Origin of the sequence: Streptomyces sp. NPDC007157 (assembly GCF_040634235.1) — a bacterium.
Lineage (GTDB): Bacteria > Actinomycetota > Actinomycetes > Streptomycetales > Streptomycetaceae > Streptomyces.
On the sequence record NZ_JBEYFE010000005.1, the window covers coordinates 1 to 113,242 of the forward strand.

Annotated in this window: 98 protein-coding genes, 1 tRNA gene and 5 pseudogenes; 44 read left to right on the forward strand and 60 right to left on the reverse strand. The window is 72.0% G+C overall.

The genetic code is table 11. The annotated features are described in order from the left end of the window. Positions 1 to 149 precede the first annotated feature (149 nt). From ABZ642_RS10235 to ABZ642_RS10260, 6 genes are all read right to left on the reverse strand, one after another. On the reverse strand, positions 150 to 464 hold the full coding sequence (locus ABZ642_RS10235) for an SCO5918 family protein (RefSeq protein WP_360480233.1): 315 nt from the start codon (positions 462 to 464) through the stop codon (positions 150 to 152). A gap of 47 nt (positions 465 to 511) precedes the next feature. Then, positions 512 to 745 carry a CBS domain-containing protein gene (locus ABZ642_RS10240; RefSeq protein WP_360481275.1) on the reverse strand — a complete coding sequence of 78 codons (234 nt, stop codon included), beginning with the start codon at positions 743 to 745 and terminating at the stop codon, positions 512 to 514. A 148-nt stretch (positions 746 to 893) separates the two neighbouring features. Then, positions 894 to 2,384: a DEAD/DEAH box helicase gene (locus tag ABZ642_RS10245; RefSeq protein ID WP_360480236.1), complete on the reverse strand. Its 1,491-nt coding sequence runs from the start codon at positions 2,382 to 2,384 to the stop codon at positions 894 to 896. Positions 2,385 to 2,565: 181 nt separating this feature from the next. After that, a complete protein-coding gene (locus tag ABZ642_RS10250; protein ID WP_004986771.1) occupies positions 2,566 to 2,769 on the reverse strand; it encodes a cold-shock protein in 204 nt (67 codons plus the stop codon). Between the two features lie 490 nt (positions 2,770 to 3,259). Next, positions 3,260 to 4,051: a hypothetical protein gene (locus ABZ642_RS10255; protein ID WP_360480239.1), complete on the reverse strand. Its 792-nt coding sequence runs from the start codon at positions 4,049 to 4,051 to the stop codon at positions 3,260 to 3,262. A gap of 86 nt (positions 4,052 to 4,137) precedes the next feature. Beyond that, complete coding sequence (locus ABZ642_RS10260; RefSeq protein WP_360480242.1) at positions 4,138 to 4,770, reverse strand: RNA polymerase sigma factor; 633 nt, start codon at positions 4,768 to 4,770, stop codon at positions 4,138 to 4,140. A gap of 262 nt (positions 4,771 to 5,032) precedes the next feature. Between ABZ642_RS10260 and ABZ642_RS10265 the strand changes: the two genes are divergently transcribed. The 4 genes from ABZ642_RS10265 (at position 5,033) to ABZ642_RS10280 (ending at position 9,487) form a co-directional block, all read left to right on the forward strand. Then, positions 5,033 to 5,530: a DUF1877 family protein gene (locus ABZ642_RS10265; protein ID WP_360480245.1), complete on the forward strand. Its 498-nt coding sequence runs from the start codon at positions 5,033 to 5,035 to the stop codon at positions 5,528 to 5,530. A gap of 165 nt (positions 5,531 to 5,695) precedes the next feature. Then, entirely contained in the window at positions 5,696 to 6,472 is a 777-nt protein-coding gene (locus ABZ642_RS10270) for a hypothetical protein (protein WP_360480248.1), read from the forward strand. A gap of 50 nt (positions 6,473 to 6,522) precedes the next feature. Next, positions 6,523 to 8,691: a bifunctional polysaccharide deacetylase/glycosyltransferase family 2 protein gene (locus tag ABZ642_RS10275; protein ID WP_360480251.1), complete on the forward strand. Its 2,169-nt coding sequence runs from the start codon at positions 6,523 to 6,525 to the stop codon at positions 8,689 to 8,691. Between the two features lie 589 nt (positions 8,692 to 9,280). Further along, on the forward strand, positions 9,281 to 9,487 hold the full coding sequence (locus ABZ642_RS10280; RefSeq protein WP_351709297.1) for an acetyl-CoA synthetase: 207 nt from the start codon (positions 9,281 to 9,283) through the stop codon (positions 9,485 to 9,487). A gap of 38 nt (positions 9,488 to 9,525) precedes the next feature. Here the strand turns inward: ABZ642_RS10280 and ABZ642_RS10285 are convergent, their stop codons facing one another. Together ABZ642_RS10285 and ABZ642_RS10290 are read right to left on the reverse strand one after the other, a co-directional pair. Further along, a complete protein-coding gene (locus tag ABZ642_RS10285; protein ID WP_360480255.1) occupies positions 9,526 to 12,186 on the reverse strand; it encodes a glycosyl hydrolase in 2,661 nt (886 codons plus the stop codon). Between the two features lie 156 nt (positions 12,187 to 12,342). Then, positions 12,343 to 13,551 (reverse strand): MFS transporter, encoded by a 1,209-nt coding sequence (locus ABZ642_RS10290; protein ID WP_360480258.1) that lies wholly within the window; start codon positions 13,549 to 13,551, stop codon positions 12,343 to 12,345. Between the two features lie 151 nt (positions 13,552 to 13,702). Here ABZ642_RS10290 and ABZ642_RS10295 point away from each other — a divergent pair, with 151 nt between their 5' ends. The 5 genes from ABZ642_RS10295 (at position 13,703) to ABZ642_RS10315 (ending at position 18,844) form a co-directional block, all read left to right on the forward strand. After that, a complete protein-coding gene (locus ABZ642_RS10295) occupies positions 13,703 to 14,440 on the forward strand; it encodes a flavodoxin family protein (RefSeq protein WP_360480261.1) in 738 nt (245 codons plus the stop codon). A gap of 509 nt (positions 14,441 to 14,949) precedes the next feature. Continuing rightward, complete coding sequence (locus tag ABZ642_RS10300; protein WP_360480264.1) at positions 14,950 to 16,278, forward strand: molybdopterin-dependent oxidoreductase; 1,329 nt, start codon at positions 14,950 to 14,952, stop codon at positions 16,276 to 16,278. A 2-nt stretch (positions 16,279 to 16,280) separates the two neighbouring features. Then, positions 16,281 to 16,790: a hypothetical protein gene (locus ABZ642_RS10305; RefSeq protein WP_360481278.1), complete on the forward strand. Its 510-nt coding sequence runs from the start codon at positions 16,281 to 16,283 to the stop codon at positions 16,788 to 16,790. Next, positions 16,787 to 17,521, forward strand: a complete 735-nt coding sequence (locus ABZ642_RS10310; RefSeq protein WP_360480267.1) for a class I SAM-dependent methyltransferase — start codon at positions 16,787 to 16,789, stop codon at positions 17,519 to 17,521. The genes ABZ642_RS10305 and ABZ642_RS10310 overlap by 4 nt, the downstream gene beginning before the upstream one ends. 1,113 nt (positions 17,522 to 18,634) lie before the next feature. Beyond that, entirely contained in the window at positions 18,635 to 18,844 is a 210-nt protein-coding gene (locus ABZ642_RS10315; RefSeq protein ID WP_360481281.1) for a hypothetical protein, read from the forward strand. Between the two features lie 353 nt (positions 18,845 to 19,197). Here the strand turns inward: ABZ642_RS10315 and ABZ642_RS10320 are convergent. Further along, a tRNA-Gly gene (locus ABZ642_RS10320) sits at positions 19,198 to 19,271 on the reverse strand. 283 nt (positions 19,272 to 19,554) lie between these two features. On the opposite strand from ABZ642_RS10320, the gene ABZ642_RS10325 reads away from it, so the two are divergent. From ABZ642_RS10325 to ABZ642_RS10335, 3 genes are all read left to right on the forward strand, one after another. Further along, entirely contained in the window at positions 19,555 to 19,719 is a 165-nt protein-coding gene (locus ABZ642_RS10325) for a hypothetical protein (protein ID WP_360480270.1), read from the forward strand. A 73-nt stretch (positions 19,720 to 19,792) separates the two neighbouring features. Further along, on the forward strand, positions 19,793 to 20,368 hold the full coding sequence (gene dcd, locus ABZ642_RS10330) for a dCTP deaminase (RefSeq protein ID WP_360480273.1): 576 nt from the start codon (positions 19,793 to 19,795) through the stop codon (positions 20,366 to 20,368). Between the two features lie 10 nt (positions 20,369 to 20,378). Beyond that, positions 20,379 to 20,879 (forward strand): phosphoribosyltransferase, encoded by a 501-nt coding sequence (locus ABZ642_RS10335; RefSeq protein ID WP_360480276.1) that lies wholly within the window; start codon positions 20,379 to 20,381, stop codon positions 20,877 to 20,879. Positions 20,880 to 20,951: 72 nt separating this feature from the next. Here the strand turns inward: ABZ642_RS10335 and ABZ642_RS10340 are convergent, their stop codons facing one another. From ABZ642_RS10340 to ABZ642_RS10360, 5 genes are all read right to left on the reverse strand, one after another. Further along, entirely contained in the window at positions 20,952 to 21,995 is a 1,044-nt protein-coding gene (locus ABZ642_RS10340; protein WP_360480278.1) for a Yip1 family protein, read from the reverse strand. Positions 21,996 to 22,036: 41 nt separating this feature from the next. Continuing rightward, positions 22,037 to 23,461 (reverse strand): FG-GAP-like repeat-containing protein, encoded by a 1,425-nt coding sequence (locus ABZ642_RS10345; protein ID WP_360480281.1) that lies wholly within the window; start codon positions 23,459 to 23,461, stop codon positions 22,037 to 22,039. Position 23,462: 1 nt separating this feature from the next. After that, entirely contained in the window at positions 23,463 to 24,902 is a 1,440-nt protein-coding gene (locus ABZ642_RS10350) for an FG-GAP-like repeat-containing protein (protein WP_360480284.1), read from the reverse strand. 60 nt (positions 24,903 to 24,962) lie between these two features. Then, positions 24,963 to 26,432 carry an FG-GAP-like repeat-containing protein gene (locus tag ABZ642_RS10355; protein ID WP_360480287.1) on the reverse strand — a complete coding sequence of 490 codons (1,470 nt, stop codon included), beginning with the start codon at positions 26,430 to 26,432 and terminating at the stop codon, positions 24,963 to 24,965. A 199-nt stretch (positions 26,433 to 26,631) separates the two neighbouring features. Next, positions 26,632 to 28,110 (reverse strand): FG-GAP and VCBS repeat-containing protein, encoded by a 1,479-nt coding sequence (locus ABZ642_RS10360; protein WP_360480290.1) that lies wholly within the window; start codon positions 28,108 to 28,110, stop codon positions 26,632 to 26,634. Positions 28,111 to 28,289: 179 nt separating this feature from the next. On the opposite strand from ABZ642_RS10360, the pseudogene ABZ642_RS10365 reads away from it, so the two are divergent. Further along, positions 28,290 to 28,421, forward strand: a pseudogene (locus ABZ642_RS10365) (antibiotic biosynthesis monooxygenase); the annotation flags it as partial. A 145-nt stretch (positions 28,422 to 28,566) separates the two neighbouring features. On the opposite strand, the gene ABZ642_RS10370 reads toward ABZ642_RS10365, so the two are convergent. After that, complete coding sequence (locus tag ABZ642_RS10370) at positions 28,567 to 29,001, reverse strand: hypothetical protein (protein WP_360480293.1); 435 nt, start codon at positions 28,999 to 29,001, stop codon at positions 28,567 to 28,569. Between the two features lie 90 nt (positions 29,002 to 29,091). Here ABZ642_RS10370 and ABZ642_RS10375 point away from each other — a divergent pair. Next, a pseudogene (locus ABZ642_RS10375) lies at positions 29,092 to 29,983 on the forward strand (IS982 family transposase). A 19-nt stretch (positions 29,984 to 30,002) separates the two neighbouring features. Here ABZ642_RS10375 and ABZ642_RS10380 read toward each other — a convergent pair. Further along, complete coding sequence (locus tag ABZ642_RS10380) at positions 30,003 to 30,374, reverse strand: VOC family protein (protein ID WP_360481284.1); 372 nt, start codon at positions 30,372 to 30,374, stop codon at positions 30,003 to 30,005. A gap of 42 nt (positions 30,375 to 30,416) precedes the next feature. Here ABZ642_RS10380 and ABZ642_RS10385 point away from each other — a divergent pair. After that, positions 30,417 to 30,515: pseudogene (locus ABZ642_RS10385) on the forward strand (IS5/IS1182 family transposase); the annotation flags it as partial. 55 nt (positions 30,516 to 30,570) lie between these two features. Here the strand turns inward: ABZ642_RS10385 and ABZ642_RS10390 are convergent. After that, complete coding sequence (locus ABZ642_RS10390) at positions 30,571 to 30,978, reverse strand: hypothetical protein (protein ID WP_360480296.1); 408 nt, start codon at positions 30,976 to 30,978, stop codon at positions 30,571 to 30,573. A gap of 120 nt (positions 30,979 to 31,098) precedes the next feature. Here ABZ642_RS10390 and ABZ642_RS10395 point away from each other — a divergent pair, with 120 nt between their 5' ends. Next, the gene (locus ABZ642_RS10395; protein ID WP_360480299.1) at positions 31,099 to 31,422 is read left to right on the forward strand and encodes an antibiotic biosynthesis monooxygenase; all 324 of its coding nucleotides are present in this window, start codon (positions 31,099 to 31,101) and stop codon (positions 31,420 to 31,422) included. Between the two features lie 79 nt (positions 31,423 to 31,501). Here ABZ642_RS10395 and ABZ642_RS10400 read toward each other — a convergent pair whose 3' ends face one another. Both ABZ642_RS10400 and sigJ read right to left on the reverse strand, forming a co-directional pair. Next, the gene (locus ABZ642_RS10400) at positions 31,502 to 32,701 is read right to left on the reverse strand and encodes an FAD-dependent oxidoreductase (protein ID WP_360480302.1); all 1,200 of its coding nucleotides are present in this window, start codon (positions 32,699 to 32,701) and stop codon (positions 31,502 to 31,504) included. Positions 32,702 to 32,826: 125 nt separating this feature from the next. Next, complete coding sequence (gene sigJ / locus ABZ642_RS10405) at positions 32,827 to 33,771, reverse strand: RNA polymerase sigma factor SigJ (protein ID WP_360480305.1); 945 nt, start codon at positions 33,769 to 33,771, stop codon at positions 32,827 to 32,829. Between the two features lie 47 nt (positions 33,772 to 33,818). Here sigJ and ABZ642_RS10410 point away from each other — a divergent pair, with 47 nt between their 5' ends. Continuing rightward, positions 33,819 to 34,211 carry a SpoIIE family protein phosphatase gene (locus ABZ642_RS10410; RefSeq protein WP_360481287.1) on the forward strand — a complete coding sequence of 131 codons (393 nt, stop codon included), beginning with the start codon at positions 33,819 to 33,821 and terminating at the stop codon, positions 34,209 to 34,211. On the opposite strand, the gene ABZ642_RS10415 is transcribed toward ABZ642_RS10410, so the two are convergent. Beyond that, positions 34,186 to 36,438, reverse strand: a complete 2,253-nt coding sequence (locus ABZ642_RS10415; protein WP_360480308.1) for a tetratricopeptide repeat protein — start codon at positions 36,436 to 36,438, stop codon at positions 34,186 to 34,188. The genes ABZ642_RS10410 and ABZ642_RS10415 overlap by 26 nt on opposite strands. A gap of 318 nt (positions 36,439 to 36,756) precedes the next feature. Between ABZ642_RS10415 and ABZ642_RS10420 the strand changes: the two genes are divergently transcribed. Then, positions 36,757 to 39,171, forward strand: a complete 2,415-nt coding sequence (locus ABZ642_RS10420) for a SpoIIE family protein phosphatase (protein WP_360480311.1) — start codon at positions 36,757 to 36,759, stop codon at positions 39,169 to 39,171. Positions 39,172 to 39,207: 36 nt separating this feature from the next. Here the strand turns inward: ABZ642_RS10420 and ABZ642_RS10425 are convergent, their stop codons facing one another. After that, positions 39,208 to 39,606 (reverse strand): hypothetical protein, encoded by a 399-nt coding sequence (locus ABZ642_RS10425; RefSeq protein ID WP_360480314.1) that lies wholly within the window; start codon positions 39,604 to 39,606, stop codon positions 39,208 to 39,210. Between the two features lie 194 nt (positions 39,607 to 39,800). On the opposite strand from ABZ642_RS10425, the gene ABZ642_RS10430 reads away from it, so the two are divergent. Beyond that, the gene (locus ABZ642_RS10430; protein WP_360480317.1) at positions 39,801 to 40,877 is read left to right on the forward strand and encodes a 2-dehydropantoate 2-reductase; all 1,077 of its coding nucleotides are present in this window, start codon (positions 39,801 to 39,803) and stop codon (positions 40,875 to 40,877) included. Positions 40,878 to 40,953: 76 nt separating this feature from the next. Here ABZ642_RS10430 and ABZ642_RS10435 read toward each other — a convergent pair whose 3' ends face one another. After that, positions 40,954 to 43,170 carry an MMPL family transporter gene (locus ABZ642_RS10435; protein WP_360480320.1) on the reverse strand — a complete coding sequence of 739 codons (2,217 nt, stop codon included), beginning with the start codon at positions 43,168 to 43,170 and terminating at the stop codon, positions 40,954 to 40,956. A gap of 89 nt (positions 43,171 to 43,259) precedes the next feature. On the opposite strand from ABZ642_RS10435, the gene ABZ642_RS10440 reads away from it, so the two are divergent. Beyond that, complete coding sequence (locus ABZ642_RS10440) at positions 43,260 to 43,985, forward strand: TetR/AcrR family transcriptional regulator (protein WP_360480323.1); 726 nt, start codon at positions 43,260 to 43,262, stop codon at positions 43,983 to 43,985. A gap of 33 nt (positions 43,986 to 44,018) precedes the next feature. On the opposite strand, the gene ABZ642_RS10445 is transcribed toward ABZ642_RS10440, so the two are convergent. After that, positions 44,019 to 46,817 carry an AAA family ATPase gene (locus ABZ642_RS10445; RefSeq protein ID WP_360480326.1) on the reverse strand — a complete coding sequence of 933 codons (2,799 nt, stop codon included), beginning with the start codon at positions 46,815 to 46,817 and terminating at the stop codon, positions 44,019 to 44,021. A 355-nt stretch (positions 46,818 to 47,172) separates the two neighbouring features. Beyond that, a complete protein-coding gene (locus ABZ642_RS10450) occupies positions 47,173 to 47,748 on the reverse strand; it encodes a hypothetical protein (protein WP_360480329.1) in 576 nt (191 codons plus the stop codon). 303 nt (positions 47,749 to 48,051) lie between these two features. Here ABZ642_RS10450 and ABZ642_RS10455 point away from each other — a divergent pair, with 303 nt between their 5' ends. The 5 genes from ABZ642_RS10455 to ABZ642_RS10475 all read left to right on the forward strand — a co-directional run bounded on the left by ABZ642_RS10455 (position 48,052) and on the right by ABZ642_RS10475 (position 52,160). Then, positions 48,052 to 48,909: an MBL fold metallo-hydrolase gene (locus ABZ642_RS10455; RefSeq protein WP_360480332.1), complete on the forward strand. Its 858-nt coding sequence runs from the start codon at positions 48,052 to 48,054 to the stop codon at positions 48,907 to 48,909. Between the two features lie 251 nt (positions 48,910 to 49,160). Beyond that, positions 49,161 to 49,499 (forward strand): helix-turn-helix domain-containing protein, encoded by a 339-nt coding sequence (locus ABZ642_RS10460; protein WP_360480335.1) that lies wholly within the window; start codon positions 49,161 to 49,163, stop codon positions 49,497 to 49,499. 232 nt (positions 49,500 to 49,731) lie between these two features. Next, positions 49,732 to 49,935: a cold-shock protein gene (locus tag ABZ642_RS10465; RefSeq protein WP_031482971.1), complete on the forward strand. Its 204-nt coding sequence runs from the start codon at positions 49,732 to 49,734 to the stop codon at positions 49,933 to 49,935. A 177-nt stretch (positions 49,936 to 50,112) separates the two neighbouring features. Next, positions 50,113 to 51,651, forward strand: a complete 1,539-nt coding sequence (locus ABZ642_RS10470) for a DEAD/DEAH box helicase (protein WP_360480339.1) — start codon at positions 50,113 to 50,115, stop codon at positions 51,649 to 51,651. A gap of 221 nt (positions 51,652 to 51,872) precedes the next feature. Continuing rightward, positions 51,873 to 52,160 carry an SCO5918 family protein gene (locus ABZ642_RS10475; protein WP_360480343.1) on the forward strand — a complete coding sequence of 96 codons (288 nt, stop codon included), beginning with the start codon at positions 51,873 to 51,875 and terminating at the stop codon, positions 52,158 to 52,160. Between the two features lie 278 nt (positions 52,161 to 52,438). Here the strand turns inward: ABZ642_RS10475 and ABZ642_RS10480 are convergent, their stop codons facing one another. Continuing rightward, the gene (locus ABZ642_RS10480; RefSeq protein ID WP_360480346.1) at positions 52,439 to 53,320 is read right to left on the reverse strand and encodes an LLM class flavin-dependent oxidoreductase; all 882 of its coding nucleotides are present in this window, start codon (positions 53,318 to 53,320) and stop codon (positions 52,439 to 52,441) included. 21 nt (positions 53,321 to 53,341) lie between these two features. After that, positions 53,342 to 54,361 carry an aldo/keto reductase gene (locus tag ABZ642_RS10485; protein ID WP_360480349.1) on the reverse strand — a complete coding sequence of 340 codons (1,020 nt, stop codon included), beginning with the start codon at positions 54,359 to 54,361 and terminating at the stop codon, positions 53,342 to 53,344. A 164-nt stretch (positions 54,362 to 54,525) separates the two neighbouring features. Between ABZ642_RS10485 and ABZ642_RS10490 the strand changes: the two genes are divergently transcribed. From ABZ642_RS10490 to ABZ642_RS10510, 5 genes and pseudogenes are all read left to right on the forward strand, one after another. Continuing rightward, positions 54,526 to 55,101, forward strand: coding sequence for a TetR/AcrR family transcriptional regulator (locus ABZ642_RS10490; protein ID WP_360480352.1), 576 nt, complete (start codon positions 54,526 to 54,528; stop codon positions 55,099 to 55,101). 24 nt (positions 55,102 to 55,125) lie between these two features. Then, positions 55,126 to 56,676 carry an RNA polymerase subunit sigma-70 gene (locus ABZ642_RS10495; RefSeq protein WP_360480355.1) on the forward strand — a complete coding sequence of 517 codons (1,551 nt, stop codon included), beginning with the start codon at positions 55,126 to 55,128 and terminating at the stop codon, positions 56,674 to 56,676. 66 nt (positions 56,677 to 56,742) lie between these two features. Then, a complete protein-coding gene (locus ABZ642_RS10500; protein ID WP_360480358.1) occupies positions 56,743 to 57,510 on the forward strand; it encodes an SDR family oxidoreductase in 768 nt (255 codons plus the stop codon). Positions 57,511 to 57,829: 319 nt separating this feature from the next. Further along, positions 57,830 to 58,531, forward strand: coding sequence for a TOPRIM nucleotidyl transferase/hydrolase domain-containing protein (locus ABZ642_RS10505; RefSeq protein ID WP_360480361.1), 702 nt, complete (start codon positions 57,830 to 57,832; stop codon positions 58,529 to 58,531). A 78-nt stretch (positions 58,532 to 58,609) separates the two neighbouring features. Continuing rightward, positions 58,610 to 58,729 (forward strand): annotated as a pseudogene (locus ABZ642_RS10510) (VOC family protein); the annotation flags it as partial. A gap of 128 nt (positions 58,730 to 58,857) precedes the next feature. Here ABZ642_RS10510 and ABZ642_RS10515 read toward each other — a convergent pair. Further along, positions 58,858 to 59,727 (reverse strand): LLM class F420-dependent oxidoreductase, encoded by an 870-nt coding sequence (locus ABZ642_RS10515; protein WP_360480364.1) that lies wholly within the window; start codon positions 59,725 to 59,727, stop codon positions 58,858 to 58,860. A gap of 223 nt (positions 59,728 to 59,950) precedes the next feature. Here ABZ642_RS10515 and ABZ642_RS10520 point away from each other — a divergent pair, with 223 nt between their 5' ends. Continuing rightward, on the forward strand, positions 59,951 to 61,123 hold the full coding sequence (locus ABZ642_RS10520) for a right-handed parallel beta-helix repeat-containing protein (RefSeq protein WP_360480366.1): 1,173 nt from the start codon (positions 59,951 to 59,953) through the stop codon (positions 61,121 to 61,123). A gap of 196 nt (positions 61,124 to 61,319) precedes the next feature. On the opposite strand, the gene ABZ642_RS10525 is transcribed toward ABZ642_RS10520, so the two are convergent. After that, the gene (locus ABZ642_RS10525) at positions 61,320 to 62,720 is read right to left on the reverse strand and encodes an FG-GAP-like repeat-containing protein (RefSeq protein WP_360480369.1); all 1,401 of its coding nucleotides are present in this window, start codon (positions 62,718 to 62,720) and stop codon (positions 61,320 to 61,322) included. Between the two features lie 139 nt (positions 62,721 to 62,859). Further along, a pseudogene (locus ABZ642_RS10530) lies at positions 62,860 to 63,894 on the reverse strand (chitinase); the annotation flags it as partial. A 261-nt stretch (positions 63,895 to 64,155) separates the two neighbouring features. Between ABZ642_RS10530 and ABZ642_RS10535 the strand changes: the two are divergent. Beyond that, positions 64,156 to 65,196 carry an NlpC/P60 family protein gene (locus tag ABZ642_RS10535; protein ID WP_360480372.1) on the forward strand — a complete coding sequence of 347 codons (1,041 nt, stop codon included), beginning with the start codon at positions 64,156 to 64,158 and terminating at the stop codon, positions 65,194 to 65,196. Positions 65,197 to 65,343: 147 nt separating this feature from the next. On the opposite strand, the gene gndA is transcribed toward ABZ642_RS10535, so the two are convergent. Next, positions 65,344 to 66,783: an NADP-dependent phosphogluconate dehydrogenase gene (gndA, locus tag ABZ642_RS10540; RefSeq protein ID WP_360480375.1), complete on the reverse strand. Its 1,440-nt coding sequence runs from the start codon at positions 66,781 to 66,783 to the stop codon at positions 65,344 to 65,346. Between the two features lie 63 nt (positions 66,784 to 66,846). Next, a complete protein-coding gene (locus tag ABZ642_RS10545) occupies positions 66,847 to 67,812 on the reverse strand; it encodes a zinc-binding alcohol dehydrogenase family protein (RefSeq protein ID WP_360480378.1) in 966 nt (321 codons plus the stop codon). A gap of 138 nt (positions 67,813 to 67,950) precedes the next feature. Between ABZ642_RS10545 and ABZ642_RS10550 the strand changes: the two genes are divergently transcribed. Both ABZ642_RS10550 and ABZ642_RS10555 read left to right on the forward strand, forming a co-directional pair. Beyond that, positions 67,951 to 68,391 (forward strand): MarR family transcriptional regulator, encoded by a 441-nt coding sequence (locus ABZ642_RS10550; RefSeq protein WP_360480381.1) that lies wholly within the window; start codon positions 67,951 to 67,953, stop codon positions 68,389 to 68,391. 210 nt (positions 68,392 to 68,601) lie between these two features. Continuing rightward, positions 68,602 to 69,552 (forward strand): glycosyl hydrolase, encoded by a 951-nt coding sequence (locus ABZ642_RS10555; RefSeq protein WP_360480384.1) that lies wholly within the window; start codon positions 68,602 to 68,604, stop codon positions 69,550 to 69,552. Between the two features lie 6 nt (positions 69,553 to 69,558). On the opposite strand, the gene ABZ642_RS10560 is transcribed toward ABZ642_RS10555, so the two are convergent. The 9 genes from ABZ642_RS10560 to ABZ642_RS10600 form a co-directional block, all read right to left on the reverse strand. Continuing rightward, positions 69,559 to 69,840 (reverse strand): hypothetical protein, encoded by a 282-nt coding sequence (locus ABZ642_RS10560; protein ID WP_360480387.1) that lies wholly within the window; start codon positions 69,838 to 69,840, stop codon positions 69,559 to 69,561. Positions 69,841 to 69,866: 26 nt separating this feature from the next. Next, positions 69,867 to 71,279: a zinc ribbon domain-containing protein gene (locus tag ABZ642_RS10565; protein WP_360480390.1), complete on the reverse strand. Its 1,413-nt coding sequence runs from the start codon at positions 71,277 to 71,279 to the stop codon at positions 69,867 to 69,869. Further along, positions 71,276 to 71,845 (reverse strand): phage tail protein, encoded by a 570-nt coding sequence (locus tag ABZ642_RS10570; protein WP_360480393.1) that lies wholly within the window; start codon positions 71,843 to 71,845, stop codon positions 71,276 to 71,278. Before ABZ642_RS10570 ends, ABZ642_RS10565 begins: the two co-directional genes overlap by 4 nt. Positions 71,846 to 71,873: 28 nt before the next feature. Next, positions 71,874 to 73,835 (reverse strand): putative baseplate assembly protein, encoded by a 1,962-nt coding sequence (locus ABZ642_RS10575; protein WP_360480396.1) that lies wholly within the window; start codon positions 73,833 to 73,835, stop codon positions 71,874 to 71,876. A 5-nt stretch (positions 73,836 to 73,840) separates the two neighbouring features. Next, the gene (locus ABZ642_RS10580; protein ID WP_360480399.1) at positions 73,841 to 74,284 is read right to left on the reverse strand and encodes a GPW/gp25 family protein; all 444 of its coding nucleotides are present in this window, start codon (positions 74,282 to 74,284) and stop codon (positions 73,841 to 73,843) included. A 40-nt stretch (positions 74,285 to 74,324) separates the two neighbouring features. Next, positions 74,325 to 76,235: a VgrG-related protein gene (locus ABZ642_RS10585; RefSeq protein ID WP_360480406.1), complete on the reverse strand. Its 1,911-nt coding sequence runs from the start codon at positions 76,233 to 76,235 to the stop codon at positions 74,325 to 74,327. Further along, positions 76,235 to 76,957 carry a LysM peptidoglycan-binding domain-containing protein gene (locus ABZ642_RS10590; protein ID WP_360480409.1) on the reverse strand — a complete coding sequence of 241 codons (723 nt, stop codon included), beginning with the start codon at positions 76,955 to 76,957 and terminating at the stop codon, positions 76,235 to 76,237. Before ABZ642_RS10590 ends, ABZ642_RS10585 begins: the two co-directional genes overlap by 1 nt. Positions 76,958 to 77,062: 105 nt before the next feature. Next, entirely contained in the window at positions 77,063 to 77,485 is a 423-nt protein-coding gene (locus ABZ642_RS10595) for a phage tail protein (protein WP_093500599.1), read from the reverse strand. A 39-nt stretch (positions 77,486 to 77,524) separates the two neighbouring features. Continuing rightward, positions 77,525 to 78,061, reverse strand: a complete 537-nt coding sequence (locus ABZ642_RS10600; protein WP_360480413.1) for a hypothetical protein — start codon at positions 78,059 to 78,061, stop codon at positions 77,525 to 77,527. 982 nt (positions 78,062 to 79,043) lie between these two features. Here ABZ642_RS10600 and ABZ642_RS10605 point away from each other — a divergent pair. Further along, positions 79,044 to 79,175 carry a hypothetical protein gene (locus tag ABZ642_RS10605; protein WP_360480416.1) on the forward strand — a complete coding sequence of 44 codons (132 nt, stop codon included), beginning with the start codon at positions 79,044 to 79,046 and terminating at the stop codon, positions 79,173 to 79,175. A 417-nt stretch (positions 79,176 to 79,592) separates the two neighbouring features. Here the strand turns inward: ABZ642_RS10605 and ABZ642_RS10610 are convergent, their stop codons facing one another. The 5 genes from ABZ642_RS10610 to ABZ642_RS10630 form a co-directional block, all read right to left on the reverse strand. Continuing rightward, positions 79,593 to 80,363: a hypothetical protein gene (locus tag ABZ642_RS10610; RefSeq protein ID WP_360480419.1), complete on the reverse strand. Its 771-nt coding sequence runs from the start codon at positions 80,361 to 80,363 to the stop codon at positions 79,593 to 79,595. 818 nt (positions 80,364 to 81,181) lie between these two features. After that, on the reverse strand, positions 81,182 to 81,349 hold the full coding sequence (locus ABZ642_RS10615) for a DUF6760 family protein (RefSeq protein ID WP_351316879.1): 168 nt from the start codon (positions 81,347 to 81,349) through the stop codon (positions 81,182 to 81,184). Continuing rightward, a complete protein-coding gene (locus ABZ642_RS10620) occupies positions 81,346 to 81,816 on the reverse strand; it encodes a hypothetical protein (RefSeq protein WP_360480422.1) in 471 nt (156 codons plus the stop codon). Before ABZ642_RS10620 ends, ABZ642_RS10615 begins: the two co-directional genes overlap by 4 nt. After that, the gene (locus ABZ642_RS10625) at positions 81,816 to 82,259 is read right to left on the reverse strand and encodes a phage tail protein (protein ID WP_189262970.1); all 444 of its coding nucleotides are present in this window, start codon (positions 82,257 to 82,259) and stop codon (positions 81,816 to 81,818) included. Before ABZ642_RS10625 ends, ABZ642_RS10620 begins: the two co-directional genes overlap by 1 nt. Before the next feature lie 62 nt (positions 82,260 to 82,321). After that, on the reverse strand, positions 82,322 to 83,905 hold the full coding sequence (locus ABZ642_RS10630; RefSeq protein WP_360480425.1) for a phage tail sheath subtilisin-like domain-containing protein: 1,584 nt from the start codon (positions 83,903 to 83,905) through the stop codon (positions 82,322 to 82,324). Between the two features lie 279 nt (positions 83,906 to 84,184). Here ABZ642_RS10630 and ABZ642_RS10635 point away from each other — a divergent pair, with 279 nt between their 5' ends. The 3 genes from ABZ642_RS10635 (at position 84,185) to ABZ642_RS10645 (ending at position 89,417) form a co-directional block, all read left to right on the forward strand. Beyond that, positions 84,185 to 86,326, forward strand: a complete 2,142-nt coding sequence (locus ABZ642_RS10635; RefSeq protein WP_360480428.1) for a DUF4157 domain-containing protein — start codon at positions 84,185 to 84,187, stop codon at positions 86,324 to 86,326. 200 nt (positions 86,327 to 86,526) lie between these two features. Beyond that, positions 86,527 to 87,975 (forward strand): hydrolase, encoded by a 1,449-nt coding sequence (locus ABZ642_RS10640; protein WP_360480431.1) that lies wholly within the window; start codon positions 86,527 to 86,529, stop codon positions 87,973 to 87,975. After that, positions 87,972 to 89,417 (forward strand): RICIN domain-containing protein, encoded by a 1,446-nt coding sequence (locus tag ABZ642_RS10645; RefSeq protein WP_360480434.1) that lies wholly within the window; start codon positions 87,972 to 87,974, stop codon positions 89,415 to 89,417. Before ABZ642_RS10640 ends, ABZ642_RS10645 begins: the two co-directional genes overlap by 4 nt. A 22-nt stretch (positions 89,418 to 89,439) precedes the next feature. On the opposite strand, the gene ABZ642_RS10650 is transcribed toward ABZ642_RS10645, so the two are convergent. The 3 genes from ABZ642_RS10650 to ABZ642_RS10660 form a co-directional block, all read right to left on the reverse strand. Beyond that, positions 89,440 to 91,395 carry an ATP-binding protein gene (locus ABZ642_RS10650; protein ID WP_360480437.1) on the reverse strand — a complete coding sequence of 652 codons (1,956 nt, stop codon included), beginning with the start codon at positions 91,393 to 91,395 and terminating at the stop codon, positions 89,440 to 89,442. Then, positions 91,392 to 92,051 carry a DUF4255 domain-containing protein gene (locus tag ABZ642_RS10655; protein ID WP_360480440.1) on the reverse strand — a complete coding sequence of 220 codons (660 nt, stop codon included), beginning with the start codon at positions 92,049 to 92,051 and terminating at the stop codon, positions 91,392 to 91,394. The genes ABZ642_RS10650 and ABZ642_RS10655 overlap by 4 nt, the downstream gene beginning before the upstream one ends. A 125-nt stretch (positions 92,052 to 92,176) precedes the next feature. After that, positions 92,177 to 92,827, reverse strand: a complete 651-nt coding sequence (locus ABZ642_RS10660; RefSeq protein WP_360480443.1) for a response regulator transcription factor — start codon at positions 92,825 to 92,827, stop codon at positions 92,177 to 92,179. Between the two features lie 447 nt (positions 92,828 to 93,274). Between ABZ642_RS10660 and ABZ642_RS10665 the strand changes: the two genes are divergently transcribed. Then, on the forward strand, positions 93,275 to 96,007 hold the full coding sequence (locus tag ABZ642_RS10665; protein ID WP_360480446.1) for a LuxR C-terminal-related transcriptional regulator: 2,733 nt from the start codon (positions 93,275 to 93,277) through the stop codon (positions 96,005 to 96,007). Here the strand turns inward: ABZ642_RS10665 and ABZ642_RS10670 are convergent. Next, positions 95,986 to 96,753, reverse strand: a complete 768-nt coding sequence (locus tag ABZ642_RS10670) for a hypothetical protein (RefSeq protein ID WP_360480448.1) — start codon at positions 96,751 to 96,753, stop codon at positions 95,986 to 95,988. The genes ABZ642_RS10665 and ABZ642_RS10670 overlap by 22 nt on opposite strands. Positions 96,754 to 96,767: 14 nt before the next feature. After that, positions 96,768 to 97,073 carry a hypothetical protein gene (locus ABZ642_RS10675; protein WP_360480450.1) on the reverse strand — a complete coding sequence of 102 codons (306 nt, stop codon included), beginning with the start codon at positions 97,071 to 97,073 and terminating at the stop codon, positions 96,768 to 96,770. Positions 97,074 to 97,269: 196 nt separating this feature from the next. Between ABZ642_RS10675 and ABZ642_RS10680 the strand changes: the two genes are divergently transcribed. After that, complete coding sequence (locus ABZ642_RS10680; protein ID WP_360480453.1) at positions 97,270 to 98,832, forward strand: XRE family transcriptional regulator; 1,563 nt, start codon at positions 97,270 to 97,272, stop codon at positions 98,830 to 98,832. Between the two features lie 49 nt (positions 98,833 to 98,881). Here ABZ642_RS10680 and ABZ642_RS10685 read toward each other — a convergent pair whose 3' ends face one another. Next, on the reverse strand, positions 98,882 to 100,126 hold the full coding sequence (locus ABZ642_RS10685; protein ID WP_360480456.1) for an amidohydrolase: 1,245 nt from the start codon (positions 100,124 to 100,126) through the stop codon (positions 98,882 to 98,884). A 169-nt stretch (positions 100,127 to 100,295) separates the two neighbouring features. Here ABZ642_RS10685 and ABZ642_RS10690 point away from each other — a divergent pair, with 169 nt between their 5' ends. Then, positions 100,296 to 100,532 (forward strand): antitoxin, encoded by a 237-nt coding sequence (locus ABZ642_RS10690; protein WP_360480459.1) that lies wholly within the window; start codon positions 100,296 to 100,298, stop codon positions 100,530 to 100,532. Positions 100,533 to 100,572: 40 nt separating this feature from the next. On the opposite strand, the gene ABZ642_RS10695 is transcribed toward ABZ642_RS10690, so the two are convergent. From ABZ642_RS10695 to ABZ642_RS10705, 3 genes are all read right to left on the reverse strand, one after another. Next, positions 100,573 to 101,511, reverse strand: coding sequence for an MIP/aquaporin family protein (locus tag ABZ642_RS10695; RefSeq protein ID WP_360480462.1), 939 nt, complete (start codon positions 101,509 to 101,511; stop codon positions 100,573 to 100,575). A gap of 126 nt (positions 101,512 to 101,637) precedes the next feature. Continuing rightward, positions 101,638 to 102,303, reverse strand: coding sequence for an SDR family NAD(P)-dependent oxidoreductase (locus tag ABZ642_RS10700; RefSeq protein ID WP_360480465.1), 666 nt, complete (start codon positions 102,301 to 102,303; stop codon positions 101,638 to 101,640). Positions 102,304 to 102,368: 65 nt separating this feature from the next. After that, positions 102,369 to 103,046, reverse strand: a complete 678-nt coding sequence (locus ABZ642_RS10705) for a DUF4328 domain-containing protein (RefSeq protein ID WP_360480468.1) — start codon at positions 103,044 to 103,046, stop codon at positions 102,369 to 102,371. A gap of 339 nt (positions 103,047 to 103,385) precedes the next feature. On the opposite strand from ABZ642_RS10705, the gene ABZ642_RS10710 reads away from it, so the two are divergent. Beyond that, positions 103,386 to 104,708, forward strand: coding sequence for a hypothetical protein (locus tag ABZ642_RS10710; protein WP_360480471.1), 1,323 nt, complete (start codon positions 103,386 to 103,388; stop codon positions 104,706 to 104,708). Between the two features lie 114 nt (positions 104,709 to 104,822). Here the strand turns inward: ABZ642_RS10710 and ABZ642_RS10715 are convergent, their stop codons facing one another. From ABZ642_RS10715 to ABZ642_RS10735, 5 genes are all read right to left on the reverse strand, one after another. Further along, positions 104,823 to 105,959, reverse strand: coding sequence for a hypothetical protein (locus ABZ642_RS10715; RefSeq protein WP_360480474.1), 1,137 nt, complete (start codon positions 105,957 to 105,959; stop codon positions 104,823 to 104,825). Between the two features lie 137 nt (positions 105,960 to 106,096). After that, on the reverse strand, positions 106,097 to 106,765 hold the full coding sequence (locus ABZ642_RS10720) for a hypothetical protein (RefSeq protein WP_360481290.1): 669 nt from the start codon (positions 106,763 to 106,765) through the stop codon (positions 106,097 to 106,099). A 242-nt stretch (positions 106,766 to 107,007) separates the two neighbouring features. Beyond that, positions 107,008 to 107,427, reverse strand: a complete 420-nt coding sequence (locus tag ABZ642_RS10725) for a hypothetical protein (protein WP_360480477.1) — start codon at positions 107,425 to 107,427, stop codon at positions 107,008 to 107,010. Between the two features lie 83 nt (positions 107,428 to 107,510). Then, on the reverse strand, positions 107,511 to 108,257 hold the full coding sequence (locus tag ABZ642_RS10730; protein WP_360480480.1) for a DUF4232 domain-containing protein: 747 nt from the start codon (positions 108,255 to 108,257) through the stop codon (positions 107,511 to 107,513). A gap of 180 nt (positions 108,258 to 108,437) precedes the next feature. After that, positions 108,438 to 109,178: a DUF6445 family protein gene (locus ABZ642_RS10735; RefSeq protein ID WP_360480483.1), complete on the reverse strand. Its 741-nt coding sequence runs from the start codon at positions 109,176 to 109,178 to the stop codon at positions 108,438 to 108,440. 249 nt (positions 109,179 to 109,427) lie between these two features. Here ABZ642_RS10735 and ABZ642_RS10740 point away from each other — a divergent pair, with 249 nt between their 5' ends. Next, complete coding sequence (locus ABZ642_RS10740; RefSeq protein WP_360480486.1) at positions 109,428 to 110,210, forward strand: DUF4142 domain-containing protein; 783 nt, start codon at positions 109,428 to 109,430, stop codon at positions 110,208 to 110,210. Here the strand turns inward: ABZ642_RS10740 and ABZ642_RS10745 are convergent. After that, on the reverse strand, positions 110,207 to 111,853 hold the full coding sequence (locus tag ABZ642_RS10745; protein WP_360480489.1) for an alpha-amylase family glycosyl hydrolase: 1,647 nt from the start codon (positions 111,851 to 111,853) through the stop codon (positions 110,207 to 110,209). The genes ABZ642_RS10740 and ABZ642_RS10745 overlap by 4 nt on opposite strands. A gap of 286 nt (positions 111,854 to 112,139) precedes the next feature. Here ABZ642_RS10745 and ABZ642_RS10750 point away from each other — a divergent pair, with 286 nt between their 5' ends. Further along, on the forward strand, positions 112,140 to 113,084 hold the full coding sequence (locus tag ABZ642_RS10750) for an LAETG motif-containing sortase-dependent surface protein (RefSeq protein WP_360480492.1): 945 nt from the start codon (positions 112,140 to 112,142) through the stop codon (positions 113,082 to 113,084). The last annotated feature ends 158 nt before the right edge of the window (positions 113,085 to 113,242 follow it).

A 113,242-nucleotide genomic window follows, 5' to 3' on the forward strand; every position in this document is an offset into this window, starting at 1 on the left:
CGGTGCGGCCGCCCCCGGCCGCCTGCGCCCCCAGCGGCGGGGTGCCGGCCCGCGGCCGGGGGGGGGGGGGGGGGGGGGGGGGGGGGGGGGGGGGGCCCCCCGCCCCCCCCCCCCCCACCGGGATCCTGAGGGCGGTTACCCGCCCGTCCTCACACGCCCACAGGGCAGATGCCGTCGAGCAGTGCCGACGGGGCCCGGAGCGGAAGGGGAACGCTCACGGGCGCGGCCTCGGGGCCGTCGTGGCAGGTGAAGCCGAGGCGCACCATGGCCCGGGTGACTTCGCCGACGGTGAAGTCACGGCGGTCCTGTCCCGTGGTGACCTGGCCCACCTGCTTGACGGGGTAGCGGCGGCGGCCGATGGTCACGGACGCGCCCGTGACCAGCTCGGGCTTGACGCCCTTCATCGAGGCCAGCACCCCGATCTTGGTCAGGTCGAACGGGTACCGGGCGATGACACAACGCATGATGCCTCCCAGGCATGACGGAAAGGAACTGACCCGGGCAGGGTGGATCAGCCGCGGACGGGAACAGGCCGGAGCCGGCTGCCGAGGACATCCCGCAGACGGATGCGGTCCGTGTACGTGGAACCGGCACGGAGAACGGCGAGCCGGGCCAGAGTGATCGAACCCGTGCTCTGGTCGTCCCCGTCGCACACGGTCAGGTACTCGACACGTGCACCCGCCATGAGGGCCAGAGCCACCTCGACGGTCATGTCGTCACAGACCCGAGGCCCGTGCGCTTCCATGCCGTCGACCACGGTCGTCGATGCGGGGTCCGCCACGCGACACTGCGTCTGAGTGGGCGTCAAAAAATGCCTCCTGCGGTGCGGGTTGGTCGGCTTGGTGGCCGTCGCGGCCTGGGGAGACCGCTGCGGCTCCGGCGTAGTGCTGGGCCTAGGCCGCCGAATCGATGGCGGTGCGCCGCTGTGCCCTGCGGCGCACCGCCGCGCCGGCGGGCCGCCCCTGGCCGGTGCGGCCCTGACGGCCACGGGACGGGGAAGACGTGCGGCGGGGACGCTCCACGGCCGGAGCGGTGATGACGACCGGGACACCGGACGGCGCCTGGGCGCCGGTGATGCGGCTCAGCTCCGCCTCACCCGAGCGCACCGGAGTGATGCGCGGGGTGATGCCGGCCGAGGCCATCAGTCGGCTCATGTCGCGGCGCTGGCCGGGTGTCACCAGGGTGACGACGCTGCCGGACTCCCCCGCACGGGCCGTACGACCGCCACGGTGCAGGTAGTCCTTGTGGTCGCCGGGCGGATCCACGTTGACGACCAGGTCGAGGTTGTCGACATGGATTCCGCGGGCCGCGACGTTGGTGGCGACCAGCACCGTGACGTGACCGTCCTTGAACTGAGCGAGGGTCCGGGTGCGCTGCGGCTGGGACCTGCCGCCGTGCAGGGCGGCGGCGCGGACGCCGCTGCTGAGGAGGTGCGCGGTCAACCGGTCCACGGCGTGCTTGGTGTCCAGGAACATGATGACCCGGCCGTCCCGTGCCGCGATCTCGGTGGTCGTCCGGTGCTTGTCCGCGTCGTGCACGTGGAGTACGTGGTGCTCCATCGTGGTGACGGCACCGGCCGACGGGTCGACGGAGTGGACCACCGGGTCGGTCAGGTAGCGACGGACCAACAGGTCCACGTTACGGTCCAGGGTCGCCGAGAAGAGCATCCGCTGGCCCTCCGGCCGCACCTGGTCGAGCAGGGCGGTGACCTGGGGCATGAAGCCCATGTCGGTCATCTGGTCGGCCTCGTCCAGGACGGTGACGGCGACGTCCCGCAGTCGGCAGTCGCCCCGGTCGATCAGGTCCTTGAGCCGCCCCGGTGTCGCGACGACGACCTCGGCCCCGGCCCGCAGCGCACTCGCCTGCCTGCCGATCGACATTCCGCCGACCACGGTGGCCAGCCGCAGCCGGACGGCGCGGGCATACGGGGTGAGCGCGTCGGTGACCTGCTGGGCGAGTTCACGGGTGGGTACGAGGATCAGGGCCAGCGGCTCCCGCGGTTCGGCGCGCCGGCCTGCCGTGCGGGCCATCACCGCGAGGCCGAAGGCGAGCGTCTTGCCCGACCCGGTGCGGCCACGGCCGAGTACGTCCCGTCCCGCCAGGGAGTTCGGCAGGGTCGCCGCCTGGATGGGGAACGGTACGGTCACGCCCTCGTGGCCGAGCGCGGCCAGCAACGGCGTCGGCATGGCGAGATCGGCGAACGTCTCGACGGCGGGCAACGCCGGTGTGGTCGTCTTCGGCGGTGCGAACTCACCCTGTGCGGCCCGCCGATTTCCGTTGCCCTTGGAGCGGCTCTGAACACCGGAGCGGCCGACAGCAGCACTTCCTGCGAAGCGGTCGTATGTGCGAGTCGTGCGTGTGCGAGTCGTGCGGGCACGGTTCATGTGGAACCTTCCTCGACGTGGGCGCGTATCAAGGAATTTCCGCAGTGGAACGAACGGCGCAGAGAATCGCGAGAACGAGCCGAAAAAAAACAGGGCTGAATCGCCCTGGAAATGAAGCGAGCTGGGGCCCGCACCCCAAGGTGCGGGCCCCAGCTGCGAAGTATGCGTAAGTGCCGACGCGTCAGGCGGGAACGATGTTCTCGGCCGTCGGGCCCTTCTGGCCCTGCGCGATGTCGAACGAAACCTTCTGGCCTTCCAGCAGCTCACGGAAGCCCTGGGCGGCGATGTTGGAGTAGTGGGCGAAGACGTCGGCGCCGCCGCCGTCCTGCTCGATGAAACCGAAGCCCTTTTCCGCGTTGAACCACTTCACGGTGCCAGTAGCCATTTTGTTTCTCCTTCGGAGACGGTGTCAGGAATACGCTCTGTGCGCTTTCCGTGTCGCCGTGATGATCAGCCGCCGGAAAACCGTTCTGGCAACCACACCTGCAACTGATACTGACAGTAGCACGTCGTGAGCGACCCCACGCGGTAAGCAATTCCTGGCCGTCACCCACCTCAGGAATATTTCTCGTGCGCCGTGTCGAATTCTCACTTCCCGACCACAGGAATTGCTCTCCCGGGCCACACTGTTGCCGTCGAGTCCGTCCGGTCGCAGCGCCGTGACCTCCTTCGACGGCCTGGGCGCGGCTGCCGTCGCCGTCAGCTGACGACATGCCGACGAACGCGCCGAGACCCCAGCAGCGAGAGGAAGGCCACACGGCGGTTCCGGCGGGGCGACCGCGGCGGTCTTGCGGCCCGCGGGCCGATCGAGCTCCGCACGTGCGCTCTCGGGTTGGGAGAGTTGCTCCCCTTCAACCCATCGGACTCGTCCACGGCTACTTCTTCTTGCCGTTGCCCTGCCCGCCGTTCGCCTCGCTGTCGGCAGACGCGTTGCCGGAAGCGCCGTCGCCCGCCGTGCCGTTGGCGGAGTTCGCGGCATCCTTGCCGGACTTGCCCGCACCGGCCGAGTGGCTCGGCTTGGCCGTCTCTCGTGTCAACTGCTCGGAGCAGTAGGCGGCAACCTTGTCCGCACCGCCGGCCGCCGCGACCAGTCGCTGCCAGGCTGTCGCGGCCAGCGCCTTGCCATGGCCCTGGACGTGCTCGTAGGCACGGCAGTGGGCTTCGGTGTCCTGGGCGGTGGCGGGCCGGTCCGTCGGCCGAGCACGGGCGGACGGGTGGGACGCGGCCCCGCCAACCGCCCGATGCGAGGCGGTCGCCGACGGGGGCGTCGTTCCCCGGCCGTGGCCGGCGCCGTCGCCGTCGGAGCCGGCGGAACCGGCGGAACCGGCGGAACCGATGGCCGCGACCGCCACGCCCCCCAGCGCGAGGCTGGCGAAGACCACGCCGAACGTCAGTTTCGCCGGGCGCCGCACCCGCCGCTCGACCTTCGGCCGCCAGTCGTCACGGCGCCGGGTACGTGCGCGATGCGCACCCGAGGCGCGGGCGGCTCGGAACGCGGCCACGGCCTGCCGCTCGCCCTGGGACGCGAGATCGTCTGCGCGGACGGCGGCGGCCAGTGCCGTCTCCAGCGCGGCGTCGTCACCCGCGTCCCGGGGGTCGGACGGGGCGCCGCCGGGCTGCACACGTCGACGGCCCCATACCCCGTCGCCGCCCAGCCGTTCACCCATGTCCGCTTCCGTTCCCGTCCGACCGCTTCGATTCGTCCGCTGCCCCGGCTCCGACGCCTGCCTGTCGATCCTGTCGCGGTTGTCGTTCATGTCGACTCCCCCAGCGCGCGGGAAGCCACATCCGTCACACCCTCCTCGGCTCCGCCACCGATACCCAGCTGACGGCCGAGGCGTTTCAGGCCCCGGTGGGCGGCCGTGCGCACCGCACCCGGCCGCTTGCCCAGGACCCGCGCCGCGGCGGGACCGTCCAGACCGACCACGACCCGCAGCAGCACGGCCTCTGCCTGGTCCCGCGGCAGTCCGCGGATCAACTCCAGAGCCCACTCGGTGGAGAGGGACTCCAGAGCCTGCTCATGAGTGCTGTGCGGGCCCGCCAGTTCCAGTACGTCCTGGTCGGTACCGCCTGCCTGGGGCCGTACCCGCCGACGACGCAGGTGGTCCAGCGCCCGGTGCCGGGCGATGGTCGCGGTCCAGCCGCGGAAGCCCGCGCCGTCGCCCTTGAAACGCCCGAGGTCGCGGGCTATCTCCAGCCAGGCGTCGGACGCCACGTCCTCCGCCTCCTCGCCGACGACGCCGCGAAGGTAGCCGAGCAGGCCCGGCTGCACGATCCGGTAGGCGACCTCGAAGGCGGCCTCGTCGCCGTCCTGGGCGCGCGCGACCGCCGCGCCCAGTTCCCCGTCGTACTCCTGTACGCGCCGAGGTTGCCGCACCTGGCCCAAGATTGCCCTCGTTCGCACCGATCACAACCGATTTCACACCGTCCGTCGTGCTCCGGTCGCAACGACGGCCCCACGATGACCAGCGCGCACTCTCACAGAAACGTCACAACACCCCAGGAGCCTGTCCGGTATCACCGGCAGAGGGCGAGCGGCAGCGGGCGATCAGCAACGCGCCGAAGCCCGCCACGGCCGCCGCCCCGAGCCCGGGACCGGGACCGCCAGGCCGCGTGATGCTTCGGCGCTCTCGTGCGCTCCCACTGTCATGAGTACCTACCTCCGTCTGCGAGCGGTACCGGCCCCGGCACTGCGCAACAGTCCGGCTTGGCTGGAACGGCTTTTCGCGAGCGATGCGGCGACTGTCCGGCACCAGCCCGGCCAGTGCCCCGAAGAGGTTCTGGACGAGTGCTGTCTGGACCAGGAGCGCATCTACACCGGCGCTCCACCGGCCGGTCCTCCGGAACGGCCCCAGGCCCAGGTGGTGCTCGGCGGCCGCCCCGTGTTCCGCACCGACCGGCAGAAGCCGCCGTTGCTGGTCCTCACGGCCGCCCAGGCCCGCCGGGTGGCCGAATTCCTGGAGCAGACCGATTTCGACGCGCTGTGGGACTCCGCCCGGGACGGACTGCTGCCCCGCTACGGCGGAGCGACCGCGGAGCCCGAGGCGTCGCGTGCGTTCGCCACCACGCACCGGGAGCTGCGGGAGTTCTACGCGCACACCGCCGCATGCGGGAACGCGGTGGTGAAGTGCCGTTCCAAGGCGTGAGGAGTGGCGATCCGAGACGGGAGAGGTGCCGCTGCGAGGCGGGACATGTGAGTGTCCGGAGTGGGACATATGACGGTCCGAGGCGGGAGGTGTAACAGTTTCGGCCCGCTGCGCTCTTTCCATGCGGACGACCACGTCGGTCGGCTTGGAGAGGAGGCGGGACTCGTGCAGTGGACGGGCGACAGCGGCGCAGGGTACGGCGAGGAGCCGTACGCCGGCGTCGGGTACGGGTATGCCCACGGCCACGAGGGCACCGGCGGCGGCATCACCGCCGACACGGCCACGGCGGAGCCGGAGCCCTGGACCGCCGATGCGACACTGCTCGTCGCCGGGCCGGACCACCTCGCCACGGCGGAGTGGGACTCTCCACACGGTGCCGTCATCACCGTGCTGCCGACGGACCTCGACGACTCCGGCCGTCCCGCATCGGAGCCGGACGCAGCGGAGAACGATCCGGCACGGCCCGTCTTCGTGGACGCCTCGGGGCGCCGCCAGCGCCGCGTGCGGCGCACCGCACGGCTGCTGCTGATCCCCGCCGGCTTCTATGTCGCCCTGCTGGTCAGCGCGGTGCTGGGCGGCCCCACCATCAGCGCTCCGTTCGTCCCGCTCCCGGATACCACGCCCCCGGCCGCGCCCCGAGCGACCGCCCCCGGATCTCCCGCCGGTACGGGTCACACGGCAGGGAGCGCGGGCCCCGGCGCGACGGACGAGAACGCCCGTGCCACGTCGCCGCGGACGGCCTCCGGCCAGACCGGCCGGCCGACGGCCGCGACCACCCCCGTGGCCACGTCCGCCACCACCGCGACGCCCACCCGAACCGCCTCCCCGACCACGACCGCCAGTCCCACCACCAGCGCCGACGCCAGCGCCGGCGCCACCAGCACCGACGCGCCCTCCGCCAAGGGGCGCGCCAACGCCGCGTCCCACAAGCCCAAGAAGTGATCCAAGGCCCTGACGTGACCGATCCGACCGATCGCGGACGCCGCTCCGCCATGCCCCGCCTCCGCGGCCGTACCCGCCGGGTCACACCCCGCACCCACTGGCTGCTGCTGTCCGTGCTGGTGGTGACCCTGTCGGCGGCCCTCCTGCTGCAGGGCTACACCCACCACATGTTCGCGATCACCTCGGACGACGTGACCGGCCCCCGCGGCCGTGCCGACGTGGTACCCGGCCAGGTGGCCCACGGCGGCCCCGTGATCGCGGACGCCGCCGGCTCCGCGCACACCGCCCGCCCGAAGGCCGGCACCATCGCCCTCACCTTCGACGACGGCCCCGACCCGGTCTGGACCCCGCGCGTCCTCGACGTGCTGCGTCGCCACCACGTGCACGCGACCTTCTTCGTCGTCGGCACCCAGGTCGTGGCCCACCCCGAACTGGTCCGCCGGATCGTCGCCGAGGGCCACCAGATCGGCATCCACACCTTCACCCACCCCGACCTCTCCCGCCTCGCCCCATGGCAGCGTTCCCTGGAACTGCGCGAGACCCAGCTGGCGGTGGCCGGCGCGGCCGGCGTCACCAGCGCGCTGCTCAGACCGCCGTACTCCTCGGAGAACGACGCCCTGGACGACGCCGACTGGTCCGTCCTCAAGCAGGCCGACACGGCCGGGTACGTCACGGTGCTCTCCACCCTGGACGCCGAGGACTGGCAGCGCCCCGGCACGGCCCGCGTCCTCGCGAACGCGACACCGCACGGCAAGGCCGGGCAGATCGTGCTGATGCACGACGCCGGCGGTGACCGCTCCCAGACCGTCGCCGCCCTGAACACCCTGATCCCCCGGCTCAAGGCACGGGGCTTCCAATTCACGACGGTCGGCGCCGCGGTCGGCATGGCCGGCCCCGTTCAGCGTGCCGGGCTGGGCAACCGCCTCCAGGGCATCGCCCTCATCAAGATGCTGCAGCTCGGCGACGGGACCATCCGGCTGCTCGGCGCGCTGATGTACGCGGCCGGAGCGATCAGCGTGCTGCGCGCGGCCGTCGTACTGGTGGCGGCCCATCGGCACCGACGACTGCGCACCGGGCGCCGGGCCAGGCCCTGGGGACCGCCGGTGACCGAACCGGTCAGCGTCATCGTCCCGGCGTACAACGAGAGCGCCGGAATCGAGGCGGCCGTACGCTCCCTGGTCGCCTCGGACCATCCGGTGGAGATCATCGTGGTCGACGACGGCTCCACCGACGGGACCGCCGACCTGGTGGAGTCCCTCGGTCTGCCGGGAGTGCGGGTGATCCGGCAGCGGAACGCGGGCAAGCCCGCCGCGCTCAACACCGGTCTGGCCGCCGCCGGCTGCGACCTGGTGGTCATGGTCGACGGCGACACCGTCTTCGAACCCGACGCCGTCCGCACGATCGTGCAGCCCTTCGCCGACTCTCGGGTGGGTGCCGTCTCGGGCAACGCGAAGGTCGTCAACCGCGGTGGCCTGCTGGGCCGTTGGCAGCACATCGAGTACGTCGTCGGTTTCAACCTCGACCGTCGCCTCTTCGACCTCGCCGAGTGCATGCCGACCGTGCCCGGAGCGGTCGGGGCGTTCCGGCGCCGGGCCCTGCTCGCCCTCGGCGGGGTCAGCGACGTCACCCTCGCCGAGGACACCGACCTCACCATGGCGCTGTGCCGCGCCGGCTGGCGTGTGGTGTACGAGGAGGCCGCGGTGGCCTGGACCGAGGCGCCCGCGTCGCTGGGCGCCCTGTGGCGGCAGCGGTACCGCTGGTGCTACGGCACCCTGCAGGCGATGTGGAAGCACCGCGGCGCGCTGGTGCAGGGCGGCGCCGCCGGCCGACTCGGCCGCCGGGGCCTGCTCTACCTCCTCCTCTTCCAGATCCTGCTGCCCCTGCTCGCCCCTGTGGTCGACGTCTTCGCCCTCTACGGCCTGGTCTTCCTCGACCCGCTGCGGATCACCGCCCTCTGGCTCGCCTTCCTGCTCCTCCAACTGCTGATGGGCCTGTACGCGTTCCGCCTGGACGGCGAACGCCCGGGCCCGCTGTGGAGCCTGCCGCTGCAGCAGTTCGTCTACCGCCAGTTGATGTACCTGGTGGTCATCCAGTCCGTCTTCACCGCCGTGTCGGGTTCACGGCTGCGGTGGCAGCGCATGGAGCGCTATGGCACCCTGCGGGCACCGGCTGGTGCGGAGACACCTGGCGAGGACCGCCCTCCGCGGATTCCCGCCTGACCCGGGGCCGTCCCGGGTCCGGCCCCGGGAAGACGACACCATCCGCACCGGATCTCCGTGCCGCAGGTGGCACCCCGACGGCACCAACGGCTACTCCTGCGCCCGCTCCTCGTCGACAAGTGGGTGGTGTCGGACTCGACAGGTGACCACCCGTCAGCGCTTCGTGGCACGCGTGGGGGATTCGGCGGCGTCGTCGGGGCATGCTGGTGGTCCTGCGCGCAGGTCGGGAGGTACTGGGATGCGGTGGTGGGCTGGGGGATGGATGGTTGCCGTGGTGGTTGTCCTGGCGGGGTGCCACGCGTCGGAGGGCGGCGGATCGGTGGAAGGGCCGTCGGCGAGCAGCGGCTCGGCGGGGCCGTCAGCCGGTGCGTCGACGCACACGCCGGCAGCGCCGTCTACGAGTCCGACCGGGGGAAGCCCGTCAGTGTCGGCCACCAGCCCCTCCCCTTCGCCGGGAAGCTGTGCCGCTGGGCACGCGGAGGTCACCGTCAGTCCCGGTGACCCGGTCGAACAGCGACTCTGTGTGCGGCCCGGGACTGTGGTGTCGCTCGTCCTGCGGCCTCGCACGGATGACAGGCGGTGGACGGCCGTGCGGAGTTCCGCGCCGGTTCTCGTCCTGGCGTCCGGATGGCGGGTGGACGCGGACGGTACGTCCCACGCCTCGCTGCGGTGTGCGGGGACCCGGGCCGGTGCGGCCGAGGTCACCGCGTCGGCGAAGGCGCCGGACGTGGCGGGTGCGGCGAGGGTCGCCTTCACTCTGCACGTGAGTGTGGTGCCGTACACGACGCAGGGGTGACCCCGGCAACCCGGGATCACCCCTGTGACGTCGCTGCGTCAGTGGCAGTCGCGCACATCGATCGTGTAGATGCCGCGCCCGTGGGTGGCCGCGTACAGCGTCCTGCCGTCCGGGCCCAGCTTGAGCTGGAGCACGGCGACGGCCGGCAGGTTCCCGATGCGCTGCCAGGTCGTACGGCCCGGCGCGCGGTAGACGACGCCGAGGTCGGTGGCGACGGCGAGGCCGCCGTTCGGTGTGACGACCGCGGAGTTCGTCGGCACGTCGGGGAGGTTCTTCGAGATGTCCTTCCAGGTGGTGCCGCCGTCGGTGGACTCGAAGACGTGACCGACGCCGGCGCCGGGGCCTTCGGTCCAGTGCCGGGAGAAGCCGTTGACCGCGAGGTAGACGTGGTCCGCGTTCTTGGGGTCGACGGCGAAGCCGGCGAGGTACCGGTTGGGAACGGTGCCGTCCGTGCCGGTGGCCGGGAGGGTGATGTCGTGCCAGCCGGTGCCGTCCGCGTTGCCGACGGAGATACCGCGGGCGAAGCCCTGGTTGTTGCAGGGGCCGCACCAGGCCGCGTACACCTTGCCGCCCGAGGCCGCGACGGCGGTCGCGGTGCGGCCGGCGCCGAGGTCGTACACGCTGGTCCACTCGTCGCCGCTGCGGATGGCGTAGCCGTGGGTCTGGACCCAGATGTGGCGGCCGCCGGCGATCCAGGTCGAGCTGTTCTTCGCGTCGGCCGTGATCGGGGCGATGAAGCGGGCCTCGCCGGTGGCGTTGTCGGCCGGGGCGACGTTGTACGACGTGACCTTGCTGGGGTCGGTGACCCAACTGCCGTCGTTCACCGCGCAGTTCTGGGTCACCTGGATGGCGAGGTAGACGTACTCCTCGGCGAGGTCGCAGCCGTTGGCCGGGTCGGTGAGGGTGTCGCCGCCGTCGCCGCCGAAGTCGGAGCCCATGACCTTGTCGTTGCTGCGCAGGATCGACTGGCCGTTGTCCTGCAGGCCGCCGGTGACGGAGACGCCGCCGTAGGTCAGGTCCTTGCCGACGCCCACCGAGTAGTACTGGAGGGTGTCGATGGTGCCGTCGTTGAGCGAGGTCCAGTCGGTGGCGTGCCCGGAGGCGTCCTGGGAGCCGTTGAGCGGGCGCTTGTAGACGCCGCCGTCGTTGCCGACGTAGACGAAGCTCTTGCCGTGGTAGCTGCCGATCGCGACGCCGTGCTGGTCGGAGTGGGTGGTTTGACTGCAGTCGCCCGTCTGCTTGGACGGGTCGATGCTCCAGCAGGGGAAGCCGAAGTTCCAGTACGGGCCGACGGTCGACCAGCTGGTGCCGCCGTCCTTGGTCTCGTAGACCTCTTCGAGGCCGGCGTAGACGTGTTCCGCGTTCGCCGGGTCGACGGCCAGGAACTGGTTGTACCAGGCCTGCACGCCCGGCATGTAGCCGCTGGAGGTGAGCGCCGAACCGTCGGCTGCCAGGCCCTGGTAGTCGGCGATCTTCGTCCAGGGGCCGGTGGGGGACCCGGACTTGGAGACGTAGATGCCCTCCAGACCGCTGTCCGGGTTGGTGTTCAGCTGTTCCGGGGACTGGTCGATGGCGTAGTAACGCGAGCCGTCGGCGGAGCGGGCGAAGGTGACGTTGCCGACGTCGTCCGCGTCGGCGGGCAGGTCGCCCAGCCCGCTGGTGATCCGCGACCAGGTGCCGTCGGAGCCCTTGGTGTAGAAGCCGTTGTAGTCATCACCGCTGCGCCAGCCGACCGCAAGGACCACCTTGGAGGGGTCCTTCGGGTCGATCGCGATGTCGTTGGCGATGTTCTTGTACGCGGCCGAATCGTCGTTCGCGAGGGAACCGCCCGGCAGGTAGTCGGGGTTGGGCGCGAACTCCAACTTCCAGGCGCCGCTGAGCGTCCTCGTGGAGTGGCTCCACACGCCCTCGCTGGTCGCCGCCCACACCTTGCCGCCGCCGAAGCGCAGCTCGTGGATGGTGGTGGACTCCAGCTCGTCGCCGCCGACCCGGCTGCGGGCGGAGAAGGTGCCATGGCGGGGGTCGGACAGGACGTAGACGCCGCTGCCGAGGTACGCGTCCGCGTTGGTCGTCGCCTCGCCGGTGCCCAGCCACAGCCGCCCGCCGCCGTCGAGGGCGAGCGCGCCGGTGGACTGCGAGGACAGCCTGTCGCTGATGGGCTGCCAGTGCCCGCCCCCGGACCGGGACCGCCACACTCCGCCGCCCGCGCTGCCCGCGTACACGTACCCGTCGTCATCGGCGGCCATCGCGGCCATCCGGCCGGTGACATTGCCCGAGCCACCGCTGGAGTTGGAGTCGTAGTCGCGGTAGCGCGAGTCGTCGGAGTTGTACGGCAGGTTGGTGATGTTGCGCCAACTGCCGCCGGTACTCGGCAGGTTGGTCAGGCTCGTCCAGGCGGCTCCGTACGCGCCCGGTGCGACGACGCCGGGTGAGGTGCGGGCCTCGGCATACTGGTCCGCACCCTCGGCTATCTCGTCGGCCTCGTTGCCGTCGTCACCGCCGTCGTCCTCGGCCTTCACCCTGGGGCTGACGGCACCCGCCGACTGCCCCCGTTCTGCCGCGAGTCGGGCGAGTGCGCGAACCCCGAAAGGGGTGCCGCCCGGGCCGGGCGCGGCACCGGCGGGTATCGCCACGAGTGCGGCGGATGCGGTGATGGCGCAGATCGTGAACCAACGTCTCTTACGGGTTGGTGCTGACACCAGGTCCTCCCCAACGGGAACGGGTACAGCCGTCGGGGACGACCCGACCACCGGCGGCGGGAACCGTCCGGCACTTGGACAGTCCTTGACCAGAACCTGTCACTACAGATGGCCGGAAGCCGACCGGCTCGTCGCGCCTTCATCGGGGACTCCGGGTCAGAGGGCCGCGGTCCGCACACGGACAATGACCGGCAGCACACCGGCGAGGACCAGCGCGATGCCACCGGAGACCAGCAGCGGGAGGTGGCCGTCGGCGCCCCAGGAGAGCCCGGCCCACACGCCCGCGAGCAGGACGGCGGCGCCGGTGGCGCCCTGGTAGAGGCCCTGCGCGGTGCCCTGCTGGTGATCGGGGACGAGCGTGGAGATCCAGGCCTTGCCGACGCCGTCGGTGCAGGCCGCGAAACCGCCGTAGAGCGGCAGCACCACGAACACCGACCAGGGGCTGTGGACCAGACCGAGGCCCAGGTAGCCGATCGCGAAGAAGACCAGACCGGCGGCGAAGACCAGCGGGCGCGGCAGTCGGTCGGACAGCGCCCCCGCGGGGTAGGACAGGGCGGCGTAGACGAGGTTGTAGACCGCGTACGCGCCCACCACCCCGGCCGTCGAGAGGCCCAGGTCGTGAGCGCGCAACAGCAGCAGTGCGTCGGGGAAGTTGACGAGGTTGAAGGCGAGCAGCACCCCGAGGACCCGCCAGTAGGGGCGGGGCAGGGACCGCCAGGGCGTGCGGGCGGCCCGCGTCGAGGAGCCGCCCGCCCCTATGGCTCGGGGGTCGCGGACGGCGGCGACCAGCGCGACCGACGCGAGGGCGGGGATCACGGCGATCCAGAACAGCGGGCGCAGCCGGTGGTCGAGCGCCTCGTACAGGACCAGCCCGACGAGCGGGCCGACCACCGCGCCGGCGGTGTCGGCGGCCCGGTGCAGCCCGAACACCTTGCCGCGCTGTCCGTTCGGAACGCCCTCGACGAGCAGGGCGTCGCGCGGCGCCCCGCGCATGCCCTTGCCGAGCCGGTCGGTGACCCTGGCGACGAGGACCAGCGGCCAGGCGGTCGCGAGCGCGATGAGCAGCTTGCCGACCGCGGCCAGGCCGTATCCCGCACCGATCAGCGGACGCCGGGCGAACCGGTCGGCCAGGCGCCCGGCGGCCACCTTGGTGATCGAGGCGGCCCCCTCGGCCGCCCCCTCGATCGCGCCGACCGCGACGGGCGGCGCGCCGAGCACCACGGTCAGGAAGATCGGCAGGATCGGATAGAGGAGTTCGCTGGCCGCGTCCTGGAGAAAGGACACCCCGCACAGCACCTTCACGTTGCGGGTCAGCCAGGCGGGGCGGCGTCCGGTCGGTCGCGGGGCGCTACTGGGTTCTGTCACGGGTACAGGATCTCCAGGAAGCGGTCGAGCGCCATGGAGGCCATTCGGAGGCACCGCTGTGGCACGTGACGTGGGTGACTCGCACGCTGGACGTCGGACATGGACGACTTGCCACGCACCACGTGATGGCAAGGCCTTGCAGGAGGAACGAGTGACCGCTTCGTCGCCCACCACCGACGTGCCACCGGCCCGGTACGACGACCTGCGCGCGCTGGTGGTCAACTGCACCCTCAAGCGTTCGCCGGAGACCAGCAACACCCAGGGGCTGATCGACCGCAGCACCGCCATCCTGGACGCACAAGGGGTACAGGTCGACGTGGTGCGAGCGGTGGACCACGACATCGCCACCGGGGTCTGGCCGGACATGCGGGAGCACGGCTGGGAGACGGACGCCTGGCCCGACCTGTACCGGCAGGTCATGGCGGCCGACATCCTCGTACTGGCAGGCCCCATCTGGCTCGGCGACAACAGCTCCGTGATGAAGCAGGTGATCGAACGCCTCTACGCCTGCTCCAGCCTGCTCAACGAAGCAGGCCAGTACGCCTATTACGGCCGGGTCGGCGGCTGCCTGATCACCGGCAACGAGGACGGCGTCAAGCACTGCGCCATGAACGTCCTCTACAGCCTCCAGCACCTGGGCTACACCCTCCCTCCCCAGGCGGACGCCGGCTGGATCGGCGAGGCGGGCCCCGGGCCCTCCTACCTCGACCCCGGCTCCGGCGGCCCGGAGAACGACTTCACCAACCGCAACACCACCTTCATGACCTGGAACCTGCTGCACCTGGCACGTGCGCTGAAGGATCTCGGAGGCATCCCCGCCTACGGCAACCAGCGCACCGCCTGGGACGCCGGCTGCCGCCACGACTACGAGAACCCCGAACACCGGTAGGGACACCAGTGGCCGGAGCAGCCGTGCGCAGCCCGGAAGCAGCGTCCGTCTCCGCCACCGCGCGTGGCACGGTGCCGCATCGTCGGCCCAGCGCCTCGAGAACCGTGAGGATGTCAGCGGGTTCGGCAGAGGTGGTGAAGATCCATCGGCCACTGCCCCTCTGTCGTCGAAGAACGCACTACCCCTGATGAGGGTGGCGTGGCCACAGGGCACGGGGACCTGGAGATCACCGAGGCAGTGGTTCCGCCGTTCGGCTGGAGACTGACACCCGCTTGCACCTCGGGCCCGGACAGCCCACCTGACCTGTGCCAGCTTGAGGGTGTCCTGTCCATCCGGAACAGGTCGCCGCATTGAGGGCCGTCCACTTGTGAGCACGGCTCGAAGACCGGAGGAGACGGCCGATGGCAGGTGGCGGACGGCCGTCGGGTCCGGCCCCGACCGGCGGGTCGCGACACCCGAGACCGGAAGAGACGTCGGCGCTGAAACGGCTGAAGCGCGCACGCGGCACTGTGGCTGCCGCCGCGGCCGCGGGCCGCGGTCGGATTCGCGGAACGGCAGAGCGTGTCGGGCAGCTTCCCCCGCCGCCGGGTCCGTTCCGCCCCGGATTCTGGCGCAGTCCGATCCGCGGGCCCTGGCTGACCTCTCTATTCGGCCTGGTCCTCCTGGTCGGCATTCCGCTGCTGTTCATCACCGGACTGCTCTCCTACGCCGCCTACAACCCCGGGCTGAGCCCCCTCAACGACGAGACCCCCGACAAGGGCATCCTGGGCTTCTACCTCTTCAGCTGGCCCACGCATCCCTACTGGCTCTACCGGCTGCTCCAGGGCGTGCACGTGACACTGGGCGTGGTCCTTGTACCGGTGCTGCTGGCCAAGTTGTGGTCGGTGATCCCGAAGCTCTTCGAATGGCTGCCGGTACGCTCCGTCGCCCACGGCCTGGAGCGCTTGTCCCTGCTGATGCTGGTCGGCGGCGTCATCTTCGAATTCGTCACCGGAATCCTGAACATCCAGCTCTACTACGTCTTCCCGGGCTCGTTCTACCGCCTCCATTTCTACGGCGCATGGGTGTTCATCGCCGCCTTCGTCGTCCACGTGGGCCTCAGACTCGGCCGGATGACCCGGGCCCTGCGCTCGCGCAGCCTGCGTACCGAACTGCGCACCGACCTCGCCCACACCGTGCCCGAACCACCCGATCCCGACGGCCTGGTGGCGGCCGCCCCCGCCGCACCGACGATGACCCGCCGCGGCGCGCTCGGCATGGTGGGCGCGGGATCGTTGCTCCTCCTCGTCGTGACCGCCGGACAGAGCATCGGCGGCCGGCTGCGCGCCACCGCACTGCTCGCACCGCACAACCGCAACCCCGGCAGCGGCCCGAACGCCTTCCAGATCAACAAGACGGCGGCGAAGGTCGGCATCACCCCCGCGCTCGTCGGCCCCACCTGGCGGCTGGAGGTCCACGGACGCGGAGCACCACAGGTCTTCACCCGCGAGCAGCTCCTGGCGATGCCCCAGCACGCCGCCGCACTGCCGATCGCCTGCGTGGAGGGATGGTCCACCGAGGACCAGCACTGGAGCGGCCTTCGGCTGGCCGACCTCGCCGCTCTGGCCGGCCTGCCCGGTGCGGGAAGCGTCCTGGTCCAGTCGATCCAACCGCCAGGCCCCTTCACCAGGGTGGTGCTGCGCGGCAACCAGATCCGCGACCCCCGAGGGCTGCTCGCCCTCCGCGTCAACGGCGCGGACCTCTCGCTCGACCACGGCTACCCGGCCCGCATCATCGTCCCGGCCAACCCCGGCGTGAACAACACCAAGTGGGTCCACCGGCTCACCTTCAGGGCGTGACCATGGCACGATTCGGCCGCTGGTACGGCTCCGGACCCCTGCACCTGCTCGTCCTGATCGCCTCGTTCGCCCTCACCGGCTACGCCATGGTGCGCATGTTCGCCGTCCAGCCGTGGGGGGTGGCGATCTGGTTCGTCGGGGCGGCCGTCCTCCACGACCTGATCCTGCTGCCCCTGTACTCGCTGTCCGACCTGTCGGCCCTCTCCGTACTACGGCACCGAGCCGATGCCTCCGACAGGCCGACGGCGCCATGGATCAACCACCTGCGCGTCCCCGCCTTCCTGTCCGGTCTGCTCCTGCTGGTCTGGTTCCCTCTCATCCTCCGTCTGGCAGTCCCCTACCCCGGTGACACGGGCCTGTCCTACAGCGTCTACCTCGGCCGATGGCTGGCGATCACCGGCGTGCTCTTCGCGGCCTCCGCGGTCGCCTTCGCGGTGAGACTGCGCCGCGTGCGCCGGCCCGGCGGCAGCGACGGGAGCCTGCCCCCTGCCGGGGATGGCGCAGCACCATGACAACGGACGAGGACGAGCTGTACGACGCCGACGAGGACCCCGACGAGGACCCCTACGCGCTCGCCCTGCGACCCGGCCGCGGACCGGTCTACCTACGGCTGGACGACGGGCGCCGCATCCGGATGCCGGTCCACCGCTGGCACGAACAGCCCACGGCGGCCGACAGCACCGTCCTGGAGCGCTGCGCCGGCCCCGTCCTCGACATCGGCTGCGGCCCGGGCCGCATGTGCAGAGCACTCCTGAGCCAGGGAGTCTTCGCCTTCGGGGTCGACATCACACCTCGCGCGGTCGCACTGACCACCGCCCTGGGCGGGCTCGCACTTCGGGCATCTGTCTTCGACCGGCTACCGGCCGAGAAAGGCTGGCAGACGGTGCTGCTCATCGACGGCAACATCGGCATCGGAGGCGACCCGCGTGGCCTGCTGCGCCGCTGCGCCGGCCTCATCGCCCCCACTGGATGCCTCGTCGTCGAGGTCGACCCCCAGGACGTGCAAGAGCAGTGCACCGCCCGGTTCGAGAACGTCCAGGGCCAGGCGGGGCCGTACTTTCCCTGGGCCCGACTGGGACGACCAGCGCTCCGCAGGATCGCCGCCGGGCTCGCCCTCACCGTCACCGACCAGTGGACGAGCGGCCACCGCTGCTTCGCCGCCCTCACCCACCAGGGATCATCCTGCGACCGTCCTGACGCGGACCCCACAGCGACGGAGGACGGCGGGGCAGCGGTCGTCTGAGCCGGCCGCTGCCCCGCTCTCCTGCGCTGCCCGGGGTCGGTCAGCCGGCAGCGCGTTCTGCATGCCGCCTGCCCGGGTCTGGCGGACCCCTGAATCGTGGGGTCAGTCGGCTGCGGCGTGCGCCTCGACGTCCTCGATGCCGGCGGCCTGCCCGGCCCCCGCCCACTGGCCTGGACAACAAAGAACCCCCGGGTCCACGACCTGGGGGTTCCTGCTGGAGCGGGTGACGAGAATCGAACTCGCGCTCTCAGCTTGGGAAGCGACGGCGCTTGTGCGGTCTCCATGGCCTTGACCTGCTTAGATGTCTTGCATGTGCGGCGCCGCGAGGCCCGTCTCGCGCCCCTGTCGACCGTGGTTGTCCTCCCTTACGGGCACGGATTGGGCACGGCTTCGGGCCAAGCGGTTCGGCAGTGCCGTCACGCCCTCGGAAGGACGCCCCAGGCGGAGGCCGGGTACGGCGAGTGCGGCCGCTGTTACGTGCGCAACCGGTGGCGCAGTCCCCGCGAGAGCCCCCACGCATACTCAACGCCAGTACGCGGTCTTCCGCGCCTACCGCTCTGGGCCGGAGAACATGTTCTGCTTACGTCGGGAACGTCGCGCACAGGGCTGTCAGGGCCTGGCCCTCCACCACGCGGAACGAGCGGTCGCGGGCCAGCGCCAGCGCCTGTTCGGCGTGGGCGCGGGCCTCGTCGTACCGACCCGCCGCGGAACGCGGTGAACAAGGTACTGAAGGGCGCACGGATGCATACGTGGCCGAATCTCCACAGCGAATGCGCAACTGCGGCACGGGTGCATTCAATTGGTGCGGAGTTGTCCTGGTCGGAACTGCCGTGGCAATAGCTGTCGGTTTCCTATGCGGGGCTCCATGTAGAGAAGCTGCCCTCAATTCGTGTGCATGCGCCCATGGATGAGTAGTCGACTGCTTCAACTGCCCCGCTGGGAGCAGTGAGCGACTGGATGCCGGGCAGGCTCCGTGATTTGATCCTGCGCACCGCCGGGATCGCGCCAAGGCGTCCGGAAACGGATGGCGCGGGCCTGCGGTCGCGGCCCACCGGCTATCCCCAGCTTGGCCGCTCCCCCTTGTGGAACATCCATACGAAGGGCAGTTTCATCATGAACTCCGCTCCCCAGGTTCAGACCCTTGAAATCTCCGACGCCGAACTCGACACCGTTTCCGGCGGCCTGAGCCCGCAGGTCGGCATCGCCGCCGGCCCCACGGCGATCAGCAGCTCGGACCTCGTGGCTCAGTTCGGCGCGGTCAAGGACGGGGTCCTGGACACCGTCAGCCAGTACCACCAGGTCGGCGTCACTGTCTCCTTCTGATCGTCAGATCGCGGGACTTCCTCATCGCGGGATCGCCGATACCGGCAGCCTGACCGCCGATCGGCGTCCACGGCGACAGGCCCCCTGCCCGCGGGTCCTCGCGGGCAGGGGGCCTGATCATTAGGGGTTGCCTCTTCTTGTCCCGGGTCTTGTCGGGGATCTTGGTGACCTGCGCTTCCCTGCTCAGCAGGGAGTAGGCCCTTGCGCCTGATGGTCGTCCTCGAGCGGCTTGGAGTGACACCTGAGCACCCTCGGGCGGCCCACATGCCTGAACCTAGGACATGCAGGGACGCCTACCCTGGATTGGACTAGACAACAAACAACCCCCAGGCCACTGACCTGGGGGTTTCGCATGGAGCGGGTGACGAGAATCGAACTCGCGCTCTCAGCTTGGGAAGCTGATGTTCTACCATTAAACTACACCCGCGTAAGACGGCGACCGAAGTCGGTGTCCGAACGCTCGCTCACTGTACCTCATCGTGAACCCCCGGCGCTCAGGCCTTGGGGTTCGCGTGCGTTTCGGGGGTGGGTCGGGGGTGGGATCCGGGTGCGGGCGGCCGGAGTTGGGGCGTACGGTGGGCGCGTGGGAGAGGGGCCGGGTGTGCCGGAGTGCCGCCTGGAGAGCCGTCTCTTTGATCCCGTAATGTGGCTTTCCGTCGTCACGGCAGTAAGCCCGACGCGGCTCCTGGGGAAGGGATTCAAGGGACTTGATGGAACGCACCGTCGTCCGCTGTGCCGAAGGGCACGTGTTCAGCACCACTTCGTTCCCGATGCAGCAGGCCGAGCGGCTCGGCCCCGGTCGGCTCGTCCGGTGTCCCAAGTGCGCCCGGCTGCGCAGCGTCGTGCCGGTCACTCTTGAGAAGCAGCAGCAGTAGTCGACCGCAGTAACACGGGCGCGTGGACTGTCACGATTGTCGTGGGTCCGCGCGCCTTGCGTATCCTCGGGGCGTGCTTCTCTCAGACAAGGACATCCGGGCCGAGATCGACGCCGGGCGGGTACGGATCGATCCCTACGACGAATCCATGGTGCAGCCGTCGAGCATCGACGTGCGGCTGGACCGCTTGTTCCGGGTGTTCGAGAACCACCGGTACCCGCACATCGACCCCTCCGTCGAGCAGTCGGACCTGACGCGGCTGGTCGAGCCGGAAGGCGACGAACCCTTCATCCTCCACCCCGGGGAGTTCGTCCTCGCGTCGACGTACGAGGTCATCTCGCTCCCCGACGATCTCGCGTCCCGGCTGGAGGGGAAGTCCTCGCTGGGACGGCTCGGGCTGGTCACACACTCCACCGCCGGGTTCATCGACCCGGGGTTCAGCGGGCACGTGACCCTTGAGCTGTCCAACCTCGCGACCCTCCCCATCAAGCTGTGGCCGGGCATGAAGATCGGGCAGCTGTGCATGTTCCGGCTCTCCTCCCCCACCGAGCACCCCTACGGCAGCGAGCGCTACGGCTCCCGTTACCAGGGGCAGCGCGGGCCCACCGCCTCCCGCTCCTACCTCAATTTCCATCGGACGCAGGTGTGAGGGGCCGGCCATGAGCAGTGACGTACGGGAGAACCTCACCTACGAAGGGTTCGGCGTCGCCGTGCGCGAGCTCGCGCAGACCATCGCCGACGACGGCTTCGAGCCCGACATAGTGCTGAGCATCGCCCGCGGTGGCGTGTTCGTCGCAGGCGGGCTCGCCTACGCCCTCGACTGCAAGAACCTGCATCTGGTCAACGTGGAGTTCTACACGGGGGTGGGGACGACTCTCGAGATGCCGGTCATGCTCGCGCCCGTCCCCAACGTCATCGACTTCAGCGAGAAGAAGGTGCTGATCACCGACGACGTCGCCGACACCGGCAAGACGCTGAAGCTGGTCCGCGACTTCTGCCTGGACACCGTCGCCGAGGTCCGCTCCGCGGTGATCTACGAGAAGTCCCACTCCCTCGTGAAGTGCGAGTACGTGTGGAAGCGGACCGACGACTGGATCAACTTCCCGTGGAGCGTCGAGCCGCCCGTGGTGAGGCGGGGTGGGCAGGTACTCGATGCCTGACGTGCGACGTGCGTGAGAAGGGCCCCCGGCGTGGCAGCCGGGGGCCCTTCTTCTGTGCGGATGCGGGTGGGGCTAGAACGTGCCCAGCTTCACGATCGACAGCAGGGCGATCAGCTGGATCGCCGACGCGCCCAGGGCCTTCGGCCAGGGCAGGTCGTGGGACTTGCCGACCATGAGGGTGAGCAGGGCGCCCGCCGCGATCCAGGTGGCCCAGCCGAGGATCTGCACGAAGCCCGCGTCGCCGCCGAAGAACATGGCGAAGAGCAGACGGGGGGCGTCGGTGATCGACGTGATCAGCATCGACAGGCCGACCGTCGGCTGCCAGGCCCCGTCGCCGCCCAGCTGGCGGGCCAGGGTGTGGGTCACCACGCCCAGCACGAAGGAGGAGAGCACCATCGCAATCGCCGTCGTCAGCACGATCGGGACGGCGTTGGTGAGGGTGGCGCTTATCGCGTCCGAGCGGGCACCGTCGAAGCCGAAGACCGCGAGCAGGCCGTAGAGGAAGGTCACTATGAGGGCGGGGCCCCACATCGCGTAGTCCCGCATCTGGAGGAACGTCTGGTTCGGGGCGAGCACGATCCCCTTCAGCAGGTCCTTCCAGTGCAGGCGCGGGCCGATCGGGCCGGACGGCGCCGCCGAGCCGGCGTGGTAGGTCGCGCCCCGCGTGTAGCCGTCGGCCTCGTCGACCGAGAACGCCTGGGTGTGGCCCGGATTGTCGGCCGCGTACGGGTCCGGAGCACCGGCGGCCCGGCCGCCGTGACCGCCGTAGCCGTTGTCGTCGCCGAAGTACTCCGGGCCGTCGCCGCCGGGCTGTCCCTGCCCCTGCCCCGGGTAGCCGCCGCGGCCCTGCGGCCAGCCGCCGCCCCCGCCGTTCTGCGGGTACGGCTGCGGAGCCGACGGGTACCCGTACGACGGTCCCGCCGGCTGCCCGCCGAAGCTCTGGGGCGGCGCCTGCTGCCCGTACGCGGGTTGTTGCGGTCGCGTGTGCGGGGCACGGTCGTCCCGGCCTCCGCGTCCGTTCCTGAATCCAGCCACGTCATCGAACGTACCTGGTCCCGGAGATCCGTGTGGCGGGCTCGGGCACCCGAGCCCGCCATTGCGGCAGAGCTGTGACATCCCCTAAGGGGAACCCTCAGGAGCCTGCCGATCGCCGTCGCTCACTGCCCGAACAGGGAACCCAGCTGCGCCGACGTCCCCGACACGCCCACCGACGTGGCGTGGAAGGACACCGCGCCGGCCGTCGTCGGGCCCGTGGCGGAGCCGGGCAGGGTCCATGCCGCGCCCTGTCCGCCGTTCTCGTGCCGGGCGCCGACCGCCAGGTCGGCCTTGCGGTCGCCGTCGAGGTCGGCCAGGTGGACGGCGGAGCCGAAGAAGTCGTCGTCCTCGTTCAGGTCGGGGATGCCCGGGGTGTTCTGGGTGTACCTCGTCGAGCCGACCCCCGTCAGCCCGGCCGCGGAGCCGCGCAGCAGGGTGACCGTGCCGGTCTGCGAGGCCGTGGTGACCGTCTCGTAGGGCGTGCCGACCGCGACGTCGTCGTAGCCGTCGCCGTCGGCGTCACCGACGGCGAGCGAGTCGCCGAACGAGCTGGTGCCCTGGGCCCGGGTGGCGCCGGGGACGCCCGGGCTGTCCTGGGTGATCGCCGCCTGCGGGGTGGGGCTGATGCCGTGCGGGCCGCCGAGGTACGCGATGACCTCGCCGGGTCCGACCTGCGAGCCGTAGACCAGGACTCTGGCGGTGATGACGTCGTCGTAGCCGTCGCCGTTGACGTCGCCGACGACGACCGGCTGCCGGCCGTCGGTGACCAGCGTCCGCTGGGCCTTCGGCCGGGAGTCCGCGCCCAGGTACACCACCTGGCCGTCGAAGGGTTCGTCGGACTCCCCCACGATCGTCCCGCTGACGACGAGGTCGTCGACGCCGTTGCCGTTGATGTCGCCGGCGGCCAGGGACCGGACGCCGTAGGAGTCGCCGGTGCGGAACGAGGGCACCACCCAGGTGCGGGACGCGGGCCCGGCGGTCTTGGTGAAGCCGCCCCGGAAGATCTGCACGTCGGCGCCGGTGCTGCCGACGGCCAGGTCGGCGCGGCCGTCCGCGGTGAAGTCGCCGACCGCCAGGGACATGCCGAAGCGGTGGTGGGAGGAGCGGGCCGGGTCGGCGACGATACGGCCCCCGGTCAGGCCCTTCCTGCTCCCCCAGACGATCGTCACCGAACCGGCCTTGCCGTCCTCGCCCTGGGACCCGACGACCAGGTCGGCGTAGCCGTCCCGGTTCAGGTCGCCGAAGGCGAGCGCCGAGCCGAACTCGTCGCCCTTCTCGGCGGTGCCGGGGACGCCTGCCGAGTTCTGGGTGACGACCGTGCGGTTCGATGCCTTGATCCCGGACTTGGACCCGTAGGTGACGACGACCGCGCCGGCGTCGGTCCTGCCGCCGACCGTGGCGCCCGCGGCGGCGGTGGCGAGGTCGCGGTAGCCGTCGCCGTTGAAGTCGCCGGCGTACTTGGCGGGTGCGGCCGAGGCCGGGCCGGCCAGCGGGACGAGGCCGGCGGTGAGGAGGGCGGCGAGGGTCGCCGCCGTACGCATACGCATGTCAGCCCTCCAGTAGGTCGCCGAAGTAGGCGGTTCCCGACGGTCCGCCCAGGGTGGTGCCGGTGAAGGTCTTGGAGCCGCCCGCCGTGACGCCGGCGGTGGTGGACTTGAAGAGCCAGACGGCGCCTGTGCCCTTGTCCTCGTTCGAGGCGGAAGCGACGAGTTCGGCCCGCCCGTCGCCGTTCGCGTCGACGAGGCGGACGGCCGTGCCGAAGTAGTCGAGGGTCTCCGCGGTGCCGGGGACGCCCGCCGTGTTCTGGGAGAAGACCTTGGCACCGCCGCCGGTCAGTCCGGAGGCGGAGCCGCGCAGGACGGTGACCGTGCCCGCCTTGCGCGCCGCGCCGAGGGTCTCGTCCTGGGCGCCGACGGCAATGTCCGGGTACCCGTCGCCGTTGACGTCCCCGGCGGACAGGCTCCAGCCGAAGCCGTCGCCCTTCTCGCCCTTCTCCGGGACGCCCGCGGTGTCCTGGGTGATCCTGACGGGCGTACGGCTGCTGAGGCCGCCGGCCGCGCCGTACGTCACCGTGACCGCCCCGCCGAGGCCGCCGTTCGGCTCGCTGGCCGACTTCTCCATGAAGTTGCCGGTGACGATGTCGCCGTAGCCGTCCTTGTCGACGTCGGCGATGACCGCGTCGTAGCCGCCCGCAAGCCTCTTGCCCAGCTTCGGACCACCGCTGGTCCCGGTGTACAGGACGCTGCGGGTGCGGTAGTCGCCGGAGGCGGTCTCCTCCTGGCCCATGACCAGCAGGTCGGTCTTCCCGTCGCCGTTGACGTCGCCCGAGATCAGCTTGTCGGCGTAGATCGTGGTCTGGGCGATCGTGTCGATGCCGGTCAGGGAGGCCGCCTTGCCCTTGCGGGTGAAGGGGCCGCGGAAGATGTTCAGGGACGGCGTGGCGTTGTTGCCGACGGCCAGGTCGGTGTGGCCGTCGCCGTCGAAGTCGCCGGCCGCCAGCGCCCAGCCGAGTTCGCTGCGGTACCTCGGCATCGGTGAGGAGAGGTTGCTGGCGCCCTTGAGGCCGCTCGCGCCGCCCCAGAGCACGGTCACGTTGCCGTAGGAGTCGGTGGTGCCGATCCGCTCGCTGTGGACGCCTACGACCAGGTCGGTGTAGCCGTCGCCGTCGAGGTCGCCGGTGGTGAGCCGGTCGCCGAAGTAGTCGCCGGAGGCCGGGTTGCCGGGGACGCCGGTGGTGGCCTGGCTGATGACCTGGCGCTTGGTGGTGTCGAGGCCGTTCTTGGTGCCGTAGACGACCGCCACGTAACCGGCGCCGGACTTGCCGGAGATCTTGGCGACGGGCGCGGCGATCGCGAGGTCGCGGTAGCCGTCGCCGTTGAAGTCGCCGGCCAGGCCCGAGGGGGCGGCGGAGGCGGTGGCGGCGGGCAGGGCGGTGAGGAGGCCCGTGGTGAGGGCCGTGGCGAGGAGCAGGGTGGTGCGCTTGGACATGGACTTCCCCGTGAGGTGGTGAAGTGGCGAGGTGCCGAGGCGTGGCCTGGTGGCGGTGGGTCAGCCGGTGAGGCCTGTTCCGAACGCGCCGTACGTACGGGAGAGCCCGAAGGTGCCCGGGCCGAAGGACTTGGCACCCGTGGCGGTGATACCGGAGGCGCTGCCGCGCAGGGCGGTGACCGCGCCGACACCCTCGTCCTCGAAGGAGGCCCCGACGGTCAGGTCCGCCTTGCCGTCCTTGGTGACGTCCGAGAGCACGAGGTCCGAGCCGAAGTAGTCCATGGACTCGGCGGCGCCGGCGACACCGGGGGTGTTCTGGGAGATCGTACGGGCGCCGGTACGGGAGACGCCGCCTGCCGAGCCGTTCATCAGCACGACGAGGCCGGTGTCCTCGGCCGCGCCGATGTCCTTGAAGACGACGCCGATGGCCAGGTCGCCGTAGCCGTCGCCGTTGGTGTCACCGATGGAGACGGCGCCGCCGAAGCCGTCGCCGGCCTTGTCGGTGCCGGGGACGCCCGTGGCGGACTGGGTGAGCTCGGCCATGGGGGCGTCGCCGTTGACCGGACCGCCCTTGCTGCCGCGGATGACGACGACCTGGCCGCCGAGGGTGCCGGTGTGGTCGTCGTCCTTCGAGAGGACGTTGCCGATGGCGATCTCGTCGTAGCCGTCGCCGTTGATGTCGCCGAGGGCGAGGGAGGTGCCGCCGTTCAGCGGGCGCGGCTGGGTCGCGACCACGCCGTTGGACGCACCGAGGTAGGCGGCGCCCTTGGACCAGCTGCCCGACGGGTCCGAGGTGAGCGCGGTGCGGTAGGTGAGGACGAGGTCGGCCTTCTTGTCGCCGTTGGTGTCGCCCGCGGCGAGCGCGTCGATACCGTACTTCGTCTTGTCCGGGGTGGGGACCTTCTGGGTGCCGCCGGTGGTGCCGGACTTGGTGAAGCCGCCCTTGACGATGTAGGCGTACGACGCCGCCGTGCCGGACGCCAGGTCGGCCTTGCCGTCGCCGTTGAAGTCACCGGCGGCCAGTACCGAGCCCCAGGCCTCGTGCTTGGCCGCTGAGGGGTCCTTGACCGTCGTACCGTTCTTCAGGCCGCTCGCCGAACCCCACAGGATCGTGACCGAACCGCCTTCGGTGTCACTGCCGTTGTCCTCGCCGGGCGTGCCGACGGCGAGGTCGGTGTAGCCGTCCTTGTTGAAGTCGGCCACGGCGAGCGCTCTGCCGAAGAAGTCCTCGGTCTCGGCGGTGCCGGGGACACCGGCGGTGTTCTGGCTGACGATCGTGCGCTTGGCGGGGTTGAGTCCGGAGGCGCTGCCGTAGACGACGGCGACGTACCCGGCCATGCTCTTGCCGCCGACCTTGGCGTAGGGGGCGGCGAAGGCGACGTCGCCGTAGCCGTCGTGGTTGAAGTCGGCCTTGTAGGCGTGAGCCGTGGCGGCGGACGCGACGGGGGCCGAGAGGGTCAGCAGACCGCCGGTCAGCGCGGCTGCGGTGAGCGTCGCGAGGGCGAGGCGGTGGCGGTGATGTCCGTTCACGGGGTGGGAGCTCCTGAGATCGGCGGCATGGGTGCCGGAGGTAACGCGGGTACGCGGGTACGCGGAGGCGGTGCTGGCGGCAGGGCGGATTTTGTGCGGGAGCGGGAGCAGGAGCAGACGCGGGACCGGGCAGGCCCGTGGTCGTACGGTCGACGGGCCTGCCGGTACGCCGTCCGGAGAGGCTTTTCCGGCCTGCGGGTCAGTCGGAGAACATCGCGCCGAGCTGCGGGGTGCCGGTCGTCGAGACGCCCAGCTTGCTCGCGGCCAGGGTCCGGGAACCGGTCGTGGTGATCTTCGAGCCGTTGGACGGCAGGTAGGTGACCGCGCCGTCGCCGGCGTTCTCGTACGAGCCGACGAGCAGGTCGGCCCTGCCGTCGCCGGTGACGTCGTCGAGCTTGACGTCGGCGCCGAAGAGGTCGTTCTTCTCGTCGTCGCCGGGGACGCCGGCCGTGCTCTGCGCGAAGGACTGGGCGCCGGAGGCGATGTTGATCCCGGTCTTCGAGCCGTAGAGGATTGTGACCTGGCCGGTGTTGGTGTTCTTGCCGATGTCCTCGTTCGGGGTGGAGACGACCAGGTCGGCGTAGCCGTCGCCGTTGACGTCACCGAGGTCGATCTCCCAGCCGAAACCGTCACCCTTCTCGGAGGTGCCGGGGACGTTGGAGGAGTTCTGGTTGAACATGGTGGCCTTGGCCGGGCCGGAGGCGCTGCCGTAGGTGATGGCCACCCGGCCGCCGGTGGCGGCGTCCGGGAAGACGGTCCCGCCACTGCTGGCGTCCCAGGATGCGCCGCTGACGATGTCGCCGAAGCCGTCGCCGTTGATGTCGCCGACGCCGGTGACGATGCCGCTCTTAAGCGCCTTGGCGCCGGTGGCGGTCACGCCCTTGGAGCTGCCCGGCAGCCAGTAGTTGGTGTTCCAGTGGTTGCTGGTCTTCGTCTCGTACCCGTCGACCACGAGGTCGGTACGGCCGTCGCCGTTGACGTCACCGGCGGTGAGCTTCATCGGGCCGTACGGGTAGGAGCTGGTGCCCGGCTCGATCGGCGGTTTGACGGTGTAGCGGCCGCCGGGCGTGCCGCCGGCGGAGAAGCCGCCCTTGAACACCCAAAGGGTGGCGGCGGAGCTGCCGACGGCGAGGTCCGCCTTGCCGTCGCCGTCGAAGTCGCCGGCGGCGAGCTGCAGCCCCCAGTAGTCGTGGCTGCTCGGCGACGGGTCCTTGATGTCGACGCCCTTGCCGGTGAGGCCGCTCTTGGAGCCCCACAGGAGGGTGACGGTTCCGCCGTCGGTGTCGGTGCCGACCTTCTCCTCCGGAGAGCTGACGGCGAGGTCGTCGTAACCGTCGGCGTTGAAGTCGGCGTACGCCAGAACCTCGCCGAAGCTGTCGCCGGCCTCGGCGGTGCCGGGGACGCCGGCGCTGTTCTGGCTGAGGGTGGTGCGCTTGGCGGTGGTGACGCCGGAGGCGGAGCCGTAGAGGGCGACGACCTGGCCGGCGCCCTTGTGACCGCTGACGTAGGCGGTGGTCGCGGAGGTGGCGATGTCTCCGATGCCGTCGCCGTTGAAGTCGGCACGCGCGACCTTGAAGGAGTCCGCGGCCGTCGCCGAGGCGGCGGAGAACGTGAGAAGACCGCCCGTCAGCGCGGCCGCGGTGGCCGTCGCGAGGGCGAGGCGCGGGAACGTGTGCATGCGGGTCGTCTCCTGCGGCATGCGGGGGCCGCCCGCCTCCCGGCGGACGGCCGGAGTCAATGGTGTCCAGCGATCAGGAGACCCGCACGGAGGAGTAAGGGTTGTACATGGGTTCGGTGAATCTTTGAAGCTGCTGTGACTTACGGAGTCGTTGGTCCCGACTGGTGCGCGATGGGCCCATGAGCGTAGTGAAGATCAACGTGCTGACCGTTCCCGCCGAGCAGCGGGAGACGCTGGAGAAGCGGTTCGCCTCGCGGGCGCACGCCGTGGAGAACTCGGACGGGTTCGAGTGGTTCGAGCTGCTGCGGCCGCAACGGGTGCGCTGATGTGCCACTAGACGAGTAGTTCCGAAGTCCTGTCGGGTTGTTGGTTCTGGGCCTGGACGACGGCGAGGTGTCCAGGTCTTTCCGGTCAATCACCGTGAAAGGAAGTCCTACCTTTTGGACACGGGCAGGGTCAGCCAAGAGCGGGGCTCATTAGGTCAAGCATCAGCCGGTTCCCCCAGTCGTTGGTGAAGACGGCGCTCATGCCCTCGTAGTACACCCTGACGAACGGGTTGGAGTGGAACATTACGGCGACCCACTGCAACGAGCGGTCGGCGTTGAGGCGGGCGAGGTAGCCGATGTTGCCCATCCCGCCGCCCCCGCCGGACATCCAGCCTGATCCGTCCGGTAGTGGGCTGTCGAAATAGGTGTCCACCTCGTCGATGCCGTGCTCCTCAATGGCCTGGGCCACATCGAAGGGTCCTCCGATGCGGAAGGGAATCGGCTGCCCAGCCTCCGGGTGATACGCCCCGGGACCGTCAACATGCAACTCCAAGCCAGTGTCGTCCGGCCGGTACAGCCCGTCGCGGAGCGGCATCTCCCCGGCCTTCCAGAGCTCCTCGACCATTCCCATAGCCCATCCCATCGTCAACTACTAAGACGAGTTAGATCCGAAGTCTGGCTGCATGTAAGCACGGAGGGTGTCCAAGATCAGTTTGTGACGACCGATCTGAACACCCTCTTGACCGCACTACGTGAAGATCGACGACGAGATCGGAGGGACTCGATGGATGTGACGGCCACCCCTGCTCAGCGACTCCGAACTCGTCTGTCTCGCGGTCGCCCAAGCCCTGCTCGGATACCACTCCGAGGCCCGCTGGTTACGCTATGCCCGCAAGCACCTGTCCGACATGTTTCCCTATCTGCCCCAACGGTCCGGCTATCACAAGCGGTTGAAGGCCGCGTTGCCGCTGCTCAAGCGCATGATCCGGGAGCTTGCCATGGACAGCGATTTTTGGACCGACACAGTCTGGATCGCAGACTCGACTCCGGTGCCCTGCGGAATGTCACGCCCGACCGTTCAACGATCGAGCATGGCCGGCTGGGCTGGCTACGGCTACTGCGCCTCCCATTCGCGCTTCTTCTGGGGCCTGCGCCTGTACCTGGTGTGCACCCCGACAGGCATGCCGATCATCTGGGCACTTGCCAACCCGAAGATCGGCGAACGTGAGGTCCTGGCGGCGATGCTCGAAGTCGACGCCGACCTGATTGCCGGGCGTAAGGGCATCCTGCTCATCACGGACAAGGGCTTCGCGTCCAAGCCGTTCGAGAAGGACCTCGCCGAGCAGGGGATCGAACTCCTACGGCCGTCGCTCAAGCGAGAGAAGAAGCGCTACGGGGAGCCGATGCTCAAGAAGGTCCGCCAGCTGATTGAGTCGGTCAACGATACTCTCAAGGGCCAGCTTGACCTGGAACAACACGGCGGACGGACCTTCGAAGGCGTGGCCGTCCGTGTCACCCAGAGAGTACTCGCGATGTCCGCAGGGATCTGGCACAACAACCTGATCGGCGCACCGGCCCCCCGCTCACTGATCGCCTATGATCACTGATCACTTTGGAACCACTCGTCTAGCCGATAAGGGTCCGCTTCGGGCGGACCACGCAGAACTCGTTCCCCTCCGGATCCGCCAGCACGGTCCATGACTCGTTGCCGCTCTGCCCGACATCCGCCCTGCGGGCGCCGAGTGCGAGGATCCGCTCGATCTCGGCCTCCCGGTCCTCCGCGGCGGACGTCAGATCGAGGTGCAGGCGGTTCTTGACGGCCTTGCCGTCAGTCACCGGCATGAAGCAGATACCCACCGGTGCGGTCTCGTCCGGCCCGATCACGACCTCCCGCTCCCGCTCGGACAGGATCCGCCAACCCAGTACCTCAGCCCAGAACCGGGCCAGGGCGGGCAGGTCGTGGGCGTCGAAAACGATGTGGTGCAGCGCTAAGGGCACGTCGGCCAGTATGCCCCGTGCTCCGCGGGACAGGTCCTTGAAGCCGGATACCGACGGCTGCACCGCCGCTACCAACGCAAAGCCGGGAACTTCCTCGCGTTCGTCGCAGTATCCGCCGCCCTCATCATCTACCGCCGCCTTGCCCGGTGGAGCGATCATGAAGCGGTGACGTCCGCTCAACTCCCAGACCGTTGCGTCACATCGGGCCGGCGACCCGGCTGAGCCATCCCTGGCGGGGCTGCTTGTCCCTGTCGATGTCGATGTCGATGTCGATGTCGATGTCGATGTCGATGTCGATGTCGATGTCGATGTCGATCAAGAAGTGTGCTGTCTGCAGTGGGTCCTGCGGGAGCCGGCCTGTCTGGTGACGTTGCCAGTAGCGGGTCACCCTCCGCTCCAGGTCGGCCAGGTCGCTTCTGCCGGTCGTGGCCAGAGCGACCGAGCCATCCGGGCCTTCGGGAGCGTCCAGTGCCGACAAGCGACCGTCCGATGTGTACGCCGCCGTGTATTCACCCTCCGACACGTCAATCGCCTCAAGGCAGTTCGTGCCGTGCACGAAGGACTCGAAGACGATCAGGTCTTCGTCTTGGTCGAAGACGAGCACGGTGTCGGGAGGGAGATCCATACCGATCACTGCGACAGCCGCTCTCATCGTGCTGTACCAAAACAGGCGGCGTCTTGGTCGCTCACGCCCTTCTGATCACCCCTGGTACAGGATGGACCCATGAGCGTAGTCAAGATCAACGTACTGACCGTGCCCGCCGAGCAGCGGGAGACGCTGGAGAAGCGGTTCGCGTCTCGGGCGCACGCCGTGGAGAACTCGGACGGGTTCGAGTGGTTCGAGCTGCTGCGGCCGGTCGAGGGGACGGAGCAGTATCTGGTGTACACGCGGTGGCGGGACGAGGAGTCCTTCCAGGCGTGGATGGAGGGGCCGATGAAGACGGCGCACCAGGGGGGTGCGGAGGGCGAGCGTCCGAAGCCGGCGGCCTCCGGGTCGACGCTGTGGTCCTTCGATGTGGTGCAGTCGGCGGGGCCGAAGGGCGAGTAGCGGCCGGTTGGCGCGGGGGATCACGGATCACGGCCCGGCCCGCCGGAGTGGCGGGCCGGGCCGGTTCGGGTCGGTCGGGTCAGGCCGGGGTGGCTGTCCTCTCGGTTGCCGGGGCCGGCTTCGGCAGGGTGCGGCGGGTGCGGGTCGGGAGGGCGAGGGTCGGGTTGGCGACGGCCCAGGCCGCGCCCTTGCAGACCAGTTCCTTGTAGAGGGCGGCGGTACGACCCGTCAGGGCCGCCCGTACGGCGCGGTCGTCCGCGGTGACGTACTGGATCAGGCCCTGCCCGCGGCCCAGCGAGATGCACTGGTTGTAGTAGCGCAGCGGCACCTTCGGCAGCTTTCCGCCGGTCAGGCGGGCCGCGAGGGCGTCGGCGGCCTGCCATGCCATCGGGGCGCCCGACGCGCACGACATGCGCAGCGGCTTGTCGCCGGGGCCGGTCGCCAGCGCCGCGTCGCCGACGGCGTACACATCCGGGTGCGAGACCGACCGCATGGTCCCGTCGACCACGATCCGGCCGGAGCCGGTGACCTCCAGCGTGCTGGCCCGCGCGATGGGGTGGACGGCGAAGCCGGTGGTCCACACGGTGACCGCGGCGGGGATCGTCCCGCCTTCGGCGGTGGTGACCCGGTCGGCCGCCACGGCGGTGACGGCGGTGTGCTCGTGCACGGTGACGCCGAGACCGTCGAGGACCTTCCGCAGGTGCCGGCGGCCCTTGGCGGAGAGCCAGTCGCCGAGGGCGCCGCGGGCGGCGAGCGAGACGGCGAGGTCCGGGCGGGCCTCGGCGATCTCGGTGACGGCCTCCAGGCCGGTGAGTCCGCCGCCGACCACGAGCACCGGCTCTCCGGCCGGCAGGGCGGCGAGGCGCTCGCGCAGCCGGAGCGCGCCGGGGCGGGTCGCGATCTGGTGGGCGTGCCCGGCGGTGCCGGGGACGCCCTGGTCGTTCCAGGCGCTGCCGAGGGCGTAGACGAGGGTGTCGTACTCCAGCACCTCCGTCGCCTCCCCGGCGTCGACGGTGGTGACCGTCCTGCGGTCGGCGTCCACGGCGGTGACCCTCGCGAGCCTCAGCTCCACGCCGGTGCCCGCGAACATCTCGGCGAACGGCCGGGCCCTGAGGTCCTGGCCGGTCGCGAGCTGGTGCATGCGGATGCGTTCGACGAAGTCGGGTTCGGCGTTGACGAGGGTGATGGCGACGTCTTCGCGGTGCAGTCGCCTGGCGAGACGGCCGGCGGCGATGGCTCCGGAGTATCCGGCGCCGAGGACGACGATGCGGTGCTGCATGTCCGTGCTCCTGTCGGGAAACGGCGAGTCTGGAAACGACGGCTCGGGGAACGGCGAGTCGGCCCTTGAACCGGGCGGCCCGCCGATTCCTGACAGGCACGCGGAGTGAGGCGGCTCACACAGGGTCAGAAGAGCCGGAGCAGGGGTTCGCCGTGGCCGGTGGCCGCCCACTGCCTGGTCGCGCGTTCGAGCTTGTCGGGGTTGACCTGGTTGCGGAGCGCGGCGATGCCCTCGGCGGTGATCTCCAGGCACATGACGCCGAAGACCCGGCCGTCGACGACCGCCACCAGGGCGGGGCCGCCGTTGGCGGTCGCGGCGTAAAGCTCGACCGAGCCGCCCGCCAGGGCCCGCTGTGCCGGGCCCGGTCTGAACAGGCCCCGCATGAACGTCGCGACCGCGAGGGCGCCCTCGAACGCCTTGGCGCGGGCCGGCACCTTCCCGCCGCCGTCGCCGACCGCGACGGCGTCCTGGGTGAGCAGCCGGACCAGCGGCTCGGTCCGGCCGCTGGTGGCGGCCGTGAGGAACTCCTCGATGATCCGCCGGGCGGCGGCCTCGTCGACCTCGGCGCGCGCCTTGCCGGCCGCGACGTGCTTCTTGGCCCGGTGGAAGGTCTGCTGGCTGGCCGCCTCGGTGATGTCGAGGATCCGGGCGATCTCCCGGTGCGGGTAGTCGAAGGCCTCCCGCAGCACGTACACCGCGCGCTCGCCGGGCGTGAGCCGCTCCAGCAGGGTCAGGACGGCGTACGACACGGACTCGCGCCGTTCGGCGGTGTCGGCGGGGCCGAGCATCGGGTCCCCGGCGAGCAGCGGCTCGGGCAGCCACTGGCCGACGTAGGTCTCGCGCCGGGCGCGGGCCGAGGTGAGCTGGTTGAGGCACAGGTTGGTGAGCACCTTCGTCAGCCAGGCCTCGGGAACCTCGATACGGCCGGTGTCGGCGGCCTGCCAGCGCAGATACGTCTCCTGCACGGCGTCCTCGGCCTCGCTCGCGGAGCCGAGGAGGCGGTAGGCGATGGCCGCCAGCCGGGGCCTGGCCGCCTCGAACCGGTCCACCTCGCTCATGGTCTGGCCCATGGCCCGGATCCTAGCCCGCACAGCACACGGCTACCGCGCCCACACCAATTCCGGCCACTCACCTCCGCCTCGGGCCACCCGGCCTCCGCCTCCGGCCACCCACCTCCGGCCGCCTCCGGCCACCCACCTCCGGCCACCCGCTTCCGCCTCCGGACGCCCAACGGTCGCCGCCCCCGGCCAGCGGCGCCGTGCTCGCCCTCTACACCGACGGTCTGATCGAACGCCCCGGCACCGACGTCCTGCACGCCACCGCCGACCTGGCCGCCCACCTCGCCCGCGCCGACGTCCACGACCTGGAGCACCTCATCGACAGCCTCGTCCACCACACCTGGCCGGCCGGCGGCCACACCGACGACGTGGCGGTGCTCCTGCTGCGGACCGCCGCGGCGGCGGGGCCGGACCGGAGTGCGGGGCTCAGTTGTGGTGACCGTAGGCGGTAGCGGTGGTCCCGGCGCGGGTGGCCGCTTCCGCGGCGCGGTACCTGGCGTGGGCGGCCTCCTCGGCACGGCCGGTGCTGTCCAGCACCCGGACCAGGTTGTTCCAGGTCAGGGTCATGGCGTACCAGTTGTCGGACTCCCGGCGGATCCGGATGGACTCCCGCAGGACGGCGACGGCCGGCTCGGTCCGGCCCGCCGCGTGCAGGACGCAGCCGAGGCTGTTCAGGGAGTCGCCGTGCAGGAAGCGGTTGTCGGTCCGGTGGTGCAGGACGCAGGCCCGCCGGAACGCGGCCGCCGCCTCGTCGTACCGGCCCAGACCGTCCAGCGCCAGACCGAGGTTGTGCCAGGCCCGGCCCTCGTGGGAGAGGTCACCGGTGGCACGGAAGCGCTCGCAGGCCCGCCGGTGGGTGACGAGGGACTCGTCGAGACGGCCGGACCTGCGCTGCGCGAGACCTAGGTTGTTCCACGCCACGCCCTCGCCGTTCGGATCGCCGAGCGCCCGGAAGAGGCCCGCGGCGTGCACGAGGGGTTCGAAGGCCTCCTCGGAGCGGTCGGCCCGCAGCAGGGCGTTGCCGAGGTCGTTGCAGACGGCCGCCTCCGTGTGCCGGTCCCGCGACTCGCCCGCCCGGTCCCGGGCGGCGCGGCCGACGGCGACCCAGTCCTCGAAGAACCGCCGCTCGCGCAGGAATCCGGCGAGGTGCAGCGCGAGTTCCACGGTGCGGACCGGGGCGCGTCCGTCGGGTCCGTCGGGTTCGTCGGGTTCGTCGGGCCACTGGGCGGCGGCGACGAGGTTGACCCGCTCGGCGTCCAGCCAGCCGAGCGCCTCCGTCCGGCCCTTGAACAGGTCGGGCAGCGGGCCGTCGCCGGGCGCCCGCAGATGACGGTCGGCCGCCTCCGCCTTCGTCCGGTAGTGGTGGCGTATCCGCCGGCGTGCCCCGCGCCCCTCCTCTCGCAGCGCGGGGTCGTCGGCGGCCAGCGTGATCGCGTAGCCGCGGACCAGGTCGTGTATGCGCCAGCGCTCGGGGAGTCCGCCGGCGCGCCCCTCGCCGGTGATCAGATGGGTGCCCACCAGGTCGTCGAGGAGTTCCAGCGCCAGGGACCGGTCCTGGCCGGTGGCCACCACCGCGGTCTCGGTGCTGAAGTCCGGGAAGGGCACCTGGGCCAGCCCGCACAGCGCGCGGCGCCGGTCCGGGAGCAGCCGGCGGAAGGACAGGTCGAACACCGGGGCCAGCGCGAGGGCCTTGCCGTATTCGTCGACGCCCCGGCTGCGCAGGACACTGCTCCGGTCGGCGGCGTCCCTCAGCTCCTCGACCAGGGAACCGAGCGGGTTGTCGCGGACCCGGCGCCGGTGCAGCCGGGCGGTGGCTATCCGCAGGGCGAGCGGCATACGGCAGCACAGCCGGGTCAGTTCGCCCACCGCCTCGGTCTCCTCGGGCGTCCACTCGGCCTCGGCGGTGGGGCGGCGCAGCGCGGGGGCGATCAGGCGGGCGGATTCGTCGGGGCTGAGCGGCCCGAGGGGTAACTCGACGGCCGTCAGGGACTCGTGGCACTCCCGCGAGGTGATCAGGACGCAGTGCAGGCCGCTGGCGGGCAGCAGCGGTGAGACCTGCGCCGAGTCCGAGACGTTGTCCAGCACCAGCAGGACCCGACGGCCGGCGTCGGCGAGCGCGGCGAGATGGCTGCGGTACGTGTCGAGCTGGTGGCCCTCCTCCCCGAAGTGGCCGACCCGGTCGGCGCCGGTGTCGAAGTCCCCTGCGGCCAGGGCGTGCAGCAACGACGTCACCGCCTGGGTGGGGGTGACCGGGTTGTCGTCGTAGCCCGCGAGGTCGAGGAAGAGGGCGCCGCCGGCGAACCAGCCCGCTGCGCGTGCCCGGTGCGCGGCCTTCAGGGCGAGGGCGGTCTTGCCCATGCCGCCGAGTCCGGTGACGACACTGACGACCGGTGCGTCCGGGGCCGGGTCGGCGGGCGCCCGCAGCCGTGCCTCCAGCGCGGCCAGCTCCGTCGCCCGCCCGGTGAAACCGGCCTGGACCATGGGCAACGTGCACGGACCGGTCCGGTCGGGGCGTGTCCCCTGCTGCACGACCACCTTCCCGACGACGGGCCCCATGAAGGTGCTCCGCCGGAAGTCGACGTGGTCGCCGACGCGGTCGCCGTCCGGGTCCCGGTCGTCGCCACCGGGGACCGGTCCGTCGTTGCCGGAGTCCGGTGTCCGGCCGTCACCTGCGTGCACCCGTGGCTCCTCTTCGGCCGGCATCCGCCAGGATCGGACCGCTTTGAGGGGCTTCACGGTAGAGCATCCCCACCGCCCGGGGGACGACTTCACCCAACCCCGCCCGCCCTGTCCGGTCACCGGCTGCTCCGCGTTCACGGGGACGCCGGGCGGCCCCGAGGGGTCTGCCGCGGTCCATGGGGGCCGCCGCCGGGCGGGCCCGATGGGCCTGCCGCCCGGGTGTGGCCGCCCTCGGTTGAAGGGCGCACCGTGCGGCGGGATGCTGGGAGCGGGCGCGGGCGACCCGGACACCCGGGCCGCCGGGCACCCGGAGGCACCATGGAGGGACGCGTACCGCAGGACCCGACGGCCGTACCGGACGACCTCGCGGTCGTCGTCGACGCCGACGGGTCGGTCCTGGTGTGGAGCGCCGGTGCCCGGCGACTGCTCGGGTACGAACCCGCCGAGGTCGTCGGCCGCCCTGCCCAGAACCTGCTCGCCGCCGACCTGCCCACGTCCGCGCGCCGCCACATCGCCGTCGCGCACCGCTGGTCCACCGAGGCGGCCCTGCGGCACCGCAACGGCGACCGGATCGTCGTACGCCTGCAGGGCATCCCCCTCGCGGACGCGGGCGCCCGGCCGCTCTGGCTGGTGACCGGTGCCCTGCGGGCGGCCGTGTCCGGGCACGACCAGCCCGGGGCGGCGGCCCTGTGGAACCTCACGCTCGCCCAGCTGCCCATGCCGGTGGCGATCTACGACCGCGAGGCCCGGCTGGTCGCCGCCAACGAGGTCATGACCCGGATCATGGGCCTGTCCGTGGCGGAGATGCGGGGCCTGACCCTGCGGGAGATCGAGTCCGGCCCGCCGTTCGACGAGTACGACCGCCTCCAGCGGCAGGTGCTGCGCACCGGGCGGACCATCTTCCACGAGCAGCACGGCCAGGCGCCCGGGGAGACCCGGGAGCACGCCTGGTCGATGTACTTCTCCCCGCTGAAGGACGAGTCCGACACGGTGCAGGGCCTGTCCGCGATCGTCTTCGACACCACCGAGCAGTACTGGGCCCGCCGCCACCTGGCCGTCCTCAACGACGCCAGCCTGCGGGTCGGCAGCACCCTGGACGTGACCCGGACCGCCGAGGAACTGGCCGAGGTGGCCGTGAGCGGGTTCGCGGACTACGTCACCGTCGACCTGCTGGAGTCCGTCACCGACGGCGACGAGCCGGCCCCGCTGCCGCCGGGCGAGGCGATCACCGTACGCCGTACCGCGCAGCGTTCGGTCCTGGCCGGCTGCCCGGAACGGGTGGCCGAACCGGGCGACCCGATCCACTACCCGGTGAACACGCCCCCGATGTGGACCCTGCTCGCCGGTCACGGCACCCGCCACCGGCCGGGCGACCCCGGCATGCCGGAGTGGATCGGCGCCTCCCAGGCCCGCGCGGACTCCGTCGCCCGGCACATGATCCACTCGGTTCTGATGGTCCCGCTGCGCGCCCGCGGTGCCACCCTCGGCCTGGTGCACTTCGTCCGGCACCGCACGCCCGAGTCGTTCACCGAGGACGACCAGCGGCTCGCGGAGGAGATCGTCGCCCGGGCCGCGGTGTGCCTGGACAACGCCCGCCGCTACACCCGGGAGCGCCGCACCGCGCTCGCCCTCCAGCGCAGCCTGCTGCCCGGCCGGCCGCCGCCCGGCCTGGAGGCGACCGAGGTGGCCTACCGCTACCTCCCCACCGGCTCCGGCGCGGACGTCGGCGGCGACTGGTTCGACGTGATCCCGCTGTCCGGTGCCCGGGTCGCCCTGGTCGTCGGGGACGTCGTCGGCCACGGCATCCGCGCCTCGGCGACGATGGGGCGCCTGCGGACGGCGGTACGGACGCTGGCGGACGTCGACCTGGCCCCCGACGAACTCCTCACCCAATTGGACGACCTCGTCATCAGGCTGGCCCGTGAGGAGGACCCGGAGACCACCTCGGGCGAGGTCGGCACGACCTGCCTCTACGCCGTGTACGACCCGGTGTCCCGCCGCTGCACCATGGCCCGGGCCGGCCATCCGCCGCCCGCCCTGGTCACCCCCGGCGGCGCGGTCCGCCTCCTGGACCTCCCGGCCGGCCCGCCGCTCGGGCTCGGCGGCCTCCCCTTCGAGTCCACCGAGGTGGAACTGGCGGAAGGCAGCCTGCTCGCCCTCTACACCGACGGCCTGGTGCAGACGGCCGACCACGACATCGAGGTGGGCCTCGGCCTCCTCCGCCGCGCCCTCGCCGCCCCGGCCGCGCCCCTGGAGGAGACCTGCGACCGTGTCCTGCGCACGGTGCTGACCGGCCACCCGGCCGACGACATCGTGCTCCTGCTGGCCCGCACCCGCGCCCTGGACGCCGGGCAGGTCCGCACCTGGCAGCTCCCCCGGCACCCGGCGGCGGTCGCCGGGGCCCGCAAGATGGCCGGCCAACAGCTGGAGGCCTGGGGCCTGACGGACGCGGCCTTCGCCACGGAGCTGATCGTCAGCGAGCTGGTCACCAACGCGGTCCGCTACGGCGACGGCCCGATCGCCCTCCGCCTGATCCGCGACGCGTCCCTGATCTGCGAGGTCTCCGACGGCAGCAGCACGGCCCCGCATCTGCGCCGGGCACGGGTCTACGACGAGGGCGGCCGGGGTCTGCTCCTGGTCGCCCAGCTCTCGGAACGCTGGGGCAGCCGCCAGACGCCGACCGGCAAGACCATCTGGGCGGAACAGCCACTGCCCGCCCCGGCGCTCGTCTAGTGGGTGAGGGGAGCAACTGCCCGCCCCGGCGCTCGTCTACTGGGTGAGGGGAGCGTCCCGGCGCAGGAGGTCGAACACGGCGGAGACGACCGCGGAGGCGACGAAGGTCCCGACCATGACCAGCCCCACCCCCACCATGAACAGTCCGCTGGCGTCGCCCGACCAGTCGACGTAGGCGGCGAGCGTCAGCCCCGCGGTCGTACCGCCCACGGCGGCCGCGCTGTGCCCCCGGGCGGCCGCCCAGCCGACGGCCACGAGCAGGGTGAGCACGAGCCCGCCGACCTGCCAGGCCTCGTACGGCCCGCTCGTCGTCCCGTCGGCCCGTATGTCGTACTGCTGGTCCCAGCCCAGCCAGGCGGCCCAGGCCGCCGCCGACACCCCGGCCGACGCGAGCGCCGACAGCACCACCCGAAGAACTGGCTTGTGAAGTCCCATGCCGTCAGCTTCGTGGCCGGCTCGGTCACCGGACAGAGCGCGGATACTCAGACCGAACCGAGTACCTGCCCGTACCGGCCGGGCGCGGCCTGCCGGGCTGTTCAGAAACGCCGTGCGACGGGTACGTGTGACGCCGTCGCCAAGGGGGCGCGAACGTGAGTACGGTTCATCGCGAGCCTTCCGCAGGAGCCCCCATGCCACTCGTGTCACCCGAGCCCTCCCTGTCACCCGAGCCCTCCGAGCCCTCCGTGCCCTCCGCGGCCCCGAAGCCCAGGCCCCGCTTCGCCGTTCTCGGTGCCGGCACCATCGGGTGTCATCTCGGCGGCCGGCTGCGCGCCGCCGGGTACGACGTGACGCTCATCGGCCGGCCCGCGGCCATGGACGTGCTGCGCAAACGGGGGCTCACCCTGAGTACCTCCGTCCGGCCGCCCGTCCGTCTCGCGCCGGAGCGGCTGACGTTGGCCACCGGCCCACAGGCCGCGGCCGGCGCCGACTATGTGCTGGTCACCGTGAAGACCGCGGGTACCGCGGCCGCCGCCGAGGACCTCGCCGCGCATCTCGCCCCCGGCGCCGTCGTGGTGAGCTTCCAGAACGGGCTGCACAACCCCGCGACCCTGCGCGCCGCGCTCCCCGGTCACACCGTGCTGGCCGGGATGGTGCCGTACAACGTGGTGCAGTCCGAGCCGGGCACCGTGCACCAGGGCATGCCCGGCAGGCTCATGACCGAGCCGGACGACACGCTCGTCGCCGCCTTCCGGGAGGCGCACCTGGCCGTCGAGGCCCGTACCGACATGTCCGAGGTGCAGCACGCCAAGCTGCTGCTGAACCTCAACAACGCGATCAACGCCCTGTCCGGGCTGCCGCTCCGCGACCAGCTCGGCGGGCGGGCCTACCGCCGTTGCCTCGCCCTGTGCCAGCGGGAGGCCCTCGCCGTCTACCGCGCCGCCGGGGTCACCCCGGCCCGCCTCGGCCCCACCGCGCCCACCGTCACCCCGTACGTCCTGGGACTGCCCGACGGCCTCTTCCGCCGGCTGGCGGGGGCGACCCTGCGGATCGACGCCCACGCCCGCTCCTCGATGTGGGAGGACCTGCAGCGCGGCCGGGCCACGGAGATCGACTCCCTCCAGGGCGAGATCGTCGCCCTCGCCACCGCCCACGGGCTGAGCGCACCCGCGAACGCCCGTCTGGTCACCCTGGTGCGTGCGGCGGAGGCCGCGCCGCGCACCTGGCCGGGCCCGGAGCTCTACGCCGAACTGCGCGCCGCACGCTGAACGGGCGCGGACGGCAAGGGCCGTGGCCGGGCTCCTCGGGGAGCGACCCGGCCACGGCCCTCGGCCCACGGCGGTGTCAGACCTCCGTCGGCTCCAGTGCGGCGGCCGCCGCGGGCACGGGCGCCGGACCGCCCTCGCTCAGCCCGTACCGGGCGTGGAACCTCCGCAGGAAGCCGGGCGCGTACCAGGCCGCGCGGCCCAGCAGCCGCATCGCGGCGGGCACCAGGACGCCTCGCACGGCGACCGCGTCGATGAGGATCGCGATCCCGCTGCCCAGCCCGAACATCTTCATGAAGCTGATCTGCGAGGTGACGAAGGCGAAGAAGCTCACCGCGAGCAGGCAGGCCGCGGCGGTGACGATACGGCCGGTGTGGCCGAGGCCGTGCACGACGGCGGACCCGGTGTCCTCGCCGTGGTCGTGGAGTTCCTTGATCCGGCTGGTGACGAACACCTCGTAGTCCATGGAGAGTCCGAAGGCGATGCAGAACATCAGCACGGTCATCGACGTCTCCATCGGCATCGGGGTGACGCCGAGCAGGGAGGCGAGGTGGCCGTCCTGGAAGATCCAGGTCATGGCGCCGAGAGTGGCGCCCAGGCTGACCATGTTGAGGAGCAGGGCGCGCAGCGGCTGGACCACGCTGCCGGTGAAGAGGAACAGCAGGACGAAGGTGGTGAGGGCGACCAGGCCCAGGGCGAGCGGGATCCGGCCGCCGACGGAGGCCTTGGAGTCGACCAGGGCGGCATCCATGCCGCCGACCAGGGGCTGTGAACCGGCGGGCGGGGCGACCGCGCGCACGTCCTCGACCAGGTCCTGGGCCGCGCTCGACCTCGGCACCAGATCGCTCACCACGTTGAGCCGCTGGGCGTCGGGGCGGCTCAGGGCCGCGTTGCCGGGGCCGGCCGCGGTGGACCGTCCGCCGGTGTAGGTGCCGGTGCCGGTCTCGACGCGGACGACGCCCTCGAGGGCGGAGAGTTCGGTGGCGTACGAGTCCAGCGCGGTCCTGCCGACCGCCTTGTCGATGACGACGTGGATGGCGCCGCTGTCGTCGCCGTCGAACTTCTCCCGCAGCACCGTGGAGACCTGGCGGCTCTGCGCGTCCTCGGGCAGTACGCGTTCGTCCGGACTGCCGAGGGTGATACCCAGCAGCGGGCTCGCCGCGACCAGCAGCACCGCGAGGACCGGCAGTGCGGTGAGCGCGGGCCGCCGCATCACGGTGCCGGCGAGGCGCCCCCACATCGACGCCCGGTTCGGGCGGGTCTTCCTCGTCCACGGCAGCCGCCCGCTGTTGACCCGGTGCCCCAGCACCACGAACAGCGCGGGCATCACGAACAGGGTGCTGACGGCCGCGATGGCGACGACCCCGACACCGGCGTAGCCGAAGGAGCGCAGGAAGTACTGCGGGAACACCAGCAGCGCGGCCAGTGCGACGGCCACGGTGGCGGCGGAGAAGGCGACGGTACGGCCGGCGGTGCGCACGGTGTGCCGTACGGCGTCCGCCACGCTCGCCCCGGTCCCGAGCTGCTCCCGGAACCGGCTGATCATCAGCAGGGCGTAGTCGATGCCGAGGCCGAGGCCGAGGGCGGTGGTCAGGTTGGTGGCGTTGACCGAGACGTCGGTGGCGCTGCCGAGCAGGGCGAGTTCGGCGAACGTGCCCGCGATGGCCACGGTCGCGATGGCCAGCGGCAGCAGGGCCGCGACCACGCTGCCGAACACGAACAACAGCAGGACGAGGGTCAGCGGCACGGCGATGGTCTCGGCGAGGACCAGGTCCTTGGGCACCTGGTCCGACATGTCGTTGCTGACGCCGCTGCCGCCGCCGGCCTCGACGGTGAGGCCGCCCGCGTCGGTGCCGGTGTACTTCTCGATGACGCTCCTGGCGTTCTTCTCCTGCTGGGTCTCGTCGCCCTTCACATGGGCGAGGACGAGGGCCTCGCGGCCGTCCCGGGAGCGGAGGGTGGGGCTGTCCGTGTCCCAGTACGAGACCACGTTGTCCAGGCCCGGCTCCTGCTTCAGGCCGGCCACCAGCGCGCGGCCGCTCCGCTCGACGGCCGGGGTGTCCACGCCGTCTTTGGGGGTGCGGACCAGCAGGACCAGGTCGGTCTCCCCGCCGAACTTCTCTTCGATGGCCCGGGCGGCCCGGGTGGACGGGGAGGCCGGGTCGTCGTAGCCGCCGCCCTTCAGCTTCGTGAACGCGCCGGCGCCGAGGGCGCCCATCAGGGCCACCGCCACCACGGCGACGACGAGTACCAACCGGGCCCGGCGGATGGCCAGTTCAGCTATGCGGTCAAACACGACCGGTCTCCTTAGACAGGGAAGAGGGGCTGGCGCCGGTCACGAAACTAACGGGGCATAACAAACCTTGGCAGTGTTAGATTTTCTTCATGCCCGCACAGACAACGGCCGTCCTCTCACTCCGTGAAAGGCGCCGAGCCGTCGCCACCCAGGAGATCCTCGACGCCGCCGAACGCCACATCACCGGACACGGCCCGCAGGCCCTGTCCCTGCGCGCGGTCGCCCGTGACCTCGGCATGACCGTGCAGGCGCTCTACCACTACTTCCCGAGCCGGGACGCGCTGGTCACGGCGATCATCGCCAAGGCGTACGACGACCTCGCCGACGCCGTGCGGACCGCCCTGGACACCGCGCCCGACGACCCGGACCTGCCACGGCTGGTGGTCGCGGCCGAGGGCTACCGCCGTTGGGCCATCGCCCACCCCGAGCACTTCCAACTCCTGTACGGCACGCCCCTGCGGGACTACGCGGCCCCGGTCGAGGGCCCGACCACCCAGGCGATGCGCCGGATGGGCGGGACCTTCCAGCACGAGCTGTTCGGCGGGTTCACCGAGGCCCAGCTCGCCGCCGTCGAGACCCCGGAACTGTCCCCCGCACTGCTCGCCCACCTGGACCGGCTGCCGGTCGGCGACATGGGCTATCTGCCGCCCGCCGCGAACGCTCTGCTCATGTGCGCCTGGGGCCAGATGCACGGCCTCGTCGTCCTGGAGGTCTTCGGACACACCCCGCACCTCGGGGCCCATCAGGCCGAGATCTTCCGTATGGCGATGCGGAACATGCTGGACGACATCCGCGGCCGGATCCCCACCGGCTGAGTCCGGCCGGGCCGGTCGCAGGTGCTGTCGGCGCTACCCGCCGGCCGGTGGCGTGCCCTGCCTGTCGATGAGGGCGCGGAGTTGGTGGCGGCCCGCGATGCCCAGCTTGGGGTAGGAGCGGTACAGGTGGGAGGCGACCGTGCGCGGCGACAGGAAGAGCCGGTCGGCGATCTCGCCGTTGGTCAGGCCGTGTCCGGCGAGCACGACGATCTCGCGCTGCTGGGCGGTGAGTCCCTCCAGCGCGCCCGGGGCGGCCGGCGGGGCCTGCACGGGGACACCGCAGGCCCGCAGTTCGGACTCCGCGCGCCGGGTCCAGGGCGCGGCGCCCAGGCGGCGGAACGTCTCCAGGGCGGTGGCCAGGACGGGCTTGGCGTCGTTGATGCGGCGACGCCGGCGCAGCCACTCCCCGTGGTCCAGCTGGAGCTGGGCCCGCTCGAACGGCCAGGCGTCTCCGGCCGGATCGGCCAGCGGCGCGGCGAAGAGGGCCTCGGCCTCGTCGGGCTCGGCGAGCAACCCGCGGGCACGGGCGGCGAGTTGTTCCAGACGCGGTCCGGGCGCGGGCTTCAGCAGGGCCAGCGCGCGCTCCAGCACCGTCCGCGCTTCGAGGTGCCGTTCGCAGCGCGCCGCGGCGGCGGCGAGATCGGCGACGGCGAGATACGAGAAGTGGTGGTGCAGGGGTGTGCCGTCGGCCGCGAAGAGCCGGCTGAGCTGGGCGTAGGCGGTGACGTGGTCGCCCTGGGCCAGGGCGGCGAGCCCGGCCGCCTGCCGGATCCGGGCGGCGAACCCGCGGTACTCGGAGGTGTCCACGGCGGCGCGCACCCGGGCCAGCAGCGGTGCCACCTGCTCGTGTTCACCGCGCAGGGCCGCCACGACGGCCGTGGTGAGGTCGGCCGAGCCGGCGACGGTCTCCATCTTGTAGGCCGCGGCGATGTCCCTCGCCTCACGGGCGGCGGCGAGCGCGTCGTCCCAGCGCCCGCTGTCGACACACGCCCACGCCAGGGCCGACAGGACCCCGCCGCTCGCACCGCGCACGCCGGGGGCGCGCAGCCGGCTCAGCGCCTCACGCAGCACCCTGACCGCGAGTTCGGTCTCGTCCAGGACCCAGGCCGCGGCGCCGACCGTGCCCGGGTCGAAGAGGACGCCGTGGGATCCCTGGGACCCCCGGGATCCGTCCGTCAGCCGCCGCAGCCGGGGCACGATGTCGGCTCTTTCGCCGAACGGGTCCGTGCAGGCCCTGATCCAGAGGCGGTACTCGTCGGCACGGGCGGCGGGCCAGTCCTGCGCCCCGTCCCCGGAGTCGAGGGCGTCCAGAGCGTCGAGGGCCGCGCGTGCCTTGGCGCGGACCTCCGGGAGTCCGGTCTGGTGGACCACCGTGGCGGCCATCCAGGCGGCCTGCCAGGCGATGGCCGGCAGCTTCGGGGCGGCCTCGGCGGCTACGGACAGGAGGGTGTCGATCGCGTCGGCGTTGCGGTTGGACCACAGCAGCGACCAGCCGATGTCCAGCCGGGCGGCGATCCGCAGGTCCGGATCGGAGGTCAGGGTGAGCACCCGGCCCGCCAACTCCCTCACCCAGTCGGCCTGTCCGGCGGGCAGCGCGAGGTCGGCGGCGGCCAGCAGCCGGCGGGCCCTGTCGGGTTCGCCGGGGCTCAGCTCGGCGGCGCGTTCCAGGGCGCGGGCGGCAGCGGCGGTACCGCCACGGCGTTGCGCCTGGACCGCGCTGTCCTCGAGAAGCGCGGCCAGCTTCTCGTCGGGTTCCAGGGCCGCGGCCGCCAGATGCCAGGCGTGCCGGTCGGGCTGGTCGCGGAGCGCGTCGGCGACCTGCCGGTGCGCGGCGGCCCGCTCGGCGAAGGTCGCGGCGTGGTAGACGGCCGACCGGGTCAGCGGATGGGCGAACTGCGGGCCCGGGGTGCCCAGGCGGATCAGCCCCGCCGCCTCCGCCGGGGCGAGCGCGTCGGCGGACAGCCCCGGTATCGCCGTGGTGAGGTCCGGGCTGTCGGCGACGGCCGCGAGCAGCAACGCGGACCGGGCGGCCGCGGGCAGGGTGACGTACTGGGCGGCCATGATCGCGGTCAGCTGCCCGGTCAGCGGCAGCGGCTCGGCGGTCCAGCGGCGCCCCGCGTCGGGATCCGCGGCGATCATCCGGGCCAACTCGATCAGCGCCAGCGGGTTGCCGGCCGCCTGTGCGAGGACCTGTTCACGCAGCCGGCCGTGCGGCGGGTGCGGCTGGGCGTCCAGGAGCAGGCCCGCGTCCGCCCGGGTCAGCGGCCGTAGCAGCAGCTGGGGCAGGTCCCGCCCGAAACCGGCGGGGGGTACCGGCCCGCGCGCACCGGCGAGCATCACGAGCCGCTCCGACTCCAGCCGGCGGGCGGTGAAGGCGAGCGCGTCGAGCGAGGCACGGTCCAGCCACTGCGTGTCGTCGACGGCGACCAGCAGCGGCCGCTCGTCGGACAGCTCGGACAGCAGGGTGAGTACGGCGATCCCGGTGAGCAGCGGGTCCGGCGGCACGGGCTCGGCGGAGAGCCCGAACGCACCGCGCAGCGCCTCCGCCTGCCGGGGCGGCAGACCGGCCACCCGGTCCAGCAGCGGGCGCAGCAACTGGTGCAGTCCGGCGAACGCCAGGTCCCGCTCCGACTCCCGGCCGGTGGTCGCCAGCACCCGCATCCCGGCCGCCCCGGCCGCCCGCGCGGCCTCGGCCAGCAGGGCGGTCTTGCCCAGGCCCGGATCACCCAGGAGCAGCAGAACCCGGCTCTCCCGGTGGGGCGGGGCGACCAGCTCCCGCAGCCGGGACAACTCCGCACGCCGTCCGACGACGGTCGTGTCCTTGCCGGTCATCGCGGAAACGCCACCCTCACCCGGCCCAATATAGGCCGCACACGACCGAGGTGATCCGGTGCGTGGAAAGCCGGGTGCGGGGCCGTGGGCGAGGCCGTGAGCAGTCAGGGTGCGAGTACCGGACGGCCGCTGCCGCGGCACAAGGGGGAGCGTATGGACGATCTCCGGCGCGTGCGGGGGAACGCGGATGCGTGAACGGTGCTTGGGCCCGTGGGCCCGCGGGCCCACGGGAACCGCGGTACCGGCAGGCCGACCGCGCCTTCCGGCGGGTCCGGGCCGGGCCTGGGTCCACGAACAGGCGTGAGTGCCGGGTACTACCCCGCACGAACAGACGTGAGTGCCGGGTAGTACCCCGTCACTGGTCGCCGGCCGCCGACCGCAGCTCCGCGATCTGCTTACGGGCCGCGGCGACGAGTTCGTCGTTGGTGTGGGCGTGTCCGGCCAGCCCCCAACCGCCGGGCACGGCCTCGGTCAGCAGCACCCAGGTGCGGTCCGCGAGGGCCGGGTCGGCGGCGGCCTCCGCGACCATGCCGGTGAACCGGCGCACCACCGCGAGCTGCTTGTCACGGTCGAGAGCACCCGCGTTGGTCAGCACCTGCACGCGGACGTGGTTCGAGGCGCCGTCGACGTCCGAGAGGTCACCGGCCGGCAGCTCGTGGACGAAGGCGGCGGTGTTCTGGCGGAACATCGGGATGTCCGGGACCTCCTCGATGGCCATCAGGGCCGCGGCGAGGTCCCGGGCGAGCTGGTGCCTGTCCGGGAACGTGCCGGTCGTGGCATACACGTCGATCATCGGCATGGCGTGCTCCTTCTGCTCCTTCGTATGACGGGCGGCCCGACCGGGCCGGCGGCCGGCGCGGTCGGGCCGCCACGTGGATTCCCGTGCGCGGTCGGTACCGCCGGTCCGGTCGAGCGCGTCGAGTTCGGCCATGTCCTGGTCGGAGAGGGCGAAGTCGAAGATCCGTGCGTTCTCGTGGGCGCGCCCACGGTGCGTCGACCCGCGCCGACGACGCGCCCTGCTGGAGAACCCGGACCACCAGCATCCGACCGCGCCCCGCCGGGTGGTATCAGCAACATGACTGCACCGGGGCCGGTCCGGCGGACGACGCGCCGGACACGGCAGGTGAGCACGTCCGGGCCGGAGCCGGGCGGCCCCGGGTCGGAGCGGACGCCGGCGGACGGTGCAGTCATGATGCGGATACGCCCCGGCCGCTCCAGAGGTGATCATGTGGCGATGAGCCTTGACTTCGACGTGTTCGTGGTGGGTCCCAAGCCGATCCCGAGTGCCGTGCCGGGATTCGAGGAGGCGGTGGGGCCGGCGACGTGGCCGCCGAGCACCTCGACCCTGATCGGCGACGACGAGGGCACCCTGCTGGTCGACTGCCTGATCACCGTGCGGGAGGGGCGGGAGCTGGCCGAGTGGGTGAGGTCCCACGACCGCGAGCCCGACCACGTCTACATCACCCATCCGCACGCCGACCACTTCCTCGGGCTGTCGGAGATCCTCGCGGCGTTCCCGCGGGCCAGGCCGGTGGCCCTGGCGGACTCCGTCTCCGCGATGCGGGAGCAGATCTCGCCGGGCTATCTGAAGGTCTGGGGCGGTTTCTTCCCCGGTGAGCTGACCGGCGAGCCCGTCGCTCCCGGACCGCTGGCGGGTACCACCCTCCCGATCGGAGCCGCGACGGCCACGGTGATCCCGGTCGGGACCACCGACACCGGGCACTCCAGCGTCGTCCACGTCCCCGAGCTGAGCCTGGTCGTCTCCGGTGACGTCGTCTACAACCGGACCCACATGTGGCTGGCGGGCTCCACCCCCGACTCCCGGGCCAGCTGGGCGCGGGCCCTGGACACCGTGGCGGCGCTGGCCGCCGACACCCTGATCGCCGGCCACCGCGACCCCTCGGCCCCCGACGACGACGCCCGCCGCCAGATCGACGAGAGCCGCCGCTACCTGGCCGACTTCGAGACGGCCCTGGCCCGCAGCTCCGCACCGGCCGAACTGATCGACCGGCTGACGGCCGCCTACCCCGACCTCGCCAACCCCTACACCCTGTGGGTCGCCGCCCACGATCTGCTGGGCACCGGAGCCTGACCCCGGCCGAGACGGATCGCCCCGCCGTCGCGACCCGGGCGGTACGCCGAACGGACCGATCACGCGCCGGCGCGGGCCGACCGGCCACGCTGCGCACAGGCTCGGGCGCTGACGGAAATCTGTCACGGCGGAGCCACATCTCCGAGGCTGCCGGAGTTAGGGTTGCCGTGCGACGCGGATGGTGCCGAATCCTTCGGAGACCGGTGCCAGGCCCGCCCGGGCCCCCGCCGCGTCCCCGAAACGAAGGTGTCATGCCCGCTGAGAACGCCCCGGTCGTCGGCAACCTCGACGATGACGACTACCCCGCCTACACCATGGGACGGGCCGCCGCCGTTCTCGGCACAACCCCCGCCTTCCTCCGCTCAGTCGGCGACGCCGGACTGATCGTTCCGCTGCGTTCGCAAGGCGGTCACCGCAGGTACTCCCGCCGCCAGCTGCGCACCGCCGCCCGCGCCCGGGAGCTGGTCGACCAGGGCACCCCCGTCGAGGCCGCGTGCCGGATCATCTCCCTGGAGAACCAGCTGGAGGACGCCCTCCGGCTGAACCGGGAGATAAGCCGGAAGCTCGACGGGTGTCGCACAGATACCTAGTGCCGCCAGTACAGAAATTCCGTCGACGGCGGCACTAGAATTGCCGTGCGGCCCCGAAAACACATGGCCGCTTACAGCCCACCTGTGTTAGCGTGATAGCAGTTGCAGTTTTGGTTGCCAGAGAAATTTTTTCTTTGTAAAGCTTTCCGGATCATTCCGGAGGGGTGATCATCGCGGCGACTCGGCTTCGTAAAGTGCGGAGTCCGGCACTGCCCCTCAAGGGAGATTCAATATGGCATCTGGCACCGTGAAGTGGTTCAACGCGGAAAAGGGCTTCGGCTTCATCGAGCAGGAGGGTGGCGGCCCCGACGTCTTCGCCCACTACTCGAACATCGCCACCCAGGGCTTCCGCGAGCTTCAGGAAGGCCAGAAGGTGACCTTCGACGTCACGCAGGGCCAGAAGGGCCCGCAGGCCGAGAACATCGTTCCCGCCTGAAGCTGACGCGAACCGTGGCGAGCCACTAGCTCGCGCGATTTGAGGCTGGGGCCCGCGCTCTTGGGGTGCGGGCCCCAGCTTTTCTCTTTTTCTCCGGCTCATTCTTGTGATTCCTCGCGCGGTCACCCGTCCGCCGGCCGGAATTCCTCGATACGCCGCATCGAGGAAGGTTCCTTCTTGAACCGCACCCGCCGCACCGGCGGCAGTTCCGGCGGCCACCGCACGGATCGCAACACCGCACGCTCGGCAGGCTCCAGCTCCACCCCCGGCAACCGCTTCCGCGGCCAGGGATCCGGCCACCAGGGCCCCCGTCAGGGCGCCGGCACCGGCCGCAAGAACGGCCAGGCCCCACGCTCCGCCCCGCGCCGCCAGGAGTTCGCCCTGCCGGTCACCCTCACCGAGCCGCTGCCCGCCGTCGAGACGTTCACCGAACTGGACATGCCCGAACGGCTGTTGGCCGCCCTCCGCACCGAAGGCGTGACCGTCCCCTTCCCGATCCAGGCCGCCACCCTGCCGAACGCGCTGGCCGGCCGGGACGTCCTGGGCCGGGGCCGCACCGGCTCCGGCAAGACGCTCGCCTTCGGCCTGCCGCTGCTGGCCCGCCTGGACGGGCAGCGGGCCCAGCCCAAGCAGCCGCTCGCCCTGATCCTCGTCCCCACCCGCGAGCTGGCCCAGCAGGTCACCGACGCGCTGACCCCCTACGCCCGCGCCCTGCGGCTGCGGCTCGCCACCGTGGTCGGCGGCATGTCGATCGGCCGTCAGGTCAGCGATCTGCGCGCCGGCGCCGAGGTCGTCGTCGCGACGCCCGGCCGCCTCCGGGACCTCATCGAGCGGGGCGCCTGCCGGGTGGACCAGGTCAACATCGCCGTCCTCGACGAGGCCGACCAGATGGCCGACATGGGCTTCATGCCGCAGGTGACCGCGCTGCTCGACCAGGTCCCGGCCGGCGGCCAGCGGTTGCTGTTCTCGGCCACCCTGGACCGGAACATCGACCTCCTGGTCCGCCGCTACCTCCACGACCCCGTCGTGCACTCGGTCGACCCGTCCGCGGGCGCCGTCACCACCATGGAGCACCACCTGCTGCATGTGCGCGACGCCGACAAGGAGACCGCCGCCACCGAGATCGCCGCCCGTGACGGACGCGTGCTGATGTTCCTGGACACCAAGCACGCGGTGGACCGGCTCGCCAAGCGGCTGCTCGCCGTCGGTGTGCGGGCCTCGGCGCTGCACGGCGGCAAGTCCCAGTCGCAGCGCACCCGGACACTCGCCCAGTTCAAGGACGGCCACGTCTCGGTCCTGGTCGCCACCAACGTCGCCGCCCGCGGCATCCACGTCGACGGCCTCGACCTCGTCGTCAACGTCGACCCGCCCGCCGACCACAAGGACTACCTGCACCGCGGCGGCCGTACCGCGCGCGCCGGCGAGACCGGAACCGTCGTGACCCTCGTCCTGCCGCACCAGCGGCGGGCCGTGGACCGTCTGATGACGGACGCCGGGGTCACCGCGAGTGCCGTCCAGGTCCGCCCCGGTGAGGCCGAACTGCATCGCATCACCGGCGCCCGCACCCCCTCGGGTGTGCCCGTCACGCTGGTGGCGCCGACCACCGACACACCACGCGAGGGCACACGGTCCGCCGGCCGGGGTCGTGGGCGTGGTCGCGGGGGCCGCTCGTCCGCCGCCCGAACGCGCCGTACCACCTCAAGGGCCGATTCGTAGCCGACGGAGGACCAGCTCACTGCCGGAGCACGGGGATGCGCTCCCGGCGGACTGGCCGAGCCGACGCCCGCCCCGCCCGCCCCGACGCTGGACCGCACCCCGGACGTGTCCCCCGTGGTCGACGAACACGGATACACCCGGGCGTTCAAGCCCTCACCCCCTGACAGCTGTCCGAAACCCCGTCCCGCCGCGTCTCGCGGTCGCCCCCTGAGGAGGCATCCATGCGTGTTGTCATCGCCCGTTTCCCCTTCGACCTGACCAAGAGCGAGGTCGAACAGTCGATGAGCAGCCACACGCCCGAACCCGTCACCGGCGTCGGCGTGACCATCGACGGCCGCGTCTACCCCGTCATGCAGGTCGGCGAAGTGATCACCCGGCAGAACCGCCGCGACTTCACGTCGCTGGAAATGCGCCGCGCACTGACCCGCCTCGGATTCACCTGCCACGACCCGCGCCCGGTGACTCCGCCCCGGGAGGCGCGCGCCGACGAGGACGTCCTCGGCTGGTGACACCCTCCAGGCGACCGTGAGTACTGCGCGATCCGCGGGTACTGCGCGATCTGCGGGTTGGAAAGCCTGAGATGTGGCACCCGGATCCTGAGCGGGCCGTACTTCGGTAGGAGCGGCCGCCGGTTCAGCAAAGAGCCGCACACCGCACACACCCGGCACGCCCCGCTCAGCCGGTTGTCGCTGTGGGGCTGCCCGGCGGCAACCGGTACCCCACGCGTGCGGTATCCCACCGTGCGGAACGGCACGCGTCCGGGACGGCGTCTCTTCCCCCAGGGCAATCAGGCCTCCTTGTTGATCAGTTCGTCTGTCACCCAGCTCGCGACTCCCTCCGGATACGGGGCCGGCAGGCCCAGGACGATGTGCCGGAAGCCGGCGTTGAGCGCCTCCGCGATCGCGGTGCGGGTCGTTTCCGGGTGGTCGTAGGAGACGGGGAGATGGATGGAGCGGGTGATCTCGGCGGGGTCGCGGCCGATCTCCGAGCAGTAGCGGTCCAGGAGCGCGCTGCGGCGGACGCAGTCCTCGATGTCGCCGCCCGGGATGTTCCAGAGGTCGGCGTGTTCGGCGGTCACCCGGAGGGTCGCCGCCGAGCGGCCCCCGATCAGGATCGGCGGGTGCGGGCGCTGGACTGGTCTGGGGTGGGCGAAGGCACCGGTGAGCTGGTGGTGGGTGCCGTGGAAGTCGAAGGGTTCGGTGGCCGTCCACAGGCGGCGGATCAGGGCGCAGGCCTCCGCGAGGCTCTCGACGGCCTGTGCCGGAGGGGTGAAGGGCAGGCCGTGCGCCGGATACTCGCGGCGGGCCTCGGGCGGGTGCGGCCGTGAGCCGACACCGATGCCGAAGTCGAGCCGGCCGCCGGAGACGACGTCGACGGTCGTGGCGATCTTCGCCAGTATCGCGGGCGGCCGGAAACGGTTGCTGGTCACCAGGAGACCGAGGCGCAGTCGTCGCGTCTGGGCGGCCAGGGCGGACAGCAGCGTCCAGCCCTCGAAGATCGGCCCGTCGGGATCGCCGCCGATCGGCATGAGGTGGTCGAACAGCCAGGCGTGCTCGATCCGGGGGATCGCGTCCGCCTCCCGCCAGACCCGCAGGATGTCGTCGTACGACACCTGCATGGGAGCGGTCATGATCCCGAAGCGGGGTGGGTTCGTGGTCGTGGATTCCATGGGGCGCCTCTCTGCCGTCGGTCAGCGGCGGCGCAGTACCGGGTCGAGCAGGGCGGGCGGGGTGTCGTGCTTCTCGTGGGCGGCCAGGTCGGTGCCGGGGGCGACGATCGCGTCGATCGCGTCGAGGACGTCGGCGGAGAGCACCGTGTCGGCGGCGGCGAGCTGGGAGTTCAGGTGGTCCTGGGTGCGGGGGCCGATGAGGGCGCTGGTGACGGCGGGGTGCGCGGTGACGAAGCCGAGCGCGAGCTGGATCAGGGTCAGTCCGGCCTCCTCGGCCACGGCGGCGAGCCGCTCCACGGCGTCGAGCCGGGCCTGGTTGGCGGGCAGGGCGAGGTCGAAGCGGTCGGGACTGAGCCGGGACCGGCTGGTGGTGATGGGCCGGCCCTTGCGCACGGCCCCCGACAGCCAGCCCGAGGCCAGCGGGCTCCACGCCAGCACACCCATCCCGTACTCCTCGGTCACCGGCAGCACATGGGCCTCGACGCCGCGCTGGAGGAGGGAATAGCTGGGCTGTTCGGTGACGTAACGGCTCAGGTGGTGCTCGCGCGCCGCCCACTGGCCCTGCACGATCCGGTGCGCCGGGAAGGTCGAGGAGCCGAAGTAGCGGATCTTCCCCGCGCGTTGCAGATCGGTCAGCGCCGACAGGGTCTCCTCGTCGCTCGTGGCCGGGTCCCAGCGGTGTATCTGATAGAGGTCCACGTGGTCGACGCCGAGCCGGCCCAGGCTGTTCTCCAGCTCGGTGACCAGCCACCGCCGTGAACCGCCGCGGTGATTGGGCTCGTCGCCCATCGGCAGGCCCGCCTTCGTGGCCAGCACGATGTCGTCACGGCGGCCGGCGATCGCCTTGCCGACCATCTCCTCCGACTCGCCCTGGCCGTACATGTCGGCGGTGTCGATCAGGTTGATGCCGGCGTCCAGCGCGGCGTCGACGATCGCCGTCGCCTCCGCCTGCGTGGTGCGGCCGACCGCGCCGAAATTCATCGCGCCGAGCGCGAGCGCGCTGACCTGCACACCGGTACGGCCCAAGGTGCGGTACTGCATGACCGAATCTCCTCACATGACGCAACATGACGTACGGATAAACAGGACGAACTGGAAAGCGGGACGATGTCCCGTTTCATGTCTTCGACGATACGGAACGCTGTCCCGTTTAGCAACGCCCCGATAGGGTGACACCGGAGGGAGCACCCGACGAAGGACGGACGATGAAGGACGAGGAGCAGGCGGTCCGGCCCCGCCGGGCGGACGCCCGGCGCAACGAGATGACCCTGCTGGAGGCGGCCGCGGCGGCGTTCGTCGCGTCAGGCGTGGAGGCACCGGTACGCGACATCGCGACCCGGGCGGGCGTCGGCACGGCGACGATCTACCGGCACTTCCCGACCCGCGCGGACCTGATCATCGCCGTCTACCGGCACCAGGTGGAGGCCTGCGCCGAGGCCGGCCCGGCCCTGCTGGCCGACGCGCCCAGCCCGTACGACGCGCTGCGCCGCTGGATCGACCTCTTCGTGGACTTCCTGGTCACCAAGCACGGCCTCGCCGCGGCCCTGCGCTCCGACCAGGCGGGCTTCGACACCCTGCACGCCTACTTCCTGGACCGTCTGGTCCCGGTCTGCACCCGCCTCCTCGACGCGGCGACCGAGTCCGGCGAGATTCACACCGACATCGCCGCCGTCGAGCTGATGCGCGGCGTCGGCAACCTCTGCATCGGCGCGGAGAACGACCCCGGCTACGACGCCCGCCGCCTCGTCGCCCTTCTCGTCACCGGGCTGGGCCGGACATGACGCACCGGGCATAAGGTGCCCGGCATGAGAGGCAGTTGCGAGGTCTGCGGCAACCCGATCAAGAGCGGCGGCGGCCCCGGCCGTACCGCGTCGTACTGCTCCCAGGCCTGCCGGCAGCGGGCCTACCGGGAACGGCGACGGGCGGACGGCATGCCTCCGGCCAGGGAGCTGCTCTCGGACCTCGGGGACCGGCTGGGGCGGGTACGACTGGCGCCGGGGACCGCGTTCCACGCGGACGTGGAGGGCCTCACCACCCGCTTCGCCCAGCTACGACGTCTCGCCCGGGAGGCGGGACAGGAACCGGGGCAGGGGCAGGGGCCGGGACAGGAACCGGGGCACGGGCCGGGACGAGAACCGAGACAGGAACCGGGACGAGAACCGGGGCAGGGGCCGGGACAGAAACCGCGCCGGGGCGCCGCAGGAGACTCCGACACGGGACGCGTCACCAGCGCAGGCGCGGGACGCGTCACAACCTCCGGCGCGGAAGACGTCACACACCCCCGCCCGAAAAGCGTCACGGCCCCCGGCCCGGAATTCGTCACACCCCCCGCTCCGGGAAACGTCACTCCCGTCGCCGTGACGAAATCGGACGACGCCGGCTTCACCGCCCTCGTCGAGGGCCACCGCCGCGAACTGCGCGTGCACTGCTACCGGTTGCTCGGGTCCTACGACGAGGCCGAGGACCTCACCCAGGAGGCGTTCCTGCGGGCCTGGCGGGCCAAGGAGACCCTGGACGGGGTCGACAACGTCCGCGCCTGGCTGTACCGGATCGCCACCAACCTGTGCCTGGACTTCCTGCGCAGACAGAACCGGCGCCCGGTCCCCTACGAACCCGTGCCGGGCATGGACTCGGGCGACGGTCCGCCGCCACCCCGTATGCCCTGGCTGCAGCCGTTCCCCGACGACCAGTTGCCCGAGCCGGCCGCGCCGCGGCACGAGCCCGACGAGCAGGCCGTGGCCGGCGAGACCCTGGAGCTGGTCTTCCTCACCGCCATCCAGCGGCTCCCGCCACGCCAGCGGGCCGCGGTGATCCTGCGCGATGTCGCCGGCTGGTCGGCGCAGGAGACCGCCGACCTGCTGGGCGCGAGCGTGGCCTCCGCCAACAGCGCGGTGCAGCGCGGCCGTTCGGCCCTCCGGGAGGCGCTGCCCGGGCGCCGGGAGGACTGGTCGGCCCCGGCCACCGCCCCCAGCGCCACGGACCTGGCCCTGCTCCAGCGCTACATGGAAGCCGCCGCCCGCGCCGACATCGACGCCATGGTCGACCTCGTCCGCGAGGACGCGGTGCTCACCATGCCGCCGAACCCGTTCTGGTTCACCTCCCGCGACGCGCTCTTCGGCTTCGTCCGTCCCAACCTCGACCCGGCGTCCCCGATGTTCGCCGGCCACTGGCGCCACCTGCCCGTACGCGCCAACGGCCAGCCCGCCGTGGCCGGTTACCTGCGACGCCCCGGCACCAGCGTCTTCCGCGCCCAGCTCATCGACGTACTACGGATCGAGGGCGGCCGGATCGCCGAGATCACCACCTTCGAGCCCCACCTCTTCCCGGCCTTCGGACTGCCGATGACCCTCCGATGAGTTCACGGCTGCCGCGCGTCCTATGAAGCGACGGACATCCACGAAGCCGAACGGAGCTCACCAGTCATGTTGCTGAAGGACAAGGTCGCGGTCGTGTACGGCGGAGCCGGTGCGCTCGGGGCCGGGGTGGCGCGGGAGTACGCGCGGGCCGGGGCACGGGTGTTCCTGGCCGGGCGTACGGAGGCGACGCTGCGGGAGGTCGCGGCGGAGACCGGCGCCGAGTTCGACGTGGTCGACGCCGAGGACGAGGCAGCCGTCGAGGCGCACGCGGCCGCCGTGGTCGAGCGGGCGGGCCGGCTCGACGTCTCCCTCAACCTCGTACCGCGCGGGGACCTCCAGGGCGTCCCGCTGACCGAGATGTCGGTCGAGGACTACACCCGGCCGGTGGTGCGGGGCATCGCCTGCCAGTTCATCACCGCCAGGGCGGCCGCGCGCCGGATGGCCGCGCAGGGTTCGGGCGTGATCCTCGCCCTGAACAGCGGTTCCCACAACGGCACCCCGATGCTCGGCGGCACGGGCGCCGCCGACGGCGCGATCGACGCGCTCATCCGGCAGCTCGCCCAGGAGGTCGGCCCGTCCGGCGTCCGGGTCTGCGGGATCTGGACCGCCGGGGTCACCGACACGCTCACCCCGGAGAAGCTGAGCGCGGCGGGTGCCCCGGCGATGGACGAGGCGGCGGTGGCCGGTATCCGCGCCCACCTGGACTCGCTGCGGATGACGAAGCGCTCCCCGCGGATCGCGGACATCGCGGCGCTGGCCACGTTCCTCGCCTCGGACGCCGGGGTCGCCCTCACCGGCACCTGGGTCAACGCCACCGGGATGTTCCCCAGCTGACGTCACCGTCCCAGGCGAGGCCGACCCGGCACGGCGGTCTCCCACGTCCTGGCTGGGACCGGCTCCCGGAGGGCTTCGCGGAGAAACCCCTCGAGCCGGTCCTCGCCCGACGCGGCAACCGAACCCGTCCGCGCGCCGCGCGGTGCTGCCGCCTGCCCACCTGCACGCCCGCCCACCTGTTCGCCGGCTCACCTGCACGCCCGCCCACCTGCACGCCCGCCCCCTCGTTCGCCCGCCCACCTGCGCGCCTGCCGCCGATGCCGTTCGGGCGGCGGATATTGCCTGGCATCGGTGCCCGACCGGGGCGGAGACTCGTGCCATGGCCGACATGAGGGCGTTCCGGGACGCGGTCGCCGACTGGGCGGGGAGCGAGGACGAGGGCCCCGCCCGGGAGTCGGCCGGGCGGCTGGGTGAACGGCTGGGGGTGCGGGTCGCCGTGCTGCTCGAAGGGCCGAGCGATGTCGCCGCAGTCGACGCGCTGGCCGCGCGGCGCGGGCGGGATCCGGCGGCCGAGGGAGTGTGCGTGCTGTCGATGGGCGGTGCGATGAACGTCGGGCGCTATGCCCGCCTGCTCGGACCACCCGGTCTGGGGCTGCGGCTGACCGGGCTGTGCGACGAGCGGGAGTGGCCCTACTACGCCCGTGGCCTGGAGCGGGCCGGTGCCACACGGCACGGGTTCTTCGTCTGCGCCGCCGACCTGGAGGACGAACTGATCCGCGCCCTCGGTCCGCCCCGGGTCGCGGAGCTGGTCCGGGCCGAGGGCGACGGGCGAGCCCTGCGCACCTTCCTGAACCAGCCCGCCCAGCAGGGCCGTGCCCCGCAGCAGCAACTCCGCTGCTTCCTCGGCACGAAAAAGGGGCGGAAGATCCATTACGGCCGGGCCCTCGTCGAGGCCCTGGAGCCCGACCAGGTGCCCACACCGCTGGCCGGGCTGCTCGACGCGTTGCTCGACGGCCTGCCCCGCAGCGTGCCCGACGGCCTGCCCGACGGTCTTCCGGCGGAGGTGCGCGGCACCCCCTGACGACGGTCGCAGGGGCGCCCTTGCAACCGGCGCGCTGATCCGGCGTGAGTGTCGGACCCGTCTGCCACGGCTCCGGTCATGGAGACGACGCTGCAACTGACGATCGACCGCGCCGCCCCGCAGAGGCTGGTGGCGTTCTGGAGCGAGGCGCTGGGATACGTGCCCGAACCTCCGCCGGGCGGCCATGCCACGTGGCGGGAGTAGCCGTCGAGGACCCTTAGCCGACCAGACTTCCGGCCGTCCAGGAGCTCCAGGCGCCCAGGACCTCCCGCCGCCCAAGACCTCCCGCCGTCTAGAAGCTCCGGCCGCCCAGGACCTCCCGCCGTCTAGAAGCCGGCACCGGCCCCGGCCCCGCCCAACTCCAGTGCCTCCGCCAGCGCCCGGTATCCCGGCAGGGGGTCGGTGTCCGCGGGGTGGAGCAGCTGGAGCGCCACGTGGTCGGCGCCCGCCTTCTGGTGGGCGCGGACGCCCTCCGCCACCCGGGCCGCCTCGCCGTGCAGGATCAGCGCGTCGAAGAGGCGGTCGCTGCCGCCGTCCGCGAAGTCTGTGTCGTCGAAGCCGAGACGGCGGAGGTTGCCGAGGTAGTTGGTCAGGTTCAGGTAGAAGCCCAGGGTGGCGTCGCCGATGGTGCGAACCCGGACGGGGTCCGTCTCCAGGACCACCTTCTGCTCGGGGGCCAGGATCGGTCCGGCGCCGAGGATCTCGCGGGCCTCGCGGGTGTGGTCCGGGGTGACGAGGTACGGGTGCGCGGCCGCCGTACGGTCGCCGGCCAGACGCAGTACCCGGGGACCGAGGGCCGCCAGGGCGCGGCGCGCCACCGGGACACCGCCCTCGTCGAGGACGTCCAGGTAGTCGTTGAGGGCCTGGTACGGCCGTACGAACTGCTTGGTCGCCTCCGGATGGCCGGCGCCGACGCCCAGCAGGAAGCGGTCCGGGTGGCGCTCGGCGATCCGGCGGTACGAACGGGCCACCCGGTCGGCCGGGTTGGACCAGATGTTCACGATGCCGGTGGCGAGGACCAGGGTCTCGGTGGCGTCCAGCAGCCGCTCGACCACGGTCAGGTCCGGGTCGGTCACGTTGCCGAGCCACAGGGTGCCGTAGCCCAGGCGTTCCAGCGCGACGGCGAGCTCCGGCTCGGTGTCCGCGTGGCGCCATGCCCCGACGGCACCCAGGTCGATCTTGCGCGTCTCATCCACGATCTCGTCCATGTCTGCCACAACCGGGGCCCGACGACAGCTATTCCGATTGCCATCGAAATAACGGTCATCAGCTTTCGGTGATCACATCCCTGAACTCCCTTTGCGTACATGACCCTTGACGCATCCACGGCACCTTCCCTAGCTTCACGGAGAAAGCGCTTTCCGTCGCTACCTGTCCCGCACGTCCGGTCACACCTCCGAACCCGAACGGAGACGAACGATGCATGTGAGACCAGTCATCGCGTCCCTCGGCCTGCTCGCCGGCACCCTCGTCGCACTGTCCGGCACCTCCGCGCAGGCCGCGTCCACCGTGCTGTACGTGTCGCCGAGCGGCACCGACAGCGCGGCCGGCACCCAGTCGGCGCCGACCACGCTCACCTCGGCGATCAGCCGTATCGCCGCCGGCGGCACGATCTACCTGCGCGGCGGCGCGTACAACTACTCCTCCACCGTGACCGTCCCGGCCGGTTCCAACGGCAGCGCCGGCGCCCTCACCACCCTCTCCGCCTACCCGGGCGAGACACCGGTGCTCGACTTCTCGGCACAGAGCGAGAGTTCCTCCAACCGGGGCGTCCAGCTGTACGGCAACTACTGGCACCTGTACGGGCTCACCGTCCAGCACGCCGGTGACAACGGCATCTACGTCGGCGGCAGCGACAACGTCATCGAGCGTGCCGTGACCGCGTACAACCGCGACACCGGGCTGCAGCTCGGGCGGATCTCCTCCAGCACGCCGAGCAGCCAGTGGCCGGCCGACAACCTCGTCGTCAGCTCCGAGTCGCACGACAACGCCGACAGCGACGGGGAGGACGCGGACGGGTTCGCCAGCAAGCTGACCACCGGGACCGGGAACGTCTTCCGCTACGACGTCTCGCACCACAACATCGACGACGGCTGGGACCTCTACACGAAGACCGACACCGGGGCGATCGGCCCGGTCACCATCGAGTACTCGCTCTCCTACGGCAACGGCACGCTCAGCGACGGCAGTCAGAGCGGGGACGGCGACCGCAACGGCTACAAGCTCGGCGGCGACGACATCGCCGTCAACCACGTGGTGCAGCACGACATCGCCTACGGCAACGGGCACCACGGGTTCACCTACAACAGCAACCCGGGCACGATCACCGTCTCGAACAACGTCGGCATCGACAACGCCGAGCGCAACTTCTCCTTCGACAAGGGCACTTCGGTGTTCCGGACCGACACCTCGTGCCGGTTCGCGGTCGACGGCTCCAACGACAAGACCGTCGGCGACGCCGACAGCTCCGACCAGTTCTGGACGGGCACCAACGGCTCCCGGTGCGCCACCTACGCGGGCGCCCTCGGCTGGTCCTTCGCGTCGAACGGCAAGCTGAACGTCACCTTCGGCGGCAAGGTCGTATCACCCTGAGAGCGGTCGCCGTCCGGGCGTCCACAGCCTGTGGACGCCCGGACGGCGTTCAGGTCCTGACCGTGAGGTACAGCCGGCCGCCCCAGGTGCTCGCGTCGCTCGTGTCCGTCGCGCTGTGGACGTACTCCGAGCGCACCCGGAACTTCTGGCCCACCGCGTGGGTCAGGGTCAGCAGATGCGGATCAGGAGCCGCGGATCAGTCGGCCAGGACCGCGCCGAAGTAGGGGCGGTTGCCGAGGCCCAGCTGCTGGCCGGTGTGCAGGGTGGAGCCGGTGCCGGTGGGGCCGGTGGCGGTGCCGGGGAGGTAGTAGAGGCGGCCCATCTCGTCGGCCGTGGCGATCAGTTCGGCGCGTCCGTCGTGGTTGAAGTCACGCAGCAGGACGGAGGAGCCGAGCCATGCGTTGTCCTCCGTTCCGCCCGCGACGCCGGGGGTCCTGACGTCGTACTGGCGGGAGCCCTTGCCGGTGAGGCCGCCGGTGCCGCCGCGCAGGACGGTGACCGCGCCCTGGTAGGTGCCCTCGTCGTGGAACCACTCCATCGGGATGCCCACCGCGAGGTCCGGGTAGCCGTCGTTGTTCACGTCGGCCGCCGAGACGTCGGAGCCGAAGCCGTCGGGGAACTCGGCGGTGCCGGGGACGCCGGTGGTGTTCTGGGTGATGGTCCTGACCGTGGTGCTGGGTCCTGCCGAGGTGCCCTTGAGGATGTCGACGGCTCCGCCCTTGCCGGAGCGGGGCACGCCGATCGCGAGGTCGCCGTAGCCGTCCTTGTCGAAGTCGGCGACGGTCAGGGACGCGCCGACGATGTCTCCGGCCTGGGGCAGGCCGATCTTGCGGGGCGGGGTGGTGGGGCCGCCCGAGCGGCCGCGGTAGAACCAGACGCGGTTGGTCCTCTTGTCCACGTCGTAGCCGAGGACCGCGAAGTCGGCGATGCCGTCCTTGGTGACCTTGCCGGAGACGACGTGGTCCGGCTTGATGTCCTCTCCGTCGACCGGGTCCAGGTTGGTCGCCCTGCCGTGTCCGCCGGTCTTGGTGAACGGGCCGCGTTCGACGTAGACGTAGTCGTCGGTGACCGCCACGACGTCCTGCTTGCCGTCCCCGGTGAAGTCGCCGACCGCGACGTCCTTGGCGAAACCGCAGTCCTTGCAGCCCGGGCTCTTGAAGGACGTGCCGTTCGTGAGACCGGACTTGGAGCCCCACAGGATGGTGAAGGTGCCGCGGTAGGCGCCGTCGTCCTCGCCGGGGGCGGTGACGACGACGTCGCCGTAGCCGTCGTTGTTCATGTCCGCCGCGGTGACCTTCATACCGAAGAAGTCGTTCGTCTCGGCCGCGCCCGCGATGTACGGGGTGTTCTGGGTGATCACCGAGCGCTTGGCGAAGTCGGGGCCGTGGGCCGTGCCCCACACCACGACCACGGCTCCGGCCTGCTTCTTGCCGCCCACGGTGGCCGTGCTGTCGCCGAGGACGAGGTCGCGGTGGCCGTCGCCGTTGAAGTCGTCCGGGAACTTCGCGGTGGCCGCGGCCGCCGGCGCGGTGAGCGCCAGCGGCGTGAGCCCCGAGGCGAGCAGTGCGGCGGCGAGCAGAACGGTACGCGTGCGCAAGGGATCCCCCATGGATGAGTACGGATGGTGCCGGTGACACTGCGAAGACCGCACTGCGAAGACCCTTGGCAACACGCTTGGGTTGTACGGGAGTCCGGTGAACTCCGGGCCGGCCGGTGCCCTACCGCCGGGAGCCGGCGAAGCGGGCGAAGGTGTGGCTGAACTGCCAGGTGTCCTGGGCGGTTCCGGAGCAGGAGTTCGAGCCGCCGGTGCCGACGCAGCCGCCGTTGTCACGCTGGAGCGCCCAGAAGGAGAGGGTGTCGATGCCCCGGGCGGCGGCCCAGTGCTCGACCTCCACGGCGTTCTGGGTGGTGAAGGTCTCCGCGGGGCCGTAGTCGTCGATGCCGGGCATCTCGGTGACCCCGACCATGCCCCACAGCTCCTTGGAGCTCTTGTGCGGGTAGAGGGCGGCGAGTTGGGCGTGCAGGCCGTCGGCCGCGGTCCGGGTGTCGGTCGCCATGTCGTGGCTGGCGCCGTCGTAGTAGTCGAAGGTCATGACGTTGACGACATCCACGCGCGCGTGGTGGGCGACGGCGTTCTGGAGTACGGCCAGGCCGTTGGCCTCCAGGCCCTTGGTGGTGGTCGGCAGGGTGTAGGAGAACTGGAGCGGGTGGCCGGTGCGGTCGGCCCAGCGCTCGGCCTTGGCGATCGCCTGGTTACGGCGGTCGACCCCCGCGGTGTCGGCGAGGGAGTCGGCCTCGATGTCGAGGTCGATGCGGGAGATGCCGTACGTCGTGACGAGCTTCTCGTACACCCCGGCGATGGCGTCCACGTCGGTGCAGCTGTCGGCCAGTTCGGTGCCGGTGGTGTCGGCGCCGTAGCCGCCGAAGGAGGGGATGGCGTTGCCGCCGCGGGCCTGGAGGGTGGCGATGTCGGCGCCGAAGGTCGACCGGGAGATCGGCTGGGTCGCGTCGCCGTTCCAGTCGGCGGTGCAGGAGCCGGCGGCGGGCGTCTGGAGGAAGGCCAGGGTGAGGTACTTGTTGCCGGACTCGGCGGCGAGGGCGGCGGGGCTCTCGCCGGTCCAGGCCTCGAAGTAGGGCGCCGCGACCCGCGCGGGCATGGGCTTCGCGGCGTGCTGCGGGGAGGCGTGCGCGGCGCCTGATCCGAGGGCAACGAGCGCGGTGGACAGGGCGGTTGCGGTCAGGGCGGCCTGCAGGGCACGAGTGCGTCTCATGGACGCCCATATTTGGTTTAGACCAATTAACTGTCAAGGTTCCTTACAATCGGCGGCCCGACACCCCACGACCGACCGGCAGAGAAGGCCAGTTGGCGACCGGTGGCCGGATTTTTTCCATGCGGAGATTTGAACTGAACATAAGAGAGTCATTAATGTCTGGGACTCGTACTACCAGTTGATCGATCCACCGCTTGATCCACCGCTTGATCCGTCGCTTGATCCACCGCTCGACTCATCGCTCGGAAGGAGATCGCCCCCGTGGCGTTCCACCGTCGTCCCAAGCAGCCGAGCCGTGCTCGGGTCACCGTGCTCACCACCGCCGCCGCTGCCGCCGTGGTCCTCTCCTCGCAGGCCGCGAACGCCGCGCCGAGCGAGAAGCCCAGCAAGGACGAGGTCAGGTCCCGGGTCGACAAGCTGTACGAGGAGGCCGAGCAGGCCACCGAGAAGTTCAACGGGGCCAAGGAGAAGCAGGAGAAGCTGCAGAAGCAGATCTCCGGGCTGCAGGACTCGGTCGCGCGCGGCCAGGACGAGCTGAACGAACTGCGCGACGGCATCGGCTCCATGGCCACCGCCCAGTACCGCAGCGGCGGCCTCGACCCGTCCCTCCAGCTGTTCCTCTCCGCCGACCCGGACGACTACCTGGACAAGGCCTCCACCCTTGACCAGCTGAGCGGCCAGCAGGTCGAGACGCTGAAGAAGATCCAGGCCAAGCAGCGCGAACTGGCCCAGGAGCGGGCGGAGGCCACCGGCAAGCTCAAGGACCTGGCCGCCACCCGTACCGAACTCGGCACGAAGAAGAAGGAAGTCCAGGCCAAGCTGGCCGAGGCGCAGAAGCTGCTCAACAGCCTCACCGCGGCCGAGAAGGCCGCGCTCGCCGCCGAGCAGGACCGCGCCAGCCGCTCCGCCAGCGAGCGGGTGGACCTCGGCAACGACACCTCCGCCACCGGCCGGGCGGCGGCCGCGTTCGCCGCCGCCAAGACCAAGCTCGGCACGCCGTACGTCTACGGCGCCACCGGCCCGTCCTCCTTCGACTGCTCGGGCCTGACCTCCTGGGCCTACGCGCAGGCCGGGGTCTCCATCCCGCGCACCTCCGAGTCCCAGACGGGGATCGGCACCAGGATCTACTCGACGTCCGACCTCCAGGTCGGCGACCTGGTCTTCTTCTTCAACGACCTGCACCACGTGGGCCTGTATGCGGGCAACGGGCAGATCCTGCACGCCCCGCGCACCGGCACGGTCGTCCGCTACGAGTCGATGAGCACCATCGGCGGGCCGTTCATGTTCGGCGTCCGCGTCTGACCCGCTCGTAACGGGTCAACGGGTCAACGGGCCTCGGCCCGCGGGTCCTCCCTGGGCGGGCCGCCGGCCGGCACGCTCGCCACCGGGTGCCGTCGGTCGAGGCTGTCCGGGTGGGTATCTGCGGCGCGCCGGCCCCTGAAATCCTGTTCAGCCCTGCGTTTCGGGGCGGCCCTCCGTCGCCCAGTGGGTGTGGAACGCCCCTTCCCGGTCGACCCTGCCGTACGTGTGCGCGCCGAAGTAGTCGCGCTGGCCCTGGAGGAGTGCCGCCGGAAGACGCGGGGACCGCAGCGTGTCGTAGTGGGACAGGGCCGCCGAGAACGCGGGGACGGGGATGCCCCTCCGGGCCGCCGAGGCCACCGTCTCCCGCCACGGCACCTGCGCGTCGGCGATCTCCTTCGCGAACTCCCGCTCGGCCAGCAGGCTGACGAGGTCCGGGTCGGCCCGGTACGCCGCGCGGATCCGGTCCAGGAAGGACGCCCGGATGATGCAGCCGCCCCGCCAGATCCGGGCCACCGCGCCGAGGTCGATCTTCCAGCCGTACTCGGCGGCCGCGTCCTGGATCATCGTCCAGCCCTGGTCGTAGGCGATGATCTTCGAGGCGTACAGGGCGTGTTCGACGCGGGAGGCGAAGCGGTCGGCCTCGGTGGCGCTGAGCGGGGGCGTCGTGCCGCCGGGCAACCCGGCGTACGCGGACCGCAGTTCGGCGCGGCCGGACGCGGCGCGGGCGAAGGTCGCCTGGGCGATCGCGGTGACCGGCGAGGCGAGGTCCAGCGCGGTCTGGACGGTCCAGCGCCCGGTGCCCTTCTGCCCGGCCGCGTCGGCGACGACGTCGACGAACGGCGCACCGGTGGCGGCGTCGACGTGCCCGAGCACCTCCGCGGTGATCTCGATGAGGTAGGAGCCGAGCCGGCCGCCGTTCCACTGGCGGAAGACGTCCGCGATCTCGGCCGGGGTGTACCCGCCGACCTGGCGGAGCAGGTCGTACGCCTCGGCGATGAGCTGCATGTCGGCGTACTCGATGCCGTTGTGGACCATCTTCACGAAGTGCCCGGCGCCGTCCGCGCCGACGTGGGTGGCGCACGGCTCGCCGCCGACCTTCGCGCTGATGTCCTCGAACATCGGCCCGAGGACGGCGTACGACTCCGCGGAGCCGCCCGGCATGATCGACGGCCCGTTGAGCGCGCCCTCCTCGCCGCCTGAGACGCCGACGCCGACGAAGTGCAGGCCCTTCTCCCGCAGGGCGGCCTCGCGGCGGCGGGTGTCGGCGAAGTGGGCGTTGCCGCCGTCGATGACGATGTCACCGGGTTCGAGGAGCGGCACGAACTCGTCGATGACGGCGTCGGTGGCGGCACCGGCCTGCACCATGATCATGAGCCGCCGGGGGCGTTCGAGGGCGGCGACGAAGTCCGCGGCGGTCTCGGCGCCGACGAACGTGCCCTCGTGCCCGTACTCCTCGACCAGGGCGCGGGTGCGGGCGGGGGTGCGGTTGTGGACGGCGACCGGGTAGCCGTGCCGGGCGAAGTTCCGGGCCAGGTTGCGGCCCATCACTCCGAGGCCGGTCACGCCGATGGCTGCGGATGCGTGCACGGGGGACTCCGATCTGCGGACGAACGCTGTCCCCGCAAGTACGGGCGGACAAGGGCCGGGTGTTCAGTCACCGGCCATGGTGAAGACGATCCGCCGGCCGGGCTCGACCGGCGCGGTCCAGGCCTCCTCGACCTGGGACAGCGGTACCGGCAGGGCTTCGGCGGTGATGGTGCCCCGGGTGAGTTCGGTCATCAGGGAGGGCAGTTCGGCGACGATCCCGCGAGCCGTGACGGAACCCTGGCCACTGCCCATGAGCCGCAGGTTGGCGGCGCGCAGCACGGCGGACGGCAGGGTGATCTCCGGTCCGGCCAGGGAGCCGATCTGGATCCAGTCCAGCGGGGCGCTGCGGTCGGTGCGTCGGGTCAGCACGGCCGGGATGGCCCGCTCGGTGGGGGCGCCCCAGGTGTAGTCGATGACGACGTCGACGTCCGCGGCGGCCTCGCCGAGCCGGGCGAAGTCCTTGTCCGGGTCCCCGGCCAGCGAGACCACGTCCGTGGCGCCGAGGCCGGCGAGCAGCTCCAGGCGGAGCGGGTCGCGGCCGGCGGCGACGATCCGGTCGGCGCCGAGGTGCCGGGCGACCTGTACGGCCATCCGGCCGGCGTTGCCGGTGGCGCCGAGGATCAGGACGCTCTGTCCGGGCTGGAAGGTGATCCGGCGGCGCAGCGCCACCCAGGAGGACATGGCGGGGTTCATGGCGGCGGCGACGGTCACCGGGTCGGCGTCGTCGGGGAGCGCGACGGATCGGCGCGGGTCGACGAGGGACCGCTCGGCCATGGTGCCCGGGCCCTCGTCGTCGGCGACGAAGTAGACGAGGCGCCCGTCGGGCTGCCGGCCCACCCCGTCGATGCCGGGGATCAGGGGGAGCCGGCCGTCGCTGGTGTAGTGCGTGCCGTCGGCACCGGAGCGGACCCGGAGGTGCAGGCCGGCGGCGACCATCTCCACCAGCAGCTTGTCCCCGTCGGGCACGGGGGCGGCGAACTCCTCGAAGCGGGGGGCGCGGTCGAACGAGCGGACCACAGCAGCGTGCATGATGACTCCTCCGTCGCAGGTCAGGCCCGCTGTGGGTCTTCACCGCAGAGTTAGTACGTGACACCAATTAAATTAGTTCGCACCACGTACCAAGTCAAGTAGTTGGCGGCGCGTACCAATCCTCGTAGGATGGCGATCATGGCGAACGAACCGGAGGACGTGGCGGACCTGGGGATCGTGGACAGCCTCGCCCAGCTGTCGTTCCTGGTGCAGGCCGCGCTCGGGAAGGTCGCGGCGGAGCACGGTCTGTCGGTCGCCCAGCTGCGGCTGCTCGGCGTGCTGCGCGACCGCACGCCCGGCATGCAGGAACTCGCCCATCACCTGGGCCTGGACAAGTCGAGCATGACCGGCCTGGTCGACCGCGCCGAACGCCGGGACCTGGTCCGCCGCTCCCCCTCGCCGCACGACCGGCGCAGCCTCCTGGTGTCGATCACCCCCGAGGGACAGGACCTGGTCCGGCGCTGCGAGCCCGAGGTCGAGCGGCAGATCCAGGACCTCACCGCACACCTCACCGACGCCCAGCGCGGCCGGCTCTCCCTGCTCGCGAGCGCCCTGGTCAGCCCCCACACCCCGATCTGACCGCCGGATCCGAACGGGCGAAGGTCACGGCACCCGGCGTGTGAGGCCGCCCCGGGGCCGCACGGTGGCACCGCTGCCGTGGCCGCGACGGCACGGGGTGCTCGTCCCGCCGTAACCGGGCCGGGGCGTCGGCGGCCGGGGTCCTCGCACAGCAGTCCAAGATGCCCACAACGGGCAACTCGCCCTTCCGGAACGGCCAGACTGCACCCCATGGCACGTCTGAGGTTCCTCCTGGTCGCCGCGCTGGCCGCCCTGTTCCTCCTCCCCGTCTCCCGCCCGGAGACCGCACGGCCCACCGCCCCCGGCCCCTTCGGGGCGTACGTCGGCTACGGCGCCGACGGCGTGCGCCGGGTGAGCGCGCTCGGCAGCTGGCTGGGGCACGAGGAACCCCGGGTCGGACACACCTACCTCCCCGGTGACGTGTGGCGGAACATCGAGGGCGCCCCCGACTTCGTCCGGCTGTGGGCGAACTGGCGGCGGGCCGAGCCGGACCGGCTCCTCGTGCTCAACGTGCCGATGCTGGAGGGGACGGAGGCCCATCTGCCCGACGCCGAGGTGCGCCGGCAGCTCCGGTTCGGGGCGCAGGGGCGGTACGACGGACACTTCGGGGCGCTGGCCCGGCGACTGGTGTCGGTCGGCGCGCCGGACACCGTCGTGGTGCTCGGCTGGGAGATGAACGGGGTGACGTACACCCACCGCTGCGGACCGGACCCGGCCGCCTGGAAGGCGTACTGGGTGCGGATCGTCACGGCGATGCGGTCGGTGCCCGGCCAGCGGTTCCGGTTCGACTTCACGCCCAACCGGGGGCGGGACGCGGTGCCCTGGACCCGGTGCTATCCGGGGGACCGGTTCGTGGACATCATCGGCATGGACGCCTACGACTCCCCGCGGGGGCTGTCCTTCGCGGAACAGGTCACCGAGCCGTACGGGCTGCGGGCGCAGGTCGCGTTCGCCCGCGCCCACGGCAAGCCCGTCTCCTATCCCGAGTGGGGGCTCTACGAGAACGGCGACGACCCGGCCTACATAAAGGGCATGGTGAAGTGGTTCGCGGACAACCGCCCGCTGTACCAGACCATCACCGACTACTGCCCGCACGGGGTGTGGAGGTGCCGGGGCAACCCCAGATCCACGGCCGTCTACCGGTCCCTGATGAGGAAATAGGGGCCTTCAGCTCTCCGGGCTCAGCCGGCCCATCCTCGATCGGAGACGGGCGAAGAGCCAGAGGAGCAGGCCGGCGAAGAACAGGCCCCCGACCAGGTCGAGCACGGCGTCCAGCAGCTTCCCGGCGGCGAACCCGGAACCGGAGACGAGCGCGTAGACGAGGAGGAACAGCGTGCCCAGGAACTTCAGCACCATGTTGCTCACGACCATGAGGGCCGTATGCCCCAGCGGGACATCGCGCCAGCTCCTGCGCGCGCGGCGCCGCTCCCCTGCGTCCTTTTCGGCCATGGCCGGATTATGGCATCACCATTTTGTCAGGATGAGTTCGCGCTCGACGGGCCGAAGAACTCTATTTCGGCGATGGCCACCTGGGTGGCCCCCGAGGCCTGGTACGACGACTCGATCGTGAAGCGGACCGAGATGACGTTCTTCGCGCGGAAGTCCCGGGTCTGACCGCCGGCCGTCTGGTCGAGGGTGATCTCCCTGGTCTCCGTCCTGCCGTCCGACGTCTTGATGGTCGCCTTCATCCGGTGCGGCAGGGCCGACTTCTTCAGCTGGTCGAAGCGTTTCGACTCACCGGAGGAGATGACGACGTTCAGCAGGCGCGTCGGTTCGTCGAAGCGCGCCTCGATCCACTCACCCACGCCGCCCTGGACCACGCCGGGGCCCCACCAGGTGTTGTTCAGCTTGTCGAAGACGAGGTCCGGCTTGTGACCGGCGTACGAGCGGGACGCGCTGACCCGGTCCGGGGAGACCTGGGCGCGCTTGGCGAAGTGGTCGCGGGTGGCGCTCACCGCGTTCGGGATGTTGAACGCCAGGACCGTGACGAGCGCGATGACGACGGCCGCGCCGAGCCAGGTCAGCACGCGGTCGAAGGTACGGCGCAGGCGGGGGCGGTCGCCGGCCCAGGGGGTCTCCCGGTTGCGGAAGTCGAAGATGCGGCGCCACCAGGGGCGGGGGGCCGAAGGCGCGGTGTGGCCGTGGCCGGCCATGGGCATGGCACAGCGGGTGCAGAAGTGGCGGTCGGGGCGGTTGGGGGTGGCGCACCAGGGACAGGGGGTACCGCCGTGGGCGCCGAGGTCCTCGCCGGGGGCGCGCACGGACTGGGGGCGTTGGGGGGTGGGGCGGCCGGGGAGGACGGGGGTGACGGAAGCGGGGGCCGGGGCCGGGGGGTTGGGGTCCGTCACGGGGATGAGGAGGCGGCGGGCCCGGTCGTGGTCGTCTTCGGCGGTCGTGTTCCCGCGCCCACCGACCGTGCGGCTCTCGTTGTCGGGTGCGGTTGGCGCCTGTGAGGGCAGGGCGCCATCGGCGACTTGCGGGTTGGCGGTGGGGATGGGGGTGGTTTCGGCCGTGGGCGCGGTCTCGCTCAGTGCGGGCTGAGCGCGCTCACGCGGCGGTAGCCGCACATCCGATTCAGCCCCGCGCCCCTGAAGGGGCGCTGCCGTCGCCGTTCCTTGCAGGTCCCGCTGGGGGGAGGCCAAGCCCGTTCCGCCGTCTCTGCGGGTGAAGGCGTCCCAGCCCGGGGCGGCCGGAGCCGGGGCCGGAGTCGGAGCCGGGGCCGGAGTCGGTGCCGGCGCCGGTGCCGGTGCCGGCTCGGGGGTGGGGGCCTGCTGGCGGGCCTCTCCCCCGGTCACCGCCCAGCTCAGTACCGAACCGCAGGCGTCGCAGAAGGACTGGCCCGGTTCGGCGACCGTGCCGCACTCCGTGCAGTTCCGGTTGGTCGTCATCGCTGCGGGGTCCTTTCGGCGGACGAAGAAGAAGCGGTCACCTGGACCGTGTAGGGCATGTGAGCGGGGCGGGCGGCCGCCACGAGGTGTTCCAGGCGGACCTCGTCGGCCGGGGTGGGGGAGGGCAGCGCGAGGTGGACGTGCAGGCGGGGGCGGGCTTCGCCCGGGAAGGGGCCCAGCGGGCGGGCGTTCCAGTCGGCGCCGCCGCTCTCCGTGATCTCCGGCGTCACGCCGAAGGCCAGCCGGACCGCCTCGGACAGGCCGAGGCGGGTGCCCCGGATGCGGTGCAGGTAGGCGGCTGCCGCCACGGCCGCACGGAGCAGGGGGGCCGGTTCGGTGCCGTCGGTCTCCGCGCCGACCCAGGTGCCCAGCCATTCCGCGAAGTCCAGCGGGGCCAGGGCCGGGTCGAAGTAACTGGGCAGGCAGTCGAGGACGTTCGGGATCGGGGCGATCATGTCGTCCAGGCCGGCGACGAAGCGCAGCGCCAGGTCGTCGTCGGCGAAGACCGCCGGGAGCATCGCGCCGATCGGGACGGAGGAGCCGAGGCCGTCGATGGACCCTCTCAACGGACGCCTCCTGTCGAGCCGTTGACGGTCATTCGCCGATCACCCGGACCCGGTGGTCGTAGGAGAAGACCAGGGACGGGGCGTCCAGGTCGATGCGGTCGGTCGGGTCGCCGCGCTTTCCGGTGAGCGGGTCGGCGGGGTGCAGCACGACCTCGTCGACGAGCTCGACGCCGGGGACGCGCTGGAGCACCGCGAAGACCTCGCCCGACTGCACCGGGCGCCCGAACGGCCAGCCCTTGCCGTCCGCGCCGCCGGTCAGCGGGTCCAGGTGCCGGTAGAGGGCGTCGTGGGCCTGGCGGCGGACCCGGTCGACGTCCACGCCACGGAAGGCGTGGACGGTGGCGACGACCGTGACGCCCTGGTAGAAGGGCGGTCCGACCGCCAACCGGGTGCCGATCAGCCGGCGTTCGTCCAGGTAACGGGTGATGCGGTCCAACAGGGCGTCACCGGGGACGAGTTGCTCGAAGCGCAGGCGGCCGCCGGGGTCCGGAACCGCCTGCGGCACCACCAGCACCCGTACCGCGTACGACCCGTGTTCGCCCTCCTCGCCCTCCAGGCAGGTGATGCGGGCCGTCTCGGGGGCGGCGCGGCGGGCCAGCTCCTCGTAGTCGCGCAGGGTCACCGCACGCTCCTGGGCGCGGAGCGTGATCGGCGCGCGGACCTTCGCCTCGGCGACCGTCTCGCCGTCCACTCCGCCGCGCGCGGCCTCCCGGTTGACGACCTCCGCGACGTACGGGATGGAGGAGCGCAGGATCTGTACGGCCCCCCGGGCCACGTTGCCGTCCCGGCCGCCGCCCGTGCGGTAGCGGCGGGCCCGGACGACCGCGCCCTTCGGGGCCACCGTGCCGTACTGGCGCAGCGAGCCGTCCGGTTCGCGGACCGCCGGACCGAAGGCGATCTCGCCGGTCGTCGCGTCGAGGGTGAGGTGCCGGTCGTACGGTCCCGAGGCCGCGAAGTGCGGGACGACCTGCCAGTCCACCCAGCCGCCCTCGCCGTCGTGCTCGGCGGTCTGCAGGAGCAGCGGCGGGGTGTCCCCGACGACGGGGGCGTGGGCGAGCCGCAGGCGCTGGCCGGGCAGGCCCGTCGACTCGCCGAGCGCCTCGTCCTCCACGGTCTCCGCGTGCACGGCGCCGGTCGTGCCGCCCACGGTGCAGGCCTCGACGAACCGGACCGTCGGGGAGGTGGTGTAGAAGGGCTGGTCGGCGCGCGGCTCGGTGACCCGGCAGCGCAGCCAGCTCGCCTCCAGGCCGCCGTTGCGGGACAGGACGTGGCCGCCGGGGACGTGCAGCACGACCTCGCCGGGGCGGTTGAGGCCACCCGTGCCGTCCCGGTCGACCTCGCACTCCCGCCAGCCGTCCTCCGTCCACGCCTCCCACACCAGCGGGGGCTGGCGCGGGTCCACGCCGACACCGTCGACCCGGCTGTCCAGGTCGAGGGCGACCGCGCAGTGCGGGACGGCGGCGGAGAGGCCGAGCAGCATGCAGTCACCGGGGTTCGGGGACTCGGTGAAGCACAACAGGTCCTTGCCCTCGGCGAGCTCGTGGGTGAGGTCGACGACGGCCGAACCCTGCTGCTGCCGCAGCAGGTGCCGCAACTCGCTCGGCACGATGGTCAGTTCGCGCTCGGTGGCGAAGACCACCGCCTCCTGCGTCTCGGTACGGCGGGTCGCCACCTCCGTGCCGACCGGCACCGGAACCGGTTCCTCCTGGGCCGCCGACAGCCAGAACGTCACGTCCGTACGGGCGGCGGACGGCGGGAACAGCGTGATGCCGACCAGGTCCAGGAAGGCGAGATGGTTCTTCTCCGGGACCCGGTTGAGGCGGTACACGATCTGGTCGGCCATGTGCGCGACCGTCTCCACCAGCGTGATGCCGGGGTCGGAGACGTTGTGGTCGGTCCACTCCGGGGCGCGCTGCTGGATGTAACGCTTGGCGTCGTCGACGAACTGCTGGAAACGGCGGTCGTCGAGGTTCGGGGAGGGCAGGGCCATCGGGATCAGCGGTCGCTTTCGGAGGAGTCCGAGGAGGCGGGAGGCAGGTCCGGCTCGTCGTGGGAGGGGATGACGTAGAAGGGGAACACCAGGCTGCGCGGGTTGTTGGTGCCACGGATCGAGTAACGGACGTCGATCATCAGCACGCTCGGGTCGGCGCCGGTGGTCACCTCGACGTCCTCGACCTCGATCCGGGGCTCCCAGCGGTCGAGGCTGGCGTGCACCTCGTGCTGGATACGGCCGGCGGTCTGCTCGTTGACGGGGGCGAAGACGAGGTCGTGGATGGCGCAGCCGAACTCCGGCCGCATCGGGCGTTCGCCCGGGGCCGTGGAGAGGATGAGGCGAATCGCCTCCTCCACCTCCTTCTCGCCACTGACCAGGGCGATGCCCCCGGTGGGGCCGATCCGCAACGGGAACGACCAGCCGGAGCCGACGAACTGCTCTGCCATCAGCCCCGCACCCGCCCCTCCGGCAAGACCTCGCGCCCGCTCATGCCGGGATCACCATCACCGTCAGTCCGCCCATCATCAGGTTGCCCAGGACCGGCACCTCCGGGGCCTGGATCGCCACGGTGGCGAGGGAGCTGATGGCGACGGCGGCGTTGCCGCGCAGCGACAGCGCGGCGTTCGCCATCAGGTTCACGGCGGCGGCGTTCACGGAGACCGCGCCCGCGGGAGCCTTGATGTCGACGAGTTCCGCGCTCTGGAGGGACAGCGGCCCCCCGCTCCTGATGCTGAGCGCGCCGCCCGCCTTCAGGGACAGGTTGGCACCCGCCTCGACCGACACCGACCTGCTGCCCTTGATGGAGACGCTGCCCTTGCTGTCCACGGTGATCTCGGTCTGCTGCCGGTCCAGGAAGACGGTGAGCTTGTCGTCGCCGCTGGCCAGCCGGACACCCTGTTTACGGCCCCGCTGGTCGAGCAGGTCCATGCGGTTGCCGACCCGGTCGGAGACGGTGTGCCGGGTGGCCCGGCCGCGCATGCCGTCGTGCAGCGGTACGTCCTTGACCCTGGTCGGCTTGTCCTTGCCGTTGTAGAGGCCGCCGACGACGTACGCGTGGTCGAGGGCGCCCCGGTCGAAGGCGACGAGCACCTCGTCACCGACGTCCATCGGGAAGACCCCGCCGCCGCGCACCCCGCCCCACTGCACGGTCCGGGTCCAGTCGCTGACGTAGGTGTCGTCCAGCCACGGGAACTTGAGCTTCACCCGCCCCTGCTGCAGCGGATCCTGTACGTCGGTGACCAGGGCCTGCGCCACACTGAGCTGCCGGTCGGCACCCGCGTCCGAGGCACCGCCCGAGGCCACGCCGTAGAGCGACCGCCACTGACGGCCACTGACCGTCACCCAGGTCTCGTAGTGCTTGGCGTCGCCGAAGACATGCCGTACCGAGGTGACCGTGTACTTCCCCTCGAAGGGGTCCCCGACGTCCGCGAGCGCCACCGGAACCCCCGGCCGCAGCTTCGGATTGCCCCGCACGACCACCTCCACCTCGGCGAACGTCGAGGTGACGTCGTCGGAGAGGGCGTCGGCCGCGAACTTCACCTCGGACTGCTTGTCGTACGGCGTACGCGTCTCGACCAGCTTCGACGTCTTGAACTCGCCGGCCGCCGCGCCCGGGGTGGTGCCGATGCTGTAGCCGGTATTACTCGCGGGCGTGACGGTCGCCGTGAGCGTCTTCTTCGTGCGCACGTCCCAGCCGCGTGACTCGACCTTGTTCACCTGGTCGGAGGCGGTGACCGCGGTGCGCAGCCGCAGGATGTCGTGCCCGGCCTCCAGCACGAACGGGCTCTTGTCGCCGTCGGTCTGCGGCGACGGCGCCCCCGAGGCGCTCTTCTGCTTCACGAACTGGAACTTGCCGTCCGCGTCCACCGACATGACCATCTCGTTCTCGTCGGCGAGCCGGGCCAGGAAGTCCCAGTCGCTGACGTTCGACTGGCTGATGAACTCGTAGACGGTCTTGGTGGCCTGGATCCGCCCGACCGGCACGCCGTCCTGCGCGGCCAGCTTGCGGGCGATGTCGGAGGCGGTCTGGTTGCGGTAGGCGACCACGCGGCGCTGCCGCATCAGCCGGAACCCGTAGTCGTAGCCCCGGACCACCGCGTAGCTGCCGGTGCCGTCGTACTCGGCCTCCAGCCCCGTGACCTCACCGGTGAGCAGCGGGTCGCCGGTGCCCTGCCCGTCGGAGACCGGCGTGATCACCACCGGGGTGCCGAACTGGACGCCCAGCTTGCCCAGCAGCTTGCGGGACGGGTCGCGGAAGGTCAGCTGGAAGGCGGCCGGCACCCCGACGCCCTGGTCCACGTGGGCGTCGACGAGATACCGCCCGTACTCCGAGGTCGCGGTCAGCTCCTTGCCGCCGATGACGACCTTGATGACGTTCGAGAAAGCGTGCTTCACCATCAGGACCGCACCTCCTCGGCGGCCGGCAACACCAGTTCCGTCCCCGCGGGCAGCCACCCCGGGTCGTCGATCCCGTTGGCGTCCGCGATCGCCCGCCAGGCGGCCGCGTTGCCGTACTCCCGCCAGGCCAGCGACTGCAACGAGTCCCCGGCCACCACCCGGTGCACGCGCTGCGCGGTGAGCGCGCCGGACGTCGGGTTCTGTCCCTCGGTCTTGCTCGGGATCTCGTGCAGCTGAAGCCGGCAGCTGGCCCGGATCGGCATCCCGCTGGTCCCGAACAGGGAGTAGGAGACGTCGACGGAGGCGACGTACGCCGTGAAGTGGGCGGTCGAGAACGAACCCCACTGGAACACCACCCAGGGTGGCGACGGCTGCTTGGCGGCGATGCTCTTGCTGGTGACCTCGCAGCAGGCCAGCAGCGACTCCACCTTCTTCATGACGTCGTTGCTGTCCGGGTCGTCGGACCGGTCCAGGAAGATCTCCACGCTCATCTCGCGCGGGTGGGTGCCGAGGAACTCCGGCAGCGCGCCGTCGCGTTCGATCGGCGCCGCCGACGACTTCCAGTCCGCCCGGCGGGCGATCGACAGCTCCGCCGGGTTGAACTCGAAGCCGAACGTCTTGATGATGCCGCCCGGGCTGGTGCTGGTGCCCACGGGCGGTTCATGTATCGCGAGGGTGGCCCGCACGAGGCTCTTGCCGGCGCCCCGGCTGCTCCTGGCCATGATCTGATCTGCCTCTCAGTACGCTCTGCTCGCTCTGCCCGCGCTGTTCGCTCGGTTCGCTCGGTTCGCGCTGTCCGTTCGGTTCGCTCTGTCCGCTCGGTTCGCTCAGTCGGTGAAGCCGTGATGGGCGATCTCCAGGACCTCCGTGGCCACGGACGGATTGCCCGCGTCCAGGGAGGGCCCCTGCCAGCTCACCGGCAGCACGTCCAGCAGCCCCCAGCGGGCCACCTCCGAACCGTCCGCGCGCAGCGCCGTGATCTGCCCGGTGGGCCGTTCGATCCCCGTCTGCACGGACGAGATCCACTTCGCGACCTTCGAGGTGTCCGGGGTGAGCGGACGGGTCAGCCGGATGTGGGAGAAGGTGACACGGGTCGGCAGCTGCCACACGAACCCGTTGTTGCCGCCCTCCTGCCGCTGCTCGATCTCCACCTGCGACGACAGCCCCTCGCACCCGTTGAAGTAACCGAGGTCCTCGCCGTCGATGGAGAGGCTGAACCAGACTGTGGTTCCCGGGTCCTGGCGATCCATCGGGGGCCTTTCTGTGGGGTGGGTGCGCGGTCGTCGTGGTCAGGAGCGGAAGTCGCGGAGCTTTCCCACGCGTTCGCGGTCGCGGCGGAGTTCGGTGCGGACGTGGCGGGTGACCCGGTCGATGATCCGGTGGACGAGGGCGTCCACCTGGAACTCGGTGAGGGCGCGGGGGTCGAAACCGCCCTCCTGGACCGCCGAGTATCCGGGGGGCGACCCGCCGGAGGACGAACCGGAACCAGAGCCGGAACCGGAGCCGGAGCCGGAGCCCGAGCCCGAGCCCGAGCCCGAGCCCGAGGATGTGCCAGACCCGGAGGATGTGCCGGAGTACGAGGGTGGCGGTTCGCTGGGAGGCGGCGGCTTCCGCTCGGCCCGGGCGCTGGTGACCGGCGTCTCCTTCACGGTGGTCGTGGGGAGCGCGTCGCGCTGGACGGTGGGGCGGTTCAGGGGTGCCACGGGGAGGGGGGCGGTGGCGGAGATCGGGGTGGTGGCGCGCAGGGGTACGGGGTGAGCGGGCGCGGTGGTGGTCGTGCTCGGCTTGACGGGCAGGGCGGCGGCGGGGGTTGCCGCTCGCTGCACGAAAGGGGGCCGGGGCGCCGATGCCGGTCCGGTGGGGGACGGGGTGGCGCTCGCGGGCAGGGGTGACTGCGACCGGCTCCGGCCGGACGCCGGGGGGCCGCCGAGACCGGGAGTGGCGGGAGCGGCGGCACGCTGGACGAAGGGAGGAAACGGCGAAGGGCCGGTCGCGGCGGGGGCGGGCGGAGCCGGTGGAGGCGGCGTCGCCGGGGCGGCGAGGGCCGGCCGGGCGGGTTCGACCGTCGGCGTCGGCAGGTCCGCTGCGGCGGCCGACGGTCCCTGCCGGGGTGCTTCGGGCGCCGGGCCGGAGCCGATGGCCGGACGGAACGCCGGACCGCTCGACGCCTGCCGCCGCTGCACGGACGGCACAGCCGCCGCCCCGCGCCCGGCACGCCTCGCCGGAGCCGCGCTCGCGGCCGGGCCGGTCATGGGGGCACCGAGACCGAGGCGGGGAGCGCCGGGGGTGGTGGCCACGGCGCGCTGTACGGATGCCGAAGCGGAAGCCGAAGCGGAAGCGGGCTTCGGCGCCGATGCCGACACGGGCCGGGCCGTCGTGGCCGGGCCGGTGGCCGGGGCATCTGCCCGCTCACGCGGACGCGGCGGTGTCTGTGCGTCGGGGGAGGAGGGGACCGAGGACCTCTCCGTCGTCCGCCGACGCTGCACAGCCGCCTCGCCCGCCTTGGCCGCCTCACCCGCCTTGCCGCCGTCTGTCGGAGAGGCTCCGGCGGTACCCGTGAGGGGGGCGCCGAGGCCAGGGCGAGGGGAGCCAGGAGCCGGCGCCGAGGGCCGGGACGCTGTCGAAGTACCGTCCGGAGCGGCCCTGTCGGGCTCATGCGCGGGCATCGGCACGGCAGCGGGTGGGGCGTCGGTGGCGGCCGCGCTCTCCGTGACCCGCCGCTGCACGGGCGCCTCGCTGCCACCGCTCGCGGCCGGGGAGACCGACGCTCGCCCACTCCGCGGCGCGGCAGGGGGCACGGTTCCGGCGGTGGGCGAATCAGTGGCCACCGCTTCGGGGGTGGTTCCGGTCATGGGGCGCGGGGCCGAACTCTCCGCCGTACGGCCGCCTTCCGGGGCGGGGGTGTGCGGGGCGGCCGAGCCCGTGGCCGTACGGCGCTGAACGGGAGGCGTCGCGGGGCTGCCACCCGGGGCACCGCTCACCGTCCGACGCTGCACCGGGGTCTGCGTCCCGGCGCCGGACATGCCGGAAGCCCCGCCGCGGTCCGGGGAGACGACTGACGGCGCGGGCGACGGGGACACCGGGGGTGCCGGTGTCGTACGTCCCGTGGCCCTGGGAGACACGGGAGCCGCTGCCGTACCACGGCCACCTGACGCGGACCGCGGTACGACGGCGGGTGCCGGTGCCGGTCCGGACGGAGCGCCCCCGGGGGCATGCGAGGCGGTATCGGGGGAGGTACGGCCGCCATCGCGCGGAGGCGACGACCAACCGCCGCTCACCGGCACCGGATCACCCGCGTCGAGAACTCGCTGTACGCCCCCGCCCAGCGCCGCCGTTTCGCCCCCGGCTCGGTCACCCTCACCCGACACCGGCACCGCGCTCTCGCTCGCCGGCGTCCTCGGCGCCGACGGCAACGTCCGCCGCTGCACGGCCGTCACCGACGTGCCCACCGGCGCATGCGTCAGCGCGCTGCGGCGCGGCGGGACGGGAGGTGCGGCCGTGACCCGCGGACCGGTGGCCGGAGCCGGAGCGACCGGAGCCGACTGCGGCGCCCATGCCACCGGCACGGCCGTCGGCACGAGGGCCACCGAGGGCACCGCCCGTCGCCGGTCCCCAGAGGCCCTCTGGACGGAGGAGCCCGAGGAAAGCGACGGGGTCGAGGACACCGCGGGGGCCGACGCGACCGGGGAGCCCGACGCGACCGGGGAAGCGGAGGGGGTCGAGGAAGAGGAGGGAGTCGAGGATGCCGACGGGGTCGAGGACGCCGACGAGATCGGCGGGGTCGACGGGATCGACGCAGCCGAGGAAGCCGATGGGGTGGACGCGGACGAAGAAGCCGACGATGTGGACGAGGCCGCGGAGACCGACGGAGTCGCGGAGGTCGAAGGGGTCGAGGACATCGACGGAGTGGACGAGGACGAGGAGACCGACGGAGTCGAGGACATCGGCGAAGTAGACGAGGGCGACGAGGTCGAAGGGGTCGAGGACATCGACGGAGTGGACGGGGTCGAGGACGCCGACGGGGTCGCCGGCACCGGCGCACTCCCCCCGCTCCGTACCGCTCCCGCTCCCGTTCCTGCCCCCGCCGTCCGCGCGGCCGCACCACCACCGCGCCGCCCCGCCGACCACACCCGCTGCACCACCGGCACGCGCTGCACCGCCGGCCCAGCCGAACCCACCGATCCAGCGGACCCAGCCGACCCAGCCGACCCGATAGACCCAGCCGACCTCACGGAACCAGCCGCACCCGCAACCCCAGCCGAACCCACACCGGAACCCGCAGCCCCAGCCGAACCCCTAGCCCCAGCCGAACGCGTACCCCCACCCGCACCCGCAGGCGATCCCGCAGCCGAGGCCGACCCAGCACTCCCGGCCGGCCCACCACCCGCACCCGCACCCGCAGGCGACCGCGCAGCCGAGGCCGACCCACCACTCCCGACCGGCCCGCCACCCGCGGTCGGCCCGCCCCCGCCCGTCCGCGCTGAAGATCCTGCTCGTATCGCCCGCAGTGGCACCACCGGAACCGCCGAGGGCCGGCCGGCGGCCGAACCCGTCAGGCCCGCCGTTCCCGTCAGGCCGGCCGAGTCGGCCGGACCCGACAACGGCAGCCGCTGCACCGGGCGTTCCATGCCGGACACGGCCCCCGTGCCCGTTGTCCCGGTGCGGCCGCCGCCGGTCAGGCCCGCGCTCGACTCGCCGTCCAGGACCGCGTGCGAGCGCATGCCCATGAAGGACGGGTTCTGCCAGGTCGGCAGCCGGCCGCCGAACCCGGAGTCCGCGACCGGCCCGGCCGCCGTCCCCAGCGCACGCTGGATCGGCGGCAGCCCGGACCAGGCCTCCGCCACCACGGGCCGCGGCGCCTCGACAGGACGCGGCGCCTCCACGGCGGCCTCGGCCCCGGCGTCAGCAGGCCCGCGCCCCCGTATCCGATCCCACAAACCCACCGCTCAGCCCTCCGCCCCTGCGGAGGCCGCCCGGGTCACCAGGGACGCGATCTCCGCCGTGTAGCGGCGGCGGTCGGCGTGCTCCAGGTCCAGGATGTCCTCCAGGCTCCAGTGGAAGTGGTAGGCGACGTACGCGATCTCCTCGTGCAGCCGGTCGGTCGCGTACGTCACGATTCCCCCAGGCGGCTCCCGCCGAGTTCCACCTCGAAGGGCTCCGAGCAGTGCGGGCAGTTGACCGCGGCCCGGGTGTGGCCCTCCGCGTTGATCTGGCGGTAGAAGTCCTGCAAAAACGCCAGGTCGGAGGCGAACATGTTCTCCACGATCCCGTCGTGGACGAAGGAGAGCGTGCCGAGCCGGGTGATGACCCGGCCGAGCAGCACCACCGACAGGAACGCGGGGTTCTCCTGGACGCGCACGTCCCGCAGCGGGATCAGCTCGTCCCGCGCCGTGGACAGGCGCATCACGCCGTCGCGGTGGACGGTGCCGTGCTCGTCGACGTACCCGCGGGGCAGCTGGAACGGGAACTCCGTGCGCAGCACCTCGACGGGTGTCTCCGGTTGCTGAGGGGCCTGGGGCGCCGGCTCCTCCGGTGCGAGCGGCGCGCCCACTGCCCCGGCCCTGACAGCCGAACGCCTCATTACTCGATGACCAGTTCTTCGAACGTGATGGTCACCGTCTCGGTCAGCGCGGCCGCCTCGCCCGCCTTGACCGTGCTGGTGTCGATCTTGCTGCACCAGGCGTTGCGCAGGTTGTACCGCTTCACCGGGTTGTTCTCGAAGTCCATCATGATGATGGAGGCGTTCTTGCGGGCCGTGGCCATCTGGCCGTTGATCGACTCGTTGATCCACTGGGTGAACGACGAGGACTGGGTCATACCGCGTACGACCGTGCAGGTGCCGTTCTTCTTCACGCCCGGCAGGTTGCGGACGTGGTTCTTCCCGTCCGGCGTGTTCTGCTGGTAGGTGATGACGTCCTGCTCCATCGTCATGCCACTGACCTCGGCGAGGTACTCGACCATCACGCCGTCGATCTGCAGGCCGAAATTGTGTGATGTAAGGGCGTCACCCGGCTGGAGACTCATGTGTTACTGCCCGTTCTTCTCAAGATGCCTGGAAAACAAGGGGGTTGGGACCCGAGGGTCCGCTACTCCTGGAGCTCGCCGCTGCCGCTGGAGAACTGGGCCAGCCGGAAGATCACGAACTCGGCGGGCTTGACCGGCGCGATGCCGATCTCGCAGATCACGCGGCCGACGTCGACCGACTCCGGCGGGTTGGTCTCCTCGTCACACTTGACGTAGTACGCCTCCTCGGGCCGCTGCCCGAACAGGGCGCCGCTGCGCCACTCGTTGACCAGGAACGCGGAGATGTTGCGCCGGATACGGGCCCAGAGGTTGTGGTCGTTGGGCTCGAAGACCACCCACTGGGTGCCGATCAGGATCGACTCCTCCAGGTAGTTGAAGTACCGGCGGATGTTGAGGTAGCGCCAGGCCGGGTCCGAGGACAGGGTGCGGGCGCCCCAGATGCGGATGCCCCGGCCCGGGAAGGCGCGGATGCAGTTGACGCCGATCGGGTTCAGCAGGTCCTGCTCACCACGGGTGATCTGGAGTTCCAGGTCGACCGCGCCGCGGATCACCTCGTTCGCGGGGGCCTTGTGGACACCGCGCTCGGCGTCGTTGCGGGCCCAGACACCGGCCACGTGGCCGGACGGCGGGATCAGCCGGGACTGGCCGGAGGCCGGGTCGAAGGTCTTGATCCAGGGGTAGTACAGGGCCGCGTACTTGGAGTCGTAGCCGGCCGTCTCCTGGCGCCAGACCCGGATCTGGCGGGCGTTGAGGCTCGGCGGCGGGTCGATGACCGCGACCCGGTCGCCCATCAGCTCGCAGTGCGCGATCAGGCCGAGCTGGACGGCCTTGACGGCCTCCAGGTCGATCGCGCCGCGCTGGTAGGCGGCCATCAGGTCGGGCACGGCCACCATGGACACCTCGTCGACGGCCTCCAGGCCGCCGAAGCCGGTGCGGTCGGCCGAGTCGCCGAGGTAGGTGGCGGGGCCGGGGTGAGAACCGGCGTCCGCGACGGGGGACGCGGACGCCGGGGCGGGGGTCGGGGCCACGAGGGCCACCGTCTGGTTCTCCGGACGGGCCAGCTGCGCGGCGGGCGCGGCCTCGGTCACGGTGATGAGCTTGGAGCGCTCCTTGACCTGCGTGACGACGTAGTTGCGGCCGCCCTTCTTCGCGGTCACGTCGAAGGTCTCGACGGCCTTGCCGCCGTCCTTGACGACCAGCTTGAAGCGTTCGGCGGGGCCTTCGCCCTCCGGGTCGGCGACCTCGACGCTCAGGTCACCCGAGGCCACCGCGCTCACGGTGAAGGTGCCGAGCTGCTTGGCCTCGCCGGGCGGCAGCGCGGCCGGCGCGGCCGAACTCCCGACGGCGGCGGGCGCGTCGACGGCGCCGTCGGCGCCTTCCCGGGTGCCGCCGACACGGACGACGTAGGCCGCCGTGCCGCCGTTGTTGAAGAAGCCGTAGACGGAGTGCGCGAGGTAGTACCCGTCGGTGAACTCACCGAAGGACGCGACGTACTGCGTCCAGTTGGTCACCAGCGTCGGCTCGTTCAGCGGACCGGTCGGGGCCAGGCCCACGAAGGCCGCCACCGACGTGCCCACCCCCTCGATGGGGCGCGAGCCGCTGGCCACCTCCTCGACGTAGACGCCGGGCGACAGGTAGGACGGCATGCTCTGCTCTCCTCGGGGTACGAGACAGGAACATTCCCACCCTCACGCGCGAAGCGCGCATCCCGAAACGTCCTCCGGTGCCTCACCGGGGGCAGTTCCCTTGCCCGCAAGGGCAGTCCGGGCCGCCCCGCAGCCCTTCGGCCGGCAAGTCTGCCCGGGATCCTGCCCCCGCGGACCTCCCGGCGTCCGGCATCCACCGGGTACGGAGGAGGGTGGCCCCTGCAGAGACCCCTGCAGAGGCCCTTGTCGAGGCCCTCGTCGACCGAACGGGAACCGGCTATGCGCACTCAAGCAGAGAACCGCTCCACCGCGGACCGTGACGGCGACCGCCCGGCGACCCGGAAGGCCGCCGCCTCTCCCCCCTTGGCCGCCCTCCAGCGGTCCGCGGGCAACGCCGCGGTGACCCGGGCGATCCAGCGGGCCCGGCAGGAGGGCACAGAGGCGGAGGAGCAGCAGGCCGACGAGGCCGTGCCGGTGCGGCCGCGGACGTCGGTCGCCGACGCCGTCGGCACGCCCGGCGCGCCGCTGGAGCCCCGCATCCTGCGGCGGGCGGAGAACGCGTACGGCATGGGCTTCGGCCATGTGCGCGTGCACAGCGACCCGGTCGCCCAGCGCTCGGCCGAGGAACTCGGGGCGCGGGCCTACACCACCGGCCCGCACATCGTGCTCGGCGGGAACCGCGTCACCGACGAGGTGATGTACGAAGAGGTCGACCACGTCCGCCAGCAGGCCCTGGGCCCCGTGCCCGGCACCGCCAACGGCAGGGGCGAGACGGTTTCGCACCCGAACGACCCGTTCGAGCGGAGCGCCGGTTCCAACGGCCGCAAGCTGGCCCGGGGCGCCGCGCCCGACCTCGCCCTGCCCGGGTCCTCCGCACCGCCCGCCGACGCGGTGCAGCGCAGCCCGGACGAGGACGACGCGGTGCAGCGCGGCCCGGACGAGGACGTCCCCGTGCAGCGGGCGTCCGGGGACGGACCCACGACGGAAGCCACGGCCGAACCGGAGATCGCACCCGCGACCGAGCCCTCACCCCCGGCCTCGCCGGCGGTCACCCCCGCCGCCCCCGTGTCCGCGCTCCCGGCCACCGCCCGCCTCGCGCGGCTCATCGTCGGCGGCACCGCCGAGATCCGGAACAAGCAGGTGCGGTCCGTCCTCGACAAGCGGGAGCGCAACGGCCCGAAGTTCACGGCCGAGGAACTCCAGATGATCAGGAACGCCGAGGCCGAGGATCCCGGCTGGCTGCGGACGGTCGGCCTGTGCACCCACCTCGAGGCGCAGGACTACATCAAGAAGGACGACTTCCACAGCTGGCTGGCGCAGCCCAAGGGCAAGCGCCTGCTCATCGCCACCCTGCGGTGGCAGCAGCACGCCGAGGGCACGGAGGAGGGCAAGGGGAAGGGACCGGCCGGTACCGGTCCCCGGCCGGACTACCAGCTCGGCCGCCACCACGCCATGCGCGACAAGTCGAACCCCGAGGAGGAGCGGGAACAGCTCACCGGGGAGCGGAACGAGCAGATCTTCCGGACCTTCGTCGCGACCCTGCTCCCTCCCGGTGTCTCCGACGACGTACCGAACGCCGCCGAGCACCGCAAGCGCGTGGAGCGCGGCACCGAGATCCTGACCAAGATCTTCCTGATCCTGAAGGAGGGGCTGCAGGTCTTCAATCCGAAGACCGGTCTCCACGAGGACTTCAAGGACGACGTCGCGCACGCCCTGGCCTACGGCGGTCGCGTCAACATCCGCATCCCGCAGCTGGCCGACGGGCAGCACGGATACGAACTGCCCCGGTGGCTCCACATCACCAAGGAGAACCCCAAGTTCTACGAGCCCAACGCGAAGCCCGAGGCCCCGGTGTACAAGCGCACGTACGCCACCCACCACATGGACATCGGCGACAACAAGCCCGGACAGCCGGGCCGCTTCGTGGAGAAGGGCGGGCTGGCGGCCACCGCCCAGAACCTCGTCGACCCCCACAGCCACCTCTACGGCATGGGGGTGGGCATCGGAGGCACGGGAAACAAGGGCTACCACGGCGGGACCATCCTCCCGGACGAGTCGCACGGGCACCTGTTCATGGGGTACAAGCCGCCGACCGGCAAGCGCGACGGGGCCCTTCAGGTCGGCATCGAGACCGCCGGGCCGGGCGGCCGGACCCCCGAGGGCTACGAACACAACTGGAAGAGCAGCGAGAAGACCGCCAACCCCTTCAGCAACTTCGGCGGCCACAAGGACGACAAGATCGGCGGCGACGCGCCCCTCAGTGCCAGCCAGCGCCATGTCGACCTGGGGCAGTTCGGCGACTGGCTGAAGAAGCTGAAGGATCTGGAAGCGGCCTGGACGACCGAACTCGCCAAGGCGACGACCAATGAGGAGAGGGCTGCCCTGTACCGGGACCTGATCGGCAAGCGCTCCGATTCGTAGGGCACCCGCAGCGCACCCGGCCCCGTCCGCACCCGCACACACGGCACCGTCCGCACACGGCACCGCCCGCACCCGCACATACGGCACCGTCCGCACCGCACACCGCACCGTCCGCAGGGGCAACGAGTCCGGCCCCTGCGGCACCGCGGTCTGCCCCGCTGTCCGCTGCGTCGGCTTCGCGCCCCGCATAGCGTCGACGCGTGAGCCTGTGGACTTCCCTGGAACCCGCCTCCGCGACCGTGGACCCCGGGTCCTCCACCCGCGTCCGTCTGCGATTGCGGAACACGGGTGACGTCGTCGACGAGTACCGGTTCGAACCGGTCGGCCCGATCGCCCCCTGGACGACCGTCGAGCCTCCCACGCTCCGGCTCTATCCAGGGACCACCGGCACGGTCGAGCTGACCTTCGCCCCGCCCCGCACCTCCGACGCGACCGCCGGACCCAACCCGTACGCGGTCCGCATCACCCCCACCGAGCACCCCGAGGCCGTCACCGTCCCCGAGGGCAACCTCACCATCACCCCCTTCACCGAACTGCGCGCGGAACTCGTCCCGCCTACCGTCAAGGGCCGCTTCCGGGGCCGCCCCAAACTGGCCATCGACAACCTCGGCAACACCAAACTCACCGCCTCCATAGGCGGCAACGACAACGGCGACCAGCTCACCTACGACATCCACCCCAGCAACGTCCAGATCGAACCCGGCCGCGCCGCCTTCATCAAGACCACCCTCAAACCCCGGCGCATCATCTGGTTCGGACCGAAGGAACAGCGGCCGTACCGGCTCACCGTCCAGCGCTCGGGGCTCACGCCGGAATCCGTCGACGGGACGTACATCCAGCGTGGCTTCCTGCCCCGCTGGCTGGCCACCCTCTTCGGCACCCTGCTGGCCCTCGCCATCACCTTCGCCCTGATCTGGTTCAACTACAAGCCGCAGGTCAAGAGCCTCGCCGAGGAGCAGATCCAGGAGGCCGGGGTGAGTTCGCTCGCGCCCAGCCCCTCGGCCACCCCGACCCCGCCGCCGGCGCCCAGTGTCACGCCCCCCACCGCGCCCGCCACCCCGGACACCGGGGACGGCGGCAACGGAGGCGGCGGCGGTGGCGGAGGCGGAGGTGGTGCGACGGCCACCGTGACCGCCAAGCCCAAGCAGGACACCGCGGCGACCGCCGTGAACCGCCTCGCCGCCGCCGACCCGTCCGGCCGGCACATCTGCTACCGCGCCTACGTCCAGGGCACCGGCTGGCAGAAGCCCGTCTGCGACGGCACCATGGCCGGCACGGTCGGCAAGAACGTGCCGATCAAGGCCATCAACCTCGCGGTGTACGGCGTCCAGGGCTCCGCCGCCAACTCCTTCGTCTACAACCCCCAGTCCACGGACGGCCGGGGCAAGTGGAACCCGAACTGGACGCCGATCATCGCCGACGGCAAGGACAACTACATCGGCAGCACGAAGGCGGCCGACCCCTACATCGAGGGCTTCGCCTTCAACGTCGGCAGCGGACAGGGCTGCAACTACGCCAAGGTCCGCGACCACGGCTGGGGCGACCAGTGGTGCCAGGGTTCCCGCAACGACAACAACGCACTCGATTTCGTCGGCACCCTCGACAACACGCTCTGGCTGGAAGCCTTCAAGCTGACGGTGCCCGCATGACTCTCTGGACCTCCCTCGAACCCGCCTCCGTGACCGTCGACCCGGGTGCCTCGACCCGCGTACGACTGCGGCTGCGGAACACGGGTGACGTCGTCGACGAGTACCGGTTCGAACCGGTGGGCCCGATCGCCCCCTGGACGACCGTCGAACCGCAGACGCTCCGCCTCTACCCAGGGACCACGGGCACGGTCGAGCTGACCTTCGCCCCGCCCCGCACCTCCGACGCGACCGCCGGGCCCAACCCGTACGCGGTCCGCATCACCCCCACCGAGCACCCCGAGGCCGTCACCGTCCCCGAGGGCAACCTCACCATCACCCCCTTCACCGAGGTACGGGCCGAGTTGGTCCCGCCCACCGTCAAGGGCCGCTTCCGGGGCCGCCCCAAACTGGCCATCGACAACCTCGGCAACACCAAACTCACCGCCTCCATCAGCGGCAACGACAACGGCGACCAGCTCGCCTACGACCTCCACCCCAGCAACGTCCAGATCGAACCCGGCCGCGCCGCCTTCGTCGACGCCAAACTCAAACCCCGGAAGATCATCTGGTTCGGGCCGAAGGAACAACGGCCGTACCGGCTCACCGTCCAACGGTCGGGCGTCGATCCACAGCCTGTGGACGGCACCTACATCCAGCGCGGCTTCCTGCCCCGCTGGATCGCCACCCTCTTCGGCACCCTGCTGGCCCTCGCCATCACCTTCGCGCTCATCTGGATCAGCTACAGACCCCACGTCGGAAGCCTCGCCCAGGAACAGCCCCAGGAAGCCGGGGTGAGCTCCCTCGCGCCCAGCCCCACGGCCAGCGCACCCCTCGCCGCCGCTCCGGCGCCCTCCCCGTCCCAGGTGGAGCAGCAGCCGGACAACGACGACAAGGGCTCGTCCGACACCCAGGCGGGCGGGGGCGGCGGCCAGGCCCAGCCGTCCCCGAAGGCGTCGAAGAAGAAGGTCCCGAAGCCGGTCGTACCGGTGTACAACATCCTGCTGCGCAACACGACGACCAAGAAGTGCGCGGACGTCCCCGGCTACGACAAGGGGACCAGCAACGGCCCGGTGCGGGAGTACACCTGCAACGACACCACCGCGGACAACCAGCTGTGGAACCTTGAGGTGCGCTACTCGAAGGACGGCCCGGGCTCGGCCGCGCTCTTCCAGATCCGCAACGTCAAGGACCAGTTGTGCATGGACCTGCCCAACTACGGGTCGGCCAAGCTGTCCTCGCCGATCACCGAGTACAAGTGCGACGGCACCAAGGCCGACAACCAGCTGTGGTGGATCGACAAGCAGCCCAGCGGCGCCTACTGGATCCGCAACTTCGCCAGCAACAACCTCTGCCTGGACGTGGCCGGCTACAGCACCGGCGGCAACGACACCGACCTGACCCTCTACTACTGCTCGGACGACGACGACCAGGAATGGCAGATCGTCCCTCGGTCGGGCGACTAGCCGACGCTCCGCGCCCCGTCGGTCACCAGGTGCCCGGCACCAACCGGCCCGCCTTGCGGTATTCGCGGCGGGCGCCTTCCAGGAGGTTCGCGGCGGTGACCGGCTCCCCGGATCCGGCGGCCAGATAGGCGGCGGTGACCACGGCGCTGCGGATGGCGCCGCCGGCCAGCTCGAAGTCGCGGGCCAGGGGCCCGAGTTCGATGTCCGGTTCGCTCGGTACGTGCACCAGCCCGTGCCGCCACAGTGCCAGCCGCTGTTCCTCGTCCGGGAACGGGAAGTCGATCACCAGGTCCAGGCGACGGGTGAAGGCCTCGTCGATGTTGGCGCGCAGGTTGGTGGTGAGCAGCGCGATGCCGTCGAAGGCCTCCAGGCGCTGGAGCAGATAGGCCGACTCCAGGTTGGCGTACCGGTCGTGGGCGTCCTTGACCTCGGAGCGCTTGCCGAAGACCGCGTCGGCCTCGTCGAAGAGCAGCACGGCGTCGGTGCGGTCGGCCTCGGTGAAGATGCGCTCCAGGTTCTTCTCCGTCTCGCCCACGTACTTGTCGACGACCGAGGAGAGCTGGACGACGTAGAGATCCAGGCCGAGTTCCGCGGCCACCACCTCCGCCGACAGGGTCTTGCCGGTGCCCGACTCGCCCGCGAACAGGCCCAGCACCCCACGGCCCCGGCCGCCGCCCGCGCTCAGCCGCCAGTCGCCGAGCACCCGGTCGCGGTGGCGGGCGCGCAGGGCCAGTTCGCGCAGCTCGGTGAGCGGGCGTTCGGGCAGCACCAGGTCCCGCCAGTCGACGGCGGGCCGGATCCGGCGGGCGTGCTGTTCGAGTCCCGACGCCGACTGCTGGCGGGCGGCCAGCCTCAGGTGCCCGGCGGCCAGCGGGGCGCCGTCGAACGCGGCCAGTGCCTGCGCCGCCTGCGCCGCCCGGGCGAGCCGGTCGCCGCCCAGGTGGTACGGGGCGACGGTGGCCGCCAGGTCGAAGCCGGAGGTGTCCGGCAGTACGGCCGCCCAGGCGTCCACGGCCACGGCGCGCCGGGACGGCACCTCCAGGACCAGGGGATCGCGGTGGTCGCACCACTGGGGGTCGTAGGGGTGGGGACTGGTGATCAGCGCGGTGACGTCGACGACACCGTTCAGCCCCTCGGCGAACGCCCGGGGCTTGGCCGCGTCGACCAGCACCGCCCGGCCGCTGAGCCGGGCCTCCCGGAGCACCTCCGGGACATGCTCCTCGGGGCCGGTGTAGTGCAGGACCTCCCGGCCGGCCAGCCGCAGCGCGGCCGTCGCACAGCCGAGGCCCTCGCCCTCCCGGCGCTCCCGCAGGTACCCGAAGAGCGGCCCGGCGGCGATCCGCCCGGCCAGCCGCCGGACGAACTCCTCGTCGACGGCTTCGCTGTCGTACGAGGGTGCGCGCAGGTGGCCGGCCAGGGCCGGGTCCGGGGTGTCGTCGCCGACGAGGTGGGCCAGGACCCGGTCGGGAACGCGCAACGAGCGGCTGAGGAAGGGCCGTTCGGGCTCCTCGACGGTCAGCAGGCCGAGCGCGGTGAGCGGGGCGGTGGGGTGGAAGCGGGCGCGGGCCGCGGCGAGGTGGGCGGGGACGCCGTACAGGTCGAGGGCGAGGGCGATGGTGGCGCGGCGGCGGCCGACGTCGTCGTTGAGGTAGCCGTACAGCGGCTCGAAGGTGCGGTCCAGGTCCGGGGCGAGCGCGATGAGCAGGATCGCGGTGTCGAGGGAGGCGAGACGCAGACGGGCGGCGAGTTCGGCCAGCCGGTCGGTGAAGTCCTCGTCCAGGTCGGGGAGTTCGGCGGGTGACTCCGGGCGCAGGAAGTGCTGTACCGCCTCCTCGGAGAGGTACAGGCCGCGCAGCGGGTCGTTGGCCGTCGGGTCGTCGGCCGAGCGGTGGGCGACGAGGGCGGCGGCCCGGTCGCGCAGCCCCGCCAGCCGGGCGAGAAGCGGGGCGACCGGCGTCAAAGAGACGTCCAGGGTCACGCCCGGGTCCTCCGGGCGGCCTTGGCCTGGGCGATCTGGCCGGGCCGGTGGGCCCGCTCCTCAAGAACGGGTGCGTCCTCCTCCAGGCCCGCGCGTACGCGGACGGCGGCACCCTCGGTGACCGGCGGACCGGCGTCGTACTCGGGATAGGCCGGGAAGGGTGCGGTGATGACGACGTCCAGGGAGGGCTTGAGCTCACCGCCGAGCGCGGACCAGATCTCGGCCAGGGAGCGGGCCTCGGTCTGGATTCCGGCCACCGAGAGCTGCACGGTCAGCCCCAGTTCGCGCAGCGAGGGCGGCAGTTCGTCCGGATGGATCAGCTCTCTCGGGATCAGGGTCGCCAGCACGGCGCTGATCAGCCGGTGTTCGTCCTCGGGCCGCTTGGTCCACGCCGTCACCAGGTACGACAGCCGGAACCAGCGGGGCGGCTGCCGGCGCTTGACGACGACGTCCCGGTCGTCCCGGACGTCGATGTGCCCGCGCTGACGCCGTTTCACATCCTCCCGGATGTCGTACAGATAGCTGTTGATCACCGGGCCGTTGCGGCGGGCCGCCCAGTCGCGGGTCGGGGCGTCGAAGGCGACCTCGATGCCGGAGCCCTCCAGCGCACCACCGGACAGCATGTTCCGCAGCACCTGGTCCACCTCGTGGATCACGCCGTACTCACCACCCCATGGACCTGTCCGCACTCATGTCCATCCTGCCCTCCGGCCCCGCCGCGCCCGCAGGAACGGCCGGGCAGACCGTGTTGCCCGGGAACCGGTGCCTGCTGCCCGTTCGGTCAGATGTAGCCTTCCCGGAGGGCATGGGCCACGGCGTGTGCCCGGTTGCGCAGATGCAGCCGGGTCGTCAGCCCGTGCATGACGTTCTTGACGGTGCGCTCGGAGTAGGACAGCTTGCTGGCGATCTCACCGGTGTCGAGCCCTTCGGCGACCAGCCGCAGGACGTCCACCTCGCGGGCGGACAGCCCGGAGGCCGGGGCGCCCGGGCGGCCTGCGGCGTTACGGTGCAGGGTGCCGACCTGGTTGATCAGCCGGCCGAGCAGGTCGGCCGGCAGGTCGCCGTCGCCGCGGGCGGCCGCCAGCACGGCCTGCACGATGCGGAGTTCGGAGGCCTCGTGCCGCCAGACGATGGCGCCCACCCCGCACTCGATCACATCGAGCAGCTCGGTCTCGCGCAGCGCCCCGACCACGAGCACGGCCCGCGCCCCCTCGCTGCGTACGACGCGGCGCAGCCTGGTCAGTTCCGGTTCGTCGAGGCTGTCGCTGATGAGCAGCGCGACCGTGCCGGGGCCGGTCTCGGACTCCTCACGCAACTCGATCTCCGGGTGCCGGCGCAGCTGGCTGAGCGCGCCCTCACGGGAGATCGGGTCCGGTGCGTACACCGAGACCGGCGTGCGGGTGACCGACGCCGATGAGCTGTTGCTGACCAACCGCTTCCCCTATGTCCACGTGCTCGTCACCCCTGAGGGAACGGTGACGGGCGGGAGTACCCAGCCTGATGGGACCAAAGGGGCAACGGCAATCGTGGACGACCACGAGATGGACCACGAGATGTTCGGGGTGACTGGGGCCGTGGTTCGCCGCGGGGGCCCTGCGGCCGGCCGCGCTGTTCGCCGCGGGTGCCCTGCGGCCGGCCGCGCGGTTCGCCGCGCCCCTTTCGGGTGGGACCAGTGGCCCGACCATCCTGGGGGGCACGGGAATCTGCGCGAACAACCCCCGCCGGCCCGCGGCGGACCACACCCCCAAGCACACCCAATTGTGCCGACCTGGCAACAAATCCGCCGGTCGCCGGACCTCTCCACAACCTCTCCCGGTCCGGCCCCCTCTAACCCCCCGTATGACCCCCGAACCCACCAGCGCACCGCGAGGAGCCAGGAATGATGCAGTCGTCCCCTGAACTCGTCGACTCCATGCACCTGTTGGCCGAGGAAGCGACGCGCACACGGTCCGGGACCGGCCGCCTCGTGCTGCTGCGGGGCGCCACCGGAACCGGCCGTACCACCGTCATGGAGGCCGTGGCCGAGCAGGCGGCCGCCCTCGGCCTGAAAACGCTCCGCGCCCGCTGCTCCCCCGCCGACACCGGCATCTCCTTCGCCACCGTCCTGCAACTCCTCGGCCCGGTACCGGAGTTCGCCGACCTCGCGGTAGACGGCGACGAGCGGGCGACCGCCGCCCGCCTGTGGCGGGTGCTGCGCGCCTACGCCGAGGACTCGCCGCTGCTCGTCGCCGTGGACGACGTGCACCTCGCCGATGCCCCCTCGCACCGCTGGCTCGTGGAGTCCGCCCGCCACATAGACCGCTTACCGATCCTCCTGGTGGTCGGCGAACGCAGCCAGTACGACCTCGACCCGCCCACCCCCGGCTTCGCCCACACCCTCCCCCCGGCGCTCGTCCGGACCCACACCCTCGCCCCCCTCACCCCGCAGGCCGCGGCCGGCCGGGTGCGGGACGCCTTCCCGGGCGCGGACCGGGCCTGGGTGGAGGACTGTGTGCGGGCCGCCGCGGGCAGCCCGCTGCTCCTGCGCGCCCTGCTGGACGACCTCCGCGAGGCCCGGCACACGGCGGTGCCCACCACCACCGCCGCGCTGTACCCGGGCGCCTACCCGGCCGCCGTCCACTGGTGGCTGGACAGTGCAGGAGCGGCCACCACCGAGGTCGCCCGCGCCCTCGCCGTACTGGAGGAGAACACCGGCGCCGCACTGCCGGAGATCGACCTCACGCCGCTGCTCGCCGAGCTGGCCGGCGCCGACCCCACGCGGGTGGCCGGCTGGCTCACCGCCATGACCAACCTCGGGCTGCTCACCCCCGGCCCCGACGGCCGCCCGCACTATCCGCACCCCCTGCTGCGCGACGCGGTCCTCGCCGGTGTGCCCGCGGCCCGCCGCGGGGCCGTGCACCGGGCGATCGCCGAGGCGATGCTCCGCCAGGACGCCCCCGCCGAGGCCGTGGCCCGCCAACTGCTCGCGACCGGCCCGGTGACCGCCCCCTGGGCGGTGCCCCTGCTCCAGGACGCGACCGCGCTCGCCCTCTTCGACGGCCGGGCCGCGGACGCGGTCGGCTATCTGCGCCGGGCCCTGGAGGAACCCCTCTCCGACGACCGCAGGCAGCGGCTGCTGACCGAACTGGGCTCGCTGGAGTACGCGGCGCCCCGCTCCTCCGCGGCGATCCCGCGGCTCGCCGAGGCGGTCCGGCTGCCCGCCGCCCCGCAGGACCGGGTACGCGCGGCCGTCGCCCTCGGCACCGCGCTGACCGGCCGGGGCCGCACCCGCAAGGCCGTCGAACTGCTGCGGTCCGTGGACGGCGAGCTGAACGACCACCCCGACCTGGTGCGCACCCTGCACACCGCCACCGTCCTCCTCTCCGACCAGGACCAGGAGATACGGCAGGAGGTCTACCGCCGGCTGTCCGAGACCGCCGAGCGCTCCCCGGAGCTGGTCGGCTCCGCCGGGCAGGCCCTGCTGGTGCGGCACGCGGCCTCCGCGGGCCTCACCTCGGCCCGGGACGCGATGCGGCGGCTGCGCACCCTGCTCGCCGAGCCCGCCGACCCGCTCACCGAGCCGTTCCTGGTCGGTACGGCGGCCACGGTCGCCCAGTGGGCCGACGAACTCGACGAGGCCGACCGACTGGTGGCCAGGGGACTGGCCGGGCAGCGCCCCGACCTGCTGCACCCCATGCACCAGGCCCTGCTCAACAGCCGCTCGGACATCTCGGCGGCCCGCGCCGACTACACCCGCCCGACAGCCGTGCCCGAGTCGGTCACGCCCGGCAACGCCCACGCGCACACCCTGATCGCGCTGGTGGAGACCGGCCGTACCGCGCAGGCCGAAAGCCTGGTCGCCGGGCTGGACCTGCGGGAGGCACCGGACTCCTGGGAGCTGAACCGGTTCCTCTACGCGCGGGGAGTGGTGCGGGCCGCCGCCGGTGATCCGGCGGCGGCGCTGCACGACTTCCTGGAGTGCGGCCGCCGCCAGGCCGCCCGTGAGGTGACCAGCCCGGTGGTCACCCCCTGGCGGACGGCCGCCGCCGAGTGCCGGCTGGCTCTCGGCCGCCCCCTCGAAGCCATCGCTCTGGCCGAGGAGGAGCTGCGGCTGGCCCGGGTCTGGGGCACCCCGCGCACGGTGGGCCGGGCCCTGCGCGTTCTCGGTACGGCGACCGGCGGCCGCCGGGGTCTGGAACTCGCCGAGGAGGCCGTGGCGCTGCTGCGCGGCGGCGGGCCCGCCGGTACCGAGCCGGCCCTGGCCCTGCTCGCCCTGGGCCGCCAGCTGACCGCCGCCGGCGAGGCCGTCCGGGCCCGCGACTGCCTGCGGGAGGCCGTGGCGTACGCCGAACGGCTCGGCGCCGTAAGGCTGGTGGAGCTGGCCGAGGGGATGCTGCGGAAAGGCGGCGCCCGCTCCCCCAGACGCCGTACGGGCGCCGCCTCCCTGACCGGCAGCGAGCGCCGGATCGCCGAACTCGCCGCCGAGGGCCGCACCAACGTGGAGATCGCGGCCCTGCTCCATCTGGCCCGCCGTACCGTGGAGACCCATCTCACCCACACGTACAAGAAGCTGGGCATCCGCCGGCGGGCCGATCTGCGCCCCGCCCTGGATCAGGGTGTCCCGCGCCAGTAGGGGTCCAGGGCGTCCAGGGCGCGGTCCTGGTCGGCGGTGAGCCAGTCCCGGACGTGCGGGGCGCGGGCGGTGTCCAGCATCCACCGCGCGACCGTGCCGTACGCCGGATGGCCGGGGGTCCGGCCGTCGCCCAGCCACTCCAGGCAACTGCTCACCAGGTTGCGGTAGTTGGTGCGGGCCGCGTTGTCGTGCTCCAGGTCGGTGCCATAGCCGGGGCCCTGCTGCCGGGCCAGCTCCGCCCATGGTTCGAGCACCCGCAGCGCGATCTCCGGGCCGCCGCTGCGCAGCGCGCCCAGCACCATCGCGAACCGGTAGGACCCCTCGGTGAAGTGCGGCTCCTCCCGCATGGCCCCGCGCAGCTGCCGGTCGGTGTGGGCGAGGACGCCCCGCGCGGCGTCTGTGTCGCCGTCCATCAGATGGTCCTCGAAGCTCCAGGTCAGCAGGTGGAAGCGGACGAGCAGCCCGAGATACTCGTTGCCGTCCCGCTCCGCCTCCGCGAGCAGCGCGTCCAGTTCGGCGCGCCGCGCCCCGTGCTCCCACGGCCAGGCGAGCCTCGGGTACGTCTCCTCGCCACAGGTCTCGCACCAGCGCGGGATGTCGGTGCGCGGCGCGGGGAAGTACCCGCCCTCCCCGCAGTCCGGGTCCAGACACTGCCAGCCCTCGGCGAGTGCGCCCGGCGGTGGCTGATAGCCGTCCTTGGTCGGTGGCAGCTGCTCTCCGGCGAAGAGTCTGCGCAGCAGTCCCATGGCAGATGCCCTCCTCACATCGCGCGGACGGCGGCCCGGTCGCGGGCGGCGCGTTCGGCCGGACTCAGCCGGGTGATCCGCCCGGAGCGGCTGTTCTCCCGGATCCCCCAGGGCGACGACGGCCGGCCTCCGACCAGCCACACCACCAGGGTCACCTCCCACAGGAACGCCTTGCCGACGCTGACGATCAGCCACTCCGGGCTGATCAGCATCAGCATGGGCGGCATGCCGTGCCAGAACGAGCCGCCGGCCCGCCCGTTGAACGTCCACAACGCGATGACCACTCCGATCACATGCGCCAACCCCACCGCGGTTCCCATGCGTTCCCCCTCGATCGGCCTCGTCTTCCCGGCTCCCCTCTTGGTACCGCCGTACGGCCCCGCGCCCGGGGCGCGTTGCACACCCGCCCGGCGCGTGCAACGGGCCGCCACCGCCCCCGGCGCTTCGGGTAAGCGGTCCGGAAAAGGTTTGCCGCACTCACCACGAAGTCGGACGACCACTGCCAAACTGTCCATCATGAGCACGCACTTAACGGCCGACGGTGCTCCGGACCGCCGGTCCCGGGTGGCCTGGCTGCTGCGCGTCAACCGCCTGCTCGGCGCGGACCCCGCCTTCCGTTCCCTCCCGGTCTTCGCCGCGGCCTTCCGGGGCGGCTGCTACGACCGCGAGGTCAGTGTCAGCACGCCCTCCCGCTGGGAGACCGGCCGGACGGCCGTGCCCTGGACGGCGGTCCGCCGCTACGAGGAGCTGCTCGGCCTGCCCCGCAACCTGCTCACCGCCACCGCCCGCACGGTCTGGCGCTATCTGGCCCCGGCCCCGGTCCTGGACACCGCGCCGGTCACGACCGCCGACGACACCCTGGAGGACCTCCTCGAACAGGCCCTGTCCGGCGCGGTGATGACCGGCGACGACTGGGACCGGCTCGCCGACGGGCTGTGTGCCCGCCCGGACGTGGTGCTGATGCCGTCCGGTACCTGGTACGGGCTCGCCGAACGCCTCGTCGGGGAGATGGTGATCGCCGACGACCTGCCCTGGATGCTCCGCTTCGAGACCCTCAACCGGCTGCTCAACCATCCGCGCGGCGGCCGTACCGTCGTCCTCGCCTGCGCCGAACTGGCCGCCGGACGGGCCCGGTCGACGGCCACGGAGATCGTCTGCGCCCTCGACAACTGCGGCCACCCCGACGCCGCCGACCGGGTGCTGGCCGAACTCGCCGCGCCCAGCGGCCCGCTGGCCCACCGGGGGGCGGTGATGGCCTGCTTCCGCAAGGTCGGCTACCGGCACTTCGACCGCACCCAGCTGCGCACCCTGGTCGGCGCCCTGCGCGAGTCCCCCGGCACCGGTCCGGTCGCCGACCAGGTCGACCCGCTGCGCCGCTACCTGGCCCGCGTCCACCCGGAGCACGCCCGCGAACTCCTGCGCGGCCGCGGCCCGGTGGCGCCCCCGGCGGAGCCGGCCTCCGCGCCGCTCGCCGCGGCCGTCCGCCGGGTCACCGCCCCGGTGTGGACCATCGAACCGGACCTGGTCCCCGACACCACGGTGCCGGCCGCCCTGGTCGCCGAGACCCTCACCTCACCCGTCTTCGACGTCCGCCTGTACTCCGCGTTCCTGCTCGCCGCCACCCCCTACCGCGAGCCGCTCGCCGACGCGGTCGCCGCCGAACTGGCCCGCCCGTCGTCCGCCCGCCACACGGAGCTGGCGGTTCCGCTGCTGGACGCGCTGCGCATCCTGGGCAGCGGCCGGCACCGCGCGGTGGTCAAGGCGCTCGCCGTGCGGCCGGGCGTGCCGCGCCGCACGGCGTATGTGGCGGTGCGCGCGCTCGGCCATGTCGCGGCCGACGACGCGGACTCGGTGTTCCTGCGCGCGGCGGTCGCCCACCACCACACCGCCTGGCGGCTCACCCGGGACCAGGTGAGCGCGGCCACCCTGGAGAGCCTGGTCTACGCCCTGGGCATGGCGGCCCGGGACGACATCCTGGCGGAGATCCGCGCCGACCCGGGCTTCCTGCCGGCCGCGCGGACGGCGGCCGGGGGCTGGCTGGCGATCCCGGCGCACCGGCGGACGAGCGCACTGCGCTGACCCCGTCGGGCGGGTCGAGGGTCGGCGGGCCACCGGGACTCGGACGGGCTCACGGGGACTCGGGAGCCAGCCAGTGGCCCGCCGCCGCGAGCAGCGCCCGTACGCCCGTCTCGATGGTGGGCTCCGGGACGGGGGCGAAGTGCGGGGAGTGGTTGGAAGGGATCTGCGGCGGTATGCCGTCGCGGACCAGGGCCTCCAGGTCGACGTCCACGAAGAGCCGGTGGTCGGCGCCGCCGACGAACCAGAACACCGAGGGCACCCCCAGGGCCGTACCGAAGGCCCCGAAGTCCTCACTGTTGGGGACCGGCGACGTCAGCTCGAAGGTGAGGCCGGGGAATTCACCGGCCAGCGCGGCCTGTACGGACGCGGTGGCGGCGGGGTCGTTGTGGGTGACCGGGAAGGAGTCGATGGGAACGATCTCCGGCGCCCTCGGGGCGGCAGAGGCGGCCGCCTCGGCCCGGACGATCCGCTCGACCGCCGCCAGCACCCGCTCCCGAACGGCCGCCGTGGTGGAGCGTACGTTGATCTTCAGCTCGACGGTGTCCGGGATGATGTTCTCCTTGGTGCCGCCGTGGATCGAACCGACCGTGACGACGGCTTGTTGACCCGCGCCCACCTCCCGGGAGACGACGGTCTGCAGCCGCATCACCACGGCGGCGGCCAGCACCACCGGGTCGACGGTCGCCTCCGGCGTGGACCCGTGTCCGCCCCGCCCGAACAGCGTGACCCGCATGCTGTCCGCACCCGCCATCAGCGCCCCCGCCCGGGTCCCGACCAGCCCGGCCGGCGCGGCCGCCACATGCTGGGCCAGGCAGACGTCCGGCCGTGGGAACCGCTCGGCGAACCCGTCCGCGAGCATCTTCGGTGCCCCGCCCACCTCCTCGGCCGGCTGGAACACCGCCACCACCGTCCCCCGCCAGCCGCCCCGTACGGCGGCCAGCTGCCCGGTGGCCCCCAGCAGCCAGGCGACATGCATGTCATGCCCGCACGCGTGCATCACCCCGTCGTTCTTCGAGGCGTACGGCAGCCCGGTCTCCTCCCGCACCGGCAGCGCGTCCATGTCGGCACGCAGCAGGACGACGGGGCCGTCACCGTTGGCGAGCACCCCGACCACCCCGGTGCCGCCGACCCGCTCGGTGACCTCCCAGCCCTGCTCCCGCAACCGCTCCGCGACCACCGCCGCGGTCCGCTCCTCCTCGAAGGACAGCTCCGGATGCGCGTGCAGATCCTCGTACAGCGCCCGCAGTTCGGGGAGCTTTCCGGTCAGGCCGGTCAGGAGGGGGCTGTTGCTCATGGCGTCGTCTCCAGAGGTGGGTGACGTGGTTGCCCGTCGAGTCTCCACCGTCACCCGCCGCGGGGAACGCCCGAACGCTCCTTTCGCGCCCTGCCGAACACCTCACGCCCTGCTGAACGCCCCGGGTGCCGGCTTGCCGCGGCCGGCTCCCGCCGGGGACGATTCCCGCATGTTCGATGGACTGAAGAACCTGACGGACAAGGCGAAGGACAAGGCCGAGGACCTCGCCGAGGAACACGGTGACGCCATCGAGACCGGCCTGGAGAAGGCCGGCGACCTGGCCGACGGACGCACCGACGGCAAGTACAGCGAGCAGATCGACACCGGCGTCTCGAAGGCCCGGCAACTGGTGCGGCGGCTGGGCGAACAGGGCAGCGAACAGGGCTCGGAGAAACCCGGGCCCTGACCACCGCCCACCACCACTCCGACGACCGGTCCGGCTACGGCTACGGCTCGTCCGTCGTCGGGCGGGTCCGGCCCGGTTCCGGCAACTCGCCCCGCTTGAGCCGGGCGTGCAGGACGTCGCCGATGAACAGGTCGTAGATCAGCACCCCGACCAGCCCGCCGATCAACGGGCCGACGATCGGGATCCACCAATAGCCGGTGAACCAGGCCCCGTTGCCCGGGAACGCGTAACTCTTCCACCCGGCCAGCCAGGTGAGCAGCCGCGGCCCGAAGTCGCGGGCCGGGTTGATGGCGTATCCGGCGTTCGCACCGTAGGACATGCCGATGGCGGCGACGGCGAGGCCGATGACGAACGGGCCGAGGTTGGCACCCACGGCCGTGTTGCGCAGGTCGACGACCGCGACGACGAACATGACGAGGAAGGCCGTACCGACGATCTGGTCGATCAGCGGTCCCCAGGTTCCGCCGTGGAAGTACGGAGCCGGGAAGGTGGCGAAGATCGAGAAGGTGGCCTCGGTGTGCCCGCCCACCTTCGGCGGTTTCGACGCGGCGTCGAACGCGTTGATCGCGTCGTGGTAGACGAGGAAGACCAACGCGGCTCCGGCGAAGGCGCCCACCACCTGTGACACCCAGTAGGGCACCACCTTCGCCCACGGGAACTTACGGCGCACGGCGAACGCGAGCGTCACCGCCGGGTTCAGATGGGCGCCACTGACCCCGCCGGCCACATAGATGCCGAAGGTCACGGCCAGGCCCCAGCCCCAGGCGATCAGGAGCCAGTCACCGGCGGCCAGGAACACCGTCGTGGCGGTCTCCGCACGCCCCGACCCGGGCAGCGCCGCGACGGCCATCGCCACGACACCGGCTCCGAACGAGAGGATGACGAAGGTCCCGAGAAACTCTGCCAGGCACTCACCGAGCAGGCCTCCACGGCTTCTGAGCCGGGAGGGCTTGAGGAGAGGAGGTATTTCCACCGCCATCGCTGGCCCCCTTTAGCCATCGCTGGCTCCCTGAGAGGAGCAATCGGGCCGAACACCATATTGACCCATAAATGATGTTCGCGCAGATCGGCCCGTCGCGCCCGACGGAGCCGCTCCTCCTCGGATCTATCCGTCCAGATCGTCGGCGTAGTGCCGGAATCCGTGCCGGTCGCGGTGGATCGCCCAGAGCCGGTCGGCGAGCACGGCGGGGTCCTTGCGCGCGTGCCCCTCGACGATGGCCCCGGGAATGACCAGTTGCGCCACATGGATCCCCTCCCCGGCGAGCCGGTCGTGCAGCAGATGCCCGTAGGCACTCTCGGCCGCGAAGGCGATGGAGGTCCCGGCCCGGTCCGGATGCGGGATGACGGCCGTACCGCCGTTGACGAGGAGGATGGTCCCCCGGCCCAGCTCCCGCATCCCCGGCAGCACCTGCTGCACGGCGGCGACGGGCCCGTACACCGAGAACTCGACCGGCCCGAGCAGGTCCGCGTAGGTGGTCTCCAGCACCGGCCGCATGAAGTCCCGCTGCGGTACCGGGCTGTACTGCAGGACCTCGACGGTCCCGAGCTCCTCGGCGGCCCGCTCCAGGGCACCGGCGAGGGCGAGCGGATCCCGTACGTCGGCGCAGTACCCGCGGGCCTCGACGCCTAGGTCGGAGAGTCCCCCGGCGAGGGCGTCGAGCCGCTCCCCGTCCCGGGCGAGCAGCGCGACGCGGTACCCCTCCTGTCCGAACCGCCGGGCGACCGCGGCCCCCAGCCCCGGCCCGGCACCCACGATGGCGATACTGGTCACGACGTGACTCCTGACGGCTGAGGCGGCGAGATCGTACCTAGCTCCGTACCGCGCCGCCTCCGACTTCACACGTGCGCCCCGGCCCTCACCTCGACGAACCCCTCGCCCTCGCGCGCCACCTGCACCCGGGTGACGGCCCGCACGACGAACGCGCCCGCGACGGCGGCCCCGACGAACGCGAGGTCGGAGAGCACGAGCGGCCAGACGTTGCCGTAGGAACGGGCGATGAGTTCGTCGGTCGAGTTGCGGTTGATCAGCCCGACCCCGCTCACCAACCCGACCAGCCAGAACCCCCACCACACGTTGACGACCCAGGGCAACCGCCGTTCGGGTGCACTGTCCCGGAACGCGTCGGCGATGATCCGGCGCGGAATCCAGAGGTTCCCGAGCGGAATGACCCAGCCGACCAGCACCCAGATCCCGCTGTACCGGGGGGCCTGCCCGGACAGGAGCCGCGCGTTGTCGCGCACCCGCCCCAGCCACATCAGAAAGACGACGGCGCAGACGAACGTCACCACACCCCCGACGGAACTGACGACGTGGTACCCGTTCTCCAAGGAGGTCAGCGGCCGGTGCCGCCCGCCGCCCTGGTCCGGCACCCCGCCAGCGGGCACCCCGGCCCCGGCCAACCGCAGCTCCCACACCGCCCGCACGACCCAGGCACCGCCGGCGAGCAGCAGCCCGGCGGAGGCGACGCCCCCGATGGTCCGGACGGGGCTCAAGGAGACCATGTCTTCACTCACCGGGTCATCCTGGACCATCCCCGGCACCGGGAACCATGGCTGTTACCGCCCTGGAACAGAGGAGCTGCGGCAACTGCGCAGGTGGGGGGCTCCGTGCTCGGGCCGGGCTCCGCCGTCGTCAAGTTCCGGAGGACGCGGGGAGGGAATCAGGGGCAGGCGAGCGCGTGACGGGAGCCGCCTCACCCGTACGGCCTTCATGCGCTCGTGGGCGCGCATACGCCGGGTGAGGGTGGCAGTGGCCGCGTCCGCCGTGGCGGCGCCGATGTCCGGCACGCCCGTGCTCAGCCTGCCGTTCGATGCCGGGCTCGCGGCCCGATCGTCGGCGAGGAGGAGGCACGGATGGAGGAGGACGGCGGCACACCCGGGGACAGCGGCGCCGAGCGGGCCGAGTTGGAGGAGCTGCGGGGACGGCTGGCAGCTCTGGAGAACGAGCGGGCCCGGCGGCCGTCCCGGCCCCGGCACCACGGCAGGTCGCTCCTCGGCGCCGTGCTCATCGTCCTCGGCTGCCTCCTCGCCCCGCTCTCCGTCGTCGCCGCGTGGGCCGCCGACGTGGTGGACGACACCGACCGCTACGTCGCCACCGTCGCCCCGCTCGCCTCGAACCCCGCCGTGCAGGACGCCGTCGCGAACCGGGCCACCGACGCACTGATGACCCGCCTCGACCTGCCCGCCCTGCTCGCCGACGTGACCCCCGCCGACCGGCCCCGGCTGCAACAGGCGCTCGGCGGCAAGCTGGGCGGCGCGCTCGAAGGGGCCGTGCGCAGCTTCGTCCACGACCAGGCCCGGAAGGTCGCCGCGTCGGACGCCTTCCGGACCGTCTGGACCGACGCCAACCGCCGGATCCACAGCACCCTCGACAAGGCCCTCACCGGCAAGGGCGGCGGCGCGGTCCAGCTGAAGGACGACACCGTCACCCTCGACATCGGCCCCCTCGTGGACCAGGTCAAACAGCGGCTCGTCGACGCGGGCCTGACCCCCGCCGAGCACATCCCCGCCGTACACGCCGACTTCACCCTCGCGAGATCCGACCAGATCGACAAGGTCAAGACCTACGTACGGCTGCTCCAACTCGCCGGGAACTGGCTGCCGGTGCTGGCCGTCCTGCTGGTCGCCGCCGGCGTACTGCTGTCGGTCCGGCGCCGCCGGGCCCTGGTCGCGGGCTGCGTCGGTGTCGCGGTCGCCACCGGGATCCTCGGCGTCGGGCTGAGCGTGTTCCGGGTGATCTATCTGGACCGGCTGCCCGCCGGTGTCTCCCCGGACGCGGCCGCCGCCGTCTACGACGCGCTGGTCCACTTCCTGCGGACCACCGTGCGCATGGTCGTGGCCCTGGCCGTGGTGGTCGCCCTGGGCGCCTGGCTCACCGGGCCGGGCCGGTACGCCGGGCTGGTACGGCGGCTGTGGACCTCCGGGATCGGCGCGGTACGCGGTACCGCCGACCACGCCGGCCTGCGCACCGGCCCGGTCGGCCCGTTCGTACGCCGTCACCGCACCTGGATCAGCTGGCTCCTGGCCGCCGTGGCGCTACTGGTCTATCTGCTGTGGTCGTACCCCACCGGCTGGGTGGTGATCGGCATCGCCCTGTGCCTGCTGTTCGCACTGGCGGTGGTGGAGTTCCTGGCAGCGGGGAAGCCTGGGACCGGGCGGCTCACCCGACCGGCGTGAACGGACCGGCCGGCGCTCCGCCTGGACGCCGGCGGGCGTCGGCCGGTGGCGAGCGTCCACCGCGCCGCGCGGGCTCCGGGCCGCCCGCTCCGCTTCTCGTGCCCCACGGCTCGCCTACCGGATCGCCGGGTCCCGACTCTCGCGGACCGTCCAGCCGATCTCGCCCGGCAGTTCTCCGACGCGGCGTCTGACGCCCAGGCCGGAGGCGATCACGGCCACCGCCGTGCCGAGGCAGAGCAATGAGCCGGGGAAGCCCGCCACCGCGCCCAGCAGAGCCGGTGCGGCCAGTGCGAACGCGACGAGCAGCCAGACGAGTTGGCGTCCGTGCAGATCCCGGCGGAACTTCGCGCGGCCGGCCGGGGCGAGGCTCGGGCGGTCGGGAGAGGTGGGGTGCACGTTGACGGGAGCGCCGTTGGCGGGGTCGGCGAGGTACTGGCGGGCGGCATCGCGGGAGAGCTCGCCCCACACCACGTGCCCGGTGTCGGCGACGAGGGCCACGGGGAGTCCCTTCTCGATCAGCTTCCAGCGCGTCGGCAGGCACATCCAGGCCTGATGGCCGCCGAGTTGAAGTCCGGCCTGGAGCAGGTCCGTGGTGGTGCGCGTCAGGCCGGTGCCGCCGCCCGCCGGATACATCGGACAGACCTGGAGTGGGACACCACCCTCGACCGGTGACACTTCGAGCCAGTGCGTGTGCTCGGCCTTGATCGTGCCGGGCTTGTCGCCGCGCGTCTCGTACCGCTTCCAGACGGGTGCCTCGATCCGTACCCGCACGGCGTGCACCTGCCCTGCGGCGGCGTCCGCGCACAGGACGCGCTGGCGGGGGCCCAGCCGGTGCCCCAGCAGGTCGGTCACGACGTAGACGAGCAGCCAGAAGCCGAGGCCGGTCCCTACGACGACGGCGAGGACCGTCAGCACTCCCTCGTACAGAGTGACTCCGAACCGGAGTACGGCGAGCGGCGTGACGATCGTCAGCACGACGCCCGCCGCCAGGCCCCAGTCGTGGGGCGGTCGGCGTAGCGAGCGCGGGATCGAGGCCTGCGCCGGCACAGGCGGCTCGACCCGCACCGTGGGCGCCGTCCGGCACGCGAGTATCCATCCGCCGGCGGCCAAGGCAGCGACCCCGAGGGTCTCGATGACGTCCCACCTGGGAGTGGGCGCGTCGTGCCGTACGAGGGCGAGACCGACCGCGACGGCGACCGCGACGAGCGCGGCACCGCCGCACAGGCGGGTAAGGACTGTGGCGCGTCGCATGGCGCACCTTTCTCCGGGGCTCCGGTGACGGGTTGGTCAGGGGAGTGGGGGGAGCGGTGCGCTTTTCCGTCCGGTTCAGATGGGGGCAGGGCATTCTCGGCCTGGCATCGCGGATAAGTAAAGGATTGGCCGTGGTGTCATTCCTCCGGCGGCTGGGCCTCCATCAGGCGTTCCGCGATGTCGTCCGCCCAGGCCTGGGCCCACAGGCGGAGTTCGGTGACACCCTGGTCGTCCAGGCCGTGCGCGGTGAAGTCCCTGTCGTCCATCCAGTCGGTGCCGGTGAGACGGGACTGCAGGTCGGTGAGGTCGAAGGTGTCGCGGGCGTGGCGGCGGCCGAGGTCTTCCAGGTCGGGGAGGCTCCAGCGGTCCGCCGCCGCGTGCACGACGAGGAGGTCGCGGGGCAGGCCTCGGTCGGTCAGCGCCCAGACCCGCATGCCGACCGTGTCCTCGAGGGAGAGGGTCAGGCCGAGTTCCGTCCGGACCGGCGGATGCCACAGGGCCTCCTTGAGGAGGTCCACCTCGCCGGACTCCTCCGACACGGCGTCGGTGACGACGAGTTGGGCGGAGAGCGGGTCCGTCTCGCGCCTGTTCACGCGCCAGCCGTGGTCGCGCAGGACCGCGGCGACCGTCTCGGCGATCGTCCGCATCGGCGCCGGGTGCTGGGTGGCGACCTCCAACGTGCGGCCGGGGCGGTCGGACAGGCCGTGGGCCCGGGCCGCGTAGTCGCCGGTCAGGGCGAGGGGGTACGCGGCGCCGGCCGACAACAGGTCGGGCAGCAGCCGGCGGTGGAGTTCGGGGAGGTCGATGTTCACGTGGCGGCCGGTGCGTGGTGCGGGAGTCGGGCGGCCGAGGGGGGTGCCATGGGGCGATTATCGCTGGCTGGGAGGGACACGGGTGCCACGGATCCTCGTACGGTGTCGCGACTCGTCGTACCGTTGCCGCCGCATCGCCCGGCGCCGCGCAGCCGTGACCCGGCGCCCACGGCTCCACCGGCCGCACCGGCCGCACCGGCTTCCGCCGCGTCCGCGACGCGGGTGACCCCGAGAGGTCAGGCAGGCTCCGGCTTGTACACGGCCAGCGCCCAGATCACGAAGAAGTCGATGCCGATCATGATGAGCGCCCAGACCGGGGCGTAGGGCAGGAAGAGGAACTGGGCGACCATGCTCAGCGCGGCCAGGAAGATGCCGACCACGCGGGCCCAGCCGGGGGCGCCCTTGAGGAGGGCGGCACCCGCGATGACCCCGAGCGCGCCCAGGATCACCAGGATCCAGCCCCAGCCGGTGAGGCTGATCTTGTACACGTAGTCGTGGACCCGTGCGTACACGTCGTCGGTGGCGATCGCGGAGATGCCCTGCAGGATGGCGAAGATGCCGTTCATCAGCAGGAGGACCCCAGCGAAGACGACTCCGCCGCTGGTCCAGCCGCTGCTCGGCGCCGGCGCCGGTGCCGGATGCGTCTGCTGTGTCATGGGTACGACGATCCGGCCGCCCTCGGCCCCTCACCACGGGGGTTACTCCGAACGGGTGAACCCGGGTCCTGGGTCCCCGGTGGTCACCTGCCGACCGGGCCGACGTACGTCCCCGGGTGGGTCGCGCCGTCCTGGAGCACCACGGCACCGCCGCGCCACGGCAGGTCGTACGAGGTGCGCTGGTCCGGCGCGGTGATGACGACCGTGGTCGGCCTGAACGCGGTGGAGTCGCTCTGGTCCGACGCCAGGTAGGTGATGGTGAAGTGGGCGGAGCCGCCGCTCGCCAGGGTGACCCGCTGCGGGGTGGCGTTGGTGCGCTGCAGCGACCACTGCTGACCGCTGTTGACCAGGTCGACGCCCGGGAAGCCGTAGAGCGTGCAGGAGTGGCCGCTCTTGTTGGTGAGCGCCACGACGGCGTGCTTCTGGCCGCTGCCGCTGCCGGTGTCCGCCCAGGAGTAGCCGAGCCCGGAGGCCTGGCAGGCGGCGACCGAGCCGCCGGAGGTGCCGGAACCGCCCGAGCCGGACGAGCCGGACGAGGTGGCGGAGCCCTTGCTCCCGCCCGTGCCGCTCCCCGACCCGCTGTTCCCGGCCGGCGTGGCCCCGGACCCGGAGCCCGTGGAGCCGGTGGAGCCCGTGGAGCCGGTCGAGCCGCCGGAGCCCGTGGAACCGCCGGTGCCGGACGCGTCGCCCGCCGCCGGGGCCGCCGTACCGCCGTCGGAGGTGACGGAGCCGGCCGCGGTGCCGTTGCACGCGGACAGCAGGGCCATCAGTGCGGCGGCGCCGGTCAGCGCGGCGGCGGTCTTGCGGAGGTTGCGGCGACGGTTCGACATGGGGTCCCCCAGCGGTGGTGTTCTCCCCGGCTCTCTGCCGGACACCTCTTTCGATGCGGCCCCGGGCAGGGAAGTTCGGGGCCCGCCGTCACGGGACCGTCGTGGTCGTGTCACGCGCGCCGTTACAGAATCCGGTACCGAATCCGGTACCGAATCCGGCGGGTCAACTCCCCTGTGACATCAGGCCATCCAGAAGAACACCGCCGTCATCCGCTTCTCCTCCAGCGTCTTGCCGGCGTAACCGGTGGCGCTGTGCACGAGGTTGGCGTTGTAGAGGAGCAGTCGGTTGTACCGGTGCGGGACGCGGACGTCCTCCTCGAAGTGGTCGCCCGGGACGAACCGGGTCCCCAGCGCCTCGACCAGGTTGTTGTGCGGGGCCTGGACGATGTTGCCGCCGAGCCGGCCGCCGGGCAGCGACTGACGGTAGAAGGCGGTGCCGCAGTCCTTGGCGACACCGGGGTTGAGGTACAGCACCGCCGCGTACCGGCACAGCGCCCGTGAGTCGGTGTGCGGGCGCGGCTCGCTCTCGCCCTCCCCGACGACCTGCACGCAGTTGTGGTTGAGGGTGCCGCCGCCGGGCGCCTGCTGCACCCACAGTTTCCCGGCGCCGGTCGCCTGCTTCACCAGGCCTTCCACGACGGCGAGTTCGGCGGGTTCGAGGCCGGGCATGGTGCGCAGTCCGGGCCAGGTCTCCGAGGTGTACGGGTATCCCTGGACCCAGTCGTCCTTGGCCAGGCAGCGCTCCCGTACGGCGTCCACGTCCGGCAGGACGTCGTCGAACACCCAGTAGTCACGGCCCTTGGTGGGCTTGCGGTAGGGCAGTACGGGCAGCGCGGCGGGGCCACGGCCGGGAGTACGGCCCGGACCACGGCCGGGAGCTGCGCCGTGGGGAACGCGCGGGAAGGGGGGCTGTGGGGGCATGCGGCGAAGCTAGCCCGCGACTTTGTCATGGCCACACTGACCAGGGGAAGTCATCACCCTCCCGTGGTCAAGACATGGGAAGACGGCGCCCCGGACAGAGCAAGGCCTCACAAGTTCTTTGCCAAACCAAAAGGTTTCTGGAGCTTCCGTCATCCGTATTCATCGGCGACCGACCCGCCCCTGCGCGGGATCCCTGACCGGCAGGAGGCACCAGTGCGCTTTTCGCGGAACGCGACGGGAACTCTCTTTGTGGGCGGAGCCCTCAGCCTGACCCTCGCGGCACTGGCCTACCCGAGCATGCTGGGCGTGAACACCGTGTCCAGCGACACGACCCGCGTCATCGCCAACACCCAGTGGGGTCCCCTGACCGAAGGCGACCGTGACTTCGTGGTGAAGGTGCGCGCGGCCGGGCTGTGGGAGTACCCCGTGGGCCAGATCGGCCTGAAGAAGGGTCAGAGCCAGGCGGTCCTCACCGCGAGCAAGCACCTGATCGACGGGCACGCGGCGCTGGACGCCAGCTGCCGCAAGATCGCGCCCATGCTCAACATCACCATCCCGAACCTGCCCTCTCCACAGCAGCAGGGGTTCATCAACACCCTGAACGCGGACAGCGGCAAGAAGTTCGACACGGACTTCGCCAACATCCTGCGGGTCACGCACGGTTCGATCTTCAACACGATCGCCAAGATCCGCTCCACCACCCGGAACACCCTGGTGCGGATCCTGGCCGACCAGGCCAACGCCACGGTCCTGGACCACATCACGGTGATGGAGCAGACCGGCCTGGTCGACTTCCCGTCGGTCCTCTTCCAGGAGACGACCCCGCCGAAGCTGCCCGCCACCGACCTGACCCCGCCGCCTCCGGACGCGGGCCAGCCGCAGGTCGTCCTCACCCCGCCGGTCAACAGCACGACCAGCCCGCCGGCGCTGCCCGGCGAGAACGGCTTCACGGGCAGCGGTGCCGGCGTCGGCACCGGCAACGCCGATGGCAATGCCGGCGCCTCCCCGACCCCCAACCCCACAGCCGGCTAGGCGCCCAGCCACACCGTGGTGTCGGGCGGCAGCGTGCCGTCAAGCGGCAGCGGCACGCTGGCCAGCAGCACTTCGCCCGGCGGCAGCGGCACCGGCGCGTCCGTCACGTTCGTGACGCACCGCCAGCCCTCCGACCGGGCGAAGTGCAGCACCCCGTCCGGCGCCTCGGCCCAGGTCAGCGTCTCGCCCTCGATCAGTTTGCGGCGCAGCCGCAGCGCGGTGCGGTAGAGCTCCAGCGTGGAGCCCGCCGTACCGGCCTGCGTCTCGACGGCGTACGACGCGAACCCCTCCGGCTGCGGCAGCCAGGCACCGCCCGGTCCGAAGCCGTACGACGGCCCGCTCGCCGTCCACGGCAGCGGCACCCGGCAGCCGTCGCGGCCCTTGCGGGCATGGCCGGTCTGTTCCCAGACCGGGTCCTGGAGGACGGCCGCGGGCAGGTCGGCGGCCTCGGGCAGACCGAGTTCCTCCCCCTGGTAGACGTACGACGATCCGGGCAGCGCCAGCATCAGCAGGGTGGCGGCGCGGGCCCGGCGGAGGCCATGCGGAGCATCGATCTCCGGCGCCCGACCGCCGGACAGCAGCCAGGCGTTCTCGTCGGTGCCGGGTGGCAGCATCAGCCGGGAGGCGTGCCGTACGACATCGTGGTTGGAGAGCACCCAGGTGGCGGAGGCGCCGGCCGCACGGGCGGTGGCGAGGGAGCCGGTGATGACCTCACGGAGCGCCTCGGCGTCCCAAGGGGTCTGGAGGTACTCGAAGTTGAAGGCCTGGCCGAGTTCGTCCGGGCGGGCGTACAGGGCGCGGCGGGCGCCGGGCACCCAGGCCTCCGCGACGGCCGTGCGGGGCGGGGTGTAGGCGTCGAAGATCTTGCGCCAGTCCCGGAAGATCTCGTGCACCTCGTCACGGTCCCAGTAGGGGTGCGTGCCGGGCGGTACCCGCTCCAGCGCCTGCTCGCCGGTCGCGCCGAACTCCGCCACGTCCCGCAGCGGCTCGGCGAGGTCCTTCACCAGGGCGTGCGCCACGTCGATCCGGAAGCCGTCGACGCCCCGGTCGGACCAGAAGCGCAGGGTGGTGCGGAAATCGGCGCGGACCTCGTCGTGCGCCCAGTTCAGGTCGGGCTGTTCGGGGGCGAAGAGGTGCAGGTACCACTCGCCGTCCGGGACCCGGCGCCAGGCGCTGCCGCCGAACACCGACTGCCAGTCGGAGGGCGGGAGTTCGCCGTGCTCGCCGCGGCCGGGCCGGAAGACGTAGCGGTCGCGGGCCGCCGAGCCGGGGCCCGCGAGCAGGGCCTCCTGGAACCAGGGGTGCAGATGCGAGGTGTGGTTCGGGACGATGTCGACGATCACCTTCAGACCCAGCCGGTGTGCCTCGGCGACCAGCGCGTCGAAGTCGTCCAGGGTGCCCAGGCGCGGGTCGACGTCCCGGTGGTCCGCGACGTCGTAGCCGCCGTCGGCGAGTTCGGACGGGTAGAACGGGCTGAGCCACAGGGCGTCCACGCCGAGCGCGCCCAGATGGGACAGCCGCTCGGTGACGCCCCGGAGGTCACCGAGCCCGTCGCCGTCCGCGTCGGCGAAGCTGCGCGGATACACCTGGTAGATCACGGCCTGGCGCCACCAGTCGGGGTTCCGGGAGGAGAGGTCGACCACGCGCGTTCCTTTCGGGCGGGACGGAATTCGAGCGGGGGGAAACCGAGAACAAGTCTGTCCATATGGCCGAGAAAGCGAACCTTCCCACCGCGCGGAGCAGATCATTCCCTGTGTGTGGAAGTTGTGATGAACCCCGAACGCCTCTTGCTTCCACGCAGGTTGACAGGCTTCGGCACGTCACACGACCATGGGCGCACACCGTGGCGCATGCGACCAATGAGCCTGGTGTCTCTTCGCTTTCCGCAGCCTCCGCTGCCCTCCTCGCGAGATCCACGATGGGATATCCATGTCCATAACCAGACATGTCACCGCGCACCGCCTGCTGGGGACGGGCCTCGCGTCGTTCGCCCTGTGTGCCGCCTCCGTCGCCGGGGCCTCCGGGGCCTTCGCGCACGGTGCCCCGGGCGGTGACGGCTGGAAGTCCGGCGGCCACTACAGCCCCGGCACCGGAGCCGGCACGGAGACCGGCACCGACAAGTGCCAGTTCTCGGTCGACGGCTCCGACTTCTTCGACTCGGTGAAGGTCGACGACCAGAACCTGAAGGTCACCGACGACGGCAAGGTCCACATCAAGGTGCGCGCCGCCGCCGACGCCACGAGCTGCACCGCCTCGCTCGCCTCCTACCTGGCCCACGGCGCCACCTTCGCCACCTCCGGCGAGCAGATCTTCGTCGACTTCGACTCGGTGACGGTCAAGCAGGGCCAGACCGACTCCCTCGACATCGCGGTCCCGGACGCCGGCTGCTTCGCGCAGATCGACCTCTACCGGGGCGCGGTCAAGTTCGACGGCGAGAAGGACGCGAACGACGGCTTCGAGCACGGCGACCTGCCGGCCGGCCCGGACCACGCGGTCATCAAGGACAAGCTGATCGCGTCCTGGAACGGCGGTACGAAGGACTGCGCGACCGGCGAGTCCTCCTCCCCGTCGCCGACCCCGTCGGCCTCCGCCTCGGAGTCGACCCCGGCCGAGGAGAGCACGCCGCCGGCCGCACAGACCCCGTCGCCGTCGGAGAGCGAATCGACCGGCACGGCCACCCCGTCGGCCTCCGCCTCCGAGTCGACGACCGCCCCCGCGCCGGCCCCGAGCACCAACTCCGGCGGTGGCGGCGACCTGGCCCACACCGGCGCCGACTCCGCCACCCCGATCCTCGCCGGCGGCGCGGCCGTGCTGCTGGCCGGCGGTGCCGCGATCGTCGTCGTCACGCGCCGCCGCAAGGCGACCCGCGCCTGATCCGAGACCCCGCGGACCCCGCAGGCACGTACGCCCCAGCCGTCCTGAACGGCTGGGGCGTACCTGTGCGGACGGGGCTCAGCAGTTCTCGACGTGCCGGACCTGACCCCGCGGGATGCGGACAGGGGTGTCTTGAGTCGGCTTCGGCCTTCGGCCGC

What these genes read in the sequence shown, in the direction of transcription:
- ABZ642_RS10235 (WP_360480233.1), bottom strand. Translation starts at nt 464, where the DNA reads ATGCGTTGTGTCATCGCCCGGTACCCGTTCGACCTGACCAAGATCGGG.
- ABZ642_RS10240 (WP_360481275.1), bottom strand. Translation starts at nt 745, where the DNA reads ATGGAAGCGCACGGGCCTCGGGTCTGTGACGACATGACCGTCGAGGTG.
- ABZ642_RS10245 (WP_360480236.1), bottom strand. Translation starts at nt 2,384, where the DNA reads ATGAACCGTGCCCGCACGACTCGCACACGCACGACTCGCACATACGAC.
- ABZ642_RS10250 (WP_004986771.1), bottom strand. Translation starts at nt 2,769, where the DNA reads ATGGCTACTGGCACCGTGAAGTGGTTCAACGCGGAAAAGGGCTTCGGT.
- ABZ642_RS10255 (WP_360480239.1), bottom strand. Translation starts at nt 4,051, where the DNA reads ATGGGTGAACGGCTGGGCGGCGACGGGGTATGGGGCCGTCGACGTGTG.
- ABZ642_RS10265 (WP_360480245.1), top strand. Translation starts at nt 5,033, where the DNA reads ATGAGTACCTACCTCCGTCTGCGAGCGGTACCGGCCCCGGCACTGCGC.
- ABZ642_RS10275 (WP_360480251.1), top strand. Translation starts at nt 6,523, where the DNA reads ATGCCCCGCCTCCGCGGCCGTACCCGCCGGGTCACACCCCGCACCCAC.
- ABZ642_RS10305 (WP_360481278.1), top strand. Translation starts at nt 16,281, where the DNA reads ATGGCACGATTCGGCCGCTGGTACGGCTCCGGACCCCTGCACCTGCTC.
- ABZ642_RS10310 (WP_360480267.1), top strand. Translation starts at nt 16,787, where the DNA reads ATGACAACGGACGAGGACGAGCTGTACGACGCCGACGAGGACCCCGAC.
- ABZ642_RS10315 (WP_360481281.1), top strand. Translation starts at nt 18,635, where the DNA reads ATGAACTCCGCTCCCCAGGTTCAGACCCTTGAAATCTCCGACGCCGAA.
- ABZ642_RS10325 (WP_360480270.1), top strand. Translation starts at nt 19,555, where the DNA reads ATGGAACGCACCGTCGTCCGCTGTGCCGAAGGGCACGTGTTCAGCACC.
- ABZ642_RS10335 (WP_360480276.1), top strand. Translation starts at nt 20,379, where the DNA reads ATGAGCAGTGACGTACGGGAGAACCTCACCTACGAAGGGTTCGGCGTC.
- ABZ642_RS10340 (WP_360480278.1), bottom strand. Translation starts at nt 21,995, where the DNA reads ATGTCACAGCTCTGCCGCAATGGCGGGCTCGGGTGCCCGAGCCCGCCA.
- ABZ642_RS10345 (WP_360480281.1), bottom strand. Translation starts at nt 23,461, where the DNA reads ATGCGTATGCGTACGGCGGCGACCCTCGCCGCCCTCCTCACCGCCGGC.
- ABZ642_RS10350 (WP_360480284.1), bottom strand. Translation starts at nt 24,902, where the DNA reads ATGTCCAAGCGCACCACCCTGCTCCTCGCCACGGCCCTCACCACGGGC.
- ABZ642_RS10360 (WP_360480290.1), bottom strand. Translation starts at nt 28,110, where the DNA reads ATGCACACGTTCCCGCGCCTCGCCCTCGCGACGGCCACCGCGGCCGCG.
- ABZ642_RS10370 (WP_360480293.1), bottom strand. Translation starts at nt 29,001, where the DNA reads ATGGTCGAGGAGCTCTGGAAGGCCGGGGAGATGCCGCTCCGCGACGGG.
- ABZ642_RS10395 (WP_360480299.1), top strand. Translation starts at nt 31,099, where the DNA reads ATGAGCGTAGTCAAGATCAACGTACTGACCGTGCCCGCCGAGCAGCGG.
- ABZ642_RS10400 (WP_360480302.1), bottom strand. Translation starts at nt 32,701, where the DNA reads ATGCAGCACCGCATCGTCGTCCTCGGCGCCGGATACTCCGGAGCCATC.
- sigJ (WP_360480305.1), bottom strand. Translation starts at nt 33,771, where the DNA reads ATGGGCCAGACCATGAGCGAGGTGGACCGGTTCGAGGCGGCCAGGCCC.
- ABZ642_RS10420 (WP_360480311.1), top strand. Translation starts at nt 36,757, where the DNA reads ATGGAGGGACGCGTACCGCAGGACCCGACGGCCGTACCGGACGACCTC.
- ABZ642_RS10425 (WP_360480314.1), bottom strand. Translation starts at nt 39,606, where the DNA reads ATGGGACTTCACAAGCCAGTTCTTCGGGTGGTGCTGTCGGCGCTCGCG.
- ABZ642_RS10430 (WP_360480317.1), top strand. Translation starts at nt 39,801, where the DNA reads ATGCCACTCGTGTCACCCGAGCCCTCCCTGTCACCCGAGCCCTCCGAG.
- ABZ642_RS10440 (WP_360480323.1), top strand. Translation starts at nt 43,260, where the DNA reads ATGCCCGCACAGACAACGGCCGTCCTCTCACTCCGTGAAAGGCGCCGA.
- ABZ642_RS10445 (WP_360480326.1), bottom strand. Translation starts at nt 46,817, where the DNA reads ATGACCGGCAAGGACACGACCGTCGTCGGACGGCGTGCGGAGTTGTCC.
- ABZ642_RS10450 (WP_360480329.1), bottom strand. Translation starts at nt 47,748, where the DNA reads ATGGCCGAACTCGACGCGCTCGACCGGACCGGCGGTACCGACCGCGCA.
- ABZ642_RS10455 (WP_360480332.1), top strand. Translation starts at nt 48,052, where the DNA reads ATGAGCCTTGACTTCGACGTGTTCGTGGTGGGTCCCAAGCCGATCCCG.
- ABZ642_RS10460 (WP_360480335.1), top strand. Translation starts at nt 49,161, where the DNA reads ATGCCCGCTGAGAACGCCCCGGTCGTCGGCAACCTCGACGATGACGAC.
- ABZ642_RS10465 (WP_031482971.1), top strand. Translation starts at nt 49,732, where the DNA reads ATGGCATCTGGCACCGTGAAGTGGTTCAACGCGGAAAAGGGCTTCGGC.
- ABZ642_RS10475 (WP_360480343.1), top strand. Translation starts at nt 51,873, where the DNA reads ATGCGTGTTGTCATCGCCCGTTTCCCCTTCGACCTGACCAAGAGCGAG.
- ABZ642_RS10480 (WP_360480346.1), bottom strand. Translation starts at nt 53,320, where the DNA reads ATGGAATCCACGACCACGAACCCACCCCGCTTCGGGATCATGACCGCT.
- ABZ642_RS10485 (WP_360480349.1), bottom strand. Translation starts at nt 54,361, where the DNA reads ATGCAGTACCGCACCTTGGGCCGTACCGGTGTGCAGGTCAGCGCGCTC.
- ABZ642_RS10490 (WP_360480352.1), top strand. Translation starts at nt 54,526, where the DNA reads ATGAAGGACGAGGAGCAGGCGGTCCGGCCCCGCCGGGCGGACGCCCGG.
- ABZ642_RS10495 (WP_360480355.1), top strand. Translation starts at nt 55,126, where the DNA reads ATGAGAGGCAGTTGCGAGGTCTGCGGCAACCCGATCAAGAGCGGCGGC.
- ABZ642_RS10500 (WP_360480358.1), top strand. Translation starts at nt 56,743, where the DNA reads ATGTTGCTGAAGGACAAGGTCGCGGTCGTGTACGGCGGAGCCGGTGCG.
- ABZ642_RS10505 (WP_360480361.1), top strand. Translation starts at nt 57,830, where the DNA reads ATGGCCGACATGAGGGCGTTCCGGGACGCGGTCGCCGACTGGGCGGGG.
- ABZ642_RS10520 (WP_360480366.1), top strand. Translation starts at nt 59,951, where the DNA reads ATGCATGTGAGACCAGTCATCGCGTCCCTCGGCCTGCTCGCCGGCACC.
- ABZ642_RS10545 (WP_360480378.1), bottom strand. Translation starts at nt 67,812, where the DNA reads ATGCACGCTGCTGTGGTCCGCTCGTTCGACCGCGCCCCCCGCTTCGAG.
- ABZ642_RS10550 (WP_360480381.1), top strand. Translation starts at nt 67,951, where the DNA reads ATGGCGAACGAACCGGAGGACGTGGCGGACCTGGGGATCGTGGACAGC.
- ABZ642_RS10555 (WP_360480384.1), top strand. Translation starts at nt 68,602, where the DNA reads ATGGCACGTCTGAGGTTCCTCCTGGTCGCCGCGCTGGCCGCCCTGTTC.
- ABZ642_RS10560 (WP_360480387.1), bottom strand. Translation starts at nt 69,840, where the DNA reads ATGGCCGAAAAGGACGCAGGGGAGCGGCGCCGCGCGCGCAGGAGCTGG.
- ABZ642_RS10565 (WP_360480390.1), bottom strand. Translation starts at nt 71,279, where the DNA reads ATGACGACCAACCGGAACTGCACGGAGTGCGGCACGGTCGCCGAACCG.
- ABZ642_RS10575 (WP_360480396.1), bottom strand. Translation starts at nt 73,835, where the DNA reads ATGGCCCTGCCCTCCCCGAACCTCGACGACCGCCGTTTCCAGCAGTTC.
- ABZ642_RS10580 (WP_360480399.1), bottom strand. Translation starts at nt 74,284, where the DNA reads ATGGCAGAGCAGTTCGTCGGCTCCGGCTGGTCGTTCCCGTTGCGGATC.
- ABZ642_RS10585 (WP_360480406.1), bottom strand. Translation starts at nt 76,235, where the DNA reads ATGGTGAAGCACGCTTTCTCGAACGTCATCAAGGTCGTCATCGGCGGC.
- ABZ642_RS10590 (WP_360480409.1), bottom strand. Translation starts at nt 76,957, where the DNA reads ATGGCCAGGAGCAGCCGGGGCGCCGGCAAGAGCCTCGTGCGGGCCACC.
- ABZ642_RS10595 (WP_093500599.1), bottom strand. Translation starts at nt 77,485, where the DNA reads ATGGATCGCCAGGACCCGGGAACCACAGTCTGGTTCAGCCTCTCCATC.
- ABZ642_RS10620 (WP_360480422.1), bottom strand. Translation starts at nt 81,816, where the DNA reads ATGAGGCGTTCGGCTGTCAGGGCCGGGGCAGTGGGCGCGCCGCTCGCA.
- ABZ642_RS10625 (WP_189262970.1), bottom strand. Translation starts at nt 82,259, where the DNA reads ATGAGTCTCCAGCCGGGTGACGCCCTTACATCACACAATTTCGGCCTG.
- ABZ642_RS10630 (WP_360480425.1), bottom strand. Translation starts at nt 83,905, where the DNA reads ATGCCGTCCTACCTGTCGCCCGGCGTCTACGTCGAGGAGGTGGCCAGC.
- ABZ642_RS10635 (WP_360480428.1), top strand. Translation starts at nt 84,185, where the DNA reads ATGCGCACTCAAGCAGAGAACCGCTCCACCGCGGACCGTGACGGCGAC.
- ABZ642_RS10645 (WP_360480434.1), top strand. Translation starts at nt 87,972, where the DNA reads ATGACTCTCTGGACCTCCCTCGAACCCGCCTCCGTGACCGTCGACCCG.
- ABZ642_RS10665 (WP_360480446.1), top strand. Translation starts at nt 93,275, where the DNA reads ATGATGCAGTCGTCCCCTGAACTCGTCGACTCCATGCACCTGTTGGCC.
- ABZ642_RS10670 (WP_360480448.1), bottom strand. Translation starts at nt 96,753, where the DNA reads ATGGGACTGCTGCGCAGACTCTTCGCCGGAGAGCAGCTGCCACCGACC.
- ABZ642_RS10675 (WP_360480450.1), bottom strand. Translation starts at nt 97,073, where the DNA reads ATGGGAACCGCGGTGGGGTTGGCGCATGTGATCGGAGTGGTCATCGCG.
- ABZ642_RS10680 (WP_360480453.1), top strand. Translation starts at nt 97,270, where the DNA reads ATGAGCACGCACTTAACGGCCGACGGTGCTCCGGACCGCCGGTCCCGG.
- ABZ642_RS10685 (WP_360480456.1), bottom strand. Translation starts at nt 100,126, where the DNA reads ATGAGCAACAGCCCCCTCCTGACCGGCCTGACCGGAAAGCTCCCCGAA.
- ABZ642_RS10690 (WP_360480459.1), top strand. Translation starts at nt 100,296, where the DNA reads ATGTTCGATGGACTGAAGAACCTGACGGACAAGGCGAAGGACAAGGCC.
- ABZ642_RS10695 (WP_360480462.1), bottom strand. Translation starts at nt 101,511, where the DNA reads ATGGCGGTGGAAATACCTCCTCTCCTCAAGCCCTCCCGGCTCAGAAGC.
- ABZ642_RS10710 (WP_360480471.1), top strand. Translation starts at nt 103,386, where the DNA reads ATGGAGGAGGACGGCGGCACACCCGGGGACAGCGGCGCCGAGCGGGCC.
- ABZ642_RS10715 (WP_360480474.1), bottom strand. Translation starts at nt 105,959, where the DNA reads ATGCGACGCGCCACAGTCCTTACCCGCCTGTGCGGCGGTGCCGCGCTC.
- ABZ642_RS10725 (WP_360480477.1), bottom strand. Translation starts at nt 107,427, where the DNA reads ATGACACAGCAGACGCATCCGGCACCGGCGCCGGCGCCGAGCAGCGGC.
- ABZ642_RS10730 (WP_360480480.1), bottom strand. Translation starts at nt 108,257, where the DNA reads ATGTCGAACCGTCGCCGCAACCTCCGCAAGACCGCCGCCGCGCTGACC.
- ABZ642_RS10735 (WP_360480483.1), bottom strand. Translation starts at nt 109,178, where the DNA reads ATGCCCCCACAGCCCCCCTTCCCGCGCGTTCCCCACGGCGCAGCTCCC.
- ABZ642_RS10750 (WP_360480492.1), top strand. Translation starts at nt 112,140, where the DNA reads ATGTCCATAACCAGACATGTCACCGCGCACCGCCTGCTGGGGACGGGC.